Annotated in this window: 107 protein-coding genes, 4 pseudogenes and 1 riboswitch (2 of these 112 running past the window's edge); of the genes and pseudogenes, 41 read left to right on the top strand and 70 right to left on the bottom strand. The window is 68.7% G+C overall.

Going from position 1 to position 111,561, the window contains the following annotated elements; translation table 11 throughout:
* Together HND92_RS01275 and HND92_RS01270 are read right to left on the bottom strand one after the other, a co-directional pair.
* Positions 1-778 carry the 5' portion of an ABC transporter ATP-binding protein gene (locus tag HND92_RS01275; RefSeq protein ID WP_172205455.1) on the bottom strand. Its footprint begins 65 nt before the window's first position, so only the first 778 of its 843 coding nucleotides appear in the window; its start codon is at positions 776-778; its stop codon lies off the left edge, out of view.
* 2 nt (positions 779-780) lie between these two features.
* Positions 781-1,899: an ABC transporter permease gene (locus HND92_RS01270; protein ID WP_103736821.1), complete on the bottom strand. Its 1,119-nt coding sequence runs from the start codon at positions 1,897-1,899 to the stop codon at positions 781-783.
* Positions 1,900-2,235: 336 nt separating this feature from the next.
* Here HND92_RS01270 and HND92_RS01265 point away from each other — a divergent pair, with 336 nt between their 5' ends.
* The 7 genes from HND92_RS01265 (at position 2,236) to HND92_RS01235 (ending at position 9,474) form a co-directional block, all read left to right on the top strand.
* The gene (locus HND92_RS01265) at positions 2,236-3,930 is read left to right on the top strand and encodes a GMC family oxidoreductase (RefSeq protein WP_041835849.1); all 1,695 of its coding nucleotides are present in this window, start codon (positions 2,236-2,238) and stop codon (positions 3,928-3,930) included.
* Between the two features lie 299 nt (positions 3,931-4,229).
* A complete protein-coding gene (locus HND92_RS01260; protein ID WP_012655339.1) occupies positions 4,230-4,988 on the top strand; it encodes a TSUP family transporter in 759 nt (252 codons plus the stop codon).
* Positions 4,989-5,025: 37 nt separating this feature from the next.
* On the top strand, positions 5,026-5,946 hold the full coding sequence (gene rocF, locus HND92_RS01255) for an arginase (protein WP_011803713.1): 921 nt from the start codon (positions 5,026-5,028) through the stop codon (positions 5,944-5,946).
* Positions 5,947-6,109: 163 nt separating this feature from the next.
* The gene (locus tag HND92_RS01250; protein WP_012655337.1) at positions 6,110-6,871 is read left to right on the top strand and encodes an ABC transporter substrate-binding protein; all 762 of its coding nucleotides are present in this window, start codon (positions 6,110-6,112) and stop codon (positions 6,869-6,871) included.
* A 39-nt stretch (positions 6,872-6,910) separates the two neighbouring features.
* Positions 6,911-7,693, top strand: a complete 783-nt coding sequence (locus HND92_RS01245) for an amino acid ABC transporter permease (protein ID WP_011803711.1) — start codon at positions 6,911-6,913, stop codon at positions 7,691-7,693.
* On the top strand, positions 7,690-8,442 hold the full coding sequence (locus HND92_RS01240) for an amino acid ABC transporter ATP-binding protein (RefSeq protein WP_011803710.1): 753 nt from the start codon (positions 7,690-7,692) through the stop codon (positions 8,440-8,442). The genes HND92_RS01245 and HND92_RS01240 overlap by 4 nt, the downstream gene beginning before the upstream one ends.
* A 132-nt stretch (positions 8,443-8,574) precedes the next feature.
* Positions 8,575-9,474 (top strand): DMT family transporter, encoded by a 900-nt coding sequence (locus HND92_RS01235; RefSeq protein WP_103736822.1) that lies wholly within the window; start codon positions 8,575-8,577, stop codon positions 9,472-9,474.
* A 16-nt stretch (positions 9,475-9,490) separates the two neighbouring features.
* Here HND92_RS01235 and mrdA read toward each other — a convergent pair whose 3' ends face one another.
* From mrdA to HND92_RS01215, 4 genes are read right to left on the bottom strand one after another with little or no spacing between them, the layout of a single operon-like run.
* A complete protein-coding gene (mrdA, locus tag HND92_RS01230; protein WP_172205444.1) occupies positions 9,491-11,431 on the bottom strand; it encodes a penicillin-binding protein 2 in 1,941 nt (646 codons plus the stop codon).
* Positions 11,432-11,458: 27 nt separating this feature from the next.
* Positions 11,459-11,980, bottom strand: a complete 522-nt coding sequence (gene mreD, locus HND92_RS01225; protein WP_012655334.1) for a rod shape-determining protein MreD — start codon at positions 11,978-11,980, stop codon at positions 11,459-11,461.
* Positions 11,977-12,894, bottom strand: coding sequence for a rod shape-determining protein MreC (gene mreC, locus HND92_RS01220; RefSeq protein WP_172205442.1), 918 nt, complete (start codon positions 12,892-12,894; stop codon positions 11,977-11,979). The genes mreD and mreC overlap by 4 nt, the downstream gene beginning before the upstream one ends.
* Before the next feature lie 29 nt (positions 12,895-12,923).
* Positions 12,924-13,967 (bottom strand): rod shape-determining protein, encoded by a 1,044-nt coding sequence (locus HND92_RS01215; RefSeq protein ID WP_172205440.1) that lies wholly within the window; start codon positions 13,965-13,967, stop codon positions 12,924-12,926.
* 205 nt (positions 13,968-14,172) lie between these two features.
* On the opposite strand from HND92_RS01215, the gene gatC reads away from it, so the two are divergent.
* The 3 genes from gatC to gatB are packed head-to-tail and all read left to right on the top strand — an operon-like array spanning position 14,173 to position 17,445.
* Positions 14,173-14,472: an Asp-tRNA(Asn)/Glu-tRNA(Gln) amidotransferase subunit GatC gene (gene gatC / locus HND92_RS01210; RefSeq protein WP_088887854.1), complete on the top strand. Its 300-nt coding sequence runs from the start codon at positions 14,173-14,175 to the stop codon at positions 14,470-14,472.
* Between the two features lie 10 nt (positions 14,473-14,482).
* Positions 14,483-15,985, top strand: a complete 1,503-nt coding sequence (gene gatA, locus HND92_RS01205; RefSeq protein WP_172205438.1) for an Asp-tRNA(Asn)/Glu-tRNA(Gln) amidotransferase subunit GatA — start codon at positions 14,483-14,485, stop codon at positions 15,983-15,985.
* Between the two features lie 2 nt (positions 15,986-15,987).
* The gene (gene gatB, locus HND92_RS01200) at positions 15,988-17,445 is read left to right on the top strand and encodes an Asp-tRNA(Asn)/Glu-tRNA(Gln) amidotransferase subunit GatB (RefSeq protein WP_011803702.1); all 1,458 of its coding nucleotides are present in this window, start codon (positions 15,988-15,990) and stop codon (positions 17,443-17,445) included.
* 73 nt (positions 17,446-17,518) lie between these two features.
* Here the strand turns inward: gatB and HND92_RS01195 are convergent, their stop codons facing one another.
* Positions 17,519-18,202: a DUF4124 domain-containing protein gene (locus HND92_RS01195; RefSeq protein ID WP_172205436.1), complete on the bottom strand. Its 684-nt coding sequence runs from the start codon at positions 18,200-18,202 to the stop codon at positions 17,519-17,521.
* 65 nt (positions 18,203-18,267) lie between these two features.
* Entirely contained in the window at positions 18,268-18,978 is a 711-nt protein-coding gene (gene pyrE / locus HND92_RS01190) for an orotate phosphoribosyltransferase (protein WP_172205434.1), read from the bottom strand.
* Positions 18,979-18,988: 10 nt separating this feature from the next.
* Here pyrE and HND92_RS01185 point away from each other — a divergent pair, with 10 nt between their 5' ends.
* On the top strand, positions 18,989-19,792 hold the full coding sequence (locus tag HND92_RS01185) for an exodeoxyribonuclease III (protein WP_011803699.1): 804 nt from the start codon (positions 18,989-18,991) through the stop codon (positions 19,790-19,792).
* A gap of 104 nt (positions 19,793-19,896) precedes the next feature.
* Here HND92_RS01185 and HND92_RS01180 read toward each other — a convergent pair whose 3' ends face one another.
* The 5 genes and pseudogenes from HND92_RS01180 to HND92_RS01160 form a co-directional block, all read right to left on the bottom strand.
* A complete protein-coding gene (locus HND92_RS01180) occupies positions 19,897-20,937 on the bottom strand; it encodes a phosphotransferase (protein ID WP_172205431.1) in 1,041 nt (346 codons plus the stop codon).
* Positions 20,934-21,290: pseudogene (locus HND92_RS01175) on the bottom strand (SDR family NAD(P)-dependent oxidoreductase); the annotation flags it as partial. The gene HND92_RS01180 and the pseudogene HND92_RS01175, both read right to left, overlap by 4 nt.
* A 10-nt stretch (positions 21,291-21,300) precedes the next feature.
* The gene (locus tag HND92_RS01170) at positions 21,301-22,263 is read right to left on the bottom strand and encodes an IS110 family transposase (RefSeq protein ID WP_011804582.1); all 963 of its coding nucleotides are present in this window, start codon (positions 22,261-22,263) and stop codon (positions 21,301-21,303) included.
* Between the two features lie 204 nt (positions 22,264-22,467).
* Positions 22,468-22,890 (bottom strand): annotated as a pseudogene (locus HND92_RS01165) (SDR family NAD(P)-dependent oxidoreductase); the annotation flags it as partial.
* Positions 22,887-24,077: an acyl-CoA dehydrogenase family protein gene (locus HND92_RS01160; protein WP_172205429.1), complete on the bottom strand. Its 1,191-nt coding sequence runs from the start codon at positions 24,075-24,077 to the stop codon at positions 22,887-22,889. The gene HND92_RS01160 and the pseudogene HND92_RS01165, both read right to left, overlap by 4 nt.
* Positions 24,078-24,201: 124 nt before the next feature.
* Between HND92_RS01160 and HND92_RS01155 the strand changes: the two genes are divergently transcribed.
* The 3 genes from HND92_RS01155 (at position 24,202) to HND92_RS01145 (ending at position 26,363) form a co-directional block, all read left to right on the top strand.
* A complete protein-coding gene (locus HND92_RS01155; protein ID WP_172205426.1) occupies positions 24,202-24,900 on the top strand; it encodes a GntR family transcriptional regulator in 699 nt (232 codons plus the stop codon).
* A 202-nt stretch (positions 24,901-25,102) separates the two neighbouring features.
* Positions 25,103-25,741 (top strand): MBL fold metallo-hydrolase, encoded by a 639-nt coding sequence (locus tag HND92_RS01150; protein WP_172205423.1) that lies wholly within the window; start codon positions 25,103-25,105, stop codon positions 25,739-25,741.
* Between the two features lie 79 nt (positions 25,742-25,820).
* Positions 25,821-26,363 carry a hypothetical protein gene (locus tag HND92_RS01145; RefSeq protein WP_216662901.1) on the top strand — a complete coding sequence of 181 codons (543 nt, stop codon included), beginning with the start codon at positions 25,821-25,823 and terminating at the stop codon, positions 26,361-26,363.
* A gap of 27 nt (positions 26,364-26,390) precedes the next feature.
* On the opposite strand, the gene HND92_RS01140 is transcribed toward HND92_RS01145, so the two are convergent.
* The 4 genes and pseudogenes from HND92_RS01140 to HND92_RS01125 form a co-directional block, all read right to left on the bottom strand.
* Complete coding sequence (locus HND92_RS01140; protein WP_253940134.1) at positions 26,391-27,266, bottom strand: M48 family metallopeptidase; 876 nt, start codon at positions 27,264-27,266, stop codon at positions 26,391-26,393.
* Positions 27,267-27,351: 85 nt separating this feature from the next.
* Positions 27,352-27,687 (bottom strand): hypothetical protein, encoded by a 336-nt coding sequence (locus tag HND92_RS01135; RefSeq protein WP_012655318.1) that lies wholly within the window; start codon positions 27,685-27,687, stop codon positions 27,352-27,354.
* 114 nt (positions 27,688-27,801) lie between these two features.
* Positions 27,802-28,705: pseudogene (locus tag HND92_RS01130) on the bottom strand (DMT family transporter).
* A 98-nt stretch (positions 28,706-28,803) separates the two neighbouring features.
* On the bottom strand, positions 28,804-29,505 hold the full coding sequence (locus HND92_RS01125; protein WP_011803669.1) for a helix-turn-helix domain-containing protein: 702 nt from the start codon (positions 29,503-29,505) through the stop codon (positions 28,804-28,806).
* Between the two features lie 61 nt (positions 29,506-29,566).
* Here HND92_RS01125 and HND92_RS01120 point away from each other — a divergent pair, with 61 nt between their 5' ends.
* Positions 29,567-30,901 (top strand): MFS transporter, encoded by a 1,335-nt coding sequence (locus HND92_RS01120; RefSeq protein WP_172205420.1) that lies wholly within the window; start codon positions 29,567-29,569, stop codon positions 30,899-30,901.
* Positions 30,902-30,938: 37 nt separating this feature from the next.
* On the opposite strand, the gene HND92_RS19240 is transcribed toward HND92_RS01120, so the two are convergent.
* From HND92_RS19240 to HND92_RS01100, 6 genes are read right to left on the bottom strand one after another with little or no spacing between them, the layout of a single operon-like run.
* Complete coding sequence (locus HND92_RS19240; RefSeq protein WP_253940086.1) at positions 30,939-31,430, bottom strand: hypothetical protein; 492 nt, start codon at positions 31,428-31,430, stop codon at positions 30,939-30,941.
* Positions 31,375-31,863 (bottom strand): hypothetical protein, encoded by a 489-nt coding sequence (locus HND92_RS19235; protein WP_253940085.1) that lies wholly within the window; start codon positions 31,861-31,863, stop codon positions 31,375-31,377. The genes HND92_RS19240 and HND92_RS19235 overlap by 56 nt, the downstream gene beginning before the upstream one ends.
* Positions 31,779-32,615, bottom strand: a complete 837-nt coding sequence (locus HND92_RS19230) for an Eco57I restriction-modification methylase domain-containing protein (RefSeq protein WP_253940084.1) — start codon at positions 32,613-32,615, stop codon at positions 31,779-31,781. Before HND92_RS19230 ends, HND92_RS19235 begins: the two co-directional genes overlap by 85 nt.
* Positions 32,612-33,256 (bottom strand): Eco57I restriction-modification methylase domain-containing protein, encoded by a 645-nt coding sequence (locus tag HND92_RS19225; protein WP_253940083.1) that lies wholly within the window; start codon positions 33,254-33,256, stop codon positions 32,612-32,614. Before HND92_RS19225 ends, HND92_RS19230 begins: the two co-directional genes overlap by 4 nt.
* 7 nt (positions 33,257-33,263) lie before the next feature.
* A complete protein-coding gene (gene dinD / locus HND92_RS01105) occupies positions 33,264-34,130 on the bottom strand; it encodes a DNA damage-inducible protein D (RefSeq protein ID WP_011803665.1) in 867 nt (288 codons plus the stop codon).
* Positions 34,127-34,768 carry an N-6 DNA methylase gene (locus HND92_RS01100; protein WP_011803664.1) on the bottom strand — a complete coding sequence of 214 codons (642 nt, stop codon included), beginning with the start codon at positions 34,766-34,768 and terminating at the stop codon, positions 34,127-34,129. The genes dinD and HND92_RS01100 overlap by 4 nt, the downstream gene beginning before the upstream one ends.
* Before the next feature lie 203 nt (positions 34,769-34,971).
* Between HND92_RS01100 and HND92_RS01095 the strand changes: the two genes are divergently transcribed.
* The 4 genes and pseudogenes from HND92_RS01095 (at position 34,972) to HND92_RS01080 (ending at position 38,468) form a co-directional block, all read left to right on the top strand.
* The gene (locus HND92_RS01095; RefSeq protein WP_172205417.1) at positions 34,972-35,688 is read left to right on the top strand and encodes a response regulator transcription factor; all 717 of its coding nucleotides are present in this window, start codon (positions 34,972-34,974) and stop codon (positions 35,686-35,688) included.
* A gap of 180 nt (positions 35,689-35,868) precedes the next feature.
* Positions 35,869-37,095 carry an ATP-binding protein gene (locus HND92_RS01090; RefSeq protein ID WP_172205414.1) on the top strand — a complete coding sequence of 409 codons (1,227 nt, stop codon included), beginning with the start codon at positions 35,869-35,871 and terminating at the stop codon, positions 37,093-37,095.
* An 84-nt stretch (positions 37,096-37,179) separates the two neighbouring features.
* Positions 37,180-37,743 carry a redoxin domain-containing protein gene (locus HND92_RS01085; RefSeq protein WP_172205411.1) on the top strand — a complete coding sequence of 188 codons (564 nt, stop codon included), beginning with the start codon at positions 37,180-37,182 and terminating at the stop codon, positions 37,741-37,743.
* Positions 37,740-38,468 (top strand): annotated as a pseudogene (locus HND92_RS01080) (MOSC domain-containing protein). Before HND92_RS01085 ends, HND92_RS01080 begins: the two are co-directional and overlap by 4 nt.
* 7 nt (positions 38,469-38,475) lie before the next feature.
* On the opposite strand, the gene HND92_RS01075 reads toward HND92_RS01080, so the two are convergent.
* Positions 38,476-39,744: a YbfB/YjiJ family MFS transporter gene (locus HND92_RS01075; RefSeq protein WP_172205408.1), complete on the bottom strand. Its 1,269-nt coding sequence runs from the start codon at positions 39,742-39,744 to the stop codon at positions 38,476-38,478.
* A 79-nt stretch (positions 39,745-39,823) separates the two neighbouring features.
* Between HND92_RS01075 and HND92_RS01070 the strand changes: the two genes are divergently transcribed.
* Both HND92_RS01070 and HND92_RS01065 read left to right on the top strand, forming a co-directional pair.
* On the top strand, positions 39,824-40,726 hold the full coding sequence (locus tag HND92_RS01070) for a LysR family transcriptional regulator (RefSeq protein WP_172205405.1): 903 nt from the start codon (positions 39,824-39,826) through the stop codon (positions 40,724-40,726).
* Positions 40,727-40,730: 4 nt separating this feature from the next.
* Complete coding sequence (locus tag HND92_RS01065) at positions 40,731-41,795, top strand: nitronate monooxygenase family protein (protein ID WP_172205402.1); 1,065 nt, start codon at positions 40,731-40,733, stop codon at positions 41,793-41,795.
* Positions 41,796-41,863: 68 nt separating this feature from the next.
* On the opposite strand, the gene HND92_RS01060 is transcribed toward HND92_RS01065, so the two are convergent.
* The 8 genes from HND92_RS01060 to radA all read right to left on the bottom strand — a co-directional run bounded on the left by HND92_RS01060 (position 41,864) and on the right by radA (position 49,595).
* Positions 41,864-42,850: a glycosyltransferase family 32 protein gene (locus tag HND92_RS01060; protein WP_172205383.1), complete on the bottom strand. Its 987-nt coding sequence runs from the start codon at positions 42,848-42,850 to the stop codon at positions 41,864-41,866.
* A 3-nt stretch (positions 42,851-42,853) separates the two neighbouring features.
* Positions 42,854-43,933: a glycosyltransferase family 2 protein gene (locus HND92_RS01055; RefSeq protein ID WP_371814833.1), complete on the bottom strand. Its 1,080-nt coding sequence runs from the start codon at positions 43,931-43,933 to the stop codon at positions 42,854-42,856.
* Positions 43,930-45,087 (bottom strand): glycosyltransferase, encoded by a 1,158-nt coding sequence (locus HND92_RS01050; RefSeq protein WP_123675306.1) that lies wholly within the window; start codon positions 45,085-45,087, stop codon positions 43,930-43,932. Before HND92_RS01050 ends, HND92_RS01055 begins: the two co-directional genes overlap by 4 nt.
* Positions 45,088-45,096: 9 nt before the next feature.
* Positions 45,097-46,404: an O-antigen ligase gene (locus HND92_RS01045; protein ID WP_172205380.1), complete on the bottom strand. Its 1,308-nt coding sequence runs from the start codon at positions 46,402-46,404 to the stop codon at positions 45,097-45,099.
* Between the two features lie 102 nt (positions 46,405-46,506).
* Complete coding sequence (locus HND92_RS01040; RefSeq protein WP_088887884.1) at positions 46,507-46,713, bottom strand: zinc-finger domain-containing protein; 207 nt, start codon at positions 46,711-46,713, stop codon at positions 46,507-46,509.
* A 4-nt stretch (positions 46,714-46,717) separates the two neighbouring features.
* Positions 46,718-47,656, bottom strand: coding sequence for a branched-chain amino acid transaminase (locus tag HND92_RS01035; RefSeq protein ID WP_047350207.1), 939 nt, complete (start codon positions 47,654-47,656; stop codon positions 46,718-46,720).
* Between the two features lie 46 nt (positions 47,657-47,702).
* Complete coding sequence (locus tag HND92_RS01030; protein WP_047350206.1) at positions 47,703-48,143, bottom strand: hypothetical protein; 441 nt, start codon at positions 48,141-48,143, stop codon at positions 47,703-47,705.
* A gap of 69 nt (positions 48,144-48,212) precedes the next feature.
* Complete coding sequence (radA, locus tag HND92_RS01025) at positions 48,213-49,595, bottom strand: DNA repair protein RadA (protein WP_011803649.1); 1,383 nt, start codon at positions 49,593-49,595, stop codon at positions 48,213-48,215.
* 109 nt (positions 49,596-49,704) lie between these two features.
* Here radA and HND92_RS01020 point away from each other — a divergent pair, with 109 nt between their 5' ends.
* Entirely contained in the window at positions 49,705-49,887 is a 183-nt protein-coding gene (locus HND92_RS01020) for a hypothetical protein (protein ID WP_011803648.1), read from the top strand.
* Positions 49,888-50,034: 147 nt separating this feature from the next.
* Complete coding sequence (locus HND92_RS01015; RefSeq protein ID WP_172205377.1) at positions 50,035-50,649, top strand: glutathione S-transferase family protein; 615 nt, start codon at positions 50,035-50,037, stop codon at positions 50,647-50,649.
* Between the two features lie 461 nt (positions 50,650-51,110).
* Here the strand turns inward: HND92_RS01015 and alr are convergent, their stop codons facing one another.
* Positions 51,111-52,208, bottom strand: a complete 1,098-nt coding sequence (gene alr / locus HND92_RS01010) for an alanine racemase (protein ID WP_172205374.1) — start codon at positions 52,206-52,208, stop codon at positions 51,111-51,113.
* Between the two features lie 140 nt (positions 52,209-52,348).
* Here alr and lplT point away from each other — a divergent pair, with 140 nt between their 5' ends.
* The 3 genes from lplT to HND92_RS00995 all read left to right on the top strand — a co-directional run bounded on the left by lplT (position 52,349) and on the right by HND92_RS00995 (position 55,201).
* A complete protein-coding gene (lplT, locus tag HND92_RS01005; protein ID WP_011803644.1) occupies positions 52,349-53,626 on the top strand; it encodes a lysophospholipid transporter LplT in 1,278 nt (425 codons plus the stop codon).
* A gap of 151 nt (positions 53,627-53,777) precedes the next feature.
* Positions 53,778-54,719 carry a DMT family transporter gene (locus HND92_RS01000; RefSeq protein ID WP_172205371.1) on the top strand — a complete coding sequence of 314 codons (942 nt, stop codon included), beginning with the start codon at positions 53,778-53,780 and terminating at the stop codon, positions 54,717-54,719.
* The gene (locus HND92_RS00995) at positions 54,716-55,201 is read left to right on the top strand and encodes a glutathione peroxidase (protein ID WP_172205368.1); all 486 of its coding nucleotides are present in this window, start codon (positions 54,716-54,718) and stop codon (positions 55,199-55,201) included. The genes HND92_RS01000 and HND92_RS00995 overlap by 4 nt, the downstream gene beginning before the upstream one ends.
* A 266-nt stretch (positions 55,202-55,467) precedes the next feature.
* Here HND92_RS00995 and HND92_RS00990 read toward each other — a convergent pair whose 3' ends face one another.
* From HND92_RS00990 to HND92_RS00940, 11 genes are all read right to left on the bottom strand, one after another.
* On the bottom strand, positions 55,468-56,196 hold the full coding sequence (locus HND92_RS00990) for a YafY family protein (protein WP_172205365.1): 729 nt from the start codon (positions 56,194-56,196) through the stop codon (positions 55,468-55,470).
* A 77-nt stretch (positions 56,197-56,273) separates the two neighbouring features.
* A complete protein-coding gene (locus HND92_RS00985) occupies positions 56,274-56,744 on the bottom strand; it encodes a GyrI-like domain-containing protein (RefSeq protein WP_047350197.1) in 471 nt (156 codons plus the stop codon).
* A gap of 92 nt (positions 56,745-56,836) precedes the next feature.
* Positions 56,837-57,226, bottom strand: coding sequence for a VOC family protein (locus HND92_RS00980; RefSeq protein WP_253940082.1), 390 nt, complete (start codon positions 57,224-57,226; stop codon positions 56,837-56,839).
* 99 nt (positions 57,227-57,325) lie between these two features.
* Positions 57,326-57,895 carry a ProQ/FINO family protein gene (locus tag HND92_RS00975; protein WP_253940081.1) on the bottom strand — a complete coding sequence of 190 codons (570 nt, stop codon included), beginning with the start codon at positions 57,893-57,895 and terminating at the stop codon, positions 57,326-57,328.
* A 359-nt stretch (positions 57,896-58,254) separates the two neighbouring features.
* Positions 58,255-59,493 (bottom strand): glycolate oxidase subunit GlcF, encoded by a 1,239-nt coding sequence (glcF, locus tag HND92_RS00970; RefSeq protein WP_172205359.1) that lies wholly within the window; start codon positions 59,491-59,493, stop codon positions 58,255-58,257.
* Positions 59,494-59,519: 26 nt separating this feature from the next.
* Entirely contained in the window at positions 59,520-60,317 is a 798-nt protein-coding gene (locus HND92_RS00965) for a YoaK family protein (protein ID WP_172205356.1), read from the bottom strand.
* Positions 60,318-60,587: 270 nt separating this feature from the next.
* Positions 60,588-61,697 (bottom strand): glycolate oxidase subunit GlcE, encoded by a 1,110-nt coding sequence (gene glcE / locus HND92_RS00960; RefSeq protein WP_172205353.1) that lies wholly within the window; start codon positions 61,695-61,697, stop codon positions 60,588-60,590.
* Between the two features lie 103 nt (positions 61,698-61,800).
* Positions 61,801-62,751: an SMP-30/gluconolactonase/LRE family protein gene (locus tag HND92_RS00955; protein WP_172205350.1), complete on the bottom strand. Its 951-nt coding sequence runs from the start codon at positions 62,749-62,751 to the stop codon at positions 61,801-61,803.
* A 141-nt stretch (positions 62,752-62,892) separates the two neighbouring features.
* The gene (locus tag HND92_RS00950) at positions 62,893-64,320 is read right to left on the bottom strand and encodes an ammonium transporter (protein ID WP_172205347.1); all 1,428 of its coding nucleotides are present in this window, start codon (positions 64,318-64,320) and stop codon (positions 62,893-62,895) included.
* A gap of 46 nt (positions 64,321-64,366) precedes the next feature.
* Positions 64,367-64,705 (bottom strand): P-II family nitrogen regulator, encoded by a 339-nt coding sequence (gene glnK / locus HND92_RS00945; protein ID WP_011803632.1) that lies wholly within the window; start codon positions 64,703-64,705, stop codon positions 64,367-64,369.
* Positions 64,706-64,725: 20 nt separating this feature from the next.
* A complete protein-coding gene (locus HND92_RS00940; RefSeq protein WP_172205344.1) occupies positions 64,726-65,457 on the bottom strand; it encodes a TorF family putative porin in 732 nt (243 codons plus the stop codon).
* Positions 65,458-65,676: 219 nt separating this feature from the next.
* On the opposite strand from HND92_RS00940, the gene HND92_RS00935 reads away from it, so the two are divergent.
* Together HND92_RS00935 and HND92_RS00930 are read left to right on the top strand one after the other, a co-directional pair.
* Complete coding sequence (locus HND92_RS00935; protein WP_172205339.1) at positions 65,677-67,215, top strand: YifB family Mg chelatase-like AAA ATPase; 1,539 nt, start codon at positions 65,677-65,679, stop codon at positions 67,213-67,215.
* Between the two features lie 104 nt (positions 67,216-67,319).
* On the top strand, positions 67,320-69,053 hold the full coding sequence (locus tag HND92_RS00930) for a methyl-accepting chemotaxis protein (protein WP_172205336.1): 1,734 nt from the start codon (positions 67,320-67,322) through the stop codon (positions 69,051-69,053).
* Between the two features lie 70 nt (positions 69,054-69,123).
* Here HND92_RS00930 and HND92_RS00925 read toward each other — a convergent pair whose 3' ends face one another.
* Positions 69,124-69,933, bottom strand: coding sequence for an SDR family NAD(P)-dependent oxidoreductase (locus tag HND92_RS00925; RefSeq protein ID WP_172205333.1), 810 nt, complete (start codon positions 69,931-69,933; stop codon positions 69,124-69,126).
* Between the two features lie 108 nt (positions 69,934-70,041).
* Between HND92_RS00925 and HND92_RS00920 the strand changes: the two genes are divergently transcribed.
* Positions 70,042-70,959, top strand: a complete 918-nt coding sequence (locus HND92_RS00920; protein ID WP_172205330.1) for a LysR family transcriptional regulator — start codon at positions 70,042-70,044, stop codon at positions 70,957-70,959.
* A gap of 30 nt (positions 70,960-70,989) precedes the next feature.
* Here the strand turns inward: HND92_RS00920 and HND92_RS00915 are convergent, their stop codons facing one another.
* From HND92_RS00915 to HND92_RS00900, 4 genes are all read right to left on the bottom strand, one after another.
* On the bottom strand, positions 70,990-71,769 hold the full coding sequence (locus HND92_RS00915) for an ABC transporter ATP-binding protein (RefSeq protein ID WP_172205327.1): 780 nt from the start codon (positions 71,767-71,769) through the stop codon (positions 70,990-70,992).
* A complete protein-coding gene (locus tag HND92_RS00910) occupies positions 71,766-72,524 on the bottom strand; it encodes an ABC transporter ATP-binding protein (protein ID WP_172205324.1) in 759 nt (252 codons plus the stop codon). Before HND92_RS00910 ends, HND92_RS00915 begins: the two co-directional genes overlap by 4 nt.
* Entirely contained in the window at positions 72,521-74,428 is a 1,908-nt protein-coding gene (locus tag HND92_RS00905; RefSeq protein ID WP_172205321.1) for an ABC transporter permease, read from the bottom strand. Before HND92_RS00905 ends, HND92_RS00910 begins: the two co-directional genes overlap by 4 nt.
* A gap of 132 nt (positions 74,429-74,560) precedes the next feature.
* Positions 74,561-75,748, bottom strand: a complete 1,188-nt coding sequence (locus tag HND92_RS00900) for an ABC transporter substrate-binding protein (protein WP_172205318.1) — start codon at positions 75,746-75,748, stop codon at positions 74,561-74,563.
* 259 nt (positions 75,749-76,007) lie between these two features.
* On the opposite strand from HND92_RS00900, the gene HND92_RS00895 reads away from it, so the two are divergent.
* Positions 76,008-76,781: a ferredoxin--NADP reductase gene (locus HND92_RS00895; RefSeq protein ID WP_047350183.1), complete on the top strand. Its 774-nt coding sequence runs from the start codon at positions 76,008-76,010 to the stop codon at positions 76,779-76,781.
* Between the two features lie 169 nt (positions 76,782-76,950).
* Here HND92_RS00895 and HND92_RS00890 read toward each other — a convergent pair whose 3' ends face one another.
* Together HND92_RS00890 and HND92_RS00885 are read right to left on the bottom strand one after the other, a co-directional pair.
* The gene (locus HND92_RS00890; protein ID WP_253940080.1) at positions 76,951-77,793 is read right to left on the bottom strand and encodes a glycine zipper 2TM domain-containing protein; all 843 of its coding nucleotides are present in this window, start codon (positions 77,791-77,793) and stop codon (positions 76,951-76,953) included.
* 125 nt (positions 77,794-77,918) lie between these two features.
* Positions 77,919-78,836: a YihY/virulence factor BrkB family protein gene (locus HND92_RS00885; protein ID WP_172205312.1), complete on the bottom strand. Its 918-nt coding sequence runs from the start codon at positions 78,834-78,836 to the stop codon at positions 77,919-77,921.
* A gap of 131 nt (positions 78,837-78,967) precedes the next feature.
* Here HND92_RS00885 and HND92_RS00880 point away from each other — a divergent pair, with 131 nt between their 5' ends.
* Positions 78,968-79,504, top strand: coding sequence for a shikimate kinase (locus tag HND92_RS00880; RefSeq protein WP_103736871.1), 537 nt, complete (start codon positions 78,968-78,970; stop codon positions 79,502-79,504).
* A 69-nt stretch (positions 79,505-79,573) separates the two neighbouring features.
* On the opposite strand, the gene HND92_RS00875 is transcribed toward HND92_RS00880, so the two are convergent.
* From HND92_RS00875 to HND92_RS00860, 4 genes are all read right to left on the bottom strand, one after another.
* Positions 79,574-80,146, bottom strand: coding sequence for a DUF882 domain-containing protein (locus tag HND92_RS00875; RefSeq protein WP_172205309.1), 573 nt, complete (start codon positions 80,144-80,146; stop codon positions 79,574-79,576).
* Between the two features lie 33 nt (positions 80,147-80,179).
* Positions 80,180-81,781: a murein L,D-transpeptidase gene (locus HND92_RS00870; protein ID WP_172205306.1), complete on the bottom strand. Its 1,602-nt coding sequence runs from the start codon at positions 81,779-81,781 to the stop codon at positions 80,180-80,182.
* A gap of 35 nt (positions 81,782-81,816) precedes the next feature.
* Positions 81,817-84,555, bottom strand: coding sequence for a methionine synthase (metH, locus tag HND92_RS00865; RefSeq protein WP_172205303.1), 2,739 nt, complete (start codon positions 84,553-84,555; stop codon positions 81,817-81,819).
* 52 nt (positions 84,556-84,607) lie between these two features.
* Positions 84,608-84,686, bottom strand: a riboswitch (S-adenosyl-L-homocysteine riboswitch).
* Between the two features lie 66 nt (positions 84,687-84,752).
* Complete coding sequence (locus HND92_RS00860; RefSeq protein ID WP_172205300.1) at positions 84,753-84,992, bottom strand: helix-turn-helix domain-containing protein; 240 nt, start codon at positions 84,990-84,992, stop codon at positions 84,753-84,755.
* Positions 84,993-85,103: 111 nt separating this feature from the next.
* Between HND92_RS00860 and HND92_RS00855 the strand changes: the two genes are divergently transcribed.
* From HND92_RS00855 to HND92_RS00845, 3 genes are all read left to right on the top strand, one after another.
* A complete protein-coding gene (locus tag HND92_RS00855) occupies positions 85,104-85,862 on the top strand; it encodes a hypothetical protein (RefSeq protein WP_172205297.1) in 759 nt (252 codons plus the stop codon).
* A gap of 162 nt (positions 85,863-86,024) precedes the next feature.
* On the top strand, positions 86,025-86,852 hold the full coding sequence (locus tag HND92_RS00850; RefSeq protein WP_172205294.1) for a class III extradiol ring-cleavage dioxygenase: 828 nt from the start codon (positions 86,025-86,027) through the stop codon (positions 86,850-86,852).
* Positions 86,849-87,388, top strand: coding sequence for a hypothetical protein (locus tag HND92_RS00845; RefSeq protein ID WP_172205291.1), 540 nt, complete (start codon positions 86,849-86,851; stop codon positions 87,386-87,388). Before HND92_RS00850 ends, HND92_RS00845 begins: the two co-directional genes overlap by 4 nt.
* Positions 87,389-87,480: 92 nt before the next feature.
* Here the strand turns inward: HND92_RS00845 and HND92_RS00840 are convergent, their stop codons facing one another.
* Complete coding sequence (locus HND92_RS00840) at positions 87,481-87,975, bottom strand: PACE efflux transporter (RefSeq protein WP_172205288.1); 495 nt, start codon at positions 87,973-87,975, stop codon at positions 87,481-87,483.
* A gap of 132 nt (positions 87,976-88,107) precedes the next feature.
* Here HND92_RS00840 and HND92_RS00835 point away from each other — a divergent pair, with 132 nt between their 5' ends.
* The 3 genes from HND92_RS00835 (at position 88,108) to HND92_RS00825 (ending at position 91,861) form a co-directional block, all read left to right on the top strand.
* A complete protein-coding gene (locus tag HND92_RS00835) occupies positions 88,108-89,043 on the top strand; it encodes a PPK2 family polyphosphate kinase (protein WP_172205266.1) in 936 nt (311 codons plus the stop codon).
* 180 nt (positions 89,044-89,223) lie between these two features.
* Positions 89,224-90,528, top strand: a complete 1,305-nt coding sequence (locus tag HND92_RS00830; RefSeq protein WP_011803604.1) for a Glu/Leu/Phe/Val dehydrogenase — start codon at positions 89,224-89,226, stop codon at positions 90,526-90,528.
* A gap of 352 nt (positions 90,529-90,880) precedes the next feature.
* Positions 90,881-91,861: a porin gene (locus HND92_RS00825; RefSeq protein ID WP_172205264.1), complete on the top strand. Its 981-nt coding sequence runs from the start codon at positions 90,881-90,883 to the stop codon at positions 91,859-91,861.
* A 7-nt stretch (positions 91,862-91,868) separates the two neighbouring features.
* Here HND92_RS00825 and HND92_RS00820 read toward each other — a convergent pair whose 3' ends face one another.
* Positions 91,869-93,155 (bottom strand): CaiB/BaiF CoA-transferase family protein, encoded by a 1,287-nt coding sequence (locus HND92_RS00820; protein ID WP_172205261.1) that lies wholly within the window; start codon positions 93,153-93,155, stop codon positions 91,869-91,871.
* 125 nt (positions 93,156-93,280) lie between these two features.
* Between HND92_RS00820 and HND92_RS00815 the strand changes: the two genes are divergently transcribed.
* Positions 93,281-94,195 (top strand): LysR substrate-binding domain-containing protein, encoded by a 915-nt coding sequence (locus HND92_RS00815; protein ID WP_172205258.1) that lies wholly within the window; start codon positions 93,281-93,283, stop codon positions 94,193-94,195.
* 76 nt (positions 94,196-94,271) lie between these two features.
* On the opposite strand, the gene HND92_RS00810 is transcribed toward HND92_RS00815, so the two are convergent.
* From HND92_RS00810 to HND92_RS00755, 12 genes are all read right to left on the bottom strand, one after another.
* Positions 94,272-94,694: a PaaI family thioesterase gene (locus HND92_RS00810; protein WP_012655253.1), complete on the bottom strand. Its 423-nt coding sequence runs from the start codon at positions 94,692-94,694 to the stop codon at positions 94,272-94,274.
* Positions 94,691-95,848, bottom strand: a complete 1,158-nt coding sequence (locus HND92_RS00805; RefSeq protein WP_012655252.1) for an acyl-CoA dehydrogenase family protein — start codon at positions 95,846-95,848, stop codon at positions 94,691-94,693. The genes HND92_RS00810 and HND92_RS00805 overlap by 4 nt, the downstream gene beginning before the upstream one ends.
* Before the next feature lie 26 nt (positions 95,849-95,874).
* Positions 95,875-97,083 (bottom strand): thiolase, encoded by a 1,209-nt coding sequence (locus HND92_RS00800; RefSeq protein WP_047350168.1) that lies wholly within the window; start codon positions 97,081-97,083, stop codon positions 95,875-95,877.
* Complete coding sequence (locus HND92_RS00795; RefSeq protein WP_172205255.1) at positions 97,080-97,463, bottom strand: Zn-ribbon domain-containing OB-fold protein; 384 nt, start codon at positions 97,461-97,463, stop codon at positions 97,080-97,082. The genes HND92_RS00800 and HND92_RS00795 overlap by 4 nt, the downstream gene beginning before the upstream one ends.
* Before the next feature lie 95 nt (positions 97,464-97,558).
* Entirely contained in the window at positions 97,559-98,536 is a 978-nt protein-coding gene (locus HND92_RS00790) for a tripartite tricarboxylate transporter substrate binding protein (protein WP_172205252.1), read from the bottom strand.
* Between the two features lie 17 nt (positions 98,537-98,553).
* Positions 98,554-100,068: a class I adenylate-forming enzyme family protein gene (locus HND92_RS00785; RefSeq protein WP_172205249.1), complete on the bottom strand. Its 1,515-nt coding sequence runs from the start codon at positions 100,066-100,068 to the stop codon at positions 98,554-98,556.
* A gap of 1 nt (position 100,069) precedes the next feature.
* Positions 100,070-101,044, bottom strand: coding sequence for a tripartite tricarboxylate transporter substrate binding protein (locus HND92_RS00780; RefSeq protein WP_172205246.1), 975 nt, complete (start codon positions 101,042-101,044; stop codon positions 100,070-100,072).
* A gap of 259 nt (positions 101,045-101,303) precedes the next feature.
* On the bottom strand, positions 101,304-102,512 hold the full coding sequence (locus HND92_RS00775) for an acetyl-CoA C-acetyltransferase (protein WP_103736890.1): 1,209 nt from the start codon (positions 102,510-102,512) through the stop codon (positions 101,304-101,306).
* 66 nt (positions 102,513-102,578) lie between these two features.
* Entirely contained in the window at positions 102,579-103,859 is a 1,281-nt protein-coding gene (locus HND92_RS00770) for an acetyl-CoA hydrolase/transferase family protein (RefSeq protein ID WP_172205243.1), read from the bottom strand.
* 171 nt (positions 103,860-104,030) lie between these two features.
* Positions 104,031-104,825, bottom strand: a complete 795-nt coding sequence (locus HND92_RS00765; protein WP_172205240.1) for an enoyl-CoA hydratase/isomerase family protein — start codon at positions 104,823-104,825, stop codon at positions 104,031-104,033.
* 78 nt (positions 104,826-104,903) lie between these two features.
* Entirely contained in the window at positions 104,904-105,797 is an 894-nt protein-coding gene (locus HND92_RS00760) for a MaoC family dehydratase (protein ID WP_172205237.1), read from the bottom strand.
* Positions 105,798-105,986: 189 nt separating this feature from the next.
* Entirely contained in the window at positions 105,987-106,904 is a 918-nt protein-coding gene (locus HND92_RS00755) for an SDR family NAD(P)-dependent oxidoreductase (protein WP_172205235.1), read from the bottom strand.
* A gap of 193 nt (positions 106,905-107,097) precedes the next feature.
* Between HND92_RS00755 and HND92_RS00750 the strand changes: the two genes are divergently transcribed.
* From HND92_RS00750 to HND92_RS00740, 3 genes are all read left to right on the top strand, one after another.
* Positions 107,098-108,003, top strand: a complete 906-nt coding sequence (locus HND92_RS00750) for a MaoC family dehydratase N-terminal domain-containing protein (protein ID WP_172205232.1) — start codon at positions 107,098-107,100, stop codon at positions 108,001-108,003.
* Positions 108,004-108,074: 71 nt separating this feature from the next.
* Positions 108,075-109,235 carry an acyl-CoA dehydrogenase family protein gene (locus HND92_RS00745; protein WP_172209116.1) on the top strand — a complete coding sequence of 387 codons (1,161 nt, stop codon included), beginning with the start codon at positions 108,075-108,077 and terminating at the stop codon, positions 109,233-109,235.
* Between the two features lie 193 nt (positions 109,236-109,428).
* Entirely contained in the window at positions 109,429-110,619 is a 1,191-nt protein-coding gene (locus HND92_RS00740; RefSeq protein ID WP_172205229.1) for a CaiB/BaiF CoA-transferase family protein, read from the top strand.
* Between the two features lie 43 nt (positions 110,620-110,662).
* Here the strand turns inward: HND92_RS00740 and HND92_RS00735 are convergent, their stop codons facing one another.
* On the bottom strand, positions 110,663-111,561 hold the 3' portion of the coding sequence (locus tag HND92_RS00735; protein WP_005801445.1) for an IS630 family transposase. Its footprint extends 181 nt past the window's final position; only the last 899 of its 1,080 coding nucleotides appear in the window; its start codon lies off the right edge, out of view — the gene reads right to left on this strand; it ends in the stop codon at positions 110,663-110,665.

Genomic DNA, 111,561 nt, shown 5'->3' with positions numbered 1-111,561 from the left:
GAAAAAAGTGGTGAATGAAGGGATGGTCGAAGCGCGCGACCTCCTGAGGCGTGCCGGTGACGATGACGCGCCGGTCGGCCAGCACGGCCACGCGCGTGGACAGGGCGTACAGGGTATCCAGGTCGTGCGTGACCATGATCACCGTGAGGCCCAGCGCCGCATGCAGCTCGCGCAGCAGCGCGCAGAACGCGTCGGAACTGCTCGGGTCCAGCCCCGCCGTGGGTTCGTCCAGCAGCAGCAGCGGCGGGTCCATGATGAGCGCGCGCGCCAGGGCCACGCGCTTGATCATGCCGCCCGAGAGGTCCGCCGGCATGCGCGTGGCGTGCTCGGGCTTGAGCCCCGCCAGGCGCAGCTTGACCATGGCCGCGTCGTTGACCAGCGCGGGCGGCAGCGTGCCCAGCTCGCGCAGCGCGAAAGCAATGTTGTCCAGCACGTTGAAGGCCGAGAACAGCGCCCCGTGCTGGAACAGCATGCCCACGCGGCTGCTGGCGCGCTCGCCGCCGACCAGCTCAGCCGCCGGGCGGCCCAGCACCTCCACACTGCCGCGTGTGGGCCGCGTGAGCCCCAGGATGTGGCGCAGCAACACCGTCTTGCCGGTGCCCGAGCCTCCCACGAGCGAGAGGATCTCGCCGCGCTGCACGGTGAGCTGCAGGTCGTCGTGCACCGTGAACGCTTCGTCACCCCGGCCGAACACCGTGGCCAGGCCGCGGATGTCCACCACCGGCGGCTCAACCACGGCCCGGGTGTCGGCGTCTGCGGCGGGGCGGGTGGCATCCATGGCTAGAAACCCACGTTCTTGAAAGCGACGGCGAACAGCGCGTCCACGATGATCACCATGGTGATGGCGCTCACCACCGAGGCGGTGGTGCCTTCGCCCAGGCTCTGGGTGTTGGGCTTGACGCGCAGCCCCCAGTGGCAGCCGATGAGCGCGATGAACACGCCGAACACCACCGACTTGGACATCGCCAGCCACAGGTTGGACACATTCACGGCGGCAGGCAGGGCCTGCGCGAAGTAGGCCGACGAGATGCCCATGGTCAGGTCCGCAGCCAGCATGCCGCCCGCCAGCGCCGCCAGCGTGGTCCACAGGGCCACCAGCGGCATGGCCAGCGCCAGCGCCAGCGCGCGCGGCATCACCAGGCGAAAACCGTGCGGTATGCCCATGACGCGCATGGCGTCCAGCTCCTCGGTGACGCGCATCACGCCGATCTGCGCGGTGATGGCCGAGCCCGATCGCCCCGCCACGAGGATGGCGCCCAGCATGGGCCCCAGCTCGCGGATCAGCGAGATGCCCAGGATGTTCACGATAAACGCTTCGGCGCCGAACTGCCGCAACTGCAGCGACATGAGATAGGCCAGCACCACGCCGATCAGGAAACCCACCAGCGCCGTAATGGGCAGCGCCGTGGCGCCCATGCGGTACAGGTGGCCCGAGATGTCGCGCCAGGGCCCGCGCCGCGGGTTGCGCAGCAGGCGCAGCACGTCCAGCACCAGCTGGCCCACCAGTATCACCAGATGGCGCACATGGTCCAGCGCGTGCAGCACCATCACGCCCAGGCGGTCCACCTGGTCGCCCAGGCGCCAAGGCGCGGGGGGCTCGCAGGGGGTGGTGTACTGCGCCACGCGCTCCAGCATCTCACGCTGGTTCTCGGTCAGTTCCAGCTGCTCGGGCCAGGCGCGGCCCCAGTGGTTCCACAGGATCTGCGCGCCCACGTGGTCCAGACGCTGCACGCCTTGCAGGCTCCAGGCAACGCCGGGACCGCAGTCCTTGAGCTGCGCCGCCACCCGCCGCCAGGCCCGGCGGTCGGCAAAGGCCGCGGCCACCCAGTCGCCTTGCGGCTGGGCAAGGGGCCTGGCAGCGTGGTCCTGCACGACCGATGGAGGGTGGGTGACGGGCATGGTGGTCGGGAAAGAGGCCGGGCGACCGGCTGGCGCCGGCGCCACTGGCGGCACCCGCAGTTTTGCATATTCCGGCGGCCGCGCCGTGCACGGGGCTGACGCGGCGCATCATTCCACAGAATTGGCGCGTGGCAAAAGCGAGGCCCGCCGGCGCTTGAAAAAACATCAAAAACCGGCCGTGACGCACCCGCAGCGCGCGCTGCCACTATCAAAAAGCGTAGCGCAGCGGGGTTTCCCTCTCGACACCCGAGTGCCGAATCGCACAATCGATTGCTGCACTGCGGCAGCCCCGGCGCTGGCGCGTTGCGCTCCTTCCCTGACGTGCGATCGGCATCCATGAGCGACACCACTTTCGACTACATCATCATCGGCGGCGGCACCGCCGGCGCCCTGCTGGCCAACCGGCTCAGCGCAGACCCCAAGAACCGTGTGCTGCTCGTGGAGGCCGGCCGCAGGGACGACTACCACTGGATCCACATTCCCGTGGGCTACCTGTATTGCATCGGCAACCCGCGCACCGACTGGCTCTATCACACCGAGGCCGACACCGGCCTGAACGGCCGCAGCCTGCGCTACCCGCGCGGCAAGGTGCTGGGCGGCTGCAGCAGCATCAACGGCATGATCTACATGCGCGGCCAGGCGCGCGACTACGACCAGTGGGCCCAGATCACGGGCGACGACGCCTGGCGCTGGGACAATGTGCTGCCGGCCTTTCGCCGCCACGAGGACCACTGGCGCCTGGACCAGCCCGAGGGCGTGAACGAGAACTTCAAGCGCCTGCACGGCAGCAAGTCCACGGGCAGCTCGGGCGAGTGGCGCGTGGAAAAGCAACGCCTGCGCTGGGACATCCTCGACGCCTTCGCCCAGGCCGCGCAGCAGGCCGGCATTCCCGCCACCGACGACTTCAACCGCGGCACCAACGAGGGCGTGGGCTATTTCGAGGTCAACCAGAAGAACGGCTGGCGCTGGAACACGGCCAAGGCCTTCCTGCGCCCCACCTGCTACGGGCGGCCCAATTTCGAGATGTGGACCTCGGCCCAGGTGACGCGCCTGGTACTGGACCGTCAGCCGGACGGCAGCCTGCGCTGCACCGGCGTGCAGGTGTGGACCGGCGAGGAGATGGTCACGGCCCACGCGCAGCAGGAGGTGATCCTGAGCGCCGGCGCGGTGAACTCGCCACAGATTCTGCAGCTGTCGGGCATCGGCCCCGGCGCGTTGCTGCAGCGGCACGGTATCGACATACAGGCCGACCTGCCCGGCGTGGGCGCCAACCTGCAGGACCACCTGCAGATCCGCGCCGTGTACAAGGTGCAAGGCGTGCCCACACTGAACATGCTGGCGGGCAACCTGCTGGGCAAGGCCAGAATCGGGCTGGAATACGCCTTCAAGCGCAGCGGCCCGATGAGCATGGCACCGTCGCAACTGGGCGCCTTCACACGTAGCCAGCCGGACCTGCCGCACCCCAACCTTGAGTACCACGTGCAGCCCCTGTCGCTGGAGGCCTTCGGCGAGCCGCTGCACCGCTTCCCGGCCTTCACGGCCAGCGTGTGCAACCTGAACCCCACCAGCCGCGGAACCATCCAGATCAAGAGCCCGGACTTCCGCACCGCGCCGGCCATCGCTCCCAACTACCTGTCCACGCCCGAGGACCGCCAGGTGGCCGCCGACAGCCTGCGCGTCACGCGCCGCATCGTGGCCCAGCCCGCGCTGGCTCCCTACCAGCCCGAGGAATACAAGCCCGGCCCGCAGTACCAGAGCGACGAAGACCTCGCCCGGCTGGCGGGCGATATCGCCACCACCATCTTCCACCCCGTGGGCACTACGCGCATGGGCCGGCTGGACGATCCGCAGGCCGTGCTGGATGCGCGCCTGCGCGTGCGCGACGGCCGCGGCGGCGTGGTGGCCGGCCTGCGCGTGGTGGACGCGGGCGCCATGCCCACCATCACCAGCGGCAATACCAATGCACCCACGCTGATGATGGCCGAGATGGCCGCCCAATGGATTCGCAGCGAGGCGCGTGCCCCAGTTTGAACCAGTGGCAGCAGGTGCGGGAAACCACCAATGCACCACCGGGGTGCGTTTTATTACAGTCCATGCACTCGAAGCGCGCCTCGGCACGCCAACCGAGGGGACCGAGGAGACAACAGCCCTAACACAAGAACATCAACCATCCAATCAGGCATCCGCAACGAGATGCCCCTTCACAAGGCACCCGCAACCCGGGTGCCTTTTTATTTGTCGAGACTTTCAGCAAAAGTGGCCCCAGCGCCCGCAGGGTGGGCGCAAGCAGCTACTGATTCCGTAGCGGTAGCGGTGCGACAATCGCGCCCATGGAATGGATCATCGTCTCGCTGGCCTCGCTGCTGGCCGGCTTCGTGGACGCAATCGTCGGCGGGGGCGGCCTGATCCTGCTGCCCGCCCTGTTCGCCACGTTTCCCACCGCGCCGCCGGCCACGCTGATGGGCACCAACAAGAGTGCCGCCATCTGGGGCACGGGCATCGCCACCTGGCAGTACAGCCGCCGCGTGCAGATGCGCTGGCGTGCCATGCTGCCGGCGGCGCTGGCGGGATTCGTCGGCGCGTTCGCCGGCGCCTGGGTGGTGACGCTGATCTCCGCCGATTTCCTGCGCAAGCTGCTGCCGCTGGTGCTGGTGGCGCTGCTGATCTACACCCTGGCGCGCAAGGACCTGGGGCGCCACCACGCGCCGCGCCTGGCTGCAGGGCGTGAAACCCTGGCGGCCTGCGCCATCGGCGTGACCATCGGTTTCTACGACGGCTTCTTCGGCCCCGGCACGGGCAGTTTCTTCGTGTTTCTCTTCGTGCGCGTGCTGGGCTACGATTTCCTGAACGCGTCGGTGTCCGCCAAGCTGCTGAACCTCGCCACCAACGTGGCCGCGCTGATCCTGTTCACGGCCAAGGGCCATGTCTGGTGGCACTTCGCGCTGCCACTGGCCGTGGCCAACGTGGTGGGCAGCCTGCTCGGCGCCCACCTGGCGCTGAAGCACGGCGCGGGCTTCGTGCGCGGCATCTTCATCCTGGTGGTGGGCATGCTGATCCTGAAGACCGGCTACGACGCGTTCCTGCGCTGACCCGATCCACCCGCATTCACTGACAAGGAGAGACCCGATGACGACCCTGACCCTGATCGGCGCCCCCACCGACGTGGGCGCCAGCGTGCTGGGCGCCAGCATGGGCCCCGACGCGCTGCGCATCGCGGGCATCGCGCGGGCCATGCAGGCACGCGGCTTCGACGTGCGCGACCAGGGCAACCTGGCCGGCCCCGGCAATCCGCAGGCCGAGCCCGCCAGCGGCTTTCGCCATCTGGCCGAGGTCGCGGCCTGGAACCGGGCGGTGTACGAAGCCACGCACGCTGCGCTTCAGGCGGGCCAGCTGCCGCTGCTCATGGGCGGCGACCACTGCCTGGCCATCGGCTCCATCAGCGCCGTGGCGCAGCACTGCCGCGCGCGCGGGCGGCGGCTGAAGGTGCTGTGGTTCGACGCGCACGCGGACGCCAACACCCCCGAGTCCTCCCCCAGCGGCAACCTGCACGGCATGCCTGTGGCGTGCCTGCTGGGCCACGGCCCGGCACAGCTCACGCGCCTGGCCGGCCCCGAGGACCCACCGGCGCTGCAGCCCGGGCAGATCACGCTGATCGGCGTGCGCAGCGTGGACGCCACCGAGAAGCGCTTCGTCAACGAGCACGGCATCGAGGTCTACGACATGCGCACCATCGACGAGCTGGGCATGCGCGCGGTGATGCAGGCCGCGCTGGCCGACGTGGACCAGGACACGCACCTGCACGTGAGCTTCGACATGGATTGCCTGGACCCGTCGGTGGCCCCGGGCGTGGGCACCGGCGTGCGCGGCGGCCCGACCTACCGCGAGACCCAGCTGTGCATGGAGATGCTCGCCGACTGCGGCGCGCTCGGCTCGGCGGACCTGGTGGAGCTGAACCCTGCGCTGGACGTGCGCAACCAGACGGCCGAGCTGGCCGTGGACCTGCTGGAGAGCCTGTTCGGCAAGTCCACGCTGATGCGCCCGCAATGACCCTCGCCCCCGGGTTTGCGTCAATGCGGCGCACCAGGGGCCGCTCTCTAATGTGACCGCCTCGTGACGCCGCCCTTACCCGGGCTTCTTGCGCAGGCGTTGGTTTCCGGCTTGTGATCCGCAATGCCGGATTTTTTGTACCTGAAGCAAGCAGGAACTCCCTATGAAGATGTTCAAGACCCTGGCCACTGCTGTGGCGCTGTGCGCCGCCGTTGTCGTGCAGGCGCGTCCCCTGGAAGAAATCCAGAAGAGCGGCACCATCATCCTCGGCTCCGAGGGGCAGTACGCGCCGTTCAACTTCTTCAAGGGCAAGCAGCTCACGGGCTACGAGATCGAAGTGGCCGAGGCCGTGGTCAAGAAGATGGGCCTGAAGTACGAGTGGAAGACCGTCGGCTTCGACGCGCTGCTGACCGGCCTGGCCCAGGACCGCTGGGACCTGGTGATCGCCTCGCACGCCATCACCGACGAGCGCTCCAAGGCCGTGACCTTCACGCTGCCGCACTACTGCTCGGGCGGCATCATCGTGTCGATGAAGCCCGAGGTGGCCAAGGCCGCAGACCTGAATGGCAAGGTGGTGGCCGTGCAGACCGGCACGACCTATCTGGACGCCGTGAAGAAGGTGCCCGGCGTGAAGGACGTGAAGAACTTCCCCACCGACGAAGCCGCGCGCAACGCCCTGGCTTCCAAGCGCGTGGACGCCTGGGTGACCGACCGCTTCGTGGCCAAGGAAATGCTGGCCAAGGCGCCCAAGGCGGGCTTCCGCACGGGCGACATGCTGTTCGTGGAGCAGGTGGCCTCCGCCGTCTCCAAGGGCAACCAGGGCCTGGCCGACGCCTGGAACAAGGCGCTGAAGGAAGCGATCGCCGACGGCACTGTGGGCAAGATCTCCCAGAAGTACTTCCAAGAAGACGTCACCTGCAAGTAACCGACTGCGCCGGGCCTGCGGGTCCGGCCCGCTTTGCCCATGCTTCTCGCTCTCTGGCCCGCACACTGGAGCCGCACCCAGCGCAGCAATGCAACGCTGGTGGCGGCTTTGGTGTTGATGGCGCTGGTCCTCGCCCTGCTCGGCCAGTTCCTCTCCTTCTTTCCTGAGCCCATCGGCTCCAACGCGGAGCTCTTCTCCGAAGGCGCGCTCACCACGCTGTACCTGACGCTGGTCAGCGGCACCGTGGGCCTGCTGCTGGGCACCGCCGCGGCGCTGGCGCGCACCTCGCGCCTGGCCTGGCTGCGCTGGGTGGCCAGCTTCTACATCTGGGCGATCCGCGGCACGCCGCTGCTGGTGCAGATCCTGTTCGTGTACTTCGCGCTGCCCGTGCTGGTGCCGGGCCTGAACCTGCCCGACTTCGCCGCCGCCGTGGTGGCGCTGGGTCTGAACGTGGGCGCCTACAACGCCGAGGCCATCCGCGCCGGCCTGCTGGCCGTGCCGCGCGGGCAGACCGAGGCCGCGCGAGCACTCGGCCTGTCGCGCACGCACGTGTTCTTCGACGTCGTGTTCCCCCAGGCCTTCAAGATCGCGCTGCCACCGCTGGTGAGCAACTTCGTGGCGCTGCTCAAGGACTCGTCGCTCGCCTACGCCATCGGCGTGGTGGAGCTGACCAACGTGGGCAACCGCATCCAGTCCGCCACCTTCCAGCCCGTGGCCACGCTGACCACGGTGGCCATCACCTACCTGATCCTGACCACGCTGGTGACGCAGGTCACGCATGCCATCGAGTACCGCTTTGACGTCGAAGGGCGTGTGAAATGAGCCACGCCGCTTCCGCCAATCCCTACATCGTGTGCAAGGACGTGCGCAAGGCCTTCGGCAGCCACGAGGTGCTCAAGGGCGTGTCCACCGTGTTCCGCACGGGCGAGGTCACCGTGATCATCGGCGCCTCGGGCTCGGGCAAGTCCACGCTGCTGCGCGCCATCAACCGCCTGGAGCCGCACGACAGCGGCAGCATCACCATCGACGGCGTGGAGGTCACCGACGACCCGCGCACACTGCAGCTGCAGCGCAGCGAAGTGGGCATGGTGTTCCAGCAGTTCAACCTGTTCGGCCACATGACGGTGCTGGACAACGTGACGCTGGCGCCGCGCCGCATCCGCCATACGTCGCGCCGCGAGGCCAACGACAAGGCCATGGCCCTGCTCAAGCGCGTGGGCATGCAGGACCATGCGCACAAGTACCCCTGGCAGTTGTCGGGCGGCCAGCAGCAGCGCGTGGCGATTGCGCGCGCGCTGGCCATGGCACCGAAGGTGATGCTGTTCGACGAGCCCACCAGTGCCCTTGATCCCGAGATGGTGCAGGAGGTGCTGGACGTGATGCGCGAACTGGCGCGCGGCGGCATGACGATGATCGTGGTCACGCACGAGATGGGCTTTGCGCGCGAGGTGGCCGACCGCGTGATGTTCTTCGACCAGGGCTGCATTGCCCACGATGCGCCGCCGGCCGAGTTCTTCTCCAACCCGGCCAACGACCGCATCCGCTCCTTCATCGGGCGCATGAGCCACTGACCCGCCGGGCGGCACGGTGCGGCCGCTTATAAAACCATAGCTGTCAGCGCTTGATTTACTTGGGTTTCGATATGAAAACATATCGAAATCCTTTTGATACAAGCGCCAACAGCTCTCATTTTTGAAGAAGCCATGCGTTCCGAACGCCAGGGCCTGCTGGCCCTCCTGCTGGTGGTCGCCGTCTGGGGCACCACCTTCCCTGCGATGAAGATGATGTCCGCGCACCTGGATGCGCTGCAGATCATCTGGGCCCGCTTCGCGATTGCGCTGCTGGTCCTGGCGCCGCTGTGGCGCGGTCTGCGGCGCACGGAACTGCGCTGGGGTCTGCTGCTGGGTGCCCTGCTGTTCCTCGCGTTCTGGCTGCAAATCGAGGGGCTGGCGCGCACCAGCAGCAACCGCAATGCGTTCGTCACCGGGCTGAACGTGCTGGTGGTGCCGCTGTTGGCCATGGCCGTGCTGGGCCGGCGCTATGGCGCCGCGCTGTGGGCGGCCTGCGCCATGGCGTTGGCCGGCATGGTGCTGATGTTCCACGAGAACGAGCCCTGGAACCTGGGCGACACGCTGACGCTCGCCAGCACGCTGTTCTATGCCATCTACATCCTCACGCTGGAGGAATGCGCGCGCCGCACGGCGGCCCGGCCGCTGCGCGCCACACGCATGGCGGCGGTGCAGGCGCTGGTGATGTTCGCCGCGGCCAGCGTGCTGCTGCTCGCGCGCCATGGCGAGGTCGCCACGACGCTGCAGGCCCTGGCGGACTTGCCGGCGCACGCGCTGACGGCGCTGGCCTACCTGGGCGTGGTGGCCAGCGTGCTGGTGGTGACGCTGCAGGCCTGGGGCCAGCAGCGCGTGGATGCCATGCGCAGCGCCATCGTCTTCGGGCTGGAGCCGGTGTTTGCCGCCGCCACGGCCTGGGTGCTGATCGGCGAGCGCCTGGGCGCGGCCGGCCTGGCGGGCGCGGCGCTGATCGTGGCCGCCCTGGTGGTGAGCCAGTTGCCGCCGCCGCGCGCACTGGCGCGTCCTTCGGCACCCTGACCGGGCGCAAGAGCCCTCAGGGCATCGCGAGCGGCACGTCCGCCACGTTGCGCGGCGTGCCCATGGGAGCACCGGCCTGCCCCTTGGAGACGGCCGCCAGGTCTTGCTCGCTCGGGTACTGGCCCAGCAGCCAGTAGTCGAACACGCGGCGCACGATGGGCGCCGCCGCCGCCGCGCCAAAGCCCGCGTTCTCCACGATCACGGCCACGGCGATGCGGGGCTCCTCCACGGGTGCGAACGCGGCAAACAGGGAATGGTCGCGCTGGTGCTCCTCCAGCAGCTTGGCGTTGTACCGCACGTTCTGCCCCAGGCTCACCGCCTGCGCCGTACCGGTTTTGCCCGCCGAGGTGTAGGGCGCGCCCGCGAACACGCGCCGCCCCGTGCCCGCCTGGTTCACGGCCATCAGCGCGTTGTTCACGATCGCCACATGCTTGGGGTTGTAGCCCAGGTGCTCGCCGGGGGGCTGCTGCACCTCGGTCACCTGCCCGCCCACCTGGTCTTTCACGGCCTTGATCAGGTGCGGACGGTGGCGGGTGCCGCCGTTGGCCAGCGTGGCCTCGGCCACGGCCAGCTGCAGCATGGTGAAGTTGTTGTAGCCCTGGCCGATGCCCAGCGACACGGTCTCGCCCGAGTACCAGCGCTTGGCCTCAGGGCGCTTGTAGGTGTTGCGCTTCCACTCGGTGCTGGGCAGCACGCCGCGCACTTCGCCCCCGAGGTCGATGCCGGTGATCTGCCCGAAGCCCAGCGGCTTCATGAAGTCGTGGATGGCGTCCACACCCATCTCCACGGCCAGCGAATAGAAATAGGTGTTGCTCGAATACTGGATGGCGCGGTGCATGTCCACGCCGCCCAGGCCGCCTTCGTGGCTGCGGAAGGTGCGCCCGCCATAGTTGTAATAGCCCGGGTCGTTGAACACCTGCCCCGCCGTGCGCTTGCCCAGCTCCAGCGCGGCCAGCGCCATGAAGGGCTTGTAGGTGGAGCCGGGAGGGTAGGTGCCGCGCAGCGCGCGGTTGAGCAGCGGCTTGTTGATGGACTCGTTGAGCGCCTGCCAGTTTTCCTGGTCGATGCCCTCGACGAACAGGTTGGGGTCGAACGTGGGTTTGGACACCAGCGCCAGCACCTCGCCGTTGCGCGGGTCCAGCGCTACCAGAGCGCCGCGGCGCTCGCCGAACATATCTTCGATCAGCTTTTGCAGCTTGATGTCCAGCGACAGCATCACCGTGTTGCCCGGCGTCGCCGGGTGGCTGTTCAGGCGCCGCACGGCATGCCCGCCGGCCGAGGTCTCCATGCGCTCGAACCCCGTCTGGCCGTGGAGCGTGGATTCAAAGCTCTGCTCCACCCCCAGCTTGCCGATGTAGTCCGTGCCGCGGTAGTTGGCCGCATCGTCCGAGTCCTCGATGCGCTCCTTTTCGCGCTGGTTGATGCGGCCGATGTAGCCGATGGCGTGGCTCGCCACCTCGCCCAGCGGGTAGTTGCGAAACAGCCGCGCCTTGATGTCCACGCCGGGGAAGCGGTAGCGCTGCGCCGCAAAGCGCGCCACCTCTTCGTCCGACAGCCGTGTGCGAATGGGCAGGGAGTCGAAGCTGCGCGACTCCTCGCGCAGACGCTTGAAGCGGCGCCGGTCGCGCGGCTGGATGTCCACGACCTCGGCCAGGGCGTCGATCGTCGCCTCCAGGTCCATGGTCCGCGAGGGCGTGATCTCCAGCGTGTATGCCGAGTAGTTGGTGGCCAGCACCACGCCGTTGCGGTCCAGGATGAGGCCGCGGTTGGGCACGATGGGCACGACCGCCGTGCGGTTGCTCTCGGCCTGGTCCGCGAGGTCCTCGTGGCGCACCACCTGCAGCACCACCAGGCGCGCGACGATCAGCAGGAATGCCAGCAGCACCACCACGCCCACGACGAACACGCGCAGGCGAAAGTGCCAGACATCGGCCTCGGCATTGCGCAGTTCGGTCATCCGCGGCGGCCCTTCACCCCTGCGCGCTCACAGCGGCCGGTTTTCATCGCGGTCGGGCGGGCGGCGCTGGGGTGCCAGCAGCACCCAGCTGGCCAGCGGCCAGAGGGTGGCCTCCAGCAGCGGCGCCACCAGGCCTTCGAAACCCGGCAGGATGCCCCCGCCGATGGCTACGCGCAGCAGCAGTTCGAGCGCATGGGCCGCAAAGAACAACGGCAGCAGTTGCAGCGCCTGCAGCAGCGGGCCGAACCACAGCAGCCGGCGGTGCGTGTATTGCGCGCCGAACATCAGCAGGCAGTACACCAGCGCATGCTGGCCCAGCAGGGCAGACTGGTACACATCCAGGCACAGCCCCATGAGGAAAGCCACCCCCAGCCCCACGCGCTGCGGCTGGTGCATGCCCCAGAACACGAGCAGCACCATGACCCAGTCGGGCGTCCAGACCACGCGGCCCAGTGGCAGCATGTTCAGCGCCAGCGCGGCCACCAGGCTGGCAGCGATGAAGACCGGGTTCACGGGCAGCAGCAGCTGCTGGCCCTTGGGCATGATCATTTGCGGCCTCCGCGCTTGGGCGCCGCCGGCGCAGGTTCGGGGCGCGGTGGCAGGTCGGCCACCACCGGCTTGAGCACCATCACATGGCGCGCTCCGTACATCTGCGCCACGGGAGCGCAGTAGATGCGCGCAAAGGCGGAGTCGGCGCGCCGCTCCACGCGCAGCACGCGCGCAACCGGCAGGCCCGCGGGGTACAGGCCGTCCACGCCGCTGGTGGTGAGCAGGTCGCCTTCCTGCACATCCGCATTGCCCGGCGTGAAGCGCAGCTCCATGCCTCCGCCATGCCCGGCCACCGGGTCGCCGTAGGCCACGCTGCGTGCACCGGTGCGCAGGTTGAGCACAGGAATGGCCTGGTCGCGGTCGATGAGCAGCGTGACTTCGCTGAGCATGGGGAACACGCGCGTGACCTGCCCCAGCACCCCCGAGGCATCCATCACCGGCGAGCCCGGCTCCACGCCTGCCAGCTGCCCACGGTCCACCATCACACGCCGCGTATAGGGGTCTGCCGTGTCATAAATCACTTGCGCGGCTGTGGCCTCGGTGGTCAGGCGCTCGCGCAGTGCCAGCAACTGGCGCAGCTCGGCGTTCTCGCGCAGCAGCTGCTCGGCCTCGCCGGCACGCACCGCCATTTGCGCCATGGTGCGCTGCGCGTCGTCCATGCCCTGCTGTGCGGCCTGCAGCGACTGGAAGTATCCGGCCCCCTTGTCCGCGAACTCCACCGGCTGCAGCATCAGCCATTGCAGCGGGTACAGCGCCGTGGAGACGGCCTTGCGCAGCGGCTCGGTCAGGTGAAAGCGTGCGTCCGCCACCATCAAAAACAGCGCCAGGGCGCTGTAGAGGGTGAGGCGGGAGAGCGGCGATGGCCCCTGCTTGAACAGCGTCGGCGCCGAACGGTCCAGGGTTCCCTGTGGCATGCGGACAGCTCGTCAGGCGCGGTTCGGGCTCAGTCGCTGGTGAAGATGCTGCCCTGGCGGTCCATGCGCTCCAGCGCGATGCCGCAGCCGCGCACCACGCAGGTCAGGGGCTCCTCGGCCACCAATACGGGCAGGCCGGTTTCCTCGGCCAGCAAACGGTCCAGGTCGCGCAGCAGCGCGCCGCCGCCGGTGAGCATCATGCCGCGCTCGGCAATGTCGGCGCCCAGCTCCGGCGGGGTCTGCTCCAGCGCGTTCTTGACGGCGGAGACGATCTGGTTGAGCGGCTCGGTCAGGGCCTCCAGCACCTCGTTGGACGAGATGGTGAAGCTGCGCGGCACGCCCTCGGAGAGGTTGCGGCCCTTGACCCCCATCTCCTTGACCTCGGAGCCTGGGAAGGCAGAGCCGATGTTCTTCTTGATGGCCTCGGCCGTCGGCTCGCCGATCAGCATGCCGTAGTTGCGGCGGATGTAATTGATGATGGATTCGTCGAACTTGTCGCCACCCACGCGCACGCTGCCCTTGTAGACCATGCCGCCCAGCGAGATCACGCCGACCTCGGTGGTGCCGCCGCCGATGTCCACCACCATGGAGCCAGAAGCCTCGGATACCGGCAGGCCCGCGCCGATACCGGCGGCCATGGGCTCTTCGATCAGGTACACGGCGGTGGCGCCGGCCGCTTCGGCCGCGTCCTTGATGGCGCGGCGCTCCACCTGGGTGGAGCCGCAGGGCACGCAGATGATGATGCGCGGGCTGGGCGTGAGCACCGAGCGGGGATGCACCATCTTGATGAACTGCTTGATCATCTGCTCGGTGATCACGAAATCGGCAATCACGCCGTCCTTCATCGGGCGGATGGCGTCGATGTTGCCAGGCACTTTGCCCAGCATGGCCTTGGCCTCGTGGCCCACGGCCTGGATCACTTTCTTGCCATGCGGGCCGCCCTCGTGGCGGATGGCGACGACGGAGGGTTCGTCGAGCACGATGCCCTTGTCGCGGGCGAAGATCAGGGTGTTGGCTGTGCCAAGGTCAATGGCCAGGTCGGTGGAGAAGTACCGACGGAAAGCTCCGAACATGCAGGGGTCCTCTCAGGCACGGCATGCACGTCGGCCTGCCGTCGCCGGATATTACGGGGTGTTTGTTGGCTTTTTTCGCACAATGACCGGCAATGTGGAGGTCTAGCGGCAAAGCCGGGATAATAACGCATCCCCTGTGAATAACTCCCCCTGGCGGAGCCCGGAAAGCCGCTTTACATCTGGTTTCCGCCCGTCCCTCTTCCCTATGGCACTGACACCCCAGGATATCGGCCGCATCGCCAATCTGGCCCGGCTCGAACTGAGCCCCGGCGAAAGTGAGCGCATGCTCACGCAACTCAACGGTTTTTTCGGCATCGTCGAGAAGATGCAGGCTGTGGATACCCATGGCATCGCCCCCCTGTCGCACCCGGTGGCGGTGGTGCAGGATGTGCAGCTGCGCCTGCGCGAGGACGTGGCCAGCGAGCCCGACCAGCGCGAGGCCAACCAGCGCAGCGCGCCGGCCGTCGAGCGCGGCCTGTTCCTGGTGCCCAAGGTCATCGAGTGAGGACGACAGCATGAGCAACACCCCCTCCTCCGAACTCCACGACCTGGGCATCGCACAGCTGACCAGCGCACTGCGCAGCAAACAGGTCTCGGCCGTCGAGGCCGCGCAGCATTTCCTGGCCCGCGCACGCCAGCACCAGAACCTGGGCGCCTACGTCGCCATGAACGAGGACGCCACCCTGGCGCAGGCCCGCGCGCAGGACGCGGCCCTCGCCGCCGGCACGGCTGCCCCGCTGGCCGGCGTGCCGATCGCGCACAAGGACATCTTCGTCACCCGCGACTTCCCCAGCACCGCCGGCTCGAAGATGCTGGCCGGTTACCAGTCGCCGTTCGACGCCACCGTGGTCACTCGTCTGGCCGATGCCGGCTGCGTGACGCTGGGCAAGCTCAACTGCGACGAGTTCGCCATGGGCTCGGCCAACGAAAACTCCGCCGTGGCGCCCGTGGGCTACGACGCCCCCGCACCGGTGCGCAACCCCTGGGACACCAGCCGCATCCCCGGCGGCTCCTCGGGCGGCAGCGCCGTGGCCGTGTCCGCGCGCCTGGCGCCGGCCGTCACCGGCACGGACACCGGCGGTTCCATCCGCCAGCCGGCATCGTTTTGCGGCGTCACCGGCATCAAGCCCACCTACGGCCGCGCCAGCCGCTACGGCATGATCGCCTTCGCCTCCAGCCTGGACCAGGCTGGCCCGATGGCCCGCTCGGCCGAGGACTGCGCGCTGCTGCTGTCGGCCATGTGCGGCCCCGACCCCGACCGCGACTCCACCAGCCTGGACGTGCCGGCCGAGGATTTCAGCGCCCAGCTGAATGACTCCATCGACGGCCTGCGCATCGGCATCCCGGCCGAGTTCTTCGGCGACGGCCTGGCGGGCGACGTGCGCGCCGCTGTCGATGCGGCACTGAAGGAGTACGAGAAGCTCGGCGCCAAGCTGGTGCCCATCAGCCTGCCGCGCACGGAGCTGTCGATCCCCGTGTACTACATCATTGCGCCGGCCGAGGCGTCGTCCAACCTCTCGCGCTTTGACGGCGTGAAGTTCGGCCACCGTGCCAAGGACTACGCCGATCTGGTGGACATGTACAAGAAGACCCGCGCCGAAGGCTTCGGCGACGAGGTCAAGCGCCGCATCATGATCGGCACCTACGTGCTCTCGCACGGCTACTACGACGCCTACTACCTGCAGGCGCAGAAGATCCGCCGCATGATCGCGGACGACTTCCAGAACGCCTTCAAGGATTGCGACCTGATCGCCGGCCCCGTGGCGCCCAGCGTGGCCTGGAAGCTCGGCGAGCACGGCAACGACCCGCTGGCCGACTACCTGGCCGACATCTTCACCCTGCCCGCGTCGCTGGCCGGCCTGCCCGGCATGAGCGTGCCCGCCGGCTTTGGCGCGGGCGGCATGCCCGTGGGCCTGCAGCTCATCGGCAACTACTTCCAGGAGGGCCGCCTGCTGAACGCCGCGCACCGCCTGCAGCAGGCGACCGACTTCCACCTCCGTGCGCCGGAGGGCATCTGACCATGACCGCGAAACTCATCCAGGGCTACGAAGTCGTCATCGGCTTCGAGACCCACACCCAGCTCGCCACCCGCAGCAAGATCTTCAGCCGCGCCAGCACCGCCTTTGGCGCCGAGCCCAACACCCAGGCCTGCGCCGTGGACCTGGCGCTGCCCGGCACGCTGCCGGTGATGAACCGCGAGGCCGTCGCCTGCGCTATTAAATTGGGACTGGCCCTTGGCTCCCACATTGCGCCAGAGAGCATTTTTGCGCGCAAGAATTACTTCTACCCGGATCTGCCCAAGGGCTACCAGATCAGCCAGTTCGAGATCCCGGTGGTGCAAGGCGGCGAAGTCTCCTTCTATCTGGGCGATGAGAAGAAGACCGTGCGCCTGGTGCGCGCCCACCTGGAGGAAGACGCGGGCAAGTCGCTGCACGAGGACTCCTCATTGGGTGGAGGGGGCCAGTCGGGCATCGACCTGAACCGCGCCGGCACGCCGCTGCTGGAGATCGTGACCGAGCCCGACATCCGCAGCAGCGAAGAAGCCGTGGCCTACGCCAAGGAACTGCACAAGATCGTGACCTGGATCGGCATCTGCGACGGCAACATGCAGGAAGGCAGCTTCCGCTGCGACGCCAACGTCTCGGTGCGCAAGCCCGGCCAGCCCCTGGGCACGCGCCGTGAGATCAAGAACCTCAACAGCTTCAAGAGCATGCAGCAGGCGATCGACTACGAGATCCGCTGGCAGATCGAGGAGATCGAGGATGGCCGCGCGATCCAGCAGGCCACCGTGCTGTTCGACCCCGACACGGGCGAGACGCGCGCCATGCGCACCAAGGAAGACGCGGCCGACTACCGCTACTTTCCCGACCCCGACCTGCCGCCGCTGCGCATCGCCGCGCCCTGGATCGATGACATCAAGGCCCAGATGCCCGAGCTGCCGCGCGCGATGGCCGCGCGTTTCGTGCAGCAGTACGGCCTGCCCGAGTACGACGCCACCACGCTCACGCAGAGCCAGGCCATGGCGGCCTATTTCGAGGACGCCGCCAAGGGCTGCGGCCAGCCCAAGCTCGCCTCCAACTGGGTGATGGGCGAGATCTCGCGCCGCCTGAATGCCGAGGAGATCGGTGTGGAGCAGGCCAAGGTGAACAGCGCCCAACTGGCGGCGCTCATCGGCCGCATCAACGACGGCACCATCAGCAACAACGCTGCTCGCCAGGTATTCGAAGCCTTGTGGAGCGGCGAAGGCCATGACGTGGACGCCGTGATCGAGGCCAAGGGCCTCAAGCAGATGAACGATACGGGCGCGCTGGAGAAGATCATCGACGAAGTGATCGCCGCCAACGCCGCCAACGTGGAACAGTACAAGGCCGGCAAGGACAAGGCCTTCAACGCCCTCGTAGGCCAGGTGATGAAGGCCAGCAAGGGCAAGGCGAACCCCCAGCAGGTCAACGACTTGCTGAAGGCCAAACTGGCCTGAAACGCTGGCCAGTCAAGCGCTGGCAGCTATCAAAAAAGAAGGCTCCCGGTGGAGCCTTTTTTTGTGTGCCGTCTCAGCGCGAGGCGCCGGGCGATACGAGCGTGGACTGCGGCGGCACCAGTTGCGACGCCGCCGCGCGCTGGGCCGCCCATAACTGGCGCAGCTGGGCCAGTTCGGCGTCGAAGCGCTGGTGGATGCGGCGCTTTTCCTGGTCCTGCGCGGTCAAAAAGCGCTGCTGCTCGGCCACGGCCTCATCGTTCTCGGCGATCTGGCGCTGCAGCTTCATCGGCGCCTTGAGCGGGTCGCGGCGGTAGAACTCCATCTCGCCGTCAATGCGCTTGCGCTCGACCTGCAGTTCCTGGATGCGCTTGCGTGCTACGGCCATGACCTCGTCCACCTGCACGAGGGCGGCCTCGCGCTCAACCTGGTGGGCCGCCTCGTCGGGGTAGCGCGCCATCAGCACGCGCTCGCGGCGGCGCTCTTCGGCAATGCGCGCGCGCTCCTGCGCCTCCTTGCGGCGCTGCACTTCCAACGCGGCACGCTCGTGTTCGGTCAGCGTGGGGCCGATGCGGCGCCGCTCGGCACCGGTGTGGTCCAGGATGCGCTGCTCACGGTCCACGCAGTCGGCGATGGGGCGGTCGGCGGTGATGCGCCTGCCGGTTTTGTCGATGCAGGTGTACACCTCTTGCGGCGGCTTCGGCTGCGCCCAGGCGACCGGGGACAACAGGCCCAGCGCTGCGGCGGTCATACCTGCCATGAACCAGCCCGCGTGTCGTGTGCCTGCTTTCAAAACCCCTGCCCTCCTGGCTGCTGCCGTTGTTTTCAGTCGTTCACGCCGTAGCGCTGGCGATAGGCCAGCACCCGCTCGTGGTGCTCGCGCATCTGCGCATCGCCGCCACCCGCCGATAGGTATTGCAATAAGTCTGCCAGCTTGGCGATAGCGCAAACCTGCATGCCCAGTTCACGGCGCACGTACTGCACGGCGCTGTGGTCCACGTCCTGTCCATTCTCGGTGGCCTTCTCCTGGCGGTCGAGGGCGATCGCAATCGCATGCGGCGTGGCACCCGCGGCGCGGATCAGCGCGATGGACTCGCGCGCGGCGGTGCCGGCGCTCATCACGTCGTCGATGATGAGCACCTTGCCCTGCAGCGGCGCGCCCACCAGCGTGCCGCCCTCGCCATGGTCCTTGGCCTCTTTGCGGTTGTAGGCAAAGGGGACGTTCTTGCCCAGGCGCGCCAGTTCCACCGCCACCGTGGCGGCCAGCGGAATGCCTTTGTAGGCGGGGCCGAAGACCATGTCGAACTCCACGCCGCTGGCCAGCAGGGCTTGTGCATAGAATTGCGCCAGCCGTCCGAGCTTGGCGCCGTCGTCGAACAGACCGGCGTTGAAGAAATACGGGCTCATGCGGCCTGCCTTGGTCTTGAATTCACCAAAGCGCAGCACCCCTGAATCCACAGCAAACCGCACGAAATCCTGCGCCAGGCGGGCTTGGCTCGCCCCTTGTTCCACCGTCTGCGCGCTGTCTGTCACCATGGATGCATCCTTGTTCAAATTAACCAGTCTCAACCTCAACGGCATCCGCTCGGCCACGTCCAAAGGGGTCGAGGCATGGATTGCCCAAAGCCGGCCGGATTGTATTTGCGTACAGGAAATCAAGGCCCAGTCTGCGGACATGCAGGGGCGTTTCGAGGAGCTGGCCGGCCTGAAGGGCTACTTTCATTTTGCGGTGAAGAAGGGCTACTCCGGCGTGGGCATCTATGCGCGCCACGAGCCCAGCGACGTGGTCATCGGCTACGGCTCCAGCGAGTTCGACACCGAGGGGCGCTACGTGGAACTGCGCTTTGACACGCCCGCGCGGCGCCTGTCCATCATCAGCGCCTACTTCCCCAGCGGCTCCTCGGGCGAGGAGCGCCAGTTGGCCAAGTTCCGCTTCCTGGAGGAATTCCATCCGCACCTCATGCGGCTGAAGGCCGAGCGGGAGTTCATCCTGTGCGGCGACATCAACATTGCCCACCAGCAGATCGACCTGAAGAACTGGCGCAGCAACCAGAAGAACAGCGGCTTTTTACCCGAGGAGCGCGCCTGGATGACAAAGTTGTTGCACATCTCTGACCCCGCGGGCGGGCTGGTGGACGTTTACCGTCAGTTACAGCCGGAGACCACGGACGCTTGCTACACGTGGTGGAGCAACCGTGGCCAGGCCTATGCCAACAACGTGGGGTGGCGCCTGGACTACCACCTGGCGACGCCCGCCATCGCGGCGCTCGCGCGTACCGAGGAAATCTACAAGGCGCAGAAGTTCAGCGACCACGCGCCCATCACCGTGGGGTACGAGCTGTCGCTCTGAATTCAGGAGCTATTCGCGCCGGGTGTTCGGCGTTTTCCACGCGCTTTCGCATGGAAAAGCTTACATATCCAGCGCGAACAGCTTCTATTTTCATAGCGACCTGCTTACTGGCGCCCGGCCATGTAACGCTGCGCCGCCTCCCACCCCAGTTCGGCCAGCGGTCCGGCCTTGGCGCCCGTCTCCACCGCGTCGGCGGCCGCGGCATTGCCGTCCTGCGCCCGCTGGGCGATGCCGTGCAGGATGGCCGCCATGCGGAACAGGTTGTAGGCCAGGTAGAAATCCCAGTGCTCCGCCGCCTGGCGTCCGGTGGCCTGCTCGTACCAGCCCACGTACTCGCTTTCCTGAGGGATGCCCAGCGCCGCGAGATCGAGCCCGCCGATGCCGCGCCACAGGGTGGGCGGGATGCGCCAGGCCATGCACTGGTAGGCCAGGTCGGCCAGCGGGTGGCCCAGCGTGGACAGCTCCCAGTCCAGCACGCCGATCACGCGCGGCTCGCTGGGGTGGAACACGAGGTTGTCCAGGCGGTAGTCGCCATGCACCAGCGTGGTCTCGTCGTCCTGCGGCAGGTGCTGGGGCAACCAGTCCATGAGCCGCTCCATCGCCGGCGTGACGGGCACCGTGGCCTCGCGGCACTGGCGCGACCAGCGCGCGACCTGGCGGCCCACGTAGTTGCCAGGTTTGCCGTAGTCGGCCAGGCCCACGGCGGCGTAGTCCACGGCGTGCAGCGCGGCGATCACGCGGTTCATCTCGCGGTAGATGGCGGTGCGCTCGGCCGGTTCCACGCCGGGCAGCGACTGGTCCATGAGCACGCGGCCCTGCAGAAACTCCATCACGTAGAACGGCGTGCCCAGCAGCGCCGCATCGTCGCAATAGGCCAGCATGCGCGGCACGGGCACGGCCGTGTCCTGCAGCGCGCGCATCACGCGGTACTCGCGGTCGATGGCGTGGGCCGATGCGATCAGCGCCCCCGGGGGCTTCTTGCGCAGCACGTAATTGCGGCCTTCCGCCGTGGTGATGCGAAAGGTGGGGTTGGATTGTCCGCCCGCCAGCACCGTTGCGGTCAGCGGGCCCGCGCCCGCCAGGCCCTGCGCGCGCAGGTAGTCGCCCAGGGCGTCCAGCGGCAGATGGGTCACTGCGCCGGTCATAGCGAACTCACCAGGTGCGCGCCGTCCACGGCCACGGTGGCGCCGGACATGGCGGCGCCCGCATCGCTGGCCAGCAGCAGCAGCGGGCCGTCCAGGTCGCTCAGCTCGCCAAAGCGGCGGCTGGGGATGCGGCTGCGCAGCTTGTCGCCCGCCTCGCTGGCCAGAAAGTCGCGATTGAGGTCGGTCACCACATAGCCGGGCAGCAGCGCGTTCACGCGGATGCGGTGGCGCGCCAGCTCCAGCGCCATGGCCTTGGTGGCCTGGATCACGCCGGCTTTCGATATGGCATAGGGTGCCACGCCGCCCGCCACGCGCTCGCCCAATATGGACGCCACGTTGACGACTGAGTAACCGTCTTCGAAGTCAAGCGCAATGAAGCGACTTGTCCCAAGGTTTTCCAGTGCGCACCATGGCGTTGAGCGTGGTGAGCAACTTGCGCATGCAAGCGACCAGGGCGACCTTGGGCAACTTGCCAGCGGCCTTCAGACGCTCGTAGAAGGCCTTGATGGCCGGGTTGTAGCGGGTGGCCGTGAGCGTTGCCATGTACAGCACGCGGCGGATCTCGAAGCGCCCGCCTTGTACGCGCCGCCTGCCCTTGCTGCCGCCGGAGTCATTGGCCATGGGCGCCACGCCCACCAATGCAGCGATCTCGCGCCGGTTCAGCCGGCCCAGCTCTGGCAGCTCGGCAATCATCGTGGCACTGGCCACCGGGCCGACTCCCGCAGCCGACTGCAGCAGCGTGTCGAGCTCCCCAAAGTGCTCGCGCACATGCGTGACCATCTGCTCTTCGATCTCATCGAGCTGCGCCTTGATCGCCGCCTCGATGGCCTCGATGCTGGCGTGCAGCTTCTTGGGCGTGATCTGCAGCCGTTGGCGCTCCGAATGGAGCATGGTCAGCAACTGGCGCCTGCGCGTGACCAGGGCCGCGAGCCACTGCTGGCGCTCATCGGCCAGGGGGCGCAAGAAGCGCTGCAGATCGTCGCGGCGCAGCAGCACCGCTGCCAGCTCGGCCAGCGTGCGCGCATCCACCGCGTCGGTCTTGGCCAGGCGTCCCATGGATTTGGCGAAGTCGCGCGCCTGGCGCGGGTTGATGACCGCCACGGGCAGGCCTGTGGCCTGCAGGGCACACGCTAACGCGGCCTCGTAGCCGCCGGTGGCCTCCATCACCACCAGACCCACGTCCAGGGGCTGCAGGGCAGCCGCCAGCGCCGAGTGGCCTTCGGCATCGTTGTCAAACCGCTGGGCGCTGCTCTTGGCACCCAGCACACAGACATCCACGTGCGCCTTGGCCACGTCGATGCCCACCGTCACAGAGGTAACAGACATGATCTTCAGATCCCTTGCTTGTGCATGCGCGCTCAATCAAGGCGCGCGTAACCGTTCGGGCTTCACGAAGACCAGCGCGGCGGCCATGCGTTCTGTACTCAGTCACGGGCTCTATCACCCCAGCGCCTACCAAACTGCACGGGCCGGTCTGGCCGCCTCAACGGCGTTCAGACTCTACCGCGCTGGTCTGGTTTAAAGATACAAGCCGCCCTTGCCCGCCACCACCATGCGGCGGGCGGCCTCGGTGGCCACCAGCCAGCAGCCCTTGAGGTTGGTGTCCAGCACCTGGTCGAAGTCTTCTTCGGTCTGCTCCAGCAGCGGGCGCGTCACCGTGACGCCCGCGTTGTTGATGACCACATCGGGCACGCCCCAGGCGCCCACGGCGTCCAGGCACGCGCGCACGCTGGCGGCGTCCGTCACGTCCAGCGTGAACGCCCGCGCCTCGCCGCCCGCGGCGGCGATGTCATCCACCACGCCCTGCAGCTTGTCGGCCCGGCGCGCGGCGACGGCTATGCGAGCGCCCACCGAAGCCAGCAGCCGCGCGAAATGCTGGCCCAGGCCACTCGATGCGCCGGTGACCAGCACCACGCGGCCGTCCAGGCGAAAGGGCGTCAATGCATCGCTCATGCCACCTCCTTGGCTGCGGCGGCCTTCTCGGCCATGTGCACGAGCTTGCGCGCCATGCTCCAGCGGTGCACCTCGCTCGGGCCGTCGTAGATACGAAAGGCCCGCATGTCGGTGAAGATGCGCATCACCGGCGTCTCGCCCGTCACGCCCTGCCCGCCCAGGATCTGCACGCTGCGGTCCACCACGCGCCACTCAGCCTCGGAACACACCACCTTGGCGCGGCTCGATTCGAAGTTGCACTTCTCGCCTTGGTCCAGCATCCATGCGGTGTGCCAGATGTGCAGGCGCGCGGTGTGCAGGTCCATGTCGTTGTCGGCCAGCATGTAGCCTACGCCCTCGTGCTCGGCCAGCGGCTTGCCGAAGGCGTGGCGCTTGCGGGCGTATGCCAGCGCCGTGTCGTGCGCGCGGCGTGCCTGGCCCAGCCAGCGCATGCAGTGCGTGAGGCGCGCGGGCGCCAGGCGCACCTGGGCGTAGCGAAAGCCCTTGCCCACCTCGCCCAGCACATCGGCTGCGGGCACGCGCAGGTTGTCAAAGCGCAGCACGCCGTGGCCGCCGGTGAAACAACTGTCCATGGCGTCCATGTTGCGCTCCAGCACGATGCCGGGCCGGCCCATGTCGGTCAGGAACATGGTGGCTGATCGGTCCTCCATGCGCGCCATGATGATGGCGTAGTGCGCGCCTTCGGCGCCGGTGATGAACCATTTGCGGCCGTTGATCACGTAGTCGTCACCGTCGCGCACCGCCGTGGTGGCCAGCATGGACGGATCGGCCCCGGCGCCGGGCGCGGGCTCGGTCATGGCAAAGCATGAGCGCCACTGCCCCGCCACCTGGCCGCGCAGCCAGCGCTCTTTTTGCGCGGGCGTGGCCACCTCTTCCATCAGGTGGATGTTGCCTTCGTCCGGCGCATGGATGTTGAGCGCCGTGGGGCCCAGCCAGGAGTAGCCCGCCTCTTCAAACACCACGGCCTTGGCGACATGCGACAGCCCCAGCCCGCCCATGTCGCGCGAGGCGTGGGGCGTGAGCAGCCCGGCCGCCCTGGCACGCGACACCAGCTCGTTGCGCAGCGCCTCATCGGGGCCGTGGTGCGACTGGCGCCCGTCGTTTTCCAGCGGAATCACCTGTTCGGCGATGAATTGCCGCACCTTGTCGCGCAAGGCGAGCAGCTCGGGGGAGAGGGAAAAGTCCATGCAGGGCCTCTTTGAAATGAAGCGCCAGAACGCCTGGCGCGTTGCAGATGATATTGTCAGACAATATTGAAAACAAGCCCTGTCACGCTGTGATAATGTTTGTCCTCCCTCCTGCCGCCCGCCCATGTTGCCCACCCTGCCGCCCGAGCCCGCTGACGACGCTCCCGAAATCGCCCCCGTGACCGCCGCCGACGCGGTGTTCCACGGCATCGTGCAGGGGCTGGCGCAGCAGCGCCTGGTGCCCGGGCAGCGGCTGGTCGAGGTGGATCTGGCCGCGCAGTTCGGCGTCAGCCGCGCGTCGGTGCGCGAGGCGCTCCAGCGCCTGGCGGCCCAGGGACTGGTGGACCTGTTTCGCAACAAGGGGGCTGCCATACGCACTCTCTCGCCCCAGGAAACGCTGGAGGTGCTGGACGTGGCCGAGCGCATGACCGGCCTGCTCGCGCGCAGCGCGGCGCGCGGCATCGCCCACGGTGCACCCACAGCGCCCATCCAGGCAGCCCTGGCGCAGCTGCATGAGGCCGACCGCAGCCAGGACGCCGACGCCTTCGCCAGCGCGCGCCGCGGCATGTACCGCGCGCTGCTGGCCGCCAGCGGCAGCCGCGAATTGCGCCGCCTGCTGCCCTCCATCCACATGCCGATCGTGTACGCACAGCACCGCCCCGCCACGCTGCAGCAGGTGCGCATGCGCGACTACCAGGCGATGTGCGACGCCGTCCTGGCGGGCGACGCCGCCGCGGCCGACGCAGCCGGCATGCAGCACGTGCGCAACGTGCGCGAGGCCATTGCGCGCCGCCTGGGCGCGGTGGGACTGGCCGCCGACTGAAGCGGCCACCTCCCGCTCCCACCATCAAGCGGGCCGGTAGCAGGCAGCGGCAGCCCGCGCCCCGACAGAGATGCGCGCCACGCGCGGGACTTGTTCATCGGTGCTTTAAGCACCGCGCGCCGTCCCAACCACAAGCAAGTGTGCCCCGCTTTGTGCGGGGCACTTTTTGTTGACCCCAGCGGCATGCCGCGACAATGGACGGATGCTTCACTACCGCACCCTCCCCGTCACCGCGTTCCAGCAAAACAGCTCCATCGTCTGGTGCGATGAAACGATGGACGCCGCGGTCATCGACCCCGGGGGCGACCTGGATGCCCTGGTGGCAGAAGTGCAGCACCTGGGCCTGCAACTGAAGGCCATCTGGCTTACGCACGCGCACATCGACCACGCCGGTGGTACGGGCGAGTTGGCCGAGCGGCTGTCCCTGCCCATCATCGGACCGCATACGGGCGACCAGTACTGGATCGACGCGTTGCCGCAGCAAAGCGCCATGTTCGGCTTTCCGCCCGCGCGGCAGTTCACGCCCACGCGCTGGCTGCAGGACGGCGACACGGTCACCATCGGCCGCGAAACATTGCACGTGCGCCACTGTCCCGGCCACACGCCCGGCCACGTGGTGTTCCATGCACCGCAGATCGACCGCGCCTTCGTGGGCGACGTGTTGTTCGCGGGCAGCATCGGCCGCACGGACTTTCCTGGCGGCAACCACCAGCAACTGATCGACAGCATCACCCAGCGCCTGTGGCCCATGGGCGACCAGACGGTGTTTATCCCTGGGCACGGGCCGGAGAGCACCTTCGGGCGCGAGCGCCGCAGCAATCCTTATGTGGGCAATACGTGATTTGGCTATCTATTTTGTAGCTGATAGCGCTTTCCCAATAAGCTTTGCAAGCACTTGTGACTCATAGTTAACCTGCTCCTTGGCGTCGAGCGGCCCGCTGGATCTACCGACGCCCGCCGGCGGCGTGGGCACCAGCGGCGCCCTGCCCGAGCAGCGGCGCGACACGGCCCTGATGGCCGCCGCCACGGTGGGCGTGTGCATCGGCTGCGTGGCCGGCCTGTCGCTGACCCTGGCCGCGGCCAAGTGGCTGCCGGGGCGCGTGCAGGACATGGCCGCCTGGCACGTGGGCATTTATTACGCGGTGTTTTTCGCCAGCGTGGTCTGGGCCTTCTTTCGTGGCGCGGCGCGCGCGGCCGCGCCGCTGCTGTGGCTGGCAGTGGCCTGCACGCTGGCCATCCCCGCCTCCAGCCTGCTGGGCTGGTTGGCACCAGGCGCCGGTGCCTGGGCGGATGGCGCGCTGCTGGGCGTGGACCTCACTGCGCTCGCGGGGGCACTGGCGCTGGCGTGGATGGCGCGCGCCACGGCGCGGCGCGTGCGCAGCGGGCCACGGGACAGCGTCTGGTCCGCGCCAGTGCGCAGGAAAGAATCCGAATCAAAAAAAGTTCCAGCGCTTACTCCATAAGCGCTAACAGCTATATTTTTAATAGCATTACCCGCGCCGCGATGCCTGGTACAGGCCCTGCACCTTGGGCACGTTCTGCTCCAGCTCGCGGATGCGGTCGGGCCCCGACGGGTGGGTGGACAGGAACGCGATGCCGCCGTTGCCCGTGGCCTCGCCCATCTTGCGCCACAGGCTCACGGCGGCCTGGGGGTTGTAGCCCGCGCGGGCGGCCAGCTCCAGGCCGACCAGGTCCGCGTCGGTCTCGTCGGAACGGCTGAACTTGAGCGTGAGCAGCTGCGCCCCCAGGTTGGCGGCTGCATTGCCCAGGTCGCCCAGGCCCAGCAGCTGCGCGCCCAGCGACAGGCCGATGCTGGTGGCCTGGCTCTTGGCCACGCGCGAGCGCGCATGCTCGCGCAGCGCGTGGGCCATCTCATGGCCCATGACCATGGCGATCTCGTCGTCGGTCAGCTTGAGCTGGTCCAGGATGCCCGTGTAGAACGCAATCTTGCCGCCGGGCATGCAGAAGGCGTTGATCTGCTTGCTGCCGATCAGGTTGACCTCCCAGCGCCACTGCGCGGCGCGGCTGTTCCACTGCGCGGCGTACGGAATGATCTGCCGCGCGATCGCGCGCAGCTTGAGCAGCTGGGGGTGGTTGTCCGGCGCCAGTGCGCGCTTGGCCTTGGCCTGCGCCAGCAACTGGCTGTACTGCTGGACAGCGGAGTCTTCCAGCGTCTCGGCCGGCACCAGCCGGCGCATGCCCGAGGCCGACCCCACCTCCACCTGCGCCGCGACCGGCAGCACGAGCGTGCCAGCCGCCGCCAGCACGAAGGCGCGGCGCGCCTGCCAGGTGCCGCCCCGCGCGGCGCAGCAACGGCAGCCCGCATCCACGGGCAACGGGGGCACAGAGACGGTGGGGCTGTTCATGGGCAGCAGTCTAGCGGCGCGCGTCACCGCCTGCATGTAGGCGGGCAGGCACTGCGCCACGACGGCAGCAGGAACCATGCGCGGGTCAATCGTCGTTGTCTTCCCATTCGCGGCGCCAGCGCTTGTATGCCTTCTTCTGCTCCTTGTGATGGCGTTTGCGCCACTTCTTCCATTCGTCGTGGTCATCGTCGTCGTCGCGCCAGTGGGGCGCGTACACGGGCTGTGGCACGACCATCACTGGGCGCGGCGCATAGACGGGGCGGGGCACGACGTAGGCGGGTGGCGGCGCCACATACACCGGGGCCGGCTCGGCATAGATGGGGCCTGGAAGGCCGATGCCCACGCTCACGTTCACTTCGGCTTGGGCACAGGCGGCCGCCAGGCCCAGGAGGGCCGCGACCGCGCGCTGGCGATGGTTCATGGGTTGTCCTTTGCGCACTGGCCGGCGCGGATGCGCCGGCCCTGGCCTTTCAGCAACGGCAGCCCGCCCGGCCAGGTTGACCGCCGGCTGTAACAAACGCCAGCAAGTGCAAGCTCAGGCAGCGGCGGCGCCCACAGCAGGCCGGGTTGTGCGCAGTTCCGCCCAGATCACCAGCAACAGGCCCGCCAGCACCGCCGCCAGCCCGCCATAGGCCATGGCGGAAGGTGACTCGCCCACCACCGCCACGGCCAGCGCAAAGGCGGTCACCGGCTCGGCCAGCGCCAGCGTCACGCCGGTGGCGCCGCTGATGTGGCGCAGCGCCGTGCTGAACAGCAGGTAGGCCACGCCCGTGGCCACCAGGCCCAGGTACAGCACGATGCCCAGCGCGCCCGGCGCCACCGTGGGCGCGCCGCCCAGCAGCAACGCCACGGGCAGCGACAGCAGGCCCGCCATGCCGAACACGGCCAGGTTCACGACGGCCGCGCCGGCCTGCGCCACCAGGCGCTTGTTGGTCAGCGCATACATGGCGTACGCCAGCCCCGCCAGCAGGCACAGGGCGATGCCGGTCCAGGGGGCGCGCACCGTGCTGCCGCCGTCCAGCGCCATGGCCGCGCCGCCCGCCACGCCCAGCAGCGTGCCCAGCCACCATACGGGGCCGGCAGCCGCCGCTGCGCCACGGTCTGCAGCAGGCCGGCCCAGATCGGGCCGCTGCCGATGGCCAGGGCCGTGCCCAGGGCCACGCCGGCAGACTTCACGCCCGCGAAGAAGCTCAGGTTGTACGTGGCCACGCAGGCGCCCGCCAGCAGCACCGGCCCCAGCGCAGGCCGCCGCCGCGGCGCGCGCGCCAGGCGGGCCAGGCCAGCAGGGCGAAGAAGGCGCTGGCGATCACCAGGCGCAAAGCGCCCACCCAGTAGGGCGACAGCCCCGCGGGCGCCAGGCTTTGCGCCGTGCCGGTGGTGCCCCAGAGCATGGCGGCCAGCAACACCATGGCGATGCTGCGAATCGATGCGGTGTTCATGCCCGCGATGGTGCCCGCGCGCCGCAGGGCAACTATCGAGCAACGCGCGTGGTGCCGCGCGCTTTACTTCATTATTGATAGCTGCTTGCGCTGATCCATCAAGCGCTGGAGGCTGTTTTGGCTTGTATCCGCAGCGCCCGCGCCCCCAGGCCCCGCTCGCGCCGCAGCGCATAGGCCAGGGCGCTGGCGCTCGCGTAGCCGCAGCGCAGGGCCGTGGCCTCCAGCGACTGGCCGCGTGCCAGGGCGCGCTCGGCCAGGTCCAGCCGCCGCGCGCGCAGCCACTGCTGGGGCGTGTCGCCCGTCAGCTCCAGCAGCCGCGCGTGAAAGCGCGCCGCGCTCAGGTGGAACAGCCGCGCCATGCGGGCGGTGGGCCAGTCCTCGTGCAGGGCCGCGTCCACGGCGGCACACAGGGCGGCCAGGTCCAGCCCGCGGCGCGCCAGCACGCGCGGGGCCTGCAGCAGCAGCGCCAGGCGCGCGGCCGCGCCGCCGGGCTCGGGCACGGTGCGCGCCGCCGCGGGCACGGCGAAGCGGCGCACACAGTCCACCGCGGCCTGCGCCGGCACGTCGATCACCAGGATGCGCGTGTCCGGGCGGGCCAGATAGCCATGCTCGGTGCCCGCGGGCACCACCATGCCGCAGGCCGTGTCCACGAAGGCGGCGCGGCCGGCCACCTCCAGCTCCATGCGCCCGTGCAGCGCATACAGCACCTGCGCATGGGCGTGCGCATGGGCCTGGTGCTCGCCACCATAGTGGCGCACCGAAGCGACGGGGTGCAGCAGCGCGGATGCGGAACGGGCCATGCTCAAATACTAGGGCAACGCCGCACTCGCTTTTTCACGACCGCGCCTCTTTTCCGCATCCATGCCGCCTGACGCCCCCGCATCCGCCGCCGCCCGCCGCTCCTGGCGCCAGGCCTGGCTCGTCTACCTGGAGCCCGCGAGCCTGCGCATGCTGGCCCTGGGCTTTTCAGCCGGGCTGCCGCTGCTGCTGGTACTGGGCACGCTGAGCTTTCGGCTGCGCGAGGCGGGCATCGACCGCACGACCATCGGCTACCTGTCGTGGGTGGGGCTGGCCTATGCGTTCAAATGGGTCTGGTCGCCGCTGGTGGACCGCCTGCCGCTGCCGCTGCTCACGCGCTGGCTGGGGCGGCGGCGCAGTTGGCTGCTGCTGGCGCAAGGTGTGGTGGCCGCGGGCCTCGTCGGTATGGCGCTGGCCGACCCGCGCCAGGGGCTGGACGCCATGGTGTGGTGCGCACTGCTGGTGGCCATTGGCTCGGCCACGCAGGACATTGCGCTGGATGCGTTCCGCATCGAGTCCGCCGACACCGACCACCAGGCCGCGCTGGCCGCCACTTACCAGACGGGCTACCGCCTGGCCATGATCTGGGCCGGCGCGGGCGTGCTGTGGGTGGCTGCCCGCGCGGAGGACGCCAGCCTGAGCGGCTACCAGGCCGGCGCCTGGACCACGGCCTACCTCGTCATGGCCGCATCCATGCTGGTGGGGGTGGTGACGGTGCTGCTGTCGCCCGAGCCCACGCCGCGCCCACTGCCGCCCGCGCGCAACCTGGGCGAGTGGCTGCATGGCGCGGTGGTGGCGCCTTTTGCCGACTTCATCCGGCGCTACCGCTGGCAGGCGGCACTGATCCTGGCGCTGATCGCCGTGTACCGCATCAGCGACGTGGTCATGGGCATCATGGCCAACCCGTTCTACGTGGACATGGGCTACACCAAGGACGAAGTGGCCGCCGTGAGCAAGGTCTTCGGCGTCATCATGACGCTGGCGGGCGCCTTTGTAGGCGGCGTGCTGTCCATGCGCCTGGGCGTGATGCGCGTGCTGATGCTGGGCGCGGTGCTCAGCGCGCTGACCAACCTGCTGTTTGCCTGGCTGTCCGGGCATGGCCACGACCTGACCGCGCTGGTGGCCGTGGTCAGCGCCGACAACCTGGCCGGCGGCATCGCCTCGGCGGCGTTCATCGCCTACCTGTCCAGCCTGACCAACGTGCAGTACTCGGCCACGCAGTACGCGCTGTTCAGCTCCATGATGCTGCTGGCCCCCAAATGGCTGGCGGGCTTCTCGGGCCAGTTCGTCGATGCCTACGGCTACAGCGCGTTCTTTACCAGCACGGCCCTGCTGGGCCTGCCGGTGCTGCTGCTGGTGGCGCTGGCGCACAGGGCCAAAAAGGCTTCCAGCGCTTGATAGACAAGCGCTGAAAGCTATCAAAACAATATCACCTTTAGGCCATCGCCACCACGGTGTCATACAGCCCAATGTGCGTCAGCCCTGGATGGCTGGCGATGCCGGTGTAGCGCAGTGACGCATCTTCATAGCGCCTGAACGCAAACACCGCCGCGTTCATCTGCTCGGTGTTGAATACCTTGAGCTGCACCAGCAGATGAAAGTCTTGCACCGTCAGGCCCGTCACCGTCAAAAACAGCTCTGGCTCCAGCTTGGTGATCACGTCCTGCAAGGTGTTCTCACGGAAATCCGTCAGGTACATGAACGCCGGGATGCGCGTCGCAAACTTGATCAGTTTTTCCTGCACCAGCTTGCGTTTGGATCTGTATTCCTTCTCTTCCGCCGAAAGCTCTTTTTTCTCCCGCGCTGACAGCTCCTCGTCCTTGGCTTTTTGCTTCAGGGCTTTGACCTTCTCGCTCTTGTTGATGATGGTTTCAATGACGTTGTCGCCCAGCGCGCGCCAGCCCTCGATGCGCTCCACGGCGGCCATCGCCTCGGGGTTGTCCAGGATGCGGCGCAGGGTGCGCTTGGGCAAATGCAGCTTTGGCACGCTGCTCGTCGGTATAAGTCCAGTTGAAGATTTGCTCCTCAATGAACTCGCCCGTAGCCAGCGCTTTGAACGGTGTGCCCGACAGGTACAAGTAGGCCCGCGTGGTGATGGGCAAAAAGTCGGTTTCCAGCGTGGCGCGCATACCCAACTCTTCGTTCACCTGCTCCAGCACGCCCTCCAGCTCTTTTTCTTTTTTGACGCTGGCATCGTCTTCGCCCTCGAACAGCTCTTTGGCCGTGTCGCGCCACGCGCCAAAGTGATATTCGTCAAACACCACCACATCCCAGTTCAGCGTGTGCAGCCACTCGTTACGGGCTTTGATATTGCCTGCCGCATCGCGCCCCAACAGGTCTTGAAACGAGCCGAAATACACCAGCGGCCTGTCGGGGTCGGCCTGCCTGGGATCGCCTCGGCTTCGGACTCGAAATGCCCGGCAACGATGTAACTCTCCGTGCAGGCCGTCCCAGGCTCGGCAATGATGGGCTTGCTCAGAAATTTGGTTTCGATGGCCGCACTGGTTCCCTGAACCCGAGTCATCAAAACTTTCCACTTGTCTATCCAGGCCGTGTTCGTTGGAACGTCTGAACGCTCGACCCAGGTTACCTTTTGAGAGCCGAACAGCTTGATCGGGTTTTTGAGGCCATCAGGTTTGGGTTTTCCATGGAAAAAGGTTCGCAGTCCGAAGGGCTTTTGGCTGGAAACTCGATTGCTCAGGGTTGCCTTGTCTTTTGTGAGCACCTTCTCCAAGATTGGCACCGCCTCATTGCGCCGCACCAAGATGTCATACGCATCCAAATGGCGCGCAACCGCTGGGCCTGTGGGCTGTCCGTTCCACATCGTCTGCACAGAGCACGGCCCGCTGTGCTGGCGATCCCACAAGAAGTAGGAAACACCGCCGCGAATCTTTACGCCCGGAAAGCCTTCGTACAGTTTGGGAAAGTCCACGATGTTGCGCAGGTGCTTATCAGAAAGCATCTTTGCCCTGAAACCATCCAGACCTTTGCCGCCCGCCATCCAGCGCGATGGCGTCACAAACACCGCGTAGTGCGGATCTAGTTCCAAGGCCTTTTCTACAAACAACTGGTAAATGGGCGCGGCGCTAGAGCCATAACCGCCATCGCTCAACTGGTACGGCGGGTTGCCACAATGATCACGTCGAATTGCATGTCTGCTCCAAATAACTCGGCTATTCGAGTTTTGATGTTGTCGGTATGAATAAAAGCGTAGGCGTGCGTTTCCTTTTCCTCACCACGGTCTAACGCTTTTTGGCTAGCGCCACAAAACCTGCATTTGCCCTGCACCCAGGTGTGTTCAGTGCGCTCAAACCAAATGTTGCCCATCTTGTTGGCAAAGCCATGGGCGATGGAATGCGCGCTGTTGGCGTATTTGGAGCAATACACGCTGCGCCGCGCCAGCAAACTGGTCAGGCGCGTGATGGCAATGCCAAACACCTGCTGCGTCAGGATGTGGTTTACGCGCGTTGGCAAGTCGGGGATTTCTTGCGCCAGCCCCGCGGTCAGGCGGCTGGTGATTTCGCGCAGAAACACGCCCGATTTGGTGAAGGGGTCCAAAAAACGCACGGTTTTATCCGCCCATAGGCTTGCGCCACCGTGGTCGGCAGCCCAGGCATTGGCCAGCAAGTCCAGCATTCGACCGGCCAGTTCTGGGGGTGTGAAAACCTCGTCGTTCGACAGATTGGCAATGCAGGTCAGCACATCGGGGTTGCGGCCATGCAGGGCGAAGGGGGCTTGCAGGGTGATGCTCATGCGGTGCTCATACGTTCTGGCCCTCAGGCCCTGGCAGCTTGCCCGATTGCTTTTCGATTTTCTTGTCCTCGGCTTTCACCCGGCGTTCCAGCTTCTTGATGTCTTCTTCTGCCGGCAACTGCTCGGGCGCAATCCCACGCTGACCCAGCATGACGCGCACGCTCTGGTTGTTCTGCACATGCTCATGTGTGATGGAGCGCTCGCCCAGCAAGTTGGCTTGCTGCACGTTGTGGTTGGTCATTTCGGTGGCCAGATTCTTGGCTGCAATGGTCAGCGTGGGCAAAAAGTCAGCCAGCGGGCGCGTCTGCACGATGCCGTATTTCTCTTTCATCATCTGCGTGGTGTGGCCGCCAAACAGCGCCGCATCCCCCTGGGCACGGATACGGCCAAAACCGGCATCGTCCACGCCGCGTTCGTAGATGTTTTGCGACAGCGCTTTTTCCGATTCGCGCAGGCGGTCGCGCGCCTCCAGCCGGGCTTGCAGGCGCATGCGGTCTTCAATCAGCTCTTGCTTGCGTGTTTGCACCGCAAAGTAACTTTGGGCAAAGGCAATCGCCTGCTTGCGCGGGTCGCCGTTTTGGGCGATCAGGTAGCAGGCATAGCGGGTGAGCATGAAGTCTTCCACAGGGCGCTGGGCGCCACTGCCCAGGGTGACCATTTTCGTGACGCCACGAAAATGGTCAGATTCTTTGTAACCCGTTGATTTGCAAGACTCTATGGCCCGATGGATGGCCGTGGTGAAGTTCTCCCAGCGGGCGTAGCCCAGGGGCTCCATCAGGTCGCGGGCAAACCAGAACTCGATGCCGTCATCGGGCAGGCGCTGGCTGAGTTCGTCAAAGCGTGCGGTGAGCTGGGGAACGATGGTGTCAGTCATATGCTGTCTTTTGGCAGGGCTGCCAGTTCGCCCACGGTCATGGGCGGGTGGATGGTGACCGGGGTAAAGATTTCGTGCTTGCCCAGGTCGGCAAAGAGCGAGCCCTCTTCACTGAACTTTGACGCGCCGGTGAGTGCGTCAAACCTAAAGTCGCGCCGCTGGTACTTGCCTTTGCCCAGGTAGCCCCATTCGGCAAAGGTGATGGCCTGGCCGTGGTGGTCGCGCATGGTCAGCGCGTCGCCATGCACCAGGTTTTGTAACAGTACATACAAGGCCGCCCGGTACAGGTCATCAGCCTCGTCCAGCTGGAGGTAGTCGGCAAAGACCTCCAGCACGTTGGCGCGGCACTCGGCGATGTTGTCGGCCAGCAACTCGATGCCGTAGATGCACATCAGCCCCAGCAGGGCGTAATGCCGCCGCTCGAAGTCAGATTTGCCGTATTTGCGCTCCACCGCAGCGAGCTTGCGCCGCAGGATTTGCACGATGAAGTTGCCGCTGCCGCAGGCGGGTTCCAGAAAGCGCGCGTCGATGCGCTCGGCCTCATCCTTCACCAGATCGAGCATGGCCTCGACCATCCACGGCGGGGTGAAGACTTCGCCGTGGTCGGCGACGCGTTGTTTGGATTTGACGAGGCTCATGGCGCCAAGGTTATCGCAGAATGTGCGGGCTACCCGACCCGCGACTAGTGCCGCTGGCGCATAGAGCCAAAAAGGCCTCCAGCGCTTGATACATAAGCGCTGACAGCTATCAAAATCATACCAAACCGGTTTACCCAACTTTACCCATGCTTCAACCGCGGTAGATGGCGCCCGGTGAACATGGCAGCACTGAAAGGCACCGCATGAGCTCGCAACTGCTGATGATCGAAGACGACCACCGCCTCGCGCAGATGGTGGGCGAGTACCTCGGCCAGTCCGGGCTGCAGGTCACGCACATGGCCGACGGCGCCAGCGGCCTGGCGCGGCTGCAGGCGCCCGAGGGCGGACAACTGCCCGACCTGGTGATCCTGGACCTGATGCTGCCCGACATCGACGGCCTGGAGGTGTGCCGGCGCATCCGCGCGCTGCCGGGCGCCGCGGCCCAGGTGCCGGTGCTGATGCTGACCGCCAAGGGCGACCCGATGGACCGCGTGATCGGCCTGGAGATCGGCGCCGACGACTACCTGCCCAAGCCCTTCGAGCCGCGCGAGCTGCTGGCGCGCATCCGCGCCCTCTTGCGCCGGCGCGAGGCCGGTGCCCAGCCGGTCACCCATGTGCTGCGCTTCGGCTCGCTGGAGATCGACCGCGATGCGCGTACCGTCACCGTGGCCGGTCGGCCCTGCGACCTGACCTCGTACCAGTTCGACCTGCTGGTCACCATGGCCGAGCGCGCAGGCCGCGTGCTGACGCGCGACCAGATCATGGAGGCCGTGCGCGGGCGCGAGCTGGAGGCGTTCGACCGCTCCATCGACGTGCACATGGGCCGCATCCGCGCGGCCATCGAGGCCGACCCCAAGAACCCGCGCCGCATCCTCACCGTGCGCGGCGTGGGCTATGTCTTCGCCAAGCAGCAGGACTGAGATGAAGCGACACCCCCCTGAGACGCTTCGCGTCTTCCCCCCGCTCTCGCACCGCTGCGCGCTGCGGGCAGGGGGACGCAGCCCTCGCTGCGGGGCGGCCCTTGCTCGGCTGCCCTGGCCTGGGTCGCGCCAGTTTCATACGTCGCGGGCCGCGCAACACGCAGTGAAAGGCTGATGGAGATGTCCCTGATCAGCCCCTTCTCCCGTCGCCTGTACCTGCGCATCTGGCTGGCCGTGGTGGGCGGCGTACTGGTGTTTGCTTTCGCCATCGGCATGGCCTGGCGCTGGGCGGCCGAGCAAAGCCAGTTGCAGCCGCCCTCGCGCGAGGTGCGCATCACCGACGCGCAGGGGCGCACGCTGGTCGATGGCGTGGGCCTGCGCCAGCGGCGCGAGCCTGGCGAGGGCGTGCTCTACCGCATCGAAAGCGCCACGGGCGAGGTGTACGAGATGCACCTGTCCCCGCGCACGCCCCGCCCGCGCCCCGACGAGCGCGGTCCCGCCGCGTGGTTCCGCCCGCCCTTCGGCTTTCTGTGGATGCTCGCGCTGGTGGGCATTGCCGTGACCGTGGGGGTGTTCCCCATCATCCGCCGGCTGATGCAGCGGCTGGAGCAACTGCAGCGCAGCGTGCAACGCTTCGGCGAGGGCGACCTGTCGGTGCGCGTGGCCGAGCAGGGCCATGACGAGGTGGCGGCGCTGGCGCGCCAGTTCAACGCCGCCGCCGCGCGCATCGAGACGCTGGTGCAGTCGCACAAATCGCTGCTGGCGAATGCCTCGCACGAGTTGCGCTCGCCGCTCACGCGCATCCGCATGGGGCTGGAGCTGATGCAGGGCGGCACGCCCTCCCCTGCATTCCGCGCCGAGATTGAACGCAACATCGCCGAACTGGACCAGTTGGTGGACGAGATCCTGCTGGCCAGCCGCCTGGATTCCGGCGCCGCCGATGTGGGCACGGTCGAGCCCGTGGACCTGGTGGGCCTGGCCGTGGAGGAATGCGTGCGCGTGGACGCCGAACTGCACGTGGGATCCGGCGATGGTGCAGACGCCATGACGGCGCCCGTCGAAGTGCCGGGCGTGTCCAAGCTGCTGCGCCGCGCCGTGCGCAACCTGCTGGAGAACGCGCGGCGCTACAGCCAGGGCGAGATCACCCTCACCCTCACGCGCGAAGGGCACGACGCCGTGCTGCGCGTGTGCGACCACGGCCCGGGCGTGCCGCCCGCGCAGCGCGAACGCATCTTCGAGCCCTTCTACCGCCTGCCGGGCGCCAGCGAACGCTCGGGCGGTGTGGGCCTGGGCCTGGCGCTGGTGCGCTCCATCGCGGCGCGCCATGGGGGCAGCGTGGTGTGCGAGGACCGGCCCGATGGCGCGGCAGGCGCCTGCTTCACGCTGCGCCTGCCGGTCACGCGCTGAGCGTCGGCGCACACGCCCTTGCCTCAGCAGGCACATTCGCCCATGTTGTAGGGTGGCGCTTTTCCCGTTCCGCAAGGCCTGCCCATGACCGCCGCCGCGCCCTTCTTTGCGCCTGCGCCGCCGCTGCAGGTGGCGCACTGGTTCAACACCCCCGCGCCGCTCACGCTGGACAGCCTGCGCGGGCGTGTGGTGGTGCTGCACGCTTTTCAGATGCTGTGCCCTGGCTGCGTGGAGCACGGCATCCCGCAGGCGCGGCGCGTGCATGAGGCGTTTGCGCCGGATCAACTCGTCGTGATCGGCCTGCACACGGTGTTCGAGCACCACGCCGTGCAGGGCACGCCAGAGGTGCTGCAGGCCTTCATCCACGAATACCGGCTGCGCTTTCCCATCGGTCTGGACCAGCCCGATGCGCCGCGCAGCATTCCACGGACCATGCAGAGCCTGTCGCTCAGCGGAACGCCCAGCCTGGTGGTGCTGGACCCGCAGGGCCGCGTGCGCCTGCACCACTTCGGCCATCTGGACGATCTGCGGCTGGGCGCGCTGCTGGGCCGGCTGCTGGCGGAACCCACGCCAGCCGCCCCGGCGGCCGTGCCCGCCACGGGCTGCGACGATGGCGGCTGCCCACTGCCCGATCAGCCCCGCCCATGAACATGACCCCCTTGCCTTCCCAACCCACGGCCCTGGGCACGCTGCGCGCCGTGCTCACCGGCCGCGCGCAACCCTACACCCGCCCCGGCAGCCGCAGCGCCATTGCCAAGCAGGCACGCAGCGGCCCCGTCGCCGTAGGCGCGGAGGGACTGGACGGTGACTAGCAGGGCGACCTGCGCGTGCACGGCGGCCCCGACAAGGCCGTGCACTGCTATGCATGGCCGCAGTACACGCCCTGGCGCGAGGAGCTGGCGGGCCACGCCACGGCGCAGGCGCTGCTCGCGCAGCCCGGTGCCTTTGGCGAGAACTTCAGCCTGGACGGCGTGCAGGAGGCCCAGGTGTGCATTGCGGACCAGTGGCGCATCGGCAGCGCCGTTTTCGAGGTCAGCCAGGGCCGCCAGCCCTGCTGGAAGCTGAACGACCGCTTCCAGGTGCCCGACATGGCGCTGCGCGTGCAACGCAGCCTGCGCGCGGGTTGGTATCTGCGCGTTCTGCAACCCGGGACGGTGCAGGCGGGCGACACCGTCTGGCTGCTCGCGCGGCCGCAGCCCGCGTGGCCCATCGCACGGCTGCTGGAGGTGATCGACCGGCGCGATTGCACGCCCGCCACGCTGCGCGAAATCCTCGCTCTGCCGCTGCCGCCGTCATGGCAGCGGCTGTTCCAGCGGCGCCTGGACAGCGGACAGAGCGAGGCCTGGGACGCGCGCCTGCAAGGGCAGCACTGACGGCCTGTCAGGCGCGCTGCGGCCAGCGCCAGGCCGACCAGCCGTACATCGCCGCGCCGGCCACCAGTGCCGCCGCCGCCAGCGCCAGCCCGCGGGCAAAGCCCTGGCCGGCATCGGCGTGCGCGAGCAGCCACGCCACCAGCGGCGGACCCGCGATCTGGCCCAGGCCGTAGACGGCCGTGACCAGGCTGGCAAAGCTGTCGGCAGACTGCGGCCACAGGCGCCGCGCCTCCTGCAGGCCGTAGAAGGTGATGGCCGTGAACGGCAGGCCCACCAACGCGCTGCTGAGTGCAAAGCCCGCCGGCGTGGGCCAGAGCAGCCCCAGCACGATGCCCAGCGCCTGCAGCGCATACGCCGCCAGCAGCAGCCAGCGCCGGTCCCAGGCGCTGGGCGCGCGCGTGCTGAGCGCCGCGCCCACGGCCACGCCCGCGCCGAACATCGGCCAGAAAAGGTCGGGCCAGGGTGAACCGGAGGGCAGCGCGGCACGCGCGATCACGGGCAGGAAGGTGGCGGTCACGATGTAGCCCAGCCCCGCCAGGCCGTACGCCACGGCGTGCACGCCGCGCGCCGCCAGGGTGCCGGCGTTTCCCGCCTGCGCGGCCGCGCGGGGCTGGGCACCGGGGTCGGCCTTGACCGCGCGGCCGCGCACCACGGGCCACACGCCCACGCACAGCAGCACCGAGAGCACCCCGAAGACCACCCAGCCCGAGGCCGCACGCCACTGCGCGGCCACCATCGCGCTGGCGGCCAGCCCCGTGAGCACGATGCCCACGCCCGGCCCGCAGAAGATCAGCCCGCCCATGGCCGGGCGGCCCAGCACCGCCAGGCGCACCATGCACCAGGCCGCCACGTTCAGCAGCACGAAGGCGCTGGCGGCCCCGGCCGCAAAGCGCAGCGCCGGCCACGCGGCGGCCACGGGCAGCGCCATCGCCAGCGTGAGCAGCACCGTGGCCACCAGCCCGGCACGCGCCAGCCGCGCCGGATGCCAGCGCGCATAGAAGCCCGGTGCCACCCAGGGCAGTGCCATGCAGGCCAGCGCCCCCAGCAGGTAACCCACGTAATTGGCCGTGGCCAGCCAGCTGCCCTCGGTGAGGGTCAGCACCCCGTCGTGCAGCATCATGGGCAGCAGCGGGGTGAACGCGAACCGTCCCACGCCCATGGCCACCGCCAGCGCCAGCATGCCGGCCAGGGCCACGGCATGGGGCCGCTCGCTCCAGTGCAGGGCGGGCCCGCGGGGCGCGGGCACATCAATCGACGGGGTGGCTTGTGGTTCCATGGCGCGGTCTCCGGCGGTATGATTGCCATCAATCTTTTTATAAGATGATTTTTCAACAAATCATCTCACAAACGTATCCATGGACCTGGTCGCACTGGAGATTTTTCGCACGGTGGCCCATGAGGGCAGCGTGACGCGGGCGGCCGAGCGGCTGGGCCGCGCCCAGTCCAACGTGACCACGCGCGTGCAGCAGCTGGAGGAGCAACTGGGCGCGGCCCTGTTCCTGCGCGAGGGCCGGCGCATGCTGCTCACGCCCGCCGGCGCCACGCTGCAGGCCTATGCCGAGCGCCTGCTGGCGCTGGCCGAGGAGGCCCGCCAGGCCCTGCACCCGGACGCGCCCGCCGGCCACCTGCGCATAGGCGCCATGGAAAGCACGGCCGCCGCGCGCCTGCCCGCGCCCCTGGCGCAACTGCATGCGCGCTGGCCCGCGCTGGTGCTGGAGCTGCGCACCGCGCCCTCACGCCAACTCGTGGAGCAGGTATTGGCCCACGAACTCGACTGCGCCCTGGTGGCCTGGCCGCCGCCGGGCCTGGACGATGAGGCCCCGGTGCAGCGCACGCCCGTCTGGACGGAATCGCTGCTGCTGGCCCTGCCGGCCAGCCACCCCCCCGTCGAAACACCTGCCGACCTGCGCGTGCACACCCTGGCCGCGTTTGCGCACGGCTGCACCTACCGCCGCATCGGCGAAGACTGGATGCGCCAGGCCACGGGACAGGCGCCGCAGGTGCTGGAGCTCGCGTCCTACCCCGCCATCCTGGCCTGCGTGGCCGGGGGCCGTTGCGCCGGCGTGGTGCCTGAGGCGGTGGTCGATCTGCTGCACACACCGCCCGCGCTGCGCTGGGTGCCGCTGGGCCCCTGCGACACGGTGCTGGTGCACCGCACGGGCTATGCCACGCCCGCGCTGGCCGCGCTGCAAGCAGCGCTGCACGGCGCCCAGGACACCCCCTCTGTCCTCGCCCCCGATTCTTCTTTGCGGAGCTGACCCCATGAATGCCTTGCTGCAACGGCTGCAGATCGACCTGCCCCTCTTCCAGGGGCCCATGACGGGCTCGGACACGCCCCAGTTGGCTGCCGCCGTCTCCCAGGCCGGCGGCCTGGGCTTTCTGGGCTGCGGCATGCGTTCGCCCCAGGCCATGCGCGAGGCCGCTGCCGCCGTGCGCGCGGCCACCGCCAAGCCCTTCGGCATGAACCTGTTCGTGCTGGAGCAGCCCACGCCCGATGCAGCCACGGTGCAGGCAGCCATCGAACGCCTGGCGCCGCTGTACGCCGACCTGGGCCTGCCCCCACCCGAGGCGCCGGCGCGCTGGTGCGAGGACTTCCACGCCCAGTTCGAAGCACTGCTGGAGGCCCGCCCCGCCGTGGCCAGCTTCACCTTCGGCATCCTGAGCGCGGCCCAGGTGCGCCGCCTCCAGAACGAGGCCGGCTGCTACGTGATCGGCACCGCCACCACGCTGGCCGAGGCGCAGGCATGGGCCGCCGTGGGTGCGGACGCCGTGGTCGCCAGCGGCATGGAGGCCGGCGGCCACCGTGGCACCTTCCTGGGCGACTTCGAGGCCAGCATGGTCGGCACCCTGGCGCTGGTGCCGCAGTGCGTGGATGCGCTCTCCATCCCGGTGATTGCCGCCGGCGGCATCATGGACGGGCGCGGCATTGCGGCTGCCCAGGCGCTGGGCGCGCAGGGGGTGCAGTTGGGCACGGCCTTCCTCGCCTGCCCCGAGTCCGCCATCGGCCCTGCGCAGCGCGCCGCCATGGCCGACGCACAGGCCACGGACACGCGCGTCACGCGCATCTACTCCGGCCGGCCCGCCCGCGGCATCGTCAACACGCTGATGCAGCGGCTGGCACCGCACGAGGCCACGGTGCCGGCGTACCCGGTGCAGAACGCGCTGACCGGCCCACTGCGCAAGGCCGCCGCCAGCCAGGGACGCGCGGACTACCTGTCCCTGTGGGCAGGCCAGGGCGTTGCCGCCGCGCGCGCGCTGCCGGCACAGCAGCTGGTGGCGCTGCTGGCGCAGGAATGGCAGGCCGCACTGCGGCGCCTGAAGGTTTAAGCCTTTTGGGGCTCTAGCGCTTTCCCATCAAGCGCCAGCAGCTATTTAATATATAGCAAAGCAGAGAATTATCGGAGGGCGGGGCGATCCCCATCCAGCCACTGCCCCGCCACGCTGTCCGGCAGGTACAGGCCCTGCGTCAGGTAGTCGTCCAGCCGCCGGCGGTCGGGCGAACGCAGTTTGATCAGCGGCGGCAGCGGCCCGCGCGCACGCATGAACAGCAGCCGCAGCTTGAGCGCAGCGCGGCGCCAGCGGCCCTGCACGTGCAGGAAGTACGGCCCCGACTCCGCCGGGGACAGGCCCAGTCGGTAGCTGCCGCCGCGCAGCAGGATCACCTGCAGCGCCAGGTGCATGGTCAGGTAGGCGGGCATGTCGATGCGCTGCAGCGCCTGCGTGTACAGGCCCTGGGCCTGCAGGTGGGCGATGTACTGCTCGCCGGTGCGGGCGATGACCTCCTGCGTGAATTCACGCTGCAGATCCTCGATGAAGGGGCTGCCGGGCGGCGCGGCCATGAACCAGTTCTCCACCACCGGCCGGTCCGGGACACTGGTGTACTGCTGCAGGTAGTAGCCCACGAAGTCGGCACCCGTGCGCGCCTGCTCCTGCAGAACCCAGTCCAGCGGCTGGGTGAGGATGGTGCTCGCGTCCAGCCAGATGCCGCCGTGGCGGCGCAGCAGCTCCAGGCGGATCCAGTCGGCACGCTTGGCCGCCGATGCGCCGTCGAGGGCAGCAGGGATGGCCGGCAGGTACCGCAGCACGCCACGCTCGTCCAGGATGCGGATCTCGAAATGCGGATGCAGGCGCCGCCAGTGGTCGAAGCAGCGCTGCACCAGCAGCGGCGGTGTGCCGCCCTGCCAGTAGCTCCAGAGAATGCGGGGAATGGCCGTGCGCGCGGCCGGCGCTGCGGCTGCGGTGCCCGTGGCGTGCAGCGTGAACACGGGTGCCGGGGCGGGCTCCAGGTCGCGCGGGCGCAGGCGGTACCAGCGCTTCAGCCAGCCCGCCAGCCACAGTTCGCCCCGGTGCTTCCAGTGGGTGGAGGATGGCGCATGCGACATGGGTCAGCCCTTTGCTTCGACCGCCACGACACCCCAGGCACGGCGCAGCCGCAGAGCGCGCAGCCACCAGCCGCGCCGCACGTAGGCGCGCAGCAAGGCCTGCGCCGACAACGGCGATGCCGCAGCGAAGTCGTCACGCAATCGCTGCGCTGCGACTCGGCGTTCGGCCACGGGCAGATCGGCCCGCTCCAGGAAGCGCGCCGCGCCGGCAAGGTTGCGCGCACTCTGGTGGGCCAGGGCGAAATGCAGCGCCGCGCTGGCAGGCAAGGCCCCTTCGGCCTCGGCCGTGCGCAGCGCCTGGGCAAACGCGCCCAATGCCCGTGACTGATCGAGCGCCTTGGGCAGGGTCATCGTCGCCAGGATGCTGCTGCCGCGCTGGCGGTAGGCCACCCAGGGCTGGGGCATGTAGCAATAGCTGCGCGCGCGCAGCAGGGCCAGCGGCATGGCGGCCATGTCCTCGAAGTAGCGGCCCGCGGGAAAGCGCAGGTCTGCGCCCCACAGCGCGCGCCGTGTGACCTTGGACCAGGCATGCAACTGCCCGGTCATCAACACGCCCGTCAGCAGCGCAGCGCGGTCGCGCTGAAGCCCCCCCGCCGGGCCGGCAAAGGTGGCGCGATGGCCCTCGCCGCGCAGCCGGTGCTTGAGTTGCGTACGCTCGCGCCACACCATGAAGTCGCACAGCACCGCATCCGGGGCATGGCGCTGCACGGTGGCCTGTAAACCGGCCAGCGCACCGGGCAGCAGCTTGTCGTCGGAGTCCAGGAACCAGAGGTATTCACCGCGGGTGGCGTCGATCATGGTGTTGCGCGCGGCGCTCAGGCCCTGGTTGACCGCGTGGCGCATCAGGGTCAGCCGGCCGGGCCAGCGCTGCGCCAATTGCTGCATCAGTGCACGCGAACCATCGGTGGAACAGTCGTCGAGCACCAGCACCTCCACGCCTGCCCCCCCCTCCACGGCAAGCGGCAGTTGCGCCACCTGCTCCACCACGGAGGTGAGACACGCTTGCAGATAGTCCTGCACGTTGTAGACCGGCACCAGGATGCTGAGCCAGGGCGCAGCCGGCGCGCGCACGGCGCCGCTCACTGAGCAACCTCCAGCCCCCGCAGCAGCAGGTCCTCGTACCGCTTCGTCATGGTCTGCAGGCTGTACAGGTGCCGGGCATCTTCCTGCGCGGCCTGGGCCATGCGCTGCGCCTCGTCATCGCGCACTAGCAGCCGCTCCAGTGCGTCGGCCAGCGATGCGGGATCGGCATGCGCGGCCAGCAGGCCATTGCGGCCGTCATCGATGATTTCCTGCACGCCCACCACACGGCTGCCCACCACCGCACAGCCTGCGGCCATGCCCTCGATCAGCGACAGCGGCATGCCCTCGTAGTGCGTGGCCAGCACGCAGATGCGGTGGCCCATGAGCAGTCCCGGCACATCACCGCAATGGCCCAGGAATTCCACCTGCCCGTCCAACCCCAGGGCCGTGCACAGCTTGCGCGCCGCCCGCTGCGCCGCCGCCTTGCCGCCGCCGGCCAGTTTGACGGGCGGCGTGAGGCCGCGATCGCGCAGCAGCGCGACGGCGCGCAGCAGCGTGGCATGGTCCTTCTGGCGCGCAAAGCGCGCGGCCATGACGATGCCCGGCACACGGTCGGCCCAAGCGGGATGGCGCGCCAGCTCATACGGCCCCAGCGCGATGCCGTTGGGAATGGCCACGGTCTTGGCGGCGGGGAAGCCACGCGCGAGCAGGCTCTGGCGCACGCCTTCGGAGACGCCCACGATGAGGTCGGTGCGCTCAGCCAGCCACAGGGCTTGGCGCAGCCGCCAGGCGGTGTAGCGCTCGCGGGAGTTGTGCTCTACATGCACCAGGTGGGGCACGCCGGCGATCAACCCGGCATAGCGGCCCCATAAATGCTCGCTGAACCCATGGGCCACCAGCACATCGGGTTGGAAACGCCGGCAGAGCGCGACCAGCTGCCAGATGGTGGCCACGTGCGCCCAGCCGGCCACGGTTTCCACCGCCAGCCCCTGGTCCCGCAGGGCCTGCACGCGTTCGTTGCGCGTGTGCCGCTTGCGGCGCAGCACCAGCAAGGCCTCGCAGCGGCCCGAAGCCGCGTGCGCTCGTACCAGATCCACGGCCACCTGCGTGGCGCCGGAAAACCCGCCCGTCACGAAATGCAGCACCCGCGGCCGGCGCACGGCCGGGGTGCCGGCCGCGCCGGGAAGGCCAGGGGCAGACGCCGCAGACACCATGGCGTGGCCTTATGCCGCAGCCGCAGCGGATCCCTTGCCCGCGTACAGCGCGTCCATGCCGCGCACCGCCGACCAGGTGGTCATCACCATGAACAGGTAGAACATGATCCCGCTGTTGTGTGCAAAGAAGACCTGCGTCATTCCGAATCCCGCATACAGCAACGGAATGCACACGCCCGCCATGCGCAGCGCCAGCACCTGCGCACGCACCTCGGCCGCTTGCCCCGCGTAGGCGGCCATGCGCGCGCGGGTGGGCCAGAACATGCCCAGCGGCACCGCATAGAACAGCAGCAGCAACAGCACGCCCACAAGGCCCGCCTTGATGAACATATCCAGGGGTTCGTTGTGGGTGTAGATGTATTCAAGGATGGAGGGCTCGTACTGCCCCGCCGCCACCCGCTTTTCCTTTTCGGCCAGATACCCGCGCATGCCCCAACCGAGGAGAGGCTTCTCCAGCCCCACCTCCCAGGCAAAGCGCCAGTGCTCCAGCCGCTGACCCACGGAGGTGTCGGCCGCACGTTCGGTGCCGTAGATCAGCACTTCCTGCTCCATGATGTCCCAGCGCTCTGCCAGCACCGCATGATTGGCTGCGCCCAGCACCAGCAGCGCAATGGCAGCACCCGCCAGGGTGCGCCACAGTTCGCGGCAGAAAAAGCGCCACAGCAGATACAGACCCCACGGCGCCGCCAGCAACAGCGCCAGCCAGCCGCCACGGGACTGTGAAAGAACAGAAGCGTTGAATGCCAACAGCACGGCGATACATGCCAGTGCTACGTCCCGACGGTTGAGATGCTCGCGCAACGCAATGGTCTGCACGGCCAGCATGGTGCCCAGCAAGAGTGCCAGGTTGCCCCACTGAATGGCATTGGTCCTGCCCGTCGGGAAGCCCGAGGCACGCGGAGCCCCTTCCACGTACACCTGCCACAGCGCGACGGCGCCGGCGCCCGCACAACCTGCCACCAACCCCCAGAACTGGGCGCGCGGCCGAGGCCCTACAGGGCTCACAAACAACAGGCAGGCAATACCCAGAGCGAATTTGGACGGTCGGTCCCATCCTCCCAGTCCCTCCAGGGGATTGGCCAATACCAACCAGAGGATGCCCATGCCGAGCATGATGGCCGCAAAGCTCCAGGTCCAGCGATCCTGCGGCAGACGAGGCCATCGGTGCGCAGAGCACAGCGCACCAACCAGCAGCAACACGGCGCCATAGGAGTAGCCTGACTGCACCGTCAACGCCAGCGCAGGCAGCAGGAACAAGGCCGCCGTGGCGACCCGGCGAGGCCAGGGGCCTGGGCCCAGAAGGTTTTCAAGGGTCATGAACAGTACGCAGCCCAGAGCCTGCGGATCAGCCCTGCAGTGATCAACGCACCACCGCCAACGCGACGGGGGTGCCAACACAGGCGTGGCGCGAACGCCGCATCAATGCCCGGCGTGGACAACCTCGCCCGCCTTCAGGCGGTACACGGTGCCGCAGTAGGGGCACTTGGCCTCGCCCGTGTGGGCCACGTCCAGGTAGACCTTGGGGTGGCTGTTCCAGAGCTTCATGTCGGCCTTGGGGCTGGGGCAATACACGCCGCCCTGGAGGTTGAGATCCTTGGCCAGCAGTTCAACGATGGCTTGTGACATGGGTTCAGACCTTGGTGAGCCAGTGGGCGTACTTGGGATTGCGGCCGTTCACGATGTCGAAGAAGGCCGATTGGATCTTCTCGGTCAGCGGGCCGCGGCTGCCGCTGCCGATCTGCACGCGGTCCAGTTCGCGGATCGGGGTGATCTCGGCGGCCGTGCCGCTGAAGAAGGCCTCGTCGGCGATGTACACCTCGTCGCGCGTGATGCGCTTTTGCACCAGCTCCAGGCCCAGGTCCTTGCAGATGTGGAACACGGTGTTGCGCGTGATGCCGTTGAGCGCGCCGGCCGACAGGTCGGGGGTGTACACCACGCCGTCCTTGATGATGAACACGTTCTCGCCCGAGCCTTCGGACACGAAGCCGGCGCTGTCCAGCAGCAGGGCTTCGTCGTAGCCATCATCGGTGGCTTCCATGTTGGCCAGGATGGAGTTGGTGTAGTTGCTCGACGCCTTGGCCTGCGTCATGGTGATGTTGACGTGGTGGCGCGTGAAGCTGCTGGTCTTGACGCGGATGCCGCGTTGCATCCCTTCCTCGCCCAGGTACGCGCCCCAGGCCCAGGCGGCGACGATCAGGTGAATCTTGTTGCCCTTGGGCGAGACGCCCAGTTTTTCCGAGCCGATCCACGTCAGCGGACGCAGGTAGCAGGATTCGAGCTGGTTTTCGCGCACCACGGCCTTCTGTGCCTCATTCACCTCGTCCTTGGTGAAGGGGATCGTCATGCGCAGGATCTTGGCGCTGTTGAACAGGCGGTTGGTGTGCTCTTCCAGGCGGAAGATGGCCGTGCCCTGCTCCGTCTTGTAGGCGCGCACGCCTTCGAAGGCGCCGCAGCCGTAGTGCAGCGAATGGGTCAGCACGTGGATCTTGGCGTCGCGCCAATCCACCATCTGGCCATCCATCCAGATCTTGCCGTCACGGTCGGCCATGGAGGGAACAACGGGGCTCATGGAGATCCTTTTCGAGAGAACTGCGTGGGTCGCAAAGCACGCAATTCTACGATTCGTCCGCCGGGTTGGCGGCGGCAGTCGGGCCGGCGTCCTCCTGCGGGGCGGGTCGCACCAGTTCCCAGCGCACCAGGCGACCGTTGACAAACTCGCAGGTCACGTGCGACTGCGTGCCGTCGGTCCAGCGGTAGAGCTCGGGCTGCTGGCCGTCCGCCGACAGTTGCTGGCCCAGGGCGCGCGTCATGGCGACCACGTGCAGCAGGTTCACACCGGCTTTCAGCTTGGCATTGAGCATTACCGCGCTGCCCACGTAGCCGATCGGGTGGTTACGCGCCTTCTGCATCACGTTCATGAGCCGCGTGTAATGCAGCAGCCCCCACATGACCAGCCCTCCGCTCACGGTGAGGATGCCCTGCGGACCATAGGCGCGGTAGGCGGCGATGACCAGGACGACGATGCCCGCCGGGATCAATATCTTGCGCAGATTCATGGCCGCATTGTCCTACGCAGCACCACCGGCGCCGCTGTGGAAGCTGCGTAGCCCCAGCGACACGACGCGTCAGTCCAGCCCGCGCACGGCAGTCATGGCCTCGTCCACGCGCTCCACTGCGTGGATCTCCAGCCCGGCGATCGGCTTCTTGGGCGCATTGGCTTTGGGCACCACGGCCACCGTGAAGCCCAGCTTGGCGGCTTCCTTCAGGCGCTCCTGGCCACGCGGCGCGGGGCGCACCTCGCCAGCCAGGCCCACCTCGCCAAACGCGATGAAGCCCTTGGGCAACGCCTTGCCGCGCAGGCTGCTGGTGATGGCCAGCATCACGGCCAGGTCGGCCGCGGGTTCGCTGATGCGCACGCCCCCTACGGCATTGACGAATACGTCCTGGTCGGCGCAGGCCACGCCCGCGTGGCGGTGCAGCACGGCCAGCAGCATGGCCAGGCGGTCGCGCTCCAGCCCCACCGACAGGCGCCGTGGGCTGGGGCCGCCGCCGTCGACCAGCGCCTGGATCTCCACCAGCATCGGCCGCGTGCCCTCCAGCGTGACCAGCACACAGCTGCCGGGCACCGGCTCGCTGTGCTGGCTCAAGAAAATGGCACTGGGGTTCGCCACGCCCTTGAGGCCCTTCTCGGTCATGGCGAACACGCCGATCTCGTTCACGGCGCCAAAGCGGTTCTTGATGGCGCGCACCAGACGGAAGCTGCTGTGCGTGTCTCCCTCGAAGTACAGCACCGTGTCCACCATGTGCTCCAGCACGCGCGGGCCGGCCAGCGCACCCTCCTTGGTCACGTGGCCCACCAGGATGACGGCGATGCCCGTGGCCTTGGCCATGCGCGTGAGGTGGGCCGCGCACTCGCGCACCTGGGCCACCGAGCCGGGGGCGCTGGTGAGCTGGTCGGAATAGACGGTCTGGATGGAGTCGATGACGCACACCGCGGGCTGCGTGGCCTCCACGGTGGCGAGGATTTTTTCGAGTTGGATCTCGGCCAACACGTTCACCTGGCTCGCATCCAGCCCCAGCCGGCGCGAACGCAACGCCACCTGGGCGCCGCTCTCCTCGCCCGTCACGTACAGCGTGGGCAGGCCCGCGCGCTGCAGCGCGTCCATCGCCTGCAAGAGCAGCGTGGACTTGCCGATGCCCGGATCGCCGCCGATGAGCACCACTCCGCCCTCGACCACGCCACCGCCCAGCACGCGGTCCAGTTCCTCGATGCCGCTCGCAGTGCGCGCCACCTCGGTCGCCTCGATGGCGGCCAGCGGCATCACCGCCTGCGCCTGGGCCAGGCCCGCGTACTGGCCGGCCCCGCTCAGGCGGTTCTTGCCCGGTCCGGCGTCGGGCACGGATTCGATCAGGGTGTTCCACGCACCGCAGGAGGGGCATTTGCCCAGCCAGCGCGGACTGGTGCCACCGCATTCGGTGCAGGAGAAGATGGTTTTTTCTTTGGCCATGGTGGCAGGACGCAGCGTAGGCCGGCGGTGGGCCGGCGCGGGGGATCTGTCCTATCCTAACGGGCAGTGCCGCCCCGCCGGGCGAACACCGACTCCGGAAGGACCCGCCATGCCCCTGCCGACACTTCGCGCCCTGGCCGCGCCGCTGCTGACCGCCTGCGCACTGGCGCTGGCCGCTTGCGACAAGAAGCCCGCCGATCCGCCGCACCTGCCCTCGGTCCCCGCCGTGCCCAAGCCCTCGGCGCCCGCCGCGCCCCTGCCCGGCGCGCAGCCGGCCAGCGTGGGCTCCTGAGTTCCTGGTGCATCAAAAAAAGGAGCTGCCAGCGCTTGCCACAAGCCACATTCAGGTACTTATTGCATCGAAATGACCTGGGATTGAGCGCAAGCCGCTCCTCTTTTTATAGATACGATCATCCATCCTCGATCACGCCCGCCGTCCATGACCTCTCTCACCCTCTACTTCACCCCCGGTACCTGCGCACAGGCCGTGCGCATCGCGCTGGAGGAAGCGCAAGCACCCTATACCCTGGTCCGCGTGGACTTCGCCAGCCAGCAGCAGCGCTCGCCCGAGTACCTCGCGGTCAATCCCAAGGGCCGCGTGCCCGCGCTGGTGACCGAGCACGGAACGCTCACCGAGACCCCCGCCCTGCTGGCCTACGTGGCGCAGCGCTTCGCGGATGCGCGCCTGGCGCCCGCCGACCCCTTCGGCTTCGCGCGCCTGCAGGAATTCCACAGCTACCTGGCCTCCACCGTGCACATCGCCCACGCCCACCGCCCGCGCGCCAGCCGCTGGGCCGACGAGCCCGAGGCCCAGGCCGCCATGCAGCGCAAGGTGCCCGCCAACATGACCGAGTGCTTCACGCTGATCGAGCGCCACTACCTGGGCGAAGGCCCGTGGGTGCTGGGCGAGCAGTACTCGGTGGCCGACGGCTACCTCTTCACCGTTGCGGGCTGGCTCAAGAGCGACGGCGTGGACATCGCGCAGTTTCCCAAGGTGCACGCGCACTCCCACCGCATGGCGCAGCGCCCCGCGGTGCAGCGCGCCCTGGCCTGACGCCCAGGCCCCCCAAAAAAGGCCGGCGCCCCTTGCGAGGCCCCGGCCTGTCGCGCCCGCCCCGCCAAAGTCGCCGCCACCGCCGTGCAAAGGTGGTGCGGGGCCCTGCGGCCCGGGGCCGGCGGGCCAGCCGGCATCGGGTAGCAGGTCCAGCCCGTCGGGCGCGTCGCCCGTATCGCTGCGCCGGCGCAGCAGCCATGCGGCCCACAGACGCAACACCAGCAGATAGACCCCATATCCCACGCCCAGCGTGACCAGGTAGCGCAGCGCCAGCGACGGCACGCCCAGCGCCATCTGTGTGTGGGACACCGCCCACATCACACCCAGGATCAGGCTGCCGATGCACCAGCCATGCAGCCGCAGGGCATGGCGCTGGCGCAGGCCCTCCTGCAGCCGCTGCGGCAGGCGCATGCCGCGCCACGAGGCGCCCGCGCAGCCGCGCACCCGGGCCATGGATGGAATCAGTCCTGCACCACCACGGGCACGCGCGGTGCCAGCGCGCACATCAGCTCGTAGCCGATGGTGCCACCCGCTTGCGCTACCTCGTCGATGGGCAGCACGGCGCCGTTGGCGGCGCGGCCCCAGAGCGTGACCTCGGCCCCCAGCCCCGCTCCGGGCACGGGCGTGAGGTCCACGGCCAGCATGTCCATGCTCACGCGCCCGATGGTGCGCGTGCGCACCCCGTTCACCAGCACGGGCGTGCCGGTATCGCAGTGGCGTGGATAACCGTCGGCATAGCCGCAGGCCACGACACCGATGCCCAGCGGCCCCTGCGCCGTGAAGCGCGAGCCGTAGCCCACGGTGTCGCCCGCCTGCAGCTGCTGCACGCCGATGATGCGCGAAGCCAGCGTCATGGTGGGCTGCAGGTCCCAGTCGGCCGCGCGGCGCTCGGGATGGTCGGGCGCGCTGCCGTACAGCACGATGCCCGCGCGCACCCAGTCCAGCCGCACCTGCGCATCACCGCCGTGGCGCAGCAGCGCGGCGCTGTTGGCGATGCAGCGCTCGCCCGGCAGGTCCTGCGTGGCGGTCTGGAACGCCTGCACCTGGTGCGCGATGCCGCGCGGGCCGTCGGCGTCGCTGAAGTGGGTCATGCACGAGATCTCGTCCACCTGGGGCAGCGCGTTCAGGCGCGCCCAGGCGCTGCGGTAGCGCTCGGGCGTGAAGCCCAGGCGGTTCATGCCGGAGTTCATCTTGAGGAACACGCGGTGCGGCACCTGCGTCTTGTGCGCGGCCAGCCAGTCGATCTGCGCATCGCAGTGCACGGCATGCCACAGGCCCATGCGCGAGCACAGCTCCAGGTCGCGCGGCTCGAACACGCCCTCCAGCAGCAGGACCGGGCCGCGCCAGCCGAGAGCGCGCACGCGCTCGGCCTCGGCCAGGTCCAGCAAAGCGAAACCGTCGGCGGCGCGCAGGCCTTCGAACACGCGCTCGATCCCGTGGCCGTAGGCGTTGGCCTTGACCACCGCCCACACGCGCGCATCGGGCGCGGCACGGCGCGCGCGCTCCAGGTTGTGGTGCACGGCTGCGGGGTGGATGGTCGCAAGAATGGGGCGCGGCATGGGGGTGTTTCTACGGACTGGACGGGGGCCATTCTGGCACTGGGCGCGCAGGGTCGCGTGATATAACCGCCCGTCGCTCCTCGGAGTGTTTCGAATTTTCACAGGCCATCATTCCCGCTGATGGAGCCACCAGCCACCCGATGAAGCGCGGTTTCTACACCATCATGTCGGCGCAGTTTTTCAGCTCGCTGGCCGACAACGCATTGTTCGTGACCGCGGTGGAACTGCTGCGTACGAGCGGCGCGCCGGAGTGGCAGCGCGCAGCGCTGGTGCCCATGTTCGCGCTGTTCTACGTGGTGCTGGCGCCGTGGGTGGGCGCATTCGCCGACTCCATGCCCAAGGGGCGGGTGATGTTCATCAGCAATGCCATCAAGGTGGTGGGCTGCCTGATGATGCTGTTCGGCCACCACCCGCTGCTGGCCTACGCCGTGGTGGGCCTGGGCGCGGCGGCGTATTCGCCGGCCAAGTACGGCATCCTCACCGAGCTGCTGCCCGCATCACAGCTGGTCAAGGCCAACGGCTGGATCGAGGGGCTGACCATCGCCTCCATCATCCTGGGCGTGCTCGTGGGCGGCCAATTGGTCGCACCCCACATCGCCAGCCATCTGCTGGCGCTGGACATGCCGGGCATCGATCTGGGCATCGACCTCGCGGCCGAAGCCGCCATCCTGGCGCTGGTGCCGGTGTACATGCTGGCGGCGTGGTTCAACCTGCGCATCCCGCACACGGGCGTGGAGATGCGCCCCCTGCCGCCCAACCCGCTGGCGCTGCTGCCCGACTTCTGGACCTGCAACGGGCGCCTGTGGCGCGACAAGCTCGGGCAGATCTCGCTGTCCACCACCACGCTGTTCTGGGGGGTGTCGGGCAACCTGCGCTACATCGTGCTGGCCTGGAGCGCCGCGGCCCTGGGCTACAGCACCACGCAGGCCTCGGCCCTTGTGGGCGTGGTGGCCATCGGCACGGCCGCGGGCGCGGTGGCGGCGTCCCTGCACATGCGCCTGGACATGGCTACGCGCGTGATCCCGATGGGCATCGCCATGGGCCTGCTGGTGATCCTGATGAATGTCATCAGCAACATCTGGCTGGCCATTCCGTTCCTGATCCTGCTGGGCGGGCTGGGGGGCTTCCTGGTCGTGCCCATGAACGCGCTGCTGCAGCACCGGGGCCACAACCTGATGGGCGCGGGCCGCTCCATTGCCGTGCAGAACTTCAACGAGCAGGCCGCCATCCTCGGCATGGGCGCGTTCTACAGCCTGTCCACCAAGTTCGGGCTGTCGGCCTTCGGTGCCATCACGGCCTTCGGCATGCTGGTGGCGGGCGTGATGTGGCTGATCGGCCGCTGGCACGCGCACAACGTGCGCAGCCATCCCGAGGAAGTGGAGCACCTGCTCTCCATCGCCCGGCACGACCACCACTGAACCGGTGCGTGGGGCTACCCCTGCGCAGCCCCGCGCGCCCGCCGTCGCGCCGGCACAATGCGCCGCAAAGGCTGGGCGTCTTCGCGCCTTCACCACTCTGTTTTTGATAGCTGTTTGCGCTTGCCAGATAAGCGCTACGGCCACTTTTTGCATGCAATCTCCGCTTCCCGCCCTGGCCTTGCTGTTCAACGCCTTCATCTGGGGACTGTCCTGGTGGCCGTTCCGGCAGATGCACGGCGCGGGACTGCACCCGCTGTGGGCCACGGCGCTCATGTATGGGGCCATCCTCCTTGTGCTGCTGGCGCTGCGGCCGGGCATTTCCGCGCAGCTGCGGCAGCACCGGGCTCTGTGGTTGCTGGCGCTGTGCTCGGGCCTGAACAATGTGGCCTTCAACTGGGCCATCACCATTGGCGACGTGGTCCGCGTGATCCTGCTGTTCTATCTGATGCCGGCCTGGAGCGTGCTGCTGGCCTGGCGCTTCCTGGGCGAGCGGCCCACGCCGCAGGCGCTGGCGCGGCTGCTGCTGGCCTTCAGCGGCGTGCTGCTGGTGCTGTGGCCCGCCGAGGGCGGCCTGCCGCGTCTGCTCGCCGCCCTGACGCTGGCCGATCTGCTCGCGATCCTCGGCGGCTTCACGTTTGCCGTGACCAACGTCACCCTGCGCCGCCTGCACGCCGTCCCGGGCCAGGCGCGCATGGTCGCCATGTTCGGCGGCTGCATGCTCATGGCGCTGCTGGCGGCCCAGCTGGGCCGATCCCTGGGCCTGGTGCCGCCCTTTCCACCGCTGAACGCCACCTGGGCCTGGGTGGCGGCGCTTCTGGCGGTCGTGCTGCTGATCGGCAACTGGGCGCTGCAGTTTGGCGCCGCGCGCCTGGCGGCAGGGACGACGGCGATCATCATGCTGTCGGAGGTGGTGTTCGCCAGCGGCTCCTCGACGCTGCTGGGCGCGGCACAGCTGACGGGCGGGACCCTCGCCGGCGGCGCGCTGATCCTGCTGGCGGCCGGCTGGTCGGTCTGGCGGCCGCGGGTGCATGCAGCAGGCACACCCCATGCCCCCAGTGATAAGGTGACGGACACACGACCGGAGGCCCCATGACCACTGCGTATGACTTCGACGCGACACGCATCGACGGCGCACCCCAGCCACTGAGCGACTTCCGCGGTCAGGTGCTGCTCATCGTCAACACCGCCAGCGCCTGCGGCTTCACGCCGCAGTTCACCGGCCTGCAGGCGCTGCACGAACGCTATGGGCCGCGCGGGCTGGTAGTGCTCGGCTTTCCGTGCAACCAGTTCGGCCACCAGGACCCGGGCAGCAACGACGCCATCGCGGGCTTTTGCCTGCGCAACTATGGCGTGCAGTTTCCCATGATGTCCAAGATCGACGTCAACGGCAGCGACGCGCACCCGCTGTACCGCTGGCTCACCGCCGAAGCGCCCGGCGTGCTGGGCACCAAGGCGATCAAGTGGAACTTCACCAAGTTCCTGGTCGGCCGGGACGGCCAGGTGATCCGCCGCTACGCGCCGCAGGAGGCTCCCGAGAAGCTCACGGGCGACATCGAGGCAGCGCTGGCGGCCTGAAGCCAAGCGGTTTTCACAAGCGGTCCGGCGCGACATGCGCGCTCCACAAAGGCCGCGGCAAGTACAGCCCCGATACCGGCCTCCGGGCCTGCCAAGACCAGCCAAGGCAGCAAGCGGGCCACGGCCCGCGGTTCTCACCGTGCCATGCTGCGTGGGTACGCCGTGGGGCAGGTTTGCAGCGCGTGCAGGCCCGGCGCTGGACTGCAGTCGACAGCAAGACAGCGCCATGGCCAACATTCCATCCACGCAGCGGAGGAGCAAAAAGGTCAGGAGGAGAACGCGGCGCCGTCCAGCCCCTCGGCCGGGCAGTCACGCATCCGGGCCTCGACCTGGCGCAGCAGGTCGGCCAGGGTCTTGCCGGGCTCCTGGCGAAAGCGCTCGTCCAGCACCTCGAAGGCCGCGATGCGGTCGATGCGAAAGCCCCGGAAGTCATCGCGCAGCTCGCACCAGGCCGACAGCGTCCACACCTTGCCCCAATAGAAGCAGCCCAGCGGCCGCACGCGCCGCAGGCTGGACCGACCTTGCACGTCGGCGTAGTCAAGCCGCACCACATGGCAGGACTGCACGGCCTCGCGCAGCGCCTGCAGCGCGGCCTGGGCGAGCGTATCCAGCCCCGAGCCCGGCGCGTAGAGCGCTTGCGCCTCGGCCGCCGCGCGCGCGGCGGGCGGCAGCACCGAGAGGATCTTGCCAAGCGCACCCTCGATCTCGCGCGCCATGCCGCCATCGACCCAGGTCTGCGCAAGCCGCGCGGCGGCCACGAGGGCGTTGGCCTCGCCCTGGCTGAACATCAGCAGCGGCAGCTCGAATCCCGCGCCCAGGCGGTAGCCCACGCCGGCCTCGCCTTCAATGGGTATGCCCTGGTGCTGCAGGTCGGCCACGTCGCGGTAAATGGTGCGCAGCGACACTTCCAGCCGCCCGGCGAGAAAGGCGGCCGTGGACAGGCGCCGGCCCCGGATGAGCTGGACGATCTGGAACAGGCGGTCGGCACGGCGCATGGAATCTCAGGCCACGGAAGGAATGGTCCGCATGGTACGGTGCCGGGTGCCAGGCAGGACAGCGCCCGGGCCTGCACTCAGAGCAGCACGCCGATGTGCAGGGCGACGCACTCCGGCCCCTCGTAGCATTCGAAGTCGGTGTCGAAGCGGCGCCGCACCTCCGGATGTTCCTCGAAGTAGCGCCACGCGGCGGCCCAGGCGTCGAGCACCATCTGCGGCATGGGTCCCTCGCAGTGGAACACCAGATAGCTGCCCGGCTGCACCTCGATGCGGGCCGCGCCCACCGGCGGATCGGCCTGCACGGCGGCCGACACGCCGGCCGTCACGTCGAAGGCGCCATGCTGATCGGACTCATAGGCACTGTAGACGCCGTAGAGGCGCCCGTCGGCCCCGGGGCCGGGCAACTGGCGCGCCCAGCTTTCGGTGAAGAACTGGTCCCACAGTGCGCCTATGCGCGCCCGTTCGGGCTGGGCCTCGTCTCGGTTGCAGGTGCGCACGGCAACGCCCGCCACGCTGAACGCCGGCACCTGGACGGTGATTGGGATCATGGAAATCTCTCCTGAACGGAATCCAAGAACGCGCCGATGCTGCCGCCACCCTGCTGACAACGGGGTGTCAGCAGGGTGTGCGAGCCGGCGCCTCAGCGCGCCATGGCGTGCAGGCCGATGGTGTTGCCCTCGGTATCGCGCACGTGGGCGATGTACCCCATGCCCTGGGGCAGCTGCGTGCAGGCATCCACGACCTGGCCACCGGCAGGCACTACACGGGCCAAAGCCGCCTCCACGCTGGGCTCGCAGTCCAGGTAGATGCGCACGCCCGCGTCAGGCGCCGCGCGGCGCTGCGGGCCCGCCACCAGGCAGCCGCCCGTCGCGGGATCGTCCTTGGAGAACAGGGCCATGGGTTCGCTGCCGAAGTCTTCGCGGCGCATGGGCCGGTCCAGCATGCGCTCGTAAAAGGACTGCGCACGGCCGAGATCGGCGCACGGAATCTCGAACCAGTTGATGGCCTGGCTGGATGAGGGGATGGTCATGGAGGGGCTCCTTGAAAGCATGTTGCGAAGGCCTCCATGCTGCGGGGAAGCTGCTGACAGCGTCGTGTCAGCAGCCTGTCACCACCCCTCGCGCCGCGCTCAGGCGCCCGGTGCGCGGCGCTGGCGTGCCCGCTCGAGCATCTGCGCAGCCTGCCGAGCGGGCAGGCCGTACATATCGGCAAAGGCCTCGGGGGTCTGGCCGCTGGCCTCGAAGGCACGCAGCAGCGCCTCGGCCTTGGCATCGCGCTCGGCCACCTCGGCAAAGGCTTCATCGAGCAGGGCGTTGGCCTTCTCGTCGCGGCCGCGCACCAGCGCGTCATAGGCCTCGCGCGTGAGGCCGCTGGCCTCGAACGCCTGGGCAATGCGCCGGCGCAGCTTGGCCGTCAGGTCCTCGCCGTCCTGCGGCTTGCGCCGGCGGAACACCTCCAGCAGCGCGTGGTGCACATGCTCGGGCGCCATGTCCTCCACGGGCTGGCCCTGCAGGTCGTGGCGCTTCATGCCCTGGGCCACCGCATTCAGATAGCGCGTGGACCGCGTGTGGATGGAGAGGGCGAGCTTGAGCGCGTCCTTGTCGATGGCTTCGCCATGCGCGGCCAGCAGGTCCTGGAAGATGCCGCGCTTGAGCGGCAGGAACTGCGCACCGAACAAGTGCGGATACCAGCCCGCCAACTGCTCCAGCAGCGGATGCGTACGGCGGGGTGCACCCGCCGCGGGCCGCCCTTGGCGCCGGCCTGGGGCGCATCGCCTGTGGCCTGCGCTCCCGACTCACGCCGCCCCCCGCGCGGCCACGGCCGCCGCGGCGATTGGCCCTGGGCGCGCGTGCGGCGCCGCTGTCAGCGGCAGGTGCCGGGCTGGCCGACGCGGGGCTCTCCGGTGTCGCATGGCCTTCGGCCGCGGGGACCGCAGCGGCGATGGGTGGCACGCCTTCTTCGTGGATCGGAGCGGGTGCGTTCACGGTGTCGTTCATGGCTCGAAAGCGCGCGGCCGGGCCCCGAAAGCCCGCCCCGCGCGGCGGTCAAAACCCGTCATCATGCCAGCAATGCGGCATCCAGCACCTCCACCCAGTGCTTCACGGGAATGCCCGTGCCGCTTTGCAGGTGGGTGATGCAGCCCATGTTGGCCGAGAGGATGGCCGCAGGCGGCTGCTCGGTGAAGGCCTCGCCCAGCGCGCCCAGCTTGCGGTCGCGCAGCTGGTACGACAGTTCCGGGTTGAGCACCGAGTAGGTGCCGGCCGAGCCGCAGCACAGGTGCGACTCGGTGCGCGCCACGCGCAGCTCGAAGCCCAGCGCCGCCAGGTGCCGCTCCACGCCGCCGCGCAGCTTCTGCCCGTGCTGCAGGGTGCAGGGCGGGTGGTAGGCCAGCGGGGCCGCGGGAGGCTGGATGCGCCCGCGCAGGCGCTCCACCAGATCGGGCAGCAGTTCCGACAGATCGCGCGTGAGGGCGCTCACCCGCGCCGCCTTCTCGGCGTACTGCGCGTCGTTGCGCAGCAGGTGGCCGTATTCCTTCACGGTGACGCCGCAGCCCGAGGCATTCATGACGATGGCCTCCACCTCGCCGCGTTCCACGTAGGGCCACCAGGCGTCGATGTTGGCGCGCATCTGGGCGAGGCCCCCTTCCTGATCGTTCAGGTGGAACTTGACCGCGCCGCAGCAGCCCGCCTCGCGCGCCACCACGGTCTGTATGCCTGCAGCATCCAGCACGCGTGCCGTGGCATTGTTGATGTTGGGCGCCATCGACGGCTGCACGCAGCCCTCCAGCAGCAGCACCTTGCGCGCATGGCTGCGCGTGGGCCAGGCGCCCGCGTCCTGGCGCGGCGGCACCTTGGCGCGCAGGCGCTCGGGCAGCAGGCCGCGCACGGCCTGGCCCACCTTCATTGCCGGGGCAAAGAGCGGCGATGGCAAGCCTTCCTTGAGCATCCAGCGGGCCGCCGCCTCGCCGCGCGGGCGCGGCACCTTTTCCTCGACGATGCGCCGGCCGATGTCCACCAGATGCCCGTACTGCACGCCACTCGGGCAGGTGCTCTCGCAGTTGCGGCAGGTCAGGCACCGGTCCAGGTGCAACTGCGTCTTGCGCGTGGGATCGGCCCCTTCCAGCACCTGCTTGATGAGGTAGATGCGCCCGCGCGGGCCGTCCAGCTCATCGCCCAGCAACTGGTAGGTGGGGCAGGTGGCAGTGCAAAAGCCGCAGTGCACGCATTTGCGCAGGATGGCCTCGGCCTCCTGCCCTTCGGGCGTGCCCTGGTACTGGGGTGCGAGCTGGGTCTGCATGGTGTGTCGTGGAGATCGTGGAGGGGTTAGCGGCGCGCGGGGGCGTCTTCGGCGGGTGCGGGGGCGCGGCGCGCGCGCCACAGCTGGGCCAGGCGGTGGCGGTCGGCGGCGAGGGGGGGCAGCGACAGCGCCAGCAGGATGGACGCGAGCGGCACCACCCAGATGAAGCCCACGTACTTGAAGCCCGCCGCGCCGACCACGCCGCCGGCCGTGAACATGCCCAGCAGGCTGGCGAACATGCGCAGGCGCGCCTTGTTGGCATGCACCTGCGACTCGCGCGGCGTGCCGCTGCGGTTCCAGTACAGGGCCTTGCCCATCTCGATGCCAAGGTCGGTGACGATGCCCGTCATGTGCGTGGTGCGGATCTGGGCCGAGGACATCTTGGTCACCACCGCGTTCTGCAGCCCCATGATGTAGGCCAGCAGCAGCACCGTGAGCGGCACGGCGAACGGCGTGCGCCAGCCCAGCGTGATGGCCCCCATCAGGCCGAACAGCAGCATCAGCACCGCCTCCAGCAAGAGCGGCAGCGCAAAGCCGCTGCGCAGGTGCTGGTGGCGCGCCCAATTGACGAGGATGGCCGTGGAGCCCGCGCCCGACATGAACGCCCACAGCGTGCCGATGGCGCTGAGCACCAGCGTCATGTTGCCCAGCACCAGGTTGTCGGCCACCAGCGAAAGGAAGCCCGTCATGTGCGAGGTGTACATGTGCACGACCAGAAAGCCCCCCGCGTTGATCGCCCCCGCGTTGAACGCCAGCAGCAGGCCCAGCGTGCGGTTGGTGACCGTGGTGCGGTGCTGCCCGGTCAGGTGGCGCAGCAGGCGCATGGCTAGGGCCTGTTCACACTATTTTTGCCAGTGCGAATGGCGTGAAAACCGCGCCAATCTAGGCGCGTGACGACGCCAAGGCCGGGGCCTTGGCTAGGAGGGCAACGACGAATGGCGCGGTTTTCACTCCGTTCCCTCCGGGTTGCGATCAAAAAGGGCCATTCGCGGCGTTGCCAAGCCTCGCTGGGGTAGCACCCCAGCTTCGTTTGGCGCCTTGCGCCTGGCCCTTTTTGATCGCAACGCATCTGGCAAAAATAGTGTGAACAGGCCCTAGACGAGGCGCCCGGGGTTGAAGATGCCGGCCGGGTCGAACGCCTGCTTGAGCCGCTGGTGGATCGCAGCAAGCGCCGCAGAATTTGCATCAAAAACGGCTCTAGCGCTTATCCCATCTGCGCTAGCAGCTATGAATAGAGAAGCACTACCCCCCACCTCGGCGGCCAGTGCGTGCAGCGCATCGCCGTGCTGCGGCAGCGCCTGCACCCAGCGCAGACCGCCGTGCCACTCCACCAGCGGCGGCGCCACGCCCGCGGGCAATGCCAGCACGGGCGCGGTCTGGGGAACCGACAGGCGCCACAGCGCATGGTCTGCCGCGCGCGCGGCGAACCAGGGCAGGCGCTGGTCGCGGCAAGCCTGCCAGTCGTTAGGCACGGTGGGAGTGTCTTGCAACTCACCTCCCATGCTGCGGCAGGCGGCCTGCACCGCCGCCTGCGCGCCACGCAGGCGCAAGTAGAGCTGGCCGCGGCCCGCATCCTCGACCCAGCAGCTGGCGTTGAGCGGCAGCGGCTGGCCGCCCCAGGCGTTGAGGCGGCGCAGCGCCTCGGCCTGGTCGCAGTCAAAGCGCAGCGTGGCCTCGGCCGGCGGCACCGGCAGCACCTTCAGGCTGACCTCGGTGATCACGCCGAGCTGCCCCCAGGCCCCGGCCATGAGGCGCGAGACGTCATAGCCCGCCACGTTCTTCATCACCTGCCCGCCAAAGCGCAGCAGCTCGCCGCGCCCGTTGATGATCTCCACGCCCAGCACGTAGTCGCGCACCGCGCCCACGCTGGCGCGCGCCGGGCCCGACAGGCCGGCCGCCACCATGCCCCCCACGGTGCCGCCTTCGGCAAAGCGTGGCGGCTCGAACGGCAGGCTCTGGCCATGGCGCGCGAGCAGCGCCTCCAACTCCGCCAGCGGCGTGCCGGCCAGCGCGGTCACCACCAGTTCGCTGGGCTCGTAGCTCACGATGCCGGCCAGGGGCCGCATGTCCAGCGGCTCGCCAGCATGCTGCGGCGCGCCCGGGCCATGGAAGTCTTTGGTGCCTCCGCCGCAGATGCGCACGGCGCTGCGGCGGTCTGCGCTGTCGCGCACGCGGTCGATGATCTGGCGAAGGGCTGCGTCCATCCGGCGATGGTACTGCCCTGCCCTTTCGGCCGGCCGGGACGCAGGTTTGATTTTTTTGAACGCGCGGCGTGAATGGCGCCGGCAGCCATGCGCGCCGCAGGGGTCAGCGCTGGCCGATCTCGCACCAGGCCACGGGCAACCCCGCCACGGCCACGCGGGTGGACAGCACCCGCCCCGACTGGGGCCAGCGCGCCAGCTCATCGGCACTGCGGCCCTTGCGTGCAGAGGTGACGAACAGCGTGTGCCCGTCAGGCCCACCCACACAGGGCATGGTGGGGCAGGACAGCGGCGTGGGCAGCTCGGCCAGCACCTCGCCGCGCGGCGACAAGCGCAGCACGCGCGCGCCCTCGTACAGCGCGCACCAGTAGGCGCCTTCGACATCCACAGCGGCACCGTCAGGGCGGCCGCCATAGGGGACTGCCTCATCGCGCGTCGCAAAGCGGTGCAACACACGCGGCGCCCCGATGGGCTCCAACTGGGCGTTGCAGTCCCACGCGCGGATGGTGTGCGAGGGCGTGTCGCTCCAATACAGCGTGCGCCCGTCCGGCGACCAGGCCAGTCCGTTGGCGGTGGCCACGCCGTCCAGCATGCGGCGCACCGTGGGAGCATCGGGGCCGTCCTGGTCCCCGCCGCGCAGGTCGATGCAGTACAGCGCAGCGACGGGCTGGCGCGGGCCCTGGGCGGGCTCATGCACCGTACCCACCCACAGGCGCCCGAGCGCGTCGCACTTGCCGTCGTTGGCACGCTCGGTCGCCGGGTCGATGGGCAAGTTCGCCAGCGTGAGGAGCGGCCCGCCCCAGCGCGGCGCGTGGCAGATGCGGTCGCGCAGCGCCACCACCAGGCCTGCGGGTGTGCCCCCCTGGCGCGCCGGCGCGATGCAGCCGGGCTCGGCCGGCAGGGGCCAGCATTGCGCATCGCTCCCGTGCACGCCGCTGCGCCACAGCGCGCGGCCGGCGATGTCCACCCAGTACAGACGGGACTCCAGGGGGTGCCAGAAGGGAGATTCGCCGAGTTGCGCAGGCGCGGCGGCCAGGGGCGTCCAGGCAGTGTTCATGCAGGCATTATTGGCCCCGGGCCTGCGCGCCGCACAAAGAAAAGGCCCGCCAAGGGCGGGCCCAAACACGGGACAGGGAGTTACTCGCTTGTAGTCGGAGGGCCGCCGCGCCACCACGCGGCGCCCGCCGTTCAACGCCGCTCAGCGGTGGTAGGCCGTCTCGCCGTGGGAGGTGATGTCCAGGCCCTCGCGCTCGGCTTCCTCGCTCACGCGCAGGCCCACCAGCAGGTCGGCGACCTTGTAGGCGATGAAGGACACCACGCCCGACCACACGATGGTGAACAGCACGCTCTTGACCTGCACCCACACCTGCGCGCCCATGCTGAAGGTGTCGGGCGTCAGGCCGCCGGTGCCGCCCAGGCCCTGGGCCGCGAACACGCCGGTGAGGATGGCGCCCACGATGCCGCCCACGCCATGCACGCCAAACACGTCGAAGGCGTCGTCCACGTTCAGCATCTTCTTCAGGCCGCTCACGCCCCACAGGCAGACCAGGCCGGCGATCAGGCCGATCGCGATGGAGCCCATGGGGCCCACGAAGCCCGCGGCGGGCGTGACCGCCACCAGGCCGGCCACCGCGCCCGAGGCCGCGCCCAGCATGGAGGCCTTGCCCTTGTGCAGCGCTTCGCCGGCAATCCACGACAGCGTGGCGGCCGAGGTGGCCAGAACGGTGTTCACGAAGGCCAGGCCCGCAACGGTGTTGGCGGCCCCTGCAGAGCCGGCGTTGAAGCCGAACCAGCCCACCCACAGCAGCGAGGCGCCCACCATGGTCAGCGTGAGCGAGTGCGGAGTGAACGCTTCGCGGCCAAAGCCGATGCGCTTGCCCACCATGTAGGCACCCACCAGGCCCGCGATACCGGCATTGATGTGCACCACGGTGCCGCCCGCAAAATCGAGCGCGCCGTCGGCCGCCAGCAGGCCGCCACCCCACACGATGTGGGCCATGGGCACGTAGCTGAAGGTGAACCACAGCAGCGCGAAGATGAGCACGGCCGCAAAACGCATGCGTTCCGCAAAGGAGCCCACGATCAGCGCCACGGTGATGGCCGCGAACGTGCCCTGGAAGGCGATGAACACGTATTCGGGAATGGTCGCCAGCGCACCAAAGGTTTCCTGGCTCACGCCCTTCAGGAAAAGCTTGGACAGGTCGCCCACGAATTGGCCCTCGCCGGAGAACGCGAGGCTGTAGCCATAGATGGACCACAGCAGCGACACCAGGGCAAAGATCACGAACACCTGCATCAGCACGGACAGCATGTTCTTGGTGCGGCACAGCCCCCCGTAGAACAGGGCCAGGCCCGGGATGATCATCAGGATCACGAGCAGCGTGGAGGTCAGCATCCAGGCGGTGTCGCCCGAGTCCACCTTGGGCGCGGCGGGCGCCGCTGCCGCGGGTGCGGGTGCGGGTGCCGCAGCAGGTGCTGCGACGGGCTCGGCAGCGGGCGCAGGCGCGGGGGCGACGGCCACGGGCTCCGAAGCCGCCGCGGCCGCGTCGGGTGTCTGGGCCAGCGCGCCGGCGCCACCGGCCAGCAGGCTTGCACCGATCAGTAGGGAAGCAAATAGTTTTTTCATGGCAGATCTCTGGGTCGGGAGGGACGAATGCCTGTGCGGCGCGCGCTCACAGGGCTTCCTGGCCGGTCTCGCCGGTGCGGATGCGCACCACCTGCTCCAGGTGCGCCACGAAGATCTTGCCGTCGCCGATCTTGCCGGTGCGGGCCGCGCCTTCGATGGCCTCGATGACGCGTTCCACCAGCTCGTCGGCCACGGCGGCCTCGATCTTCACCTTGGGCAGGAAGTCCACGACGTACTCGGCGCCGCGGTACAGCTCGGTATGGCCCTTCTGGCGGCCGAAGCCCTTCACCTCGGTCACGGTGATGCCCTGCACGCCGATGTCCGACAGGGACTCGCGCACCTCGTCGAGCTTGAAGGGTTTGATGATGGCGGTGACCATTTTCATGATCGGTTCCTTGTCGAGAGTTAAAGGGTCTTGGTGAGGGAGACGATCAGGCGGGCCTTGTTGGCATCGCCGAAGAAGCCCTTCTTGTTGGCTCCGGCAACCGCCGCGGACAACGACAGGCCGGCGCCGAAGTCGTAGGCGCCGCCCACGCTGTAGTCCACGTAATTGGGCACGCCCAGATCCTTGATGTCGCTGGCGAAGCGCGTGTAGCCCACGGACGCCTTCAGCGTGACGCTGGGCGCAACCTCCTGCGCAAACGCCAGGTTCAGGTAGCCCGTGTTGCGCCCGCGGTTGCTGGAGGTCTTGGCGCCCGCCCAGCCGAAGTAATCCTTGGACACGGTGTGCGAGTACTTGGCCGTGAACGGGCCGTACGTGGCCGCACCGTACAGCTCGGTGGTGTTGCCGCTGGTGTTGCCCGGGTACACATACGTGAGCGCGCCCACATCCAGGTCCACCTCGCCGGCCTTGAATTTGTAGCCACCGTAGAAGTCGGCCTCGATGGAGTTGCCGGACAGCCAGTCCACGCTGGAGTTCCAGTTGCCCACGTAGAAGCCGCTGTCGCCAAAGCTGTAGTCGAACCCGCCCTGGATGGCCGGGTTCACGGCCTTGATGCGGTTCACGTCCTGGTCCTGGCCGCGGAACTTGTAGTTGCTGGTCAGCGACACATTGGCAGTGAGCTGGGCGCTGGCAAGGCCCGGTACGGCGACGGCCGCAAAAGCGAGGGCCAGGGTCTTGAGGGAAAAGCGGTGCATGGTTCCTCCAGTGTTGGGCGACGGTTGACACCCCCTCAATGCATGGACCGTGCCACCCCGAAATCCGCCCCGCGACGGCCTGCCGGGTACCATCCTGAGACATACGTGCAGTCACAGGGGTTGCAGCCCGGCGCATTTCGCACCAGCCTGGTGCAGGGCCGCCCCCTGGCGCATCCCGTCGCCATGGTTGCACGCACATGCCTGGGGAGATCCGTTGCGATGAGTCTTGCTTTGGTGCAAAGCCGCGCCCTGCTGGGCCTGCACGCGCCCGCCGTTACGGTGGAAGTACACCTGGCGAACGGGTTGCCCAGCTTCGCGCTGGTGGGCCTGGCCGATGTCGAGGTCAAGGAGGCGCGCGAGCGCGTGCGCTCCGCGCTGCAGAACGCCGGGCTGGAATTCCCGGCCAACAAGAAGATCACCGTGAACCTGGCGCCGGCCGATCTGCCCAAGGACTCCGGCCGCTTCGACCTGCCGATCGCGCTGGGCATCCTGGCCGCGAGCGGGCAGATCGACGCGGCCCGGTTGGACGGCTGGGAGTTCGCCGGCGAGCTATCGCTGTCGGGCCTGCTGCGCCCGGTGCGCGGCGCCCTGGCGACCAGCTTGGCGCTGCGCGCGCTGGCGCAGCCCGTACGCACGGTGCTTCCCCCCGGCAGCGCCGAAGAAGCTGCGCTGGTGCCGGGCACCGAGATCTACCGCGCGCACCACCTGTTGGACGTGGTACGCCAGTTCGTGCCCGTGCCCCCGCCGAACGATGATGGCGCGGACGACGGCGGTTGGCAGCGGCTGCAACCCGCGCCGCCGGCCCCGGCCACCGATGGCCCGGACCTGGCCGACGTGAAGGGGCAGGCCGCGGCCAAGCGCGCACTGGAGATCGCTGCCGCAGGCGGGCACGGGCTGCTGCTCGTGGGGCCCCCGGGCTCGGGCAAGTCCATGCTGGCCCAGCGTTTTGCCGGGCTGCTGCCCCCGATGGGGGTGGAGCAAGCGCTGGAGAGCGCGGCCATTGCCAGCCTGGCCGGGCGCTTCACCCCCGCGCAGTGGATGCAGCGCACCACAGCCAGCCCGCACCACAGCTGCAGCGCGATCGCGCTGGTGGGTGGGGGCTCGCCGCCGCGCCCGGGCGAGATCTCGCTCGCGCACGAAGGCGTGCTGTTCCTCGATGAATTCCCCGAATTCGCCCGCAGCGCCCTGGAGGCGCTGCGCGAGCCGCTGGAGAGCGGGCGCATCACCATTGCCCGGGCGGCGCAGCGCGCCGAGTTCCCGGCGCGCTTTCAGCTCGTGGCGGCCATGAACCCCTGCCCCTGTGGTTTTGCGGGCTCGCACCAGCGCGCCTGCCGCTGCACACCCGACCAGATCGCGCGCTACCAGGGCAAGCTCAGCGGCCCGCTGCTGGACCGCATCGACCTGCATGTGGAGGTGCCCGCGCTGCCGCCCGAGGAACTGCTGGGCGCCCCGCCCGGCGAACCCAGCGGCGCCGTGCGCGAACGCGTGGCCCGCGCGCACGAACGAGCGCTCCAGCGCCAGGGCAAGGCCAACCAGGCATTGCAGGGCCAGGAGCTGGAACAGATGGCGGCGCTGGACGCGCCGGCCGCGCGGTTCCTGCAGGCCGCGGCGGCGCGCCTGGCGTGGTCGGCGCGCAGCACGCACCGGGCCCTCAAGGTTGCACGTACTATTGCCGATCTATCGGGCTGCGGGACCGTGGGCGCCGCCCATGTGGCCGAAGCCGTGCAATACCGGCGCGTCCTGCGCGCACCGGCGTGACGCGCCACCGCTGCCCTTCCTTGTTTGAATCCTCCTGAAGATCCTATGAAAAACCTCAGCATCGGCACCCGCCTGGGAGGCGGCTTCGCCCTGTCCTGCTGCTGATGGCCCTGATGACGGCCTTTGGCGTATGGCGCCTGCAGACCGTGGCGCAAGCCACCAACGAGATGACGCAGCAACCCCTGGCGGTGGAGCGCATGATCAGCGACTGGTACCGCTACGTGTACAGCGCGGCGCGGCGCACCTCGGCCATCGTCAAGAGCACGGACCCCTCGCTCGGCCAGTTCTTCGCGGCGGACACCGCCACCTCCACGCGCGAATCGGCCGAGCTGCAAAAGCGTATCGAAACACTGCTCACCAGCGACGAGGAAAAGGCCCTGTGGGCCGACATCCAGAAGGCGCGCGTGACCTACCTGTCCTCGCGCGACCAGGCCGTGAAGGCCAAGGCCGAGGGCCAGCTGGAGGAGGCCGAACGCCTGCTCACCCAGGTGTACCTGCCCGCCACCGACCAGTACGTGGCGCTGATCCAGCGCCTGCTGGACATGCAACGCGCCCGCATCGACGCCACGGCGCAGGGGATCAATGTCACCTATGGGCAAAGCCGGCTGTGGCTGATCGTGCTGGGCGTGCTCGGCCTGGGCGCAGGCGCCCTGTGCGCATGGTGGCTCACACGCGGCATCACGCGGCCGCTGGCGCAGGCCGTGCAGGTGGCGCGCGCCGTGGCGGCCAACGACCTCACCAGCCGCGTGCAGGTCGACTCGCGCGACGAGACCGGCCAGCTGCTGCAGGCGCTGCAGGAGATGAACGCCAGCCTGTCGCAGGTGGTGGCGCGCGTGCGCTCGGGCACCGACGGCATCGCCACGGCGTCCAGCCAGCTCGACGCAGGCAACCAGGACCTGTCCTCGCGCACCGAGGAGCAGGCCAGCTCGCTGCAGGAAACCGCCGCCTCGATGGAGCAGCTGACCAGCACCGTGCGCCAGAACGCCGACAACGCGCGCCAGGCCAACCAGTTGGCTTCCTCCGCCGCGCAGACGGCCACGCAGGGCGGCCAGGTGGTGGCCGGCGTGGTGCAGACCATGGGCGCCATCAACGCCAGCAGCCGCAAGATCAGCGACATCATCGGCGTGATCGACTCGATCGCCTTCCAGACCAACATCCTGGCGCTGAACGCCGCGGTGGAGGCCGCGCGCGCCGGCGAGCAGGGTCGCGGCTTTGCCGTGGTGGCCGGCGAGGTGCGCGCACTGGCACAGCGCAGCGCGGCTGCCGCCAAGGACATCAAGGGCCTGATCGGCGACTCGGTCGCCAAGGTGGAGGAAGGCTCCCACCAGGTCGAGGAAGCCGGCCGCACCATGGACGCCATCGTGCAGAGCGTGCAGCGCGTGAGCGACCTGGTGGCCGAGATCACCGCCGCCAGCCAGGAGCAGAGCGCGGGCATCGAGCAGGTGCACCAGGCCATCACGCAGATGGACCAGGTCACGCAGCAGAACGCCGCACTGGTGGAGGAAGCCACCGCCGCCACGGGCTCGCTCAAGGCCCAGGCTGGCCAGTTGGCCCAGGCAGTGAGCGTGTTCCGCGTGGAAGGCCTGCAGGCCGCCCAGACGGCAACGGCAGCGGCAGCGGCAGCGCCCGCCCCCTCCGCCGGCCCGCACCGGCCACAACGACCACAACGACCAAGCCCCCGCAGCAGCGCGCACGCTGGCGGCGCCCGCCCGCCCGGCAGCGGCCAAGGCGGCCCCGGCCGCCGCGCGCCACAGCGACGACGATTGGGAAGCCTTCTGAGTGCCCCGGGCGGGGATGCCCCACCCGCCCCGTTTTGCTACGTTATTTATAGCTGTTAGCGCTGATTTAACAAGCGCTACAGCCCAAAAAATGCAGTAAAGCAACCAGGCGCAGCCCCGCTGCCGGGCGTCAAACGAACATGCCGCCCGATGCCTCGATGCGCTGTGCGTTCACCCAGCCCGTGCCCGGCTGCAGCAGCGCAGCGATCACGCCACCGATGTCGTCCGGCAGGCCCACGCGGCCCAGCGCGGTCTGGCCGGCGATGAAGGCGTTGAGCTGCGCGTTGTCGCGCACGGCGCCGCCGCCAAAATCCGTCTCGATCGCGCCAGGCGCCACCACGTTCACGGCAATGCCGCGGGCGCCCAGTTCCCTGGCCAGGTAGCGCGTCAGCACCTCCACCCCGCCCTTCATCGCCGCATAGGCCGCGTAGCCCGGTAGCGCGAACCGCGCCAGGCCCGACGACACGTTCAGGATGCGCCCGCCGTCGTTCATCAGCGGCAGCAGCTTCTGTGTGAGGAAAAACACGCCCTTGAGGTGGATGTTGACCATGTCGTCGAACTGCGCCTCGGTGGTCTCCATGAAGCTGGCATACACGCCCACGCCGGCGTTGTTCACGAGGAAGTCGAAACGCTCGCGCTGCCAGTGCCGCGCCAGCACGTCGCGCACCTGGCCTGCGAAAGCGGTGAAGGTGGCGCTGGCCGCCACGTCCAGGGGCAGCGCCACGGCGCGGCGGCCGAGGGCCTCGATCTCGGCGACGACGGCCTGCGCCTCGGCGGCCTGGTTGCGGTAGGTCAGGATCACATCGGTGCCGGACCGCGCCACGTGCAACGCGGCATTGCGGCCCAGTCCCCGGCTGCCGCCGGTGATGAGGGCGATGGCCGGACGGGCGGCCATGCCGGCGGTGGCCGTAGAGGAGGAAGAAGATGCGGCGTGGGTCATGGCGGGAACCTTTCAGTGAGGAGTGAGAAGCAGTGAACGGACTCTATTGATCCGCGCTGCATCCATAAATCACTGAAAATTGATCGCATCGTTCTTTGGATACGAACAATGAGCCCGTTTGACCGCATGCACATCTTCGTCCGCGTGGCCGAGCTGGCCAGCTTCACGCAGGCCGCCGAAGCGCTGGGCATCCCCAAGGCCAGCGCCTCCACCGCCGTGCAGCAACTCGAAACCCAGCTCGGCACGCGCCTGCTGCACCGCACCACGCGGCGCGTCCAGCTCACGCAGGACGGGCAGGCCTATTACGAGCGGTGCAAGGATCTGCTGGCGGACGTGGACGAGCTGCAATCCATGTTCCAGCACCCCGACGGCGCCGGCCTGAAAGGACGCGTGCGCATCGACATGTCCACGGGCATGGCGCGCAACGTGGTGGTGCCCCGCCTGCCCGAACTGCTGGCGCCCCACCCCGGTCTGGAGGTGGAGCTGAGCAGCACCGAGCGCCGCGTGGACGTGGTGCGCGAGGGCTTCGACTGCGTGCTGCGCACGGGCGCCGTGGTGGACAGCAGCCTGGTCGCGCGCCCGCTGGGGCTGGTGCGGCTGGTCAACTGCGCCAGCCCGGCCTATCTGCGCGCGCATGGCACGCCACGCTCGCTCGCCGACCTGCCGGGCCACCGGCTGGTGCATTTCGTGAACACGCTGGGCGCCCGCTCTGCAGGCTTCGAGGCCGTGGTGGATGGCGCACTCGTGCTCACCCCCATGCAGGGCGCCCTCACGGTGAACAATGCCGAGGCCTACATGGCCGGCTGCCTGGCGGGGCTGGGCCTGATCCAGGTGCCGCATCTGGGCGTGGTGGACCTGCTGGCGCGCGGCGATCTGGTCGAAGTGCTGCCGCAACTGGCCGCCCCGCCGATGCCGCTCACGCTGATGTACGCCAACCGCCGCAACCTGCCGCGGCGCGTGCGCACGGTGATGGACTGGCTGGCGCAGGTGGTGGCGGAGCATCTGGCGCAGGTGGCCGCCGCCTGAACGGCCTGGCCCCCACGTGTCCCTGGGCCGCTAGACGCCCAGGTACTGCCGCCGCGCCGCGGCGTCGCCCGCCAGCTGCGCCATGCCGGCGCTGTACACGATGCGGCCCTGCTCCAGCACGCAGGCGCGGTCGGCCACGGCCTCGGCGAAGGGCAGGTTCTGTTCGCTCAGCAGGATGCCGATGCCCTCGGCCTTCAGCGCGCGGATGGTGCGCGCCATCTGCTGCACGATGACCGGCGCCACGCCCTCCGAGGGCTCGTCCAGCAGCACCAGCAGCGGCTGGCCCATGAGGGTGCGCGCCACGGTCAGCATCTGCTGCTCTCCGCCGCTCATGCGCCCGCCGGGGCGGTCGGGCATTTCGCCCAGGTTGGGGAACAGCGTGAACAGCCGCTCGGGCGTCCACAGCGGCGCGGGCGTGCCGTCCGGCCAGTGGCGGGGTTTTTGGCGGCCCACCTCCAGGTTCTCCAGCACCGTGAGGTCGGTGAAGATGCGCCGGTCCTCGGGCACGTAGCCCAGGCCGCGCCGCGCGATGGCGTGCGGCGGCTGGCGGTCGATGCGCTGGCCCAGGAACTCGATGCGCCCGCTGCGCCGCTCCAGCAGGCCGGCAATGCCCTTGAGCGTGGTGGACTTGCCCGCGCCGTTGCGCCCCATCAGGGCCACCACCTCGCCGTGCCCCACGCTCAGCGATACGCCGTGCAGGATGTGGGCCGCGCCGTACCAGGCGTGCAGGTCTGCCACCTCCAGCAAGGGTGTTTTTGCTTCTAGAACTTTGCTGGGCAAGTGCAAGGCGCTATCGTTTTGATTCGTCATGCGGACTCCAGTGCCAGCCCCGTGCCCAGGTAGGCGGCCTGCACCCGCGCGTCGTCCTGGATCTGCTGCGGCGTGCCCTCGGCCAGCAGCTGGCCGCGCACCAGCACGGCCACGCGGTCGGCCAGGCCGAAGACCACGTCCATGCTGTGCTCGGTGAACAGCACGCCCATGTGCCGTTCGCGCGCGATGCGCTGCACCAGCTGCATGAGCGCCAAACGCTCGGCCGGCGCCATGCCGGCGGTGGGCTCGTCCATGAGCAGCAGCGCCGGGGCGTGCGCCAGCGCCATGGCCAGCTCCACGCGCTTGACGTCGCCGTAGGCCAGCGCGCTGCACGGGCGCTGCGCCTGGGCAGCCATGCCCACCTGCTCCAGCAGCGCCAGGGCATCCTGCGGGCGGTGCGCATCGGCACGGCGCCACCAGCGCCAGGCCTGCCGGTCGTGCGACAGCAGCGCCATCTGCACGTTCTGCAGCACGGTGAAGCTGGCAAAGGTCTGCGCGATCTGGAAGGTGCGCCCCACGCCGCGCCGCCAGACGGCGCGCGGCGCCAGGCCGGTGATGTCCTGCCCCTTCAGCAGCACGCGCCCATCGTCCGGGGGGAGCTGCCCGCCCACCAGGTTGAAGGTGGTGCTCTTGCCCGCGCCGTTGGGGCCGATCAGCGCCAGCAGCTCGCCGGCCTGCAGCGCGAACGACACGCCCTGCACGGCCTGCACACCGCCGAAGGACTTGCGCAGACCCTGGACCTGCAGCAGGCTCATGGCGCGCCCTCCTGCGCTTTGTTTTTGATAGCTGCTCGCGCTTGCCACATCTGCGCAAACCCCGAAATCCCTTGAGGAAACAGCAGCACCAGCAGCAGCATGATGCCGCCCAGCAGCGCGCGCCAGTAGTCGGTACTGCGCGCTACGGTGTCGTGCAGCCAGGTGAACACGCCCGCACCCACCACCGGCCCGGCCAGCTGCTGCATGCCGCCCAGCAGCACCATCACCAGCCCGTCCACCGAGCGCGACACGCCCAGCGCATCGGGCGCCACGCTGCCTTTGGAAAACACGTACAGCGCCCCCGCCAGACCGGCCAGCAGCCCTGCCACCACAAAGGCGGCCCACTGCACGCCGCGCACGTCGATGCCAATGGCGTCGGCCCGCAGTGCCGAGTCGCGCGCCGCGCGCAGCGCCCAGCCCAACGGCGCAAACAGCATGCGCCGCAGCAGGTAGATGCCCGCCACGGCCAGCGCCAGCACCAGCCAGTAGAAGCCCGCACCCTGCGCGGCCCACTGCGGCGGCCACACGCCGGTGATGCCGTTGCTGCCGCCGGTGAACCCGTCCCACTGGTAGGCGATGGCCCAGGTGATCTGTGCGAACGCCAGCGTCAGCATGGTGAGCGACACGCCCGACAGGCGCACGCAGAACCAGCCGTACACCAGCGCGCCGGCCGCCGCCACCAGCGGCCCCAGCAGCAGCGCCGTGCCCATGGGCCAGTCCAGCCAGCGCACCAGCAGCGCCGCGCCGTAGGCGCCCAGGCCGAAGTACGCCGCATGGCCAAACGAATGCAGCCCGCCCGGCCCCAGGATGCAATGCAGGCTGGCGGCGAACAGCGCAGCAATCGCGATGTCGGTCAGCAGCACGGTGGCGTAGCTGCCCGGCTCCACCGCCAGCGGCAGCAGCGCCAGGGCCAGCACCAGCGCGCACCAGGCGGCCGTGGCACCCTGCCCCGCCTGGCGCAGCGGCGCCTCGGGCGCGCCCACGCCACGCGCCACGGCCTGCGGGCGGCCCATGAGGCCCCAGGGCCGCCAGATGAGCACGGCCGCCATCACCAGGAATTCCACCACCAGCGTGAGCCGGGGAAAGGCCACCTCCACCCCCGCGACCTCGACCACGCCCAGCCAGATGCACACGGCCTTGAGCTCGGCAATCACCAGCGCCGCCACGAAGGCGCCGGGCAGCGAGCCCATGCCGCCCACCACCACCACCACGAAGGCGGCGCCGATGGTGAGCATGTCCAGTTCCAGGCTGGCAGGCTCGCGCGGCAGCTGCAGCGCGCCGCCCAGGCCTGCCAGCAGGGCCCCCAGCGCGAACACGCTGGTGAACAGCCAGGCCTGGTTCACACCCAGCGCACCGACCATCTCACGGTCCTGCGTGGCGGCGCGCACCAGCGTGCCCCAGCGCGTGCGCGTGAGCAGCAGCGTGAGCAGCACCAGCACCAGCGGCCCCACGGCGATGAGGAACAGGTCGTAGGCCGGAAAGCGCCGGCCCAGCAGGTCCACCGCGCCCTCCAGGCCCGGCGCGCGCGGGCCGAACAGCTCCTGCGGCCCCCAGAGCCACAGCGCCGCGTCCTTGATCACCAGCACCAAGGCGAAGGTGGCCAGGAGCTGCAACAGTTCGGGTGCGCGGTAGATGCGGCGCAGCAGCAGCACCTCCACCGCCGCGCCCAGCAGGCCCACGGCCAGCGGAGCCAACAGCAGCGCAGGCCAGAAGCCGAGGGCCTCGCCCAGACGCTCCACCAGGGCATAGGCCAGGTACAGGCCCAGCATGTAGAACGAGCCGTGCGCGAAGTTGACGATGCGCATCACCCCAAAGATCAGCGACAGCCCCGCCGCCACGAGGAACAACGTGGAAGCGCCCGCCAGGCCATTGAGCAGTTGGGCCAGCAGCCCCGAAACATCCATGTCAGTCGTCCATTGCCGCACAGGGCCACCGCAGCCTGCACGGGTGAAGCCCGCAGCCGTCGCGCCCGGGCCGCCCCGCGGTAGCGGCCGCGCGGTCCTCCAGGGGAAGGGCGCCGGCGCAGAGTCCGGCGGTCACTCGTCCTTGCGCAGCCGCTTCACCTCGGCGTCGCTGGGCTGGTACCTGGCGCCGTCGCGGTAGGTGAAGTCCACCATCACACCCTTGCCCATGCGCAGCGCGGTCTTGCCCACGTAGGCACCCATGGTGGACTGGTGGTCCTGCGTGCGGTAGGTGATGGGACCGAACGGCGTGGCCACCTGCAGGCCGCGGAAGGCGGCGATGAGCTTTTCGGTGTCGGCCGATCCAGCCTTGGCCAGCCCCGCCGCAACCGACTGGACGGCGTTGTAGCCCACCACCGAGCCCGCGCGCGGGTAGTCCTTGAAACGCTTCATGTAGGCGTCCAGAAAGGCCTTGTGCTCGGGGGTCTGGATGGCATACCAGGGGTAGCCGGTGACGATCCAGCCCTCGGGCGTCTCGCTCTTGAGCGTGTCCAGGTATTCCGGCTCGCCCGACAGCAGGCTCACCACGCTGCGGCCCGTGAACAGCCCGCGGGTGTTGCCCTCGCGCACGAATTTGGCGAGGTCGGCGGCGAACAGCACGTTGAAGATCGCATCGGGCTTGGCGTCTTCCAGCGCCTGGGCCACGCTGCCGGCATCCACCTTGCCCAGCGGCGTGGCCTGCTCGGCAACGAACTCCACGTCCGGCTGCGCGGCCTTGAGCAGTTGCTTGAAGGTGGCCACGGCCGACTGGCCGTACTCGTAGTTGGGATAGACGATGGCCCAGCGCTTTTTCTTCAGCGCCACGGCTTCGGGCACCAGCATGGCCACCTGCATGTAGGTGGAGGGGCGCAGGCGGAAGGTGTAGCGGTTGCCGTGCTCCCACACGATCTTGTCGGTGAGCGGTTCGGCCGCCAGGAAGAAGCGCTTCTTCTGCTGCGCGAAGTCGGTCAGCGCCAGGCCCACGTGCGACAGGAAGCTGCCCATGAGCACATCCACCTTCTCGCGCGCGATCAGTTCCTCGGCCGCGCGCACCGCGTCGCCGGGGGTGGCGTTGTCGTCGCGCGTGACCAGCCGCAGTTGCTTGCCCTGGATGCCGCCAGCCGCATTGATCTGCTCGACCGCCAGTTCCATGCCCTTCTTGTAGGGCTCCAGGAAGGCGGGCTGGGCCTTGTAGCTGTTGATCTCCCCGATCGTGTAGGCCCCCTGCGCATAGGCGCCACCCGCAAACAGCAGGGCGAGCAGGGGGGTGAAGGGCTTGTGCATGGTCGAATCCTTTGCCACAGGTCAGCTTCCGGGCAACGCAACTGTACCGCTGCCACGAGTTTGTCCGACAATGTGCGGGTTTGCCCGCATGGCAGGGGGCAGCCAACGCCCGCACGCGATGCTTGACGGGTGCCGTGGACACAGCGCAAATGTCGGCTTATGCCGAGAGCGCATATCAAAGCCGCGACACTAACGCCACCGGCCCTGCCCCCACGGCTCCCGTTCGCCCCGTTTTCGTTCATTTTTCTGGCACCCATCCATGAGCGCATTTCACGAAGAGCGTGTACTGACCGTACACCACTGGACCGACCGCCTGTTCTCCTTCACCACCACGCGTGACCCGGCGCTGCGGTTCTCCAACGGCCACTTCACCATGATCGGCCTGAAGGTGGACGGCAAGCCGCTGCTGCGCGCCTACAGCATCGTCAGCGCCAACTACGAGGAGCACCTGGAGTTCCTCTCCATCAAGGTGCCCGACGGCCCGCTGACCTCGCGCCTGCAGCACATCCAGGTGGGCGACTCCATCATCGTGGGCAAGAAGCCCACGGGCACGCTGCTCATCGACTACCTGTTGCCAGCCAAGCGGCTGTACCTGATGTCCACAGGCACGGGCCTGGCGCCGTTCCTGAGCGTGATCCGCGACCCCGAGACGTACGAGAAGTTCGAGCAGGTGATCCTGATCCACGGCGTGCGCCAGGTGGCCGAGCTGGCCTACCACGACTACATCACCAAGGAACTGCCCCAGCATGAGTTCCTGGGCGAGCTGATCACCAAGCAGCTCAAGTACTACCCCACGGTCACGCGCGAGCCCTTCCGCAACCAGGGCCGCATGCCCAACCTGATCGACAGCGGCAAGCTGGCCGCCGACCTGGGCCTGCCCGAACTCAACCCGCTGGACGACCGCGTGATGCTCTGCGGCAGCCCGGAGATGCTGGCTTCGCTCAAGGAACTGCTGGAAAAGCGCGACTTCGAGGAAGGCAACACCACGCGCCCCGGCGACTTCGTGATCGAGCGCGCCTTCGTGGAGAAGTGACGCACGCGGCCCTCGCCGCGTCGATTTGCTAGCAAAATAGGAGCTATTGGCGCTTGCCCACAGGCGATCCAACGCCAATCCCCCTCAAAACGGCCTGCCCGCAAGCGCAGGCCGCTTTTATTTTCATAGCACCTGGGTAGCCACTCTCGTCAAGCGCAGGCCCCTGCGCTCAATAGCCCCGGTCCACTACGCGCACCGGCTCCACGCCCGCGCGATCGGCGTCCGCCCCCGGGTCCACGCGCAGGCTCTTGCCCTGCACGCGCACGGCCGTGCCCTCGGCCAGCGGCTGGGCGCGCGTGAAGTTGCGCACCGAACCGTCATCCATGCGCACGCGCATCTGGTAGACCGTGGTGGTACGGGCGCGCTGCTCCACCTTGTGGCCCACGTAGCCGCCGCCCACGGCGCCCAGCACCGTGGCCGCGGTGCGGCCCGATCCCTTGCCGATCTGGTTGCCCAGCACGCCCCCCAGCACACCGCCGGCCACCGCGCCCACGCCCGTGGCCGGCGCGGCCTGCTCGACAGCGCGCACCGACTCCACCCGCCCGCAGGTGGCACACACCGGCGCCGCACTGCGCTGCGCCACGGCCCGCTGCAGCGGTTCGCCGCGCTGGGTTGGCACTGGCGAGGGCGATGCGCCCGGCTGTGGATAGCCCTGTGCATACGTCTGTGGGTCGTCCTGTGGATACGCCTGTGGAGAAGGCGGCGCTGCTGCGCGCCGGGCTGTGGGATTTGCTCCTGAATCGAGAGCTGTCATCGCTTGCTGCAACTGGGCTGGAGGCGCTTTTTCATTCAACATTTCCGCCTCGGGCGTGCGCGGCGCGGTGGCTGCCAGCGTGGCGGCCGGTCCGCTGGCCGCGGAGTCGCCAGCAGGCGGACCGCCGCGCAGGTTCTGCGCCAGCAGCGTGCCGCCCAGGGCCAGCACACTCACGCCCAGCACGCCCACGGCGGCCCACAGCCATTTGAGCGAAGCCGCGGACGGGGCCGCGGCAGGGGAAGCAGAGGTGGAATGCATGTGCTCGTTCGGTTGCCAGAGGAAAAGCCGCGGGCTGCGCATGCAGCCGCCACGGCACCGGCGCCAAGGCTAACGCCGGCCCTGCTTCACAAAACCGCGCGCGGCGTAACGGACGTAATCAGCGGTCAACGCCCCGCCGGCGCGGAGGCGGCGGCACGCGTTTCGTGCAGCGCCCGCGCGCTGGCGGCCGAGAACAGCAGCACCGCGGACGAAAAGTAGATCCACATCAGCAGCACCACCAGCGAGCCCGCAGCGCCATAGGCCGACACCACCGCCGCGGTGGACAGGTACAGCGCCAGCAACTGCTTGCCCACCGTGAACAGCGTGGCGCCCACCACCGCGCCGAATACCAGGCAATGCGTGGGCGGCTTGGGGCCGCTGCCGATGCGCATCAGCCCCAAGAACAGCGCCACCGCCACGGCGAAGGCCACGGCCTCATTGACGATCTGCAGCAGCGTGCCCGAGCCGAACGGCAGCCGCGCGCTGGCCCAGGTGGCCAGCACGTTGATGGCCGTGGACAACACCAGCGACACCAGCAGCAGAAAACCGATGGCCAGCACATAGGCCAGGCCTCGCAGGCGCAGGGAGGCCATGCGCCACCACGCCTTGCGCTCGGGCGCGGGCTGGCCGTGTGCCCACAGCCGCTCCAGCGCGCTCTGCAGCTCCACAAACACCCCCGTCGCGCCGGACAGCAGCAGCACGAAGCCGGCCACCGACGCGAGGCGCCCCTCGGCCGGCTCCTGCGCGCTGGCCAGCGCCAGGCGCACCACCTCGGCGCCGCGCTCGCCCATCACCCCGCGCACCTGGGCGATGAGGTTGCTCTCCAGGTAGGCCTGGTCGATCCACCACCCGAGCACCCCCACCAGCAGCAGCAACAGCGGCGCCAGGCTCAGCATGCCGTAGAACGACATCGCCGCGCTCATGCGCAGGCCGTCGGCGTCCAGCCACATCTGCACGGCGCGCACCAGCGGCGCAATGGGCTGCAACACCCGCTGCAGCAGTGGCTGGGCAAAAGATTGGAGGCTCTGCAGGGTCATTGGCATGGCCCGATTGTGAACAGTGCGGGCCCGGCCCCCTGTCGGCGCAAGCCGATAGCTGGCCGCGCACCGGCTGCCGCACGGACCAGGTGGACGCTCTTACACTTCCCAGTCTTCACTCACCACGACAGACAAGCATGCAAACGCGTTGCGCCCTGGTCGGCATGCCGGGCTCGGGCAAATCCACGGTGGGCCGCCAGCTCGCCCGCCGTCTGGGGCTTCCCTTCGTGGACCTGGACCAGCGGCTGGAGCAGTGGCTGGGCACCAGCATCCGCGACTATTTCGACCAGCATGGCGAAGTGGCCTTTCGCGACCACGAGGCTGCGCTGCTGGCCGAGCTGGCCGCCCAGCCCGGCGGCATGGTGCTGTCCACCGGCGGCGGCGCCGTGCTGCGCGAGGACAACCGCGCCACGCTGCGCCGCAGCTTTCCCCATGTGATGTACCTGCGCGCTTCGCCCGACGAGATCTTCAAGCGCATCAAGCACGACCGCACGCGTCCCCTGCTGCAGGTGGACGACCCGCTGGCCCGCCTGCGCGACCTCTACCGCGCGCGGGACCCGCTGTACCGCGAGGCCGCGCACTACGTCATCGAGACCGGCCGGCCCACGGTGCACACGCTGGTCAACATGATCATGATGCAGCTGGAGATGGCGGCGCCGGGCGACCCGGTGTAGCTAGCGCCCTTCCTCAGACATGAAAAAGGCCCCGCATGCGGGGCCTTGGTTCTCTTGCGGCGCAGAGGCTTACCAGCTGCGCACACGTCCGGTGTCGATGTGCACGAACTGCTCCCGGGCGTAGTAGCCCACGCCGCCCGCCCGCAGGGAGATGGCGGCGTCGCGCAGGTCGCTCAGGGACACGCCGGGCAGGCGCACGTCGATGGCCTTGCCGTCCATGTGCAGGCTGCGCCGCGCCACACCGCCGCCGCGCGTGGTGCGCAGCGTCTCGTTGGTGTGGGGGCTGCGGTAGCCGGAGATCACCTCGAACGGCTGCTGCGTCTGCAGCGTCTGCCGCACGCGGTGCAGCAGGTGGAACAGGTCCGGGTCCATCACGCCGACGTCGCCGCTGTAGTGGTCGCGCAGGAAGTGGTTGAGCGTGGGCAGCGCCGCGGGAACGAATTGTTCGCCCTGGGCGTAGACCAGCGCCAGCCGCTCATGGGTGTGCAGGTGGTTGAAGGCCAGGCGCCGCGCAAGGTCCTGCGCTTCGCTGAGCGACGCCAACGCCGCCTTGGGCAGCAGCACCGCGGCCGCAGCGGCGTGTGCGACGGCGGCGCCGCGCCCCAGGAATAGACGGCGGTGGGGGTTGTGCGGTGGAGCCATGCGCGAAAAACCTCGAAAAAGCGAAAAAACGCGCTATTTTGGACCGATCACCCCGGCAGCACTACCCGCGCGGACCGCATCGTAGGGTTTTGCCGAATGCTGGCGCAGCAGGCTGGCGAGCTTGCGGTCATGGCCGTACAGGTCGCCATAGAAGTGCGGACGGCCGTCCTGCACCACCACGGTGATGTGCGTGATGATGACCGGCACCGGATGCGGCAGCCGTACGAACACGGGCTTGGGCTGCGCCATGGCCGCACGGATGCGCTCCACGGTCCAGGTGGGATCGTCCTGCAACACGAACTGGGCGAGCGCCACCGGCTCCTCGACACGCACGCAGCCGTGGCTCAGGTCGCGCCGGCTGCGGCCGAACAGCGTGGGCGCCGAGGTGTGGTGCAGGTAGATGTTGTCGTTGTTGGGCAGCACGAACTTGATATCGCCCAGCGCGTTCAGCGGCCCCGGGCGCTGGCGTATGCGCGCCTGGCCTGCCAGCACGGCGCCCAGCATCTCGGGTGTGGCGTCGGTGCTCACCCCCGCCGCGCTGACGAACTCCATGCCCTGCCGGGCCAGGTAGCCCGGGTCGCGGCGCAGGCGCGGCACGGTTTCGCCGCGGGCGATGGACGGCGGGATGTTCCAGTACGGACTGAATTCGATGGACTGCATGTCCTCATCGAACAGCGGCGTGCGCGTATCCAGCGCCTTGCCGACGATGACCGCCATGGACAGGCGCAGCGTGATCCTGCCGCCCGCGTACTCATAGGCGCGCAGGCGGTATTCGGGCACGTTCACGGCGATCATGCGCGGGCCCTGCAGCACGGGCGTCCAGCGCAGACGCTCCATCTGCAGCGCGATCTGCTCGGCGCGTGCGGCCGGGGGCACATTCAGCGCCGCCAGCGTGGTCGCGCCCAGCACCCCGTCCGCCTCCAGCCCGTGGCGGCGCTGGAAGGCCGTGACGGCCTCGACCAATGCGGGGGTATATTGCGCTGGCGCGGACGCTGCGGGCGGCTCGCCCGTGGGCTGCGGCGGCAGGTCGCCCAGCGCCACCAGCCGCTCGGCCAGCACGCCCAGGCCCTCCCAGGGCTGGCCCGGCGTGAGCTTGCGGCCCGGCAGCGCGGGCAACGGCTGCGCCCAGGCAGGGTGAGCGCCCATCGCGCGGTACTGCGCCAGCAGTGCGCGCAGCGCCGGGTACATGGGCACGCGAGGGATGGCCGCGTCCCGCGCCTGCTGGATCTGGCCGTCGGCCAGCGCGGTCTGCAGCGCGGCGCGCAGGTCGGGCTGGGGGCGGCGGGAGTGGTCGTAGCGCTCGTTGAGCCGTGCCGGATCGATGCGCCCGCCGTGCAGCTCATACAGGTAGCGCTCCACGGCCTGCGTCAGCTCCTGGTCGAGCGCCACGGCGCAGGCGGCATCCAGGCCGCGGGCGGCTGCGGCCGCCAGCGCATCACTCAGGTGCTGCGCGCCATAGTCGGCCGGCTCCAGCCCATCGGCTGCGGCTTCGTTGAGCCAGCGCACCGCTTCATGCGCAGCCGGCAGGGGGCGCCCATCAGCCGTCAGCCAGGACGGGTTCGCCCAGGCAACCAGCGGCATCCAGGCCGCCAGCAGCAGGGGTGCAGTGTGGTGTGTCAGCAGGCGCAGGTTCATGGGTCGATCTTGGCATGGCCTGTGCCGACCAGGCGCTATAGACCCAGATTCGGCGCAAGCGCGCGCTCCACCTCGGCCAGGGGCACTCCGCTGCGCTGGGCCATGTCCTGCACCTGCGCATCGTCGATCTTGCCGACGCTGAAGTAGGTGCTCTCGGGGTGGCTGAAGTAAAAGCCGCTCACACTGGCCGCGGGCGTCATGGCGTAGCTGTCGGTAATGTCCATGCCCACGTCGGCCGTGCCCAGCAATGCAAACAGCGGCTTCTTCACCCGGTGATCGGGGCATGCGGGGTAGCCCGGCGCGGGGCGGATGCCCACGTACTTCTCGGCGATCAGTTCGTCGTTGGACAGCCGCTCGCCCGCCTGGTAGCCCCACCAGTCGGTGCGCACGCGGTGGTGCAGCCATTCGGCACCGGCCTCGGCCAGGCGATCGGCCAGGGCCTTGAGGGTGATGGCGCTGTAGTCGTCGTGGTCGGCCATGAACTCGGCCACCTTGGCATCCACGCCGATGCCGGCAGTGACGGCAAACGCGCCAATGTGGTCGGCCTGCGTGGGTGCGCCACCCTCCGGGCGAGGCGCGATGAAGTCGGCCAGGCAGCGACTGGGGCGCATGCGGCCCTCGGCGTCGGGCTGCTTCTCGGCCTGCTGGCGCAGGCCGTACCAGGTGAGCACGACCTTGTCGCGCGCGGCATCGGCATACAGCTCGATGTCGTCATCGCGCACGGTGTTGGCGGGCCAGAAGCCCACCACGGCGTGGGCCGTGAGCCAGCGGCCCTCCACGATCTTCTTGAGCATGGCCTGTGCGTCGCGGAAGACGCGCGTGGCTTCCTCGCCCACCACCTCGTCCTGCAGGATGTCGGGGTACTTGCCGGCCAGGTCCCAGGTCTGGAAGTACGGTGCCCAGTCGATGAAGGGCACCAGCTCGGCCAGGTCGATGTTCTTGATCACGCGCCGGCCGATGAACTTGGGCGCCGGCGGCTGGTAATGCGCCCAGTCGATGCGCGTCTTGTTGGCGCGGCACTGCGCCAGCGGCCACACCGGCGTCTTCTTCTTGTTGGCATGCAGGTGGCGCACATGGTCGTAGTCGGCCTGCACCTCCGCCAGGTAGCTGTCCTTTTGCTCGCCCAGCAGGCTCTGCGCCACGCTCACGCTGCGCGAGGCATCGGGCACGTAGACCACGGGGCCCTGGTACTGCGGCGCGATCTTGACGGCCGTGTGCACGCGCGAGCAGGTGGCGCCGCCGATCAGCAATGGAATCTTCTTGATGCGGAAGTACTCGTCCTTGTCCATCTCGCCGGCCACGTACTGCATCTCTTCCAGGCTGGGCGTGATCAGGCCCGACAGGCCGATGATGTCCGCGCCTTCGGCCTTGGCGCGCGCCAGGATTTCATGGCAGGGCACCATCACGCCCATGTTGATGACCTCGAAGTTGTTGCACTGCAGGACGACGGTCACGATGTTCTTGCCGATGTCATGCACGTCGCCCTTCACGGTGGCGATGACGATCTTGCCCTTGCTGGACACGTCCAGGCCGGCGGCTTCCTGCTGGCGCTTTTCTTCCTCGATGTAAGGGATCAGGTGGGCCACGGCCTGCTTCATCACGCGGGCGCTCTTGACCACCTGCGGCAGGAACATCTTGCCCGCGCCGAACAGGTCGCCCACGATGTTCATGCCGTCCATCAGCGGACCTTCGATCACGTGCAGCGGGCGGCCGCCGCCTTGCACCACGATCTGCTGGTAGGCCTCCTCGGTGTCTTCGACGATGAAGTCGGTGATGCCGTGCACCAGCGCGTGCGACAGGCGCTCACCCACGGTTTTCGGGTGCTCGGGCGTGCCGCGCCACTCCAGCTTCTTGCTGTCGTCCTTGGCGGCACCCTTGGCGGCCTCGGCGATCTCCAGCAGGCGTTCGGCCGCGTCGGGGCGGCGGTTCAACACCACGTCTTCCACACGCTCGCGCAGCTCGGGGTCGAGGTCGTCGTAGACGCCGACCATGCCCGCGTTGACGATGCCCATGTCCATGCCGGCCTTGATGGCGTGGTACAGGAACACGGTGTGGATCGCCTCGCGCACCGGCTCGTTGCCGCGGAAGCTGAACGACACGTTGGACACGCCGCCCGACACCTTGGCGCCCGGCAGATGCTGCTTGATCCAGCGCACGGCCTCGATGAAGTCCACGGCGTAGTTGGCGTGCTCTTCGATGCCCGTGGCGATGGCGAAGATGTTGGGGTCGAAGATGATGTCCTCGGGCGCCATGCCCACCTCGTCCACCAGGATGCGGTAGGCGCGCTCGCAGATCTCGGTCTTGCGTGCGAAGGTGTCGGCCTGGCCCTTCTCGTCGAAGGCCATGACCACGGCAGCCGCGCCGTAGCGGCGGATCAGCTTGGCCTGGCGCTTGAACTCCTCCACGCCCTCCTTCATGCTGATGGAGTTGACGATGCCCTTGCCCTGCAGGCAGCGCAGGCCGGCCTCGATGACCTCCCACTTGGAGCTGTCCACCATCACCGGCACCCGGGCGATGTCGGGCTCGGAGGCGATGAGGTTCAGGAAGCGCACCATCGCGGCCTTGCTGTCCAGCATGGCCTCGTCCATGTTCACGTCGATGATCTGCGCGCCGTTTTCCACCTGCTGACGCGCCACCGACAGTGCCTGCTCGTACTGGTCGTTCAGGATCATGCGCGCGAACGCCTTGGAGCCGGTGACGTTGGTGCGCTCGCCCACGTTGACGAACAAACTGCCCTCACCAATAAAAACCGGCTCCAGGCCGGAAAGTTTCATGGGAGGGAGGACGGAAATATCAGACATGGCTCACCTGTGGCTGTGGAGATGCGGCAGGCGAGCGTCGTTGATTGTGCAGATGCCCAAGCCTGACGGGCAGTGACACGCCCGCTGCAACGCTCCTTGGGAAACGGCGGATTTTACTGATTTGCCTTCTCGCGTTGCACAACAGGGTCAGGCGCACCGCCAGACGCGGCTCAGCTGCTTGTCAGCCGGTCAAGTTCCAGCCCTGCACTGGGGGCATCGCAAGCGCGGCACCAATCTACGAAGAGCATCACGTCCACATAACTTTCGCCACGCTCTATCTTCGATACGAATGACTGCCCCACCCCCAGCCTCTGCGCCAGCTGCACCTGCGAGAGACCCGCTTGCTTTCGCAAGGCAGCCAGGCCATCCCGAAGGGTCTGGTAACGCGGGTGATAGACGGTGATTGACACCCGCGCATGCTTTATCCCAAATTGGAATAGTCCATTTACGACTATTTACGCTACATTGCGCGACGGGGCGGTGCGCTGTGCCCTGCCCCCACAACACAACAGAGGGTAACCATGACAACGAAGTTTCGACTTGCAGGGTATTCGGTTTTGGTAGCAGCAACACTTTTGACCGCCTGCGGGGGCGGTGGCAGCGACGACGCTTCCACTGCTACACCTACTCCTGCACCACCACCTGCCGCGACCAGCGCGGAAGGGTTCTGGATGGGCAAATCGGCGGCAGGCTATGACGTTGCCGTGGCCGTGCTGGAAAACGGTGACACCTGGGGCGTCTATACCAGCGGCAGCACCCTCTACGGTGCCCTGCAGGGCAAAACCACGTCATCGAACGGTGCGTTGACGGGGTCTGGGCGCGAGTTCAACCTCTTGTCCAATTCGGTAAGCCAAGGCTCCTACAGCGGCACCTACACGGCCAAAAACCGGCTTGATCTGCGGCTGTCCGACGGAAACAGCTTTTCGGCCACTTACTCCACCTTCTATGACCAACCCACCTCGCTGTCGGCGCTGGCCGGCACCTACCGCGGGTACGGTGTGGGAACGGGCGCGCCGGTGCAGTGGCTGGCAGTCACCATCAGCGCGTCCGGTGCTGTCAGCTATCCGACAACACTGGGCTGCAGCGCCAGCGGCTCCGTCACGCCCCGCGCCAGCGGCAAAAATATTTTTGATCTGCGCATCACCTTCTCGGGTGCCAGTTGCACGCTGGGCAACGGCGCCACGGTCTCTGGCGTGGGCTACTACGAAAGCGGCAAGCTGATCGCCATGGGCTTGCTGCCATCGCAAACCGCTGGCTTTATCTTCAGCGGCAGCAAATAAGCAGCCCGCCACGGCACCGCAGGCGCCCCTGCGGTGTGGCGATCAAGGTAGCAGTGACGACGCTGGCACTGCGGGCAACGCGCCGCATTCGATCACCCGGGTAATGACTGTGTTGCAGCAACAGGCTTTGAAAATCTCGCCTCCAGGCTCAAACTGCTGCCCATGACAAACGCCCACACCACCACCGCCCGCATGCCCACGCTGTTCATCCCGCACGGCGCGGGGCCGTGCTTTTTCATGGACTGGAACCCGCCCGACGCCTGGGACAAGACCGCCGCCTGGCTGCGCAGCATTCCCGCCAGCCTCCCCGCCCGGTCCAAAGCCATCGTGCTGGTGACCGCGCACTGGCTGGCGCCGCAGCCCAGCATGAGCACGGCAGAGCAACCCGGCATGCTGTTTGACTACTACGGGTTTCCGGCGCACACCTACGAGCTGACCTACCCCGCGCCTGGTGCGCCCGCACTGGCCGAACGTGTGGGCAGCCTGCTGGCCGGCGCGGGCTTTGCCCCGGGGTATGACGGCGAGCGCGGCTACGACCACGGCACCTTCATCCCGCTGAAGGTCGCCTTCCCTGATGCCGACGTGCCCGTGCTGCAGCTGTCGCTGCTGCAAAGCCTGGATGCCGCCGATCACATCCGCCTGGGCCAGGCGCTGGAGCCCCTGCGCGGCGAGGGCGTGCTGATCATCGGCAGCGGCATGAGCTACCACAACATGCGCGGCTACGGCGACCCGCGTTCCACCGCCATCGGCGAAGCGTTCGACCGCTGGCTGGGCGAGACCGTGGCCCTGCCCGCGCCCGAGCGCAACGCCCGCCTGGCCGCCTGGGACACTGCTGCCGGCCCCAGCGCGCGGCAGTCGCACCCGCCGCGCGCCGAGGAGCACCTGCTGCCGCTGCATGTGGTGGCGGGCGCGGCCGGCGACAGCCGCGGCGCCAAGGTGTTCACCGACCGCGTGATGGCGGTGGACATCTCGGCCTTCCGCTTCGAGTGACAGGCTACGCAAGTCAATTGCTGCCCTGCGCCATCGGCCCGGCCGGCGCCCGCGACCGCTGGCTGCTGCAGATCAACGCGCAGTCCACGCTCGTTCTGCCAGAGCCGGGGGACAAGGACGCCCCCAGCCTGACCATGCCCGTCGGCACGGAGCAGCTGGCGGCGGGGTGGCGGCGTGGCAACCCGCCCACGCTGCTGCAGATTGAGCAGGCCATCGAGGCGATCGAGGACGCCGTCATGCCCGCCCGCGCCCGTTTCCCCGCGGCACTGCAGCTGGCCACGCGCGACCCGCACGTGCATGCGCTGAGCGCGCTGGCGACCAGGCCTGGCACCGCGGAGGCTGCAAGCACAGCGGCTGGCGACTGGCTGGGCATAGCCGCCGTCGAGCAGCTATTCAACCGCCTGGCCGCCCGCGCCGGCGGCCGCCCGGCGTCGCAAGACGCGCTGCCTGTCGATGGCGCCAGCGCCGCGCGCCTGCTCATCCTGCGCGAGCTGCTGCACCACTGGGGCCTGCCCGGCGTGGCCCTGGTCGGCTGACGCGGCCGGCGCGCCCGGCACCGGGCAAGCCCCGTCGAAAAAGTGCCAAAAACGGCTCCAGCGCTTATTTGGCAGGCGCCTGCAGCTATGAATCAAGTAGCGCTTGTCACGCCCGCTGCGCCCGCAGGCGGTGCAGCAGGCCGGGCCTGCGCCGATGCCGGCAGGCCGAAGACGCGGTCAAACGCCCAGTTGAACGTGTAGGTATAGACCAGAAAAAACAGCAGCAGCCCGGCCTCGAGCACCGTGGCCTGCCACAGGCTGACGTTGAACCACCAGGCCATCAGCGGGATCAGCACCAGCGCCAGCCCGCCCTCAAAACCCACGGCGTGCACCACGCGGCGCAGCACCGACCGGCCCTTGACGCTCTGGCGCGCCTCCCAGCGCTCGAACAGCAGGTTGAATGCCAGGTTCCAGACAATGGCCAGCGTGGAAGCCACCACGGCCATCGCGCCCGACGCGCCCGCACTCTGGCCAATGGCCATGAACAGCAGGCTGGAGACAGCGATGGCGATGGCTTCATAAAGGGTGACAAAAAGCACCCGACGCCATGGCCCCTGCAGGCCGACGGCATGTGTTGTTGCACTCATGCGCCGAAGTATAGGTAGCCTGGTTTACCCGCACCGCTGCGGGGCCGCGCTGCCCGGCCTGGCGCCACAATAGGGCGACAGACATCTGTTTGTCACTTTTCAGACCCCCGTCACCCCCTTCAAGGAGCGCCCATGTCCGATCAGCAGCCGCTGCAGCAGCCCTTCGACATCGCAGACAACAGCCTGGCCAAGCTGTGGCGCCAGTGGCATCCACGCGACTTCGCCGTGGAAGGCAATGGCACCGGCAATGGCAAAAACAAGAACGGCAAGCATGGCGATGACGACGGCGGCAACTCTTTGCGCCTGAAGGACTTTGACCCGGGCGCCAAGCCTTTCTCGTGCGGCGACAAGGCCCAGGACAGAGCCCGCGTGGACGAGCTGGCGCTGGAGCTGGACGCGCTGCAGGACCTGCTGTACGCCGACCGCCGCTACAAGCTGCTGGTGGTGCTGCAGGGCATGGACACCGCCGGCAAGGACGGCACCGTGCGTGGCGTGTTCGGCCGCATGAGCGCCCTGGGCGTGCATGCCGTGGGCTGGAAGGCGCCCACCGAGTTCGAGCGCGCGCACGACTACCTGTGGCGCATCCACCGCCAGGTGCCCGGTGCGGGCGAACTCACCGTGTTCAACCGCAGCCATTACGAGGACGTGCTGGTGCCCGTGGTGAACGGCTGGATCACGCCCGAGCAGCAGCGCCAGCGCTATGCGCACATCAACGACTTCGAGCGGCTGCTGGCCGAAACGGGCACGGTGGTCATGAAGTTCATGCTGCACATCAGCAAGGACGAGCAGCGCCAGCGCCTGCAGGAGCGCCTGGACGACCCCACCAAACACTGGAAGTTCGACATGGGCGACATCCAGGTGCGCGAGCAGTGGGACGCCTACCAGCGCGCCTATGAGGCCTTCCTGCCCGCGACGCACACCCCGTGGGCGCCGTGGACCATCGTGCCCGCCGACTCCAAGACGCACCGCAATCTGATGATCGCCAGCGTGCTGCGCGGCGTGCTGCAGCGGTTGGAACTGCGCTACCCACCGGGCGACCCCGCGCTGGAAAATTTCACAGTCAAATAGGGCTCTAGCGCTTGCATGACAAGCGCCAACAGCTCCTTTTAAAGGAGCAAATTTCACCATGGCGCGGGCATGGCAAGGTTATGCATCGAATGCATTAGATGGAAACATGGCGGCGTTGGACAGCCCTGGGCGACAGGCATAAAGTGCTTCGCTTGGTAGACATTCCCCAAGGAATTCCGCATGTCCAACACCCCCAACCCACCCCTTCCCACCCACGCGCTGCCGTCCTATCTGGACCCCAACCACCTCGGCCCCTGGGGGGTGTATCTGCAGCAAATCGACCGCGTCACCCCTTACCTGGGCAGCCTGGCGCGCTGGGTGGAGACGCTGAAGCGCCCCAAGCGTGCGCTGATCGTGGATGTGCCCATTGAGCTGGACAACGGCACCATCGCCCACTTCGAGGGCTACCGCGTGCAGCACAACGTCAGCCGAGGCCCGGGCAAGGGCGGTGTGCGCTTTCACCAGGACGTGACCCTGTCCGAAGTCATGGCCCTGTCGGCCTGGATGAGCATCAAGAACGCGGCCGTGAACGTGCCCTACGGTGGCGCCAAGGGCGGCATCCGCGTCGACCCCAAGACCCTGTCGAAGGCCGAGCTGGAGCGCCTGACGCGCCGCTACACCAGCGAGATCGGCATCATCATCGGCCCCTCCAAGGACATTCCCGCGCCGGACGTGAACACCAACGCCCAGGTCATGGCCTGGATGATGGACACCTATTCCATGAACGTGGGCACCACCGCCACCGGCGTGGTCACGGGCAAGCCCGTGGACCTGGGTGGCTCGCTGGGCCGCGTGGAGGCCACGGGCCGCGGCGTGTTCACCGTGGGCGTGGAGGCCGCGCGCCTGACCGGCATGGCCATCGAGGGTGCGCGCGTGGCCGTGCAGGGCTTTGGCAACGTGGGTGGCACGGCCGGCAAGCTGTTTGCCGAGGCCGGCGCCAAGGTGGTGGCGGTGCAGGACCACACCGGCAGCATCCACAACGACAAGGGTCTGGACGTGCCGGCGCTGCTGGCGCACGTGCAGCGAACCGGCGGCGTGGGCGGATTCGCCGGTGCCGAGCCCATGGCCAACGACGCCTTCTGGGGCGTGGCCTGCGACATCCTGATCCCCGCAGCGCTGGAGAGCCAGATCACCAAGGACAACGCGGGACGGATCCAGGCCAAGATGGTGATCGAGGGCGCCAACGGCCCCACCACCCCCGAGGCCGACGACATCCTCAACGACAAGGGCGTACTGGTGCTGCCCGACGTGATCTCCAACGCCGGCGGCGTGACGGTCAGCTACTTCGAGTGGGTGCAGGACTTCTCCAGCTTTTTCTGGACCGAGGACGAGATCAACGCCCGCCTGGTGCGCATCATGAAAGAGGCCTTCGCGGGCGTGTGGCAGGTGGCGCAGGAGAACAAAGTCACGCTGCGCACGGCGACCTTCATCGTGGCCTGCAAGCGCATCCTGCATGCGCGCGAGATGCGCGGCCTGTACCCCTGAAACGGCCCGCTCCGTGCGCAAGGCGGCCTGCGGGCCGCCTTTTTCTTTGCCTGCCCTTCCCGGCCCCGGCGCACGCGCATACGGGACATCGCGGATGGCGCGCGCGCACCCCATTTTTATAATCGGCCGTGCAGACTGCCCTTGGCGGCCTGCATGCGCCCTTTTGTTCGGGCGGGCCGCAGTCCCTGTGGCCACCTGGAATCCCGAACCGTCTGCCGGGCGCGTCATCGCGCTGGCCATTCCTGCGATGGCCAGTTTCATCGCTCTCCCTGCTGCCTGCGGCAGCGCCACGCCCATGCCTTCCCCGCGAGGGAGCGGCAGGGCGTTTCATCACACAAGGAGTCTCCCCAGGATGCGCATGTCCCAATCCCTGCCTCTCAGTTTTGCCACCCTCGCCGCCCTCGCCCTGCCGGCCACCGCGCAGTCGCAAGTGACCATCAGCGGCTATCTGGACACCGGCGTCTTTCGTGACTACGACAAGACCCGCAAGCTGGGGACGATCCAGCGCAGCCATCTGGCGGTGGCCGGCACGGAAGACCTGGGCGGTGGCCTCAAGGCCAACTTCCGCCTGAGCACACGCTTCGAGCTGGACACGGGGCAATCCGAAGGGGCGGGCAGCAAGCCCTTCTGGCATGACGAATCCACCGTGGGCCTGCAGGGCGGCTGGGGCCAGTTGCGCCTGGGCCGCGCCCTCAGCGCGATGTGGAGCCAGGAATGGAAGTTCGACGCCTTCTCGAACTTCAACCGCATTGCCTCCACCGCCTGGCACATGGCCCACTACTACACGCCTACCGACCGCGCCAGCAACAACGGCGCCGCGGAATATGGACGCATGACCAACGGCATCTACTACGACTCGCCCACCTGGGACGGCTTCTCGTTCAATGCCAGCGCCTCGACCGAGCGCACCCAGGCGCCCGGCCGCGACGGGCGCGGCGGCTCGGTGGCACTGAACTACGACCAGGGCCCGGTGGCCGCCATGGTGGGCTACGAGCGCAACGGCAGCGGTGACAAGGACCTGTTCCTGGGCGGCCTCTACCGCCTGGGCGCCGCCACGCTGATGATGGCCTACGACCACAGCCGCGCGGGGAGCAGCCCCGATACGTCGCGCATGGTGTCGGTGGGCGGCAGCTACGCCCTGGGTGTCACCACGCTGCGCGCCAGCTACGGTCGCCAGCGGCTGAACGACGGGGTAACCCACCACATGGCGTCACTGGGGGCGGAGTACCACCTGTCCAAGCGCACCATGCTCTACGCGAGCCTGGGGCACCAGCGCTACGAACACAACCCCTCGCGCACGGCGTTCGGCGTGGGCGTGGCCCACGCCTTCTGACGCTGCCTCAGAGCACGCGCTGCGCGCGCAGCGCCTGCAGTTGCGCGGCATCCAGCCCCAGCCGCTCGCGCAGCACCTCGTCGGTGTGCTGACCCAGTGCGGGCGGGGCATAGCGCAGGGTGACGGGCGTATCGGACAAGCGCAGCGGGCTGGCGGTGGTCACCACGCGGTTGACCACTTCGCCGGCCGGCGGCTGGGCGCCGGGGTAGCGCTGCTGCTCCACGCGCAGTCCGCGTGCGCGCACCTGCGCATCGTCGAACGCCTGGCCGACGTGGTTGATCGGGCCACAGGGCACGGCCTTGTCCTCCAACAGCGCGATCCAGGCGGCCGTGGGCCGCGTGCGCGTGAGGGCGGCCATCAGAGGGATCAGCGTCTCACGGTGGGTCACCCGGCCGGCGTTGGTGGCAAAGCGTTCGTCGCCGGCCCAGTCGGTGCCCGCCGCTTCGCAAAAGCGCGCGAACTGCCCATCGTTGCCGATGGCCAGCAGCATGTTGCCGTCCTGCGTGGGAAAGTCCTGGTAGGGCACGACGCTGGGGTGGGTGTTGCCCTGGCGCTTCGGAATGTTGCCGGCGTTGAGGAAGCCCGCACCCTGGTTGGCCAGCACCGCCATGGCCACGTCCAGCAACGCCATGTCGATGTGCTGGCCGCGTCCCGTGCGGTGGCGCGCCTCCAGCGCGCCCAGGATGGCGGTGGTGGCATACATGCCGGTGAACAGGTCGATCACGGCCACGCCCACGCGCATCGGGCCGCCGCCGGGCTCGGCGTCGGCGCGGCCGGTGATACTCATGAGCCCGCTCATGGCCTGCACCAGCAGATCGTAGCCGGCGCGCGGCGCGTAGGGCCCCGTCTGGCCAAAGCCGGTGACCGAGCAGTAGATCAGGCGTGGGTTGAGCGCGCTCAGGGACTCGTAATCCAGGCCGTAGCGCTTGAGGCCGCCGGTCTTGAAGTTCTCCACCACCACATCGCTTTGCATGGCCAGCTCACGGATCAGCCGCTGGCCCTCGGGTGTGGCCATGTCCACGGTGACGGAGCGCTTGTTGCGGTTGCAGGCGGCGAAGTAGCAGGCGTGTTCGCTCGGCTGGCCGTCGGCATCGGGAAAGAACGGCGGGCCCCAGTGGCGCGTGTCGTCGCCGTCGCCGGGCTTCTCGATCTTGATCACGTCGGCACCCATGTCGGCCAGGTTCTGGGTGCACCAGGGGCCGGCCAGCACGCGCGAGAGGTCGAGCACGCGCAGATGGCTGAGCGCACCGGCACGTTCGGTGCCCGTGGAAGAGGAGATGTGAGGTGTGGTCATGGACAGCGGTGTTTGCCGAGCGGAAAAGGCATGGTACGGCGCATCCCTGCACGCCGGCTTTGCATTTGTGAAAGCTGGCGTTCACATGCCCGCCCGGGCCGCTGGCGCTTTCTACAATGCCGGCCATGGCCATGCATTTCGATCTTGTGGATCTGCGCCTGATGGTGCACATCGCCGACGCCAACAGCATGACGCGCGGCGCGGAACTCTCCTTCATCTCCCTGCCGGCGGCCAGCACGCGTATCAAGAACCTGGAAGAAAGCATCGGCACCAAGCTGCTGTACCGCACCAGCCAGGGCGTGACGCTCACGCCGCCGGGCCAGGCCTTCGTGTCCCACGCGCGCATGGTGCTCGGGCAGATCGAACACCTGCGCGGCGACATGCAGGAATACGTGCGCGGCATCAAGGGCCATGTGCGCGTGTTCGCCAACACCACCTCTCTGGGCGAATTCCTGCCGCCGGTGCTGCGGCACTTCCTGCGCCGCAACCCCGACGTGAACATCGACCTGCGCGAGCGCCTGTCGCACGACATCGTGCGCGCCGTGACCGAGGGGCAGACCGACATCGGCATCGTCGCCGGCCTGGTGCGCACCGAGAACCTGGAGACCCTGCCCTACCGCCGCGACCGGCTGGTGTTGGTGGTCCCCAAGGGCCATGCCCTGGACGGCGAGATGCAGATCGACTTTGCCGACACGCAGGAGCTGGACTACGTGGGGCTGCACGAATCCAGCGCCATCCATGCCTTCCTGCGCCACGCCAGCGACCAGCTGCACCGCCCGATCAAGCTGCGCATCCAGGTCGGCAACTTCGAGACGGCCTGCCGCATGATCGAGGCCGGCGTGGGCGTGGGCGTGCTGCCCGAGTCCGCCGCCAGCCGCCATGCGCAGGCCATGGACATCGCCATCGTGCCGCTGTCGGACGCCTGGTCGGTGCGCGAGATGCAGATCTGCGTGCGCAGCATGGAGGCCCTGCCCAGCTTTGCGCAGGAACTGGTGGACCTGCTGGTGGCCGATGCGCAGGGGCGGCTGCAGCTGGAGTGACCGCCGCAGCGGCAGCGGCCCGTGCGATCTTTGAATGAAATTGGCCTCTAGCCCTTGCTAGACAAGCGCTAACAGCTCACTTTTTTGAATCAAGCGTGGTCGGCGCAAGCCAGTACTTGAAGGTGCCGTGTGCGGTGGCCACGAGCTGGCCGTCCTCGTCCAGCAGCTGGCCCGCGCAACTGCACAGGCTGCGCGTGGCATGCACCACCCAGCCTTCGGCCAGCAGCGCGCCGCGCCCCGGGCGGTGAAAGCGGCTGCTCATCTCCACCGTCACCGCGGTCTGCGAGGGCGCCTCGGGCAACTCGCCCGCGGCGCGCGACATCACGGAATCCAGCAGCGCCATGACCACGCCGCCATGCGCAGCGGGTAACTGGTTGAGCAGTTCCTCGCGCAGGTGCGGCAGGCGCACCTGCACCTTGCCCGGCGGCGCCGGCACCTGCGCGGCGCCGATCAGGCGCAAGAAGGCGCTGCGGTCCACCAGCGGCGGAGCCCCGCTCATGCGGCGCGCGCCTCACGCACCATGTTGCGCGCGATGATGATCTGCTGGATCTGCGTCGTGCCCTCGTACAGGCGGAACAGGCGCACGTCGCGGTAAAAGCGCTCGATGCCGTACTCGGCCATGTAGCCTGCGCCGCCCAGGATCTGCACCGCGCGGTCGGCCACGCGGCCGCACATCTCGGTGGCAAACATCTTGGCGCACGAGGCCTCGGTGGAGACGTTGTGCCCGTCGTCGCGGCGGCGCGCGGCGTCGATGGTCATGCATTCGGCGGCGTACAGCTCGGCCTGGCTGTCGGCCAGCATGGCCTGCACCAGCTGGAAGTCGCAGATGGGCTGGCCGAACTGCTTGCGCTCCAGGGCATATGCGAGTGCGTCGCGCAGGATGCGCTGGGCCACGCCCACCGCCACCGCGGCGATGTGGATGCGGCCCTTTTCCAGCACCTTCATGGCGGTCTTGAAGCCGCGGCCCTCCTGCAGGCCGATGAGGTTGGCCGCCGGCACCTTGACGTTGTCGAAGATCACGTCGCAGGTGTGGGCGCCGCGCTGGCCCATCTTTTTGTCGTACTTGCCAAAGCTGATGCCGGGCGTCTTGGCGTCCACGATGAACGAGGACACGCCGCCCGCGCCCTTGTCGGCCGGGTTGGTGCGTGCCATGAGCGTGAACATGCCGGCGTGCGGCGCATTGGTGATGTAGCGCTTGGTGCCGTTGACGATGTAGTGGTCGCCGTCCTTGATGGCCGTGGTGCGCAGCGATGCGGCGTCCGATCCCGCCTCGGGTTCGGTCAGCGCGAACGAGGCGATGACCTCGCCGGTGGCCAGCTTGGGCAGCCACTGGGCCTGCTGCTCGGGCGTGCCATCCATCAGGATGCCCTGCGAGCCGATGCCCACGGTGGTGCCGATGATCGAGCGGAAGGCCGGCGCCGTCTGGCACAGCTCGAACAGTACGCGGCATTCCTCCTCCATCGTCAGCTCCAGGCCGCCGAACTTCTCGGGAATGGTCATGCCGAACAGGCCCAGCTCGCGCATCTCCTGCACGATGGACTCGGGAATTTCATCGGTCTCGGCCACTTCGTTCTCGGCCGGCACCAGGCGTTCTCGCACAAAGCGGCGCACGCTGTCGAGCAGGGCTTCCAGGATGTCTGGGTCGCGGATCATGAGGGTTCTTTCTTCGGTATGCGGGTTCAGAGGGTGTCGGCGGTGCCGAGCACGGCGGTGGACTGGCTGGACAGCGTGCCGCCGTTGCCATGCACCACGGCGGTGTCATGACGCGATAGCTGGCGCGCGCCGGCCTCGCCACGCAGCTGGCGCACGGCCTCGATCAGCGCAAAGATGCCGTACATGCCCGGGTGCACGCACGACAGGCCGCCGCCGTTGGTGTTCACGGCCAGGCGCCCGCCGGGCGCGATGCCGCCGTTCTGCACGAAGGCGCCGCCCTCGCCCTTGGCACAGAAGCCCAGGTCTTCCAGGAACAGCAGGGTGTTGATGGTGAAGGCGTCGTACACCTGGGCCATGTCCATGTCTTTGGCCTGCAAACCCGCCATCGCGAAGGCCTGGGCGCCCGACTGCGCTGCCGCGGTGGTCGTCAGGTCGGGCATGCAGGAGATCTGGCGATTCCAGATGGCCGTGGCATTGCCCAGCACATAGACGGGCGGATTGGGCAGGTCGCGCGCGCGCTCGGCGCGGGTGAGCACGAGGGCGCCGCCACCGTCCGTCACCAGGCAGCAGTCGCGCACGGTGAGCGGGCTGGCGATCGGCCGGGCCGCCAGCACATCCTCGATGGTGAGCGGGTCGCGCATGAACGCCTCGGGGTTCTGCTGCGCCCAGGCGCGTGCGGCCACGGCCACCTCGGCCAGTTGTTCGCGCGTGGTGCCGAATTCGTGCATGTGGCGCGCGGCGGCCAGCGCATAGGCGGACACGGGCAGCACCGGCTCATAGGGAAATTCGTAGGGCTGCGGGTCCAGAAAGCGGCGCGCGGCCACGCTTTCCTTGCGCCCGAAGGTGGCCGAGCGCTGCGCGCTGCCGTAGCACACCAGCACGGCCTTGCACTGCCCGGCCTCCAGCGCGCGGATGGCGGGCAGCAGGTGGGCGATGAAGCTGGAGCCACCGATCATCGTGCCGTCCACATAGGTCGGATTGATGCCGAGGTGTTCGATCACCGGCATGGTCCACATGCTGGCGTTCACACTGCAGGTGGCCAGGCCGTCGATGTCCTGCATGGTCAGGCCCGCGTCGGCCACGGCCGCGTGTGCGGCACGCACCAGCAGCGTCATGTCGTCCATGCCGGGCGCCTCGCCACAGCCGTAGGTGGCAGCGCCGACGATGGCTGCGCGGCCGCGCAGCGGGCGGTTCACGGCGGCAGCGTCCAGAGGGGATTGCGGAACGCGGCTCATGCGGCACCCCCTTGCGCTGCGGGCTGGAACAGCACCAGGCCACGCCCGTCCTTCTGCGCCACGCGGGCCTGCACCCGCTGGCCGATGCGCACGTCTTGGGGCGCCACCCCCTCCACGCGGCTCATCATGCGCACGCCTTCATCCAGATCGATCAGCGCGACGTTGTAGTTGCCCCCCGCGTCCGCCTTGCGCGCGATGGTGGTGGCGGAATACACGGTGCCCAGGCCGCTGGCGCGCACCCAGCGCAGCGGGCTGGCGCCGCAATGCGGGCACAGCTCGCGCGGCGTGAATACGTGGTTCTTGCACTGCGGGCAGTGCTGCAGGCAAAAGCGGCCGGCATCCAGCTCGGCCTGGTAGTGGGTCTGTGCGCTCAGGTGCATGGGATTCTTCGAGTCTTCGGAGTACGAGGCACAGCATGCCCCGGCCACCGCATCACTTCAATTCGACAATCTGAAAGGGCGTCTTCGCCGCGGCATCAACCCGGCGTGATCCCCGCCGTCTTGATCACCTTGGCCCACTTGTCCAGCTCGCCGCGCAGACGCTGGCGCATCTGCTCCTGCGTGCCGGGATCGGCCTCGGCGCCGGCGTCCAGCAGGCGCTGGCGTACGGCGGGGTCTTTCATTGCGGTGTTGAAGTCGGCGTTGATCTTGTCCAGCACGGCCTGCGGCGTCTTCGCGGGCGCGAACAGCGCGGCCCAGGAGTACGCCTCATAGCCGGGCAGGCCGGATTCCACGCCCGTGGGCACGTCGGGCAGCATGGCCGAGCGCTGGCGGCTGGCCACGCCCAGCACCTTCACCCGGCCGCTCTTGATGTGCTGCAGCGCCGTGGGTGCGTCGCTGAACATGAGCTGCACCTGCCCGCCCAGCAGGTCGTTCATGGCCGGTGCGCTGCCCTTGTAGGGGATGTGCTGCAGCTTGGTCCCCGCCTCCATGTTGAACAGCTCGCCCGCCAGGTGCGTGCCGCCGCCGTTGCCCGACGAGCCATAGGCCAGCGGCGTGCCCTTCTTGGCCAGCGCGATCAGCTCCTGGATGGTGTTGGCCGGCACCGAGGGGTGCGCCACGATGAACACGGGGAACATGGCCGCGAAGCTGATGGGGGCGAAGTCCTTCTCGATGTCGTAGGGCAGCTTGCCCATCAACGAGGGGTTGACCGAGTGGTGGATGGCACCCACGAAGAGGCCGTAACCGTCGGGTGCCTCCTTGGCGGCGGCCGTCGCGCCCACCACGCCGCCCGCGCCGGCGCGGTTGTCGATCACGGTGGGCGTCTTCCAGATCTCGGACAGCCTGTGGCTGAAGACGCGGGCGGTGGTGTCCACCGGGCCGCCGGGCGGGAACGGCACGATGAAGCGCACGGGCCGGCTGGGCCAGGGGTCGGCCGCGAGCGCCGCCAGCGGATGGGCGGCGGCAAGCAGGCTGCCGGCGATGAAGTTGCGGCGGGAGGGGGTGGAATGCATGGTGTGTCTCCTATCGTTCAGGTGGTCAGGCCCAAGGCCTGGTCTTTCAGGGTGCGCTTGAGCACCTTGCCGTTGGTATTGGTGGGCAGCTCGCTCAGGGCGACGATGTGGGACGGGCGCTTGTAGGGCGCGAGCAGCTCGCGCAAATGGGACTGCATGGCATCGGCATCCAGCGCGGCGCCCGGGCGCAACTCCACAAAGGCGACGATCTCCTCGTTGCCGTCCTCCACAGTGCGGCCCACCACGGCCGAGCGCTGCACGCTGGGGTGGGTGTTGAGCGCGGTTTCCACCTCGGCGGGGTAGACGTTGAAGCCCGAGCGGATGATCATTTCCTTCAGACGCCCCACGACGAACAGCGCGCCGTCGGCATACATCTCGCCCAGGTCGCCGCTGGCGTACCAGCCACCTTCGCGCATCACCGCGGCCGTGGCCTTGGGGTCGCGAAAGTAGCCGGGCATCAGCCCCCGGCCGCGGATCCACAGCTCACCGCGCTCGCCCAGCGGCAGCGGCTCGCCGGTGGCCGGGTCGGTCACGCGCACCTCGGCCTCGGCCACGGCGTAGCCGGCACTGGTGTCGGGCCGCTGCTCGCCCAGGCGCGTGAGGTGCACCGAGCCTGCGTATTCCGACAGGCCGTAGCCGTGGTGCAGCGCCTGGCCGAAGGCGGCCTCCACGCGCTGCTTCAGCGCCAGGTCGAGCGGGCCCGCTCCGGTGTAGAGGTAGCGCAGCGCTGGCGCCTCGGGCCGCTGGATGCCGCGCTCCTGCAAGTGCGCCAGCAGGCGCGAGAACAGCGCGGGCGGCCCCTGCAGCTGCGACACGCCATGGTGGGCCAGCGCATCCAGCAGGTCGTCGGGATCGAACTGCGGACGCATCACGAGCTGCACACCGGCCAGCAGCGAGCTGAGCAGCGCCGTGCCCAGACCGAAGATGTGGGTCATGGGCACAAAGGCGTAGCTGCGGTCCTGCGGACCCAGCGCACGCGATGCCCCCGACACGCGCGCAAAGTGGATCAGCGCATCGTGCGTGAGCATCACGCCCTTGGGCTGGCCCGTGGTGCCCGAGGTGAAGATCAGCGAGGCGACCGTATCGCGCAGCGCACCTGCTTCGGGCTGCGCGTCCTGGAGAACCGCGCCGTGCTGCATGCCCGGCAGCGCGGAATCGACCGCCGCGAAGCGCTGGGCATGCGCGGCGGCGCTGCGCGATGCCGCAGCCGTGAAGAACACCACGCGCGCATCGGCCTTGTCGACGAAGGCGTCGATCTCGGCGGGCGCCATGCGTGCGTTCACGCCGCAGGACCAGGCGCCCACGCGGCTGCAGGCCAGGATCAGCGCAGCATGCTCGGGGCAGTTCTCGGCCACCACCAGCACGCGGTGGCCAGGGCGCACATCCAGGGCCCGCAGTTCGGCCTCGGCCGTGTCGGTGAGCGCGCCCAGGTCGGCAAAGCTCAGGCTGCGGCCGTCCGGCAGATGAATGAAGGGCCGCGCGGGCGCCTCGGCCAGCCAGCGGTCCAGCAGGTGATGGATGCGCTCTGCCATCTCAATCCACGGTGATGCCCTGGGTCACCGTGGCCCACATGGCGCGCTCCTGGGCGCCGCGCTCGGCCAGCTTCTGCGGCGCGCCGGTCCACTCGTCGTAGCCCAGTTCCTTGTAGCGCTTTTTCAGCTCGGGCTGCGCCAGCGCGGCGTTGACGGCCTTGTTGATCCTGGCCACCAGCTCGGGCGCCAGCCCCTTGGGGCCGTAGATGCCGTACCAGCCGCCCACGTCGAAGCCCTTCAGGGCCTCGATGCCCGACTCGGCGAAGGTGGGCACGTCCGGCAGCGAGGCGTTGCGCTGGGGCGAGGTCACGGCGATGGCGCGTACCTTGCCGCTGTGGATGTAGGCGCTGGCGGTGCTGATGATGTCCAGCATCATGTTCAGCTGCCCGCCGATCACGTCCGTCATCGCCGGGGCGTTGCCCTTGTAGGGGATGTGGTTCATCTCGATGCCGCTGCGCCTGGCAAACAGCAGCGCGCCCAGGTGGTTGGAGCCGCCCACACCGGCCGAGCCGTAGGCCAGCTTGCCGGGGTGCGCCTTGGCGTGGGCGACCAGCTCGCGCACGGTGCGGTAGGGCTCGTTGTTGTTCACCACCAGCACGTTGTAGTAGCTCAGCACGGGCGCCACCGGCGCCAGGTCCTGGGCCAGGTCGAACGGCATCTTGCTCATCACGTTGGGGCTGATGGTGATGGTGGGGCTGGCGGCAAACCACAGCGTCATGCCGTCGGGCTTGGAGCGCACGACCTCGCTGCCGGCAATGGTGGCATTGGCGCCGGTCTTGTTTTCCACCATGACCGGCATGCCCAGTTCCTTGGACAGCGCCGGTGCGAACAGGCGCGCCCCCTGGTCCACGGGGCCACCCGCGGCATAGCCCACGATGAGGCGCACGGGCTGGCCGTCCTGCGCGGCGGCAGGCAGAGCGAAGGCGAAAGGCGCCAGGGCCAGGGCGGCCGTGGCGAGACGACGGGAAGCGGGCATGGTGTGTCTCCTGATGTTGTAGGTAACGCGGGCACCGCTGGGGCGAAGGGCCAGCGCGTTGGCAGCAATGGTGCGGCCCGGTGCGCACGCTGGGAATCTGCTTTTGTCAAAGCCGGGGTTGAGGTGTCCTTAGGGCCAGGCCAACAACGCGCACGCTGGCGCGCGCCTTGCACCGCAGCCGTGCAAGGCGCCAGGTCACGCAGTCACACGCGGCGGTCTGCGGCAGCGCAGATCCACCGCTCAGTGCAAGCGCCGCGCGTCAGACGCGCTCGAACACCGCGGCGATGCCCTGGCCGCCGCCGATGCACATGGTCTCCAGGCCGTAGCGGCCCTTGCGGCGCTGCAGCTCGTGCAGCAGCGTGGCCAGGATGCGCACGCCCGTGGCGCCGATGGGGTGGCCCAGCGAGATGCCCGAGCCGTTGACGTTGAGCTTGTGCGCGATGGCATCCTGGTCCTGCCATTCCCAGCCCTTGAGCACGGCCAGCACCTGGCAGGCGAAGGCCTCATTGAGCTCCACCAGATCCATGTCGTCGATGCGCAGGTTCAGCCGCGCGAGCAGCTTCTTCACGGCCGGCACCGGGCCGATGCCCATGTGCGAGGGCTCACAGCCCGCGGCGGCCCAGCCCACCAGCGTGGCCATGGGCGTGAGGCCCAGCTCGGCCAGCTTGTCCTCGGCCACGATCAGGCAGGCGGCCGAGGCATCGTTTTGCTGGCTGGCATTGCCGGCGGTCACGGTGCCGTTCGGCATCAGCACGCGCAGCTTGGCCAGGCTCTCGGGCGTGACGTCGGCGCGAAAGCCCTCATCGCGGGCAAACGTGACCGGCTCGCCCTTGCGCTGCGGCACCTGCACGGGAACGATTTCGTCGGCAAAGCGGCCCGCCTCCCAGGCGGCCGCCGCGCGCTGGTGGCTGCGCAGCGCGAAGGCATCGGCCTCCTCACGGGTGATGCCATAGTCGCGCGCCAGGTTCTCCGCCGTCTCGATCATTCCGGAGATCTTGCCGAAGCGCTCCACCGGCTGCGAGCGCTCGCGCCCGCGGTCCAGGCGGTCGTAGAAGCGCACGTTTCCCGAGCGCGCGCCCCAGCGCATGTCGGTGCTGTAGTACTCGATGTTGCTCATGCTCTCCACGCCGCCGGCGATCACCACGTCGGCGGCGCCGCTCTGCACCATCATCGACGCGGTGACGATGGCCTGCAGGCCGCCGCCGCAGCGCCGGTCCAGCTGCATGCCCGGCACCGATACCGGCAGCCCTGCCTGCAGCGCGGCCCAGCGGCCCACGCAGGGCACCTCGCTGTTGGCGTACGACTGGGCCATGACCACGTCGTCGATGCGCGCGGGGTCGATGCCGCTTCTCTCGACCACGGCGCGCACCGTGGTGGCGGCCAGCTCCTCGACGGGCACGGGCCGCAGGCTGCCGCCAAAGGTGCCGACGGGGGTGCGGACGGGGGTGACGATGGCGGCTCTGCGCATGGTGTTGCTCCTTGAAATATGAATGAAAATGGCCGCTAGCGCTTATCTGACATGCGCCAATAGCTATCAAATTTGAAATGCCGCGCCACAGAGGCGCAGCGTGTCGTGGGCCTGGCGCTCCAGGTCGGCGCGGTGTTCGGGGGCGGCAATGTCGATCAGCCGGCGCACGCGGCGCGACAGCGTCTGGCCGCGCAGGTCGGCCACGCCATGCTCGGTGACGATCAGGCCCCCGTCGCTGCGCGGCGTGCTCACCGGGCCCGAGAGCTGGGCCACGATGCGTGTCTTGCCCTTGGCGGTGGCGGGCAGCGCCACGATGGGCAGGCCGCCTTTGCTGCGCGCGGCGCCGCGCAGGAAGTCCACCGCGCCGCCCACGGCGCCCACGTAGCAGCCGGCGGCCACCTCGGCATTGATCTGGCCGGTGAGGTCCACCTCGATGGCCGCGTTGATGGCGGTGAGCTTGTGGCTGGCGGCCAGCACCGCGGGGTCGTGCGTGTAGTCGGTGCCGCGCAGCTCGATCTGTGGGTTGCGGTGCGCCCAGCGGCGCAGCCTCTCGCCGCCCATGAGAATGCCGCCAATGCCCACGCCGGTGTCCAGGCTCTTCCTGGCGTTGGTGAGCACGCCGGCCTCGGCCAGGGCCGCAATGCCGTCGCCCACTGCACCGCTGTGCAGGCCAAGGTCGCGGTGGCCGTGCAGCGCGGCCAGCACGGCCTCGGGCAGGTTGCCGATGCCCAGCTGCAGCGTGGCGCCGTCTTCCACCCACCCCGCCACATGGCGCGCAATGGCCTGCTCTACCGGGCCGGGCGCGCTGCGGCTCTGGTCCAGCGGCGGGTGCTCGGCGTCGATGAGCAGCGCGAAGTCGCTGGCCTGCAGGTGCAGGCCGCCGTGCGTCCAGGGCACGTCGGGGTGCACCTCGGCGATCACCACACGCGCGCGCTCGATCGCGGCGGGCAGGTATTCCTGCACCAGCCCCAGGCTGTAGCGGCCCTGCGCATCGGGCGGCGACACCTGCAGCAGCACCACGTCGGCCGGCAGCACCCCCGCGCGGATCAGGCCCGGCAGATGGGAATAGTGGCTGGGCAGGATGTCCAGCACGCCGGCCTGGGCCAGGGCGCGGTGCGGCCCGCCCGCGGCATAGCCGAAGAAATCGATGGCGTCGGCCAGCCCGGGCTGCAGCGTGTCCGACGCGCCGATGCCCACGAACACGCGCAGCCGCCCGCCCTGCGCCAGCGCGTGGCGATGCTGCACCACGGCGCGCGTGAGCGTCAGCGGCTCGGCCGTGGCCTGGCCCCACCACAGCGTGTCGCCGGGGCGGATCAGTGCCTGCAAGCGTTCGGCCAATGCGCTCATATCAGTGCTCCAGGGCGCAGCGCGCCACCCGCAACCCATGAAACTGGCGCGCCGGCACCGGTCCGATGGCCGCGGAGCAGGCCATGCCAGCGGACGCCGTGGAGCGGGCTTTGCCCGGCCACTGGCGTCGTCCCCCTGGGGGGATGGCGCCGAAGGCGACACAGGGGGGAGTCATTTCCTGTCCCAGTCGAAGCGCAGCGGCTGCTTGTCCTTGAAGCGTCGCACCGCGTCCTGGTGGTAGTCGGAGCCACGGCACACAGATTGCGCATAGGACTCCAGCTCGGCGATGGTGCGCGCGTCGCTCTCGAAGGACTGGTTCATGATGGTCTTGGCCATGCCGATGGCGGCGGTGGAGGCCTCGCCAAAACGCCGTGCCAGCGCCAACGCGGCCTCGGTCAGCGCGGTGGCGTCGTCCACAATGTCGAACACCATGCCCAGTTGCTTGGCTTCCTCGGCATCGACGGTGCGCGCGGTGAAGACCAGCTCCTTGGCCTTTTGCTGGCCCACGATGCGCGGCAGCAGGTGCATCGCGCCCAGGTCGGGGATCAGGCCGATGCGGCCGAACACCGCGCAGAACTTGGCGCGGCGCGTGGCCAGCACGAAGTCGGCCGCCAGGGCCAGGCTCAGGCCCGCGCCGAAGGCCGGGCCGTCCACCGCGGCGATCACGGGCTTTTCCAGGTTCACGAGTTCGGGGAACCACTGGTGCAGCTCGCGCATGCCCTTGCGAAAGGCCAGGCCGGTGCGGGTGGTGTCCAGCATGGCCGAGATGTCGCCGCCCGAGCAGAACGCGCCGCCCGCGCCCGTGAGGATCACGGCATGCACCTGCGCGTCGTCGCGCATCTGCGCGATGGCGGCGGCCAGGGCTGGGCGCATGGCCTGGTTGAGCGCGTTGCGTGCCTCGGGGCGGTTCAGGGTGATGGTGCCGATGCCGTCCTGCACGGCGGTCAACACGGGGGGTGCGCTCATGGCGTGCTCCAGGGTTTTTGATTCAGAACGAGCTCCAGCGCTTACCTATGAAGCGCCGGCAGCTCACTTTTTGATAGCTCACGCCAGTTCGGCGAAGCCGTGGCTCAGCACCACCTTGTCGCGTTCGAGCACACGGGCGCGCAGCTGCACCTGCGTCGGTTGGCCGGGCACGCGCCAGATCTCGGTCACCAACGTCTCCCCTGGGTACACGGGGGCGGCAAAGCGGATGTCCAGCGCCTTGAGGCGCGCGGGATCGCCGGCGCAGCACTGGCGCAGCAGCGCGTGCGCCACCAGGCCGTAACTGGCCAGCCCGTGCAGGATGGGGCGCTCGAAGCCTGCCTTGGCGGCCACGGCCGGGTCGGCGTGCAGCGGGTTGTAGTCGCCCATCAGGCGGTAGAGCAGCGCCGCCTCGGGGCGGGTGGGCTGGGTGTCGGTGAGGTCGGGCGCGCGGTCCTGCGGCGTGGGCTGCAGCGCGGGCAGCGGTGCGTCGCTGGGCTGGCCGCCGCCCTGCTGGCTGTAGCCGCCATCCCCGCGCAGGAAGGTGACCTGCTGCACGGTGGCCAGCAGCTCGCCGGCGGCGGTTTCCAGGCGCCGCTCGGTCACCATGATGGCGCCCTTGCCCTCGCCCTTGTCGGTCAGGTGCGTGATGCGGTTGTGGCCCACGACCTCGCCGCTCGCGGGCAGCGGGCGGTGCAGGCGCATGCGCTGCTCGCCATGCAGGAGCTTGACCCAGTCGATGCCCGTGTCCGCCTCGCGCGCCCAGAAGCCCGGGTAGCCCAGCACCACGGCCTGCGACGGCAGGGCGCGCAGGCCGCCTTCCAGCCCCTCGTAGACGAAGGGCAGCGCGCTGGCGTTCAGCGGATCGTTGCCCAGCCCGAGGCTGAGCGCGTAAAGCATGGTGTCGCGCTCGGTGTACGTCTGGCGGATCACGCCAAAATCGCGCGCCTTCAGGTGGTGATAGTCAATGGCCATCTCAGTTGTCCATAAGGTTGTGTATTGCCAGCGCGCCATGCAACTGGCGCGTCCCCAGGCCAGCGGCCACCGCGCAAGGGCCTGGGCTGGCCGCGCCGCCCCGCCGCGCTGGTGGCGTCCCCCTTCCCGCAGCGCGCAGCGCTGCGAGAGAAGGGGGAAGGCGCGCAGCGCCTCAGGGGGTTGTCTCTGTCACACAGGATCCCAGGAGAACACGTCGCCCGAGCGCTCCATGGGCACGAACGAGCTCTTGAGCGCGGGCATGCCGTGCTCGGCGATGAACTCGGGCGTCCAGCCTTCGCTGCGGTGCACCGAGCGCAGGGGGCGCGGCTGGCTCATCAGGAAGATTTCGTTGTTGCGCACGGCGAAGACCTGGGCGTTCACGTCCTGGGCCTGGTCCGACAGCAGGTACACGGCCAGCGGGGCGATCTTGTTGGGCGTCATCTGCTGGATCTTGGCCACGCGCGCCCGCTGCTCGGGCGTGTCGGTGGGGATCGAGCCGATCATGCGGCTCCACGCGAAGGGCGCGATGCAGTTGGAGCGCACGTGGAACTTCTGCATGTCCAGCGCGATGGACTTGGACAGCGCCACCAGCCCCAGCTTGGCCGCGCTGTAGTTGGCCTGGCCGAAGTTGCCGATCAGGCCCGAGGTGGAGGTCATGTGCACGAAGGCGCCGCTCTCCTGCTCCTTGAAATGGTTGGCGGCCGCGCGGCTCATGTAGTAACTGCCGTACAGGTGCACCTTGAGCACGGCGTCCCACTCGTCCAGGCTCATCTTGTGGAAGAACCGGTCGCGCAGGATGCCCGCGTTGTTGACCACGCCGTCGATGCGGCCGAAGTGGTCCAGCGCGCACTGGATGATGCGGCCCGCCGCGGCGGCCTCGGCCACGCTGTCCATGTTGGCCACGGCCTGGCCGCCGGCGGCCTTGATCTCCTCGACCACCTTCTGCGCGGGGCCGGCGTCGGTGCCTTCGCCCGTGGTGGAGGTGCCGATGTCGTTCACCACCACCTTGGCCCCGGCGGCGGCCAGCGCCAGCGCCATGTCGCGCCCGATGCCGCCGCCAGCCCCCGTCACCACCACCACCTTGTCCTGCACCATCTTCTGCGCCATGTCTGTCGTCCTTTGTTTGCGATAGGAAATCAATGGCTGCGAGCATGACGGCAAAGGGCCGCCCGCGCTATTCGGCAATCGCAAGGGCGGGCTTCGGCCCCATGAAAGCGGCGCGAAGACCCCGGGGGCTTCATGGGCGACGAAGAGGCGCTTTCACAAACGCGGATTGCGCAGGGGCCTGCGAGGCCGCACGATGGCGACCATGACCGAAACCACCATCGACACCGCCCAGCTCGCGCACCTGCAGACCTGGCAGGGCCAAAGCGAAACCCTGAGCGACACCCTCACGGCCACGCCCATCGCGGCGCTGTCGGCCACGCTGGACCGCGACGACCCCGCGCCGGCCCCTGGCACCACCGTGCCGCCGCTGTGGCACTGGCTGTACTTCCTGCCGCATGCGCGCCAGAGCGAGATCGGCCCGGACGGGCACCCCAAGCGCGGGGGCTTTCTGCCGCCCGTGCCGCTGCCGCGCCGCATGTGGGCGGGCGGGCGCCTGCGCTGGGAAATGCGGGGAGATGGTGCCAACCCGCTGCAGGTGGGCCAGCAGGTGCAGCGCACCTCCACCATCCAGTCCGTCAAGCACAAGGCGGGGCGCTCGGGTGAGCTGCTCTTCGTGCTGGTGGAGCACCAGTACCGCAACGCGCAGGGCCTGGCGCTCACCGAGGAGCACGACATCGTCTACCGCAGCGCCGCCCAGCCCGGCGACCCGGCGCCCACGCCGCAAAAGCCGCCGCTGGAGGGCCAGGCCGCCTGGTCGCGCACCATCGTGCCCGACGACGTGCTGCTGTTTCGCTACTCCGCGCTCACCTTCAACGGCCACCGCATCCATTACGACCGCAAGTACGTGACCGAGGTCGAGGGCTACCCCGGCCTGATCGTGCACGGCCCGCTGATCGCCACGCTGCTGCTGGACCTGCTGCGCCGCAGCCTGCCCGGCGCGCAGGTGCTCACGTTCGACTTCCGCGCCGTGCGACCGACGTTCGACCTGCACCCGTTCAGCGTGCACGGCAAGCCCTCCAGCGACGGCAAGACCGTGGAGCTGTGGGCCCAGGACCACGAGGGCTGGCTGACCATGCAGGGCACGGCCACGTTGGCCTGAACACTACCAAATCCATAGCTGCTGGCGCTTGCTGCATCAGCGCCAGAGACTAAAAACACTTGAAATCCACCATGATCCACCAGCCCGACCAGTACCAGGAAATCCGCGACGCCGTGCGCGCTCTGTGCGCCCAGTACCCTGACGAATACTTCCGCAAGGTCGATGAGGCCCGCGCCTACCCTGAGGCCTTTGTCGATGCCCTGACCCAGGCCGGCTGGATGGCCGCACTGATTCCGCAGGAGTACGGCGGCTCGGGCCTGACCATGGCCGAGGCCTCGGTCATCATGGAAGAGATCAACCGCAGCGGCGGCAACTCCGGCGCCTGCCACGGCCAGATGTACGTGATGAACGCCATCGTGCGCAGCGGCAGCGAAGCGCAAAAGCAGAAATACCTGCCCATGATTGCCTCGGGCGAGCTGCGCATCCAGTCCATGGGCGTGACCGAGCCCACCACGGGCAGCGACACCACCAAGCTCAAGACCAGCGCCGTCAGGAAAGACGGCCGCTGGGTCATCAACGGCCAGAAGGTCTGGATCTCGCGCATCCAGCACAGCGATCTGATGATTTTGCTGGCGCGCACCACGCCCGCCGACCAGGTGAAAAAGCGCTCCGACGGCCTGTCGTGCTTCCTGATCGACCTGCACCAGGCGATTGGCAACGGCCTCACCGTGCGCCCCATCCTGAACATGGTCAACCACGAGACCAACGAACTGTTCTTCGACAACCTCGAGATCCCCGAGGACGCGCTGCTGGGCGAAGAAGGCAAGGGCTTCAAGACCCTGCTGGACGGCCTGAACGCCGAGCGCACGCTGATCGCCGCCGAGTGCATTGGCGATGGCTACTGGTTCATCGACCGGGCCAGCAAATACGCCAAGGAGCGCGTGGTGTTCAACCGCCCCATCGGCCAGAACCAGGGCGTGCAGTTCCCGATTGCCGATGCCTTCATCGAGCTGGAAGCCGCCAACCTGATGCGCTGGAAGGCCTGCGAGAAGATTGACGCCCACCAGAACGCGGGCGCCGAGGCCAACATGGCCAAGTACCTGGCGGCCAAGGCCAGCTGGGAAGCGGCCAACGTCTGCCTGCAGACCCACGGCGGCTTTGGCTTCGCGTGCGAGTACGACATCGAGCGCAAATTCCGCGAGACGCGCCTGTACCAGGTGGCGCCGATTTCGACCAACATGATCTACAGCTACGTGGCCGAGCACATCCTGGGCTTGCCCCGTTCGTTCTGACGTGCGACACCCCCCTGTGGCGCTTCGCGCCTTCCCCCCGCTCTCGCAGCGCTACGCGCTGCGGGCAGGGGGACGACGCCCTCGCTGCGGGGCGGCGCGGCCGGCCCAGGCCCTTGCTCGGCGTCCGCTGGTGTGGGTCGCGCCAGTTTCGAACGTCGCGGGCAGCGCCACCGCTCGATAGAAGTCCTGAGATATGAATCCAAACATCCGCCCCCTTGACGGCATCACCGTCGTCTCGCTGGAACACGCGGTGGCCGCGCCGTTCTGCACGCGCCAGCTGGCCGACCTGGGCGCGCGCGTCATCAAGGTGGAGCGCCCCGGCAGCGGCGACTTCGCGCGTGGCTACGACCAGCGCGTGAAGGGCCAGTCGTCGCACTTCACCTGGATCAACCGCAGCAAGGAGAGCCTGGCGCTCGATGTGAAGCAGCCCCAGGCCAAGGCCGCGCTGCTGCAACTGCTCAAGACCGCCGACGTGCTGGTGCAGAACCTCGCGCCCGGCGCCGCCGCACGCATGGGCCTGTCGTACGAAGCCCTGAAGGCGCACAACCCCAAGCTCATCGTGTGCGACATCAGCGGCTACGGCGCGGACGGCCCGTACCGCGACAAGAAGGCCTACGACCTGCTGATCCAGAGCGAGGCGGGGTTTCTGTCCGTCACCGGCACGCCCGAGACGCCATCCAAGTCCGGCATCTCGGTGGCCGACATTGCCGCGGGCATGTATGCCTACACCAACATCCTGTCGGCCCTGCTGCTGCGCGGCAAGACGGGCGAGGGCAGCCACATCGACGTGTCCATGCTCGAAGCCATGGGCGAGTGGATGGGCTATCCGATGTACTACGCCTTCGACGGCGCGCCGCCGCCGCCGCGCACCGGCGCATCGCACGCCAGCATCTACCCCTATGGCCCGTTCGTGGCGGGCGATGGCAAGACGGTGATGCTGGGCCTGCAGAACGAGCGCGAATGGAAGGCCTTTTGCGACGCCGTGCTGCAGCGCCCCGAAGTGGCCACGGACGCGCGTTTTGACAGCAACGGCCAGCGCAACGCCCACCGCGACGCGCTGCAGGCGCTGATCCTGCAAGAGTTCTCCACGCTCAGCGCCGCCCAGGTCGTCGAGCGGCTGGACCAAGCGGGCATCGCCAACGCCCGCGTGAACGACATGGCCGACCTGTGGGCGCACCCGCAGCTGGCCGCACGCCAGCGCTGGATCGAAGTGGATTCCCCCGTGGGCCGCATCCCGGCGCTGCTGCCGCCCGGCGTGAACAGCGCGTTCGATTACCGCATGGATGCCGTGCCCGCCGTGGGCCAGCACAACGCCGCCATCCTGGCCGAGCTGGGCTGGAGCGCCGAGCAGATCGACGCCCTGCAGGCACCGCAACCTCTTTGACGCAAAAACCATAGCTGCTAGTGTGGTGTCTCAAAAGTAATCATCAAATAATGGTACTCGCTGCCCGCGCCACAGATGCCAAGATGGTGTCCGCACTTTTATGCCACACGAACGGCTTGGGATCCTCGTTGTGACGATCAATGTATTCCCGTATGGATTGCTCCAGCTGAGCAACGCTGGTGTGGGCGCTGCGCTTGATCCACTGCTCGCTGATCTGGCTAAAGAAACGCTCGACCAGATTGAGCCAGGACGCTGAGGTGGGCGTGAAGTGAACGTGGTAGCGAGGATGGGCTGCTAGCCAGGCCCGCACTGCCTGCGTCTTGTGCGTGCCGTAGTTGTCCATGATCAGGTGGATGTCTTGTTCGCCAGGCACCGCTGCATCGATGGCTTTGAGGAACTGCAGGAATTCCACACTGCGGTGACGGCGCTTGAGCTGTCCTATGACTTTGCCAGTGGCCACATCCAGCGCTGCAAACAGCGACGTTGTGCCATGGCGCTTGTAATCGTGCGTGCGCGTGCTGGGTTTGCCAAACGTCAGTGGTAACCCTGGTTGGGTGCGATCCAGAGCCTGGATCTGGCTCTTCTCGTCCACGCACAGCACCAAGGCGCGATCGGGTGGTGCCATATACAGCCCCACCACATCCCGTACCTTGTCCACGAAATGGGGATCCGTCGATAGCTTGAAGGTTTCTTGCAGGTGCGGCTTCAGCCCAAAGGCATGCCAGATGCGCTGCACCGTCGCGGGCGATACGCCAGCGTGCCGACTCATCTGGCGCACGCTCCAGTGCGTGGCGTTGTCAGGCTTGCTCTGGCGAACCTTGTCCACAATGAGCTGAACCTGCTCGTCGCCCACACTGCGCGGGCGGCCAGCGCGCGGGGCATCGGTCAAACCCGCCAGACGATACGCCCGGTAGCGCCGCCGCCACTTGGAGACAGTTTGCA

Origin of the sequence: Diaphorobacter sp. JS3050 (assembly GCF_013154915.1) — a bacterium.
GTDB classification, from domain to species: domain Bacteria; phylum Pseudomonadota; class Gammaproteobacteria; order Burkholderiales; family Burkholderiaceae_C; genus Diaphorobacter; species Diaphorobacter nitroreducens.
This window is presented reverse-complemented; position numbering and strand designations above follow the sequence as displayed.

Coding starts and splice junctions, on each gene's coding strand:
- HND92_RS01270 (WP_103736821.1), bottom strand. CDS start 1,899: ATGCCCGTCACCCACCCTCCATCGGTCGTGCAGGACCACGCTGCCAGG.
- HND92_RS01265 (WP_041835849.1), top strand. CDS start 2,236: ATGAGCGACACCACTTTCGACTACATCATCATCGGCGGCGGCACCGCC.
- HND92_RS01260 (WP_012655339.1), top strand. CDS start 4,230: ATGGAATGGATCATCGTCTCGCTGGCCTCGCTGCTGGCCGGCTTCGTG.
- rocF (WP_011803713.1), top strand. CDS start 5,026: ATGACGACCCTGACCCTGATCGGCGCCCCCACCGACGTGGGCGCCAGC.
- HND92_RS01250 (WP_012655337.1), top strand. CDS start 6,110: ATGAAGATGTTCAAGACCCTGGCCACTGCTGTGGCGCTGTGCGCCGCC.
- HND92_RS01245 (WP_011803711.1), top strand. CDS start 6,911: ATGCTTCTCGCTCTCTGGCCCGCACACTGGAGCCGCACCCAGCGCAGC.
- HND92_RS01240 (WP_011803710.1), top strand. CDS start 7,690: ATGAGCCACGCCGCTTCCGCCAATCCCTACATCGTGTGCAAGGACGTG.
- HND92_RS01235 (WP_103736822.1), top strand. CDS start 8,575: ATGCGTTCCGAACGCCAGGGCCTGCTGGCCCTCCTGCTGGTGGTCGCC.
- mrdA (WP_172205444.1), bottom strand. CDS start 11,431: ATGACCGAACTGCGCAATGCCGAGGCCGATGTCTGGCACTTTCGCCTG.
- mreD (WP_012655334.1), bottom strand. CDS start 11,980: ATGATCATGCCCAAGGGCCAGCAGCTGCTGCTGCCCGTGAACCCGGTC.
- mreC (WP_172205442.1), bottom strand. CDS start 12,894: ATGCCACAGGGAACCCTGGACCGTTCGGCGCCGACGCTGTTCAAGCAG.
- HND92_RS01215 (WP_172205440.1), bottom strand. CDS start 13,967: ATGTTCGGAGCTTTCCGTCGGTACTTCTCCACCGACCTGGCCATTGAC.
- gatC (WP_088887854.1), top strand. CDS start 14,173: ATGGCACTGACACCCCAGGATATCGGCCGCATCGCCAATCTGGCCCGG.
- gatA (WP_172205438.1), top strand. CDS start 14,483: ATGAGCAACACCCCCTCCTCCGAACTCCACGACCTGGGCATCGCACAG.
- gatB (WP_011803702.1), top strand. CDS start 15,988: ATGACCGCGAAACTCATCCAGGGCTACGAAGTCGTCATCGGCTTCGAG.
- HND92_RS01195 (WP_172205436.1), bottom strand. CDS start 18,202: ATGGCAGGTATGACCGCCGCAGCGCTGGGCCTGTTGTCCCCGGTCGCC.
- pyrE (WP_172205434.1), bottom strand. CDS start 18,978: ATGGTGACAGACAGCGCGCAGACGGTGGAACAAGGGGCGAGCCAAGCC.
- HND92_RS01180 (WP_172205431.1), bottom strand. CDS start 20,937: ATGACCGGCGCAGTGACCCATCTGCCGCTGGACGCCCTGGGCGACTAC.
- HND92_RS01170 (WP_011804582.1), bottom strand. CDS start 22,263: ATGTCTGTTACCTCTGTGACGGTGGGCATCGACGTGGCCAAGGCGCAC.
- HND92_RS01160 (WP_172205429.1), bottom strand. CDS start 24,077: ATGGACTTTTCCCTCTCCCCCGAGCTGCTCGCCTTGCGCGACAAGGTG.
- HND92_RS01155 (WP_172205426.1), top strand. CDS start 24,202: ATGTTGCCCACCCTGCCGCCCGAGCCCGCTGACGACGCTCCCGAAATC.
- HND92_RS01150 (WP_172205423.1), top strand. CDS start 25,103: ATGCTTCACTACCGCACCCTCCCCGTCACCGCGTTCCAGCAAAACAGC.
- HND92_RS01140 (WP_253940134.1), bottom strand. CDS start 27,266: ATGAACAGCCCCACCGTCTCTGTGCCCCCGTTGCCCGTGGATGCGGGC.
- HND92_RS01135 (WP_012655318.1), bottom strand. CDS start 27,687: ATGAACCATCGCCAGCGCGCGGTCGCGGCCCTCCTGGGCCTGGCGGCC.
- HND92_RS01125 (WP_011803669.1), bottom strand. CDS start 29,505: ATGGCCCGTTCCGCATCCGCGCTGCTGCACCCCGTCGCTTCGGTGCGC.
- HND92_RS01120 (WP_172205420.1), top strand. CDS start 29,567: ATGCCGCCTGACGCCCCCGCATCCGCCGCCGCCCGCCGCTCCTGGCGC.
- HND92_RS19240 (WP_253940086.1), bottom strand. CDS start 31,430: ATGGCCGCCGTGGAGCGCATCGAGGGCTGGCGCGCGCTGGGCGACAAC.
- HND92_RS19225 (WP_253940083.1), bottom strand. CDS start 33,256: ATGAGCATCACCCTGCAAGCCCCCTTCGCCCTGCATGGCCGCAACCCC.
- dinD (WP_011803665.1), bottom strand. CDS start 34,130: ATGACTGACACCATCGTTCCCCAGCTCACCGCACGCTTTGACGAACTC.
- HND92_RS01100 (WP_011803664.1), bottom strand. CDS start 34,768: ATGAGCCTCGTCAAATCCAAACAACGCGTCGCCGACCACGGCGAAGTC.
- HND92_RS01095 (WP_172205417.1), top strand. CDS start 34,972: ATGAGCTCGCAACTGCTGATGATCGAAGACGACCACCGCCTCGCGCAG.
- HND92_RS01090 (WP_172205414.1), top strand. CDS start 35,869: ATGTCCCTGATCAGCCCCTTCTCCCGTCGCCTGTACCTGCGCATCTGG.
- HND92_RS01085 (WP_172205411.1), top strand. CDS start 37,180: ATGACCGCCGCCGCGCCCTTCTTTGCGCCTGCGCCGCCGCTGCAGGTG.
- HND92_RS01075 (WP_172205408.1), bottom strand. CDS start 39,744: ATGGAACCACAAGCCACCCCGTCGATTGATGTGCCCGCGCCCCGCGGG.
- HND92_RS01070 (WP_172205405.1), top strand. CDS start 39,824: ATGGACCTGGTCGCACTGGAGATTTTTCGCACGGTGGCCCATGAGGGC.
- HND92_RS01065 (WP_172205402.1), top strand. CDS start 40,731: ATGAATGCCTTGCTGCAACGGCTGCAGATCGACCTGCCCCTCTTCCAG.
- HND92_RS01060 (WP_172205383.1), bottom strand. CDS start 42,850: ATGTCGCATGCGCCATCCTCCACCCACTGGAAGCACCGGGGCGAACTG.
- HND92_RS01050 (WP_123675306.1), bottom strand. CDS start 45,087: ATGGTGTCTGCGGCGTCTGCCCCTGGCCTTCCCGGCGCGGCCGGCACC.
- HND92_RS01045 (WP_172205380.1), bottom strand. CDS start 46,404: ATGACCCTTGAAAACCTTCTGGGCCCAGGCCCCTGGCCTCGCCGGGTC.
- HND92_RS01040 (WP_088887884.1), bottom strand. CDS start 46,713: ATGTCACAAGCCATCGTTGAACTGCTGGCCAAGGATCTCAACCTCCAG.
- HND92_RS01035 (WP_047350207.1), bottom strand. CDS start 47,656: ATGAGCCCCGTTGTTCCCTCCATGGCCGACCGTGACGGCAAGATCTGG.
- HND92_RS01030 (WP_047350206.1), bottom strand. CDS start 48,143: ATGAATCTGCGCAAGATATTGATCCCGGCGGGCATCGTCGTCCTGGTC.
- radA (WP_011803649.1), bottom strand. CDS start 49,595: ATGGCCAAAGAAAAAACCATCTTCTCCTGCACCGAATGCGGTGGCACC.
- HND92_RS01020 (WP_011803648.1), top strand. CDS start 49,705: ATGCCCCTGCCGACACTTCGCGCCCTGGCCGCGCCGCTGCTGACCGCC.
- HND92_RS01015 (WP_172205377.1), top strand. CDS start 50,035: ATGACCTCTCTCACCCTCTACTTCACCCCCGGTACCTGCGCACAGGCC.
- alr (WP_172205374.1), bottom strand. CDS start 52,208: ATGCCGCGCCCCATTCTTGCGACCATCCACCCCGCAGCCGTGCACCAC.
- lplT (WP_011803644.1), top strand. CDS start 52,349: ATGAAGCGCGGTTTCTACACCATCATGTCGGCGCAGTTTTTCAGCTCG.
- HND92_RS01000 (WP_172205371.1), top strand. CDS start 53,778: ATGCAATCTCCGCTTCCCGCCCTGGCCTTGCTGTTCAACGCCTTCATC.
- HND92_RS00995 (WP_172205368.1), top strand. CDS start 54,716: ATGACCACTGCGTATGACTTCGACGCGACACGCATCGACGGCGCACCC.
- HND92_RS00990 (WP_172205365.1), bottom strand. CDS start 56,196: ATGCGCCGTGCCGACCGCCTGTTCCAGATCGTCCAGCTCATCCGGGGC.
- HND92_RS00985 (WP_047350197.1), bottom strand. CDS start 56,744: ATGATCCCAATCACCGTCCAGGTGCCGGCGTTCAGCGTGGCGGGCGTT.
- HND92_RS00980 (WP_253940082.1), bottom strand. CDS start 57,226: ATGACCATCCCCTCATCCAGCCAGGCCATCAACTGGTTCGAGATTCCG.
- glcF (WP_172205359.1), bottom strand. CDS start 59,493: ATGCAGACCCAGCTCGCACCCCAGTACCAGGGCACGCCCGAAGGGCAG.
- HND92_RS00965 (WP_172205356.1), bottom strand. CDS start 60,317: ATGCGCCTGCTGCGCCACCTGACCGGGCAGCACCGCACCACGGTCACC.
- glcE (WP_172205353.1), bottom strand. CDS start 61,697: ATGGACGCAGCCCTTCGCCAGATCATCGACCGCGTGCGCGACAGCGCA.
- HND92_RS00955 (WP_172205350.1), bottom strand. CDS start 62,751: ATGAACACTGCCTGGACGCCCCTGGCCGCCGCGCCTGCGCAACTCGGC.
- HND92_RS00950 (WP_172205347.1), bottom strand. CDS start 64,320: ATGAAAAAACTATTTGCTTCCCTACTGATCGGTGCAAGCCTGCTGGCC.
- glnK (WP_011803632.1), bottom strand. CDS start 64,705: ATGAAAATGGTCACCGCCATCATCAAACCCTTCAAGCTCGACGAGGTG.
- HND92_RS00940 (WP_172205344.1), bottom strand. CDS start 65,457: ATGCACCGCTTTTCCCTCAAGACCCTGGCCCTCGCTTTTGCGGCCGTC.
- HND92_RS00935 (WP_172205339.1), top strand. CDS start 65,677: ATGAGTCTTGCTTTGGTGCAAAGCCGCGCCCTGCTGGGCCTGCACGCG.
- HND92_RS00930 (WP_172205336.1), top strand. CDS start 67,320: ATGGCCCTGATGACGGCCTTTGGCGTATGGCGCCTGCAGACCGTGGCG.
- HND92_RS00925 (WP_172205333.1), bottom strand. CDS start 69,933: ATGACCCACGCCGCATCTTCTTCCTCCTCTACGGCCACCGCCGGCATG.
- HND92_RS00920 (WP_172205330.1), top strand. CDS start 70,042: ATGAGCCCGTTTGACCGCATGCACATCTTCGTCCGCGTGGCCGAGCTG.
- HND92_RS00915 (WP_172205327.1), bottom strand. CDS start 71,769: ATGACGAATCAAAACGATAGCGCCTTGCACTTGCCCAGCAAAGTTCTA.
- HND92_RS00910 (WP_172205324.1), bottom strand. CDS start 72,524: ATGAGCCTGCTGCAGGTCCAGGGTCTGCGCAAGTCCTTCGGCGGTGTG.
- HND92_RS00905 (WP_172205321.1), bottom strand. CDS start 74,428: ATGGATGTTTCGGGGCTGCTGGCCCAACTGCTCAATGGCCTGGCGGGC.
- HND92_RS00900 (WP_172205318.1), bottom strand. CDS start 75,748: ATGCACAAGCCCTTCACCCCCCTGCTCGCCCTGCTGTTTGCGGGTGGC.
- HND92_RS00895 (WP_047350183.1), top strand. CDS start 76,008: ATGAGCGCATTTCACGAAGAGCGTGTACTGACCGTACACCACTGGACC.
- HND92_RS00890 (WP_253940080.1), bottom strand. CDS start 77,793: ATGCATTCCACCTCTGCTTCCCCTGCCGCGGCCCCGTCCGCGGCTTCG.
- HND92_RS00885 (WP_172205312.1), bottom strand. CDS start 78,836: ATGCCAATGACCCTGCAGAGCCTCCAATCTTTTGCCCAGCCACTGCTG.
- HND92_RS00880 (WP_103736871.1), top strand. CDS start 78,968: ATGCAAACGCGTTGCGCCCTGGTCGGCATGCCGGGCTCGGGCAAATCC.
- HND92_RS00875 (WP_172205309.1), bottom strand. CDS start 80,146: ATGGCTCCACCGCACAACCCCCACCGCCGTCTATTCCTGGGGCGCGGC.
- HND92_RS00870 (WP_172205306.1), bottom strand. CDS start 81,781: ATGAACCTGCGCCTGCTGACACACCACACTGCACCCCTGCTGCTGGCG.
- metH (WP_172205303.1), bottom strand. CDS start 84,555: ATGAAACTTTCCGGCCTGGAGCCGGTTTTTATTGGTGAGGGCAGTTTG.
- HND92_RS00855 (WP_172205297.1), top strand. CDS start 85,104: ATGACAACGAAGTTTCGACTTGCAGGGTATTCGGTTTTGGTAGCAGCA.
- HND92_RS00850 (WP_172205294.1), top strand. CDS start 86,025: ATGACAAACGCCCACACCACCACCGCCCGCATGCCCACGCTGTTCATC.
- HND92_RS00840 (WP_172205288.1), bottom strand. CDS start 87,975: ATGAGTGCAACAACACATGCCGTCGGCCTGCAGGGGCCATGGCGTCGG.
- HND92_RS00835 (WP_172205266.1), top strand. CDS start 88,108: ATGTCCGATCAGCAGCCGCTGCAGCAGCCCTTCGACATCGCAGACAAC.
- HND92_RS00830 (WP_011803604.1), top strand. CDS start 89,224: ATGTCCAACACCCCCAACCCACCCCTTCCCACCCACGCGCTGCCGTCC.
- HND92_RS00825 (WP_172205264.1), top strand. CDS start 90,881: ATGCGCATGTCCCAATCCCTGCCTCTCAGTTTTGCCACCCTCGCCGCC.
- HND92_RS00820 (WP_172205261.1), bottom strand. CDS start 93,155: ATGACCACACCTCACATCTCCTCTTCCACGGGCACCGAACGTGCCGGT.
- HND92_RS00815 (WP_172205258.1), top strand. CDS start 93,281: ATGGCCATGCATTTCGATCTTGTGGATCTGCGCCTGATGGTGCACATC.
- HND92_RS00810 (WP_012655253.1), bottom strand. CDS start 94,694: ATGAGCGGGGCTCCGCCGCTGGTGGACCGCAGCGCCTTCTTGCGCCTG.
- HND92_RS00805 (WP_012655252.1), bottom strand. CDS start 95,848: ATGATCCGCGACCCAGACATCCTGGAAGCCCTGCTCGACAGCGTGCGC.
- HND92_RS00800 (WP_047350168.1), bottom strand. CDS start 97,083: ATGAGCCGCGTTCCGCAATCCCCTCTGGACGCTGCCGCCGTGAACCGC.
- HND92_RS00795 (WP_172205255.1), bottom strand. CDS start 97,463: ATGCACCTGAGCGCACAGACCCACTACCAGGCCGAGCTGGATGCCGGC.
- HND92_RS00790 (WP_172205252.1), bottom strand. CDS start 98,536: ATGCATTCCACCCCCTCCCGCCGCAACTTCATCGCCGGCAGCCTGCTT.
- HND92_RS00785 (WP_172205249.1), bottom strand. CDS start 100,068: ATGGCAGAGCGCATCCATCACCTGCTGGACCGCTGGCTGGCCGAGGCG.
- HND92_RS00780 (WP_172205246.1), bottom strand. CDS start 101,044: ATGCCCGCTTCCCGTCGTCTCGCCACGGCCGCCCTGGCCCTGGCGCCT.
- HND92_RS00775 (WP_103736890.1), bottom strand. CDS start 102,512: ATGCGCAGAGCCGCCATCGTCACCCCCGTCCGCACCCCCGTCGGCACC.
- HND92_RS00770 (WP_172205243.1), bottom strand. CDS start 103,859: ATGAGCGCATTGGCCGAACGCTTGCAGGCACTGATCCGCCCCGGCGAC.
- HND92_RS00765 (WP_172205240.1), bottom strand. CDS start 104,825: ATGAGCGCACCCCCCGTGTTGACCGCCGTGCAGGACGGCATCGGCACC.
- HND92_RS00760 (WP_172205237.1), bottom strand. CDS start 105,797: ATGGCCATTGACTATCACCACCTGAAGGCGCGCGATTTTGGCGTGATC.
- HND92_RS00755 (WP_172205235.1), bottom strand. CDS start 106,904: ATGGCGCAGAAGATGGTGCAGGACAAGGTGGTGGTGGTGACGGGGGCT.
- HND92_RS00750 (WP_172205232.1), top strand. CDS start 107,098: ATGGCGACCATGACCGAAACCACCATCGACACCGCCCAGCTCGCGCAC.
- HND92_RS00745 (WP_172209116.1), top strand. CDS start 108,075: ATGATCCACCAGCCCGACCAGTACCAGGAAATCCGCGACGCCGTGCGC.
- HND92_RS00740 (WP_172205229.1), top strand. CDS start 109,429: ATGAATCCAAACATCCGCCCCCTTGACGGCATCACCGTCGTCTCGCTG.